Source organism: Nocardioides silvaticus (assembly GCF_003160695.1).
Lineage (GTDB): Bacteria > Actinomycetota > Actinomycetes > Propionibacteriales > Nocardioidaceae > Nocardioides > Nocardioides silvaticus.
Genome location: NZ_QGDD01000002.1, coordinates 168,650 through 282,030, shown reverse-complemented (window position 1 = coordinate 282,030; position 113,381 = coordinate 168,650). Strand labels below are relative to the sequence as shown.

Genomic DNA, 113,381 nt, shown 5'->3' with positions numbered 1-113,381 from the left:
GCACGCCGCTGCCGCGCACCATCGGCGCCCCGGCCACCCGTGCGCTGCGGGAGGTCGGGGTGCACACGCTCGAGGACGCCGCCCGCTGGACCCGCGCCGACCTGGCGGCACTGCACGGTGTCGGCCCGATAGCGCTGGACCGGATCGGCGCCTCGCTCGCGGAGCGAGGCCTGGACTTCAGCCCGTCAGGAAGCTGAGCCGCACCTCGCGCTCGTGGTTGTCGACGTTGAGGTCGACCAGGCAGACGCTCTGCCAGGTGCCGAGCGCGAGCCGGCCGCCGAGCACCGGCAGCGTCGCGTACGGCGGCACCAGCGCCGGCATCACGTGCGACCGGCCGTGCCCGGGGGTGCCGTGCCGGTGCCGCCAACGGTCGTCGGCCGGCAGCAGGTCGGCGAGCGCGGCGAGCAGGTCGTCGTCGCTGCCGGCGCCGGTCTCGATGATCGCGATCCCCGCGGTCGCGTGCGGCACGAACACGTGCAGGAGCCCGTCGCCCCGCCCGGCCGCGAACTCCGCGCAGGTGCTGGTGATGTCGAGGACCGTGTCCTCGCCACCGGTCCGGAAGCCGAAGGTCTCGCTGTCCATCAGGCGCCGTCCTGGCCGCCCGGCCCCAGCGCCTGCTCGATCCGCTCCACCTTGGCGGCGAGCTGGCCGGTGCGGCCGGGGCGGATGTCGGCCTTGAGCACCAGCCCGACGCGGGGCGAGGTCTCGGCGACGACGTCGACGGCCATCTTCACCACGGCCATCACCTCGTCCCACTCCCCCTCGATGTTGGTGAACATCGCGTTGGTCTCGTTGGGGAGGCCGGACTCCCGCACGACCCGGATGGCGGCGGCGACAGCCTCGGTGACACCGCCCGTCTCGTCGACGGCCGGACCGGAGGGCGAGATGCTGAAGGCGACGAGCATGTCGCCCACGGTAGTGCGACGGTCAGCGCGCTAGAACACGTGGTACTCGCGCGGCGCGAGGAAGAAGCCGGTCTCGGCCGCGAGGTCGATGCAGGTGACGCTGTACCTGTCGACGAGGCACCGGACGTCCTTCCCGTCAGACACCACCCCGTCGCCGAGGACCTGCTGCGCGCCCGGCTCGCGGATGGTGTCGGTGTTGCAGACTGGTCGCGCCTCGCCTTCGAACGTCTCGATCCGGCCCACGCCCTCGGCCGAGCCGCCGCACACCTCCTCGTCCTTCACGAAGCCTCGGCTGAGCTCGCACGCCGGCCCGATGACCGGATCGTCGAGCAGGCAGTAGAGCAGGTCCTCGTCGGTCGAGAACCGCCGCAGCGGCTGTGCGATCGGTCGTCCCGCCTCGTCGATGAGCGCGCTGGCCTTGCGGTAGGTCGTCGGGCCGGTCGGTCGATCGGTGGGGGGCTCCGGCGACGGCCCGGCGGTCTCGGTCGGCGGCGCGTCGCCCGTCGTCGACGTGGTCGCGTCGGTCGGCGATGTGTTCGCCCGCGTCGTTGGGGAGGTCGCGCTCCCCGTCGTCTCGGTCGCGCCGGCCCCGGAGATCGACGGCCGTGTCGTGATGGTCGGCACGTCGTCGGCGTCGCCGCCGCCCGACCCGCACCCGGTCAGCACGGGCGCTGCTGCCAGAGCGAGCAGCAGCGTCGCCGTGCCGATCGGACGCATCGCGCGGATCAAGCCCGCAACAGGTTGCGGAGGACGTACTGCATGATGCCGCCGTTGCGGTAGTAGCTCGCCTCGCCGGGGGTGTCGATCCGGACGACGGCGTCGAACTCCACGGCGTCCGCCTTGACCTTCACCGTGCGCGGCGTGGTGCCGTCGTTGAGCTCGGTGATCCCGGTGATCGTGAACGTCTCCTCGCCGGTCAGGCCCAGCGACTCGGCGTTCTCACCCTCCGGGAACTGCAGCGGGATCACGCCCATGCCGATCAGGTTCGAGCGGTGGATCCGCTCGTAGGACTCGGCGATGACGGCCTTGACGCCCAGCAGCGAGGTGCCCTTGGCCGCCCAGTCGCGCGACGAGCCGGAGCCGTACTCCTTGCCCGCGAGGACGACCAGCGGGATGCCGGCGGCGATGTAGTTCTCCGAGGCCTCGAAGACCGTGGTCACCTCACCGCCGTCGGTGAAGTCCCGCGTGAAGCCGCCCTCGGTGCCCGGCGCGAGCTGGTTGCGCAGCCGGATGTTGGCGAAGGTGCCGCGGATCATGACCTCGTGGTTGCCGCGGCGCGAGCCGTAGGAGTTGAAGTCGCGCTGCTCCACCCCGTGCTCGGCGAGGTACCTGCCCGCGGGCGAGTCCTTCTTGATCGCGCCGGCCGGGCTGATGTGGTCGGTCGTCACGGAGTCGCCGAGCTTGAGCAGCACCCGGGCGCCGTCGATGTCGGTGACCGGGGTCGGCTCCTGCGGCATGTCCTCGAAGTACGGCGCCCGGCGCACGTAGGTCGATTCCGGGTCCCACTCGAAGGTGTCGCCCTCCGGGGTGGGCAGCGAGCGCCACTGCTCGTCCCCGGCGAAGACGTCCTTGTAGCTCTCGTCGAACATGTCGGAGCTGATCGCAGCGGCGATGACCTCCTCGATCTCCGCCGGCGAGGGCCAGATGTCCTTCATGTAGACGTCGTTGCCGTCGCTGTCCTGGCCGAGCGGGTCGTTGAACAGGTCGACGTCCATCGAGCCGGCCAGCGCGTAGGCCACGACGAGCGGCGGCGAGGCCAGGTAGTTCATCTTGATGTCCGGGTTGATCCGGCCCTCGAAGTTGCGGTTGCCCGACAGCACGGAGACCACGGCGAGGTCGTTGTCGTTGACGGCCTGGCTGACCTCGGGGATCAGCGGCCCGGAGTTGCCGATGCAGGTGGTGCAGCCGTAGCCGACCAGGTTGAACCCGAGCTTGTCGAGGTAGGGCGTCAGGCCGGACTTCTCGTAGTAGTCCGACACCACCTTGGAGCCGGGAGCCAGCGTGGTCTTGACCCACGGCTTGCGCTGGAGGCCCTTCTCGACCGCCTTCTTCGCCAGCAGGGCGGCGCCGATCATCACCGACGGGTTCGAGGTGTTGGTGCACGAGGTGATCGCGGCGATGGTCACCGCACCGTGGTCGATCTCGAACTCGGTGCCGTCCTCGAGGGTCACCCGGGCGGGGTTGGAGGGCCGTCCGGCACCGCCCCCGGCACCGGCGTGGTCGTGCCAGTCGTCGGGCGCTCCCTTGCCGTTGCCCCCCTCGGAATGGGCGGGCGCGTCGCTGGACGGGAAGGACTCGTCGGAGGCTTCATCGACCTTGGACTTCTCGGCTTCGTCGGGCGTCTCCTGGGCAGGCACTCCTGGCTGGTCCGATCCACCCTCGGGCGCGCCGTCGCTCGCGTAGTCGGCCAGGGCTGTGCGGAAGGCTTCCTTGGCGTCCGAGAGCGACACCCGGTCCTGGGGCCGCTTGGGCCCGGCCAGCGACGGGACGACCGTCGCCAGGTCGAGCTCGAGCTTCTCGGAGAACCGGGGCTCGGCGTCCGGGTCGTGCCACAGGCCCTGCTCCTTGGCGTAGGCCTCCACCAGGGCCAGCTGCTCCTCCGAGCGGCCGGTGAGCTTGAGGTACTTGATCGTCTCCCCGTCGATCGGGAAGACCGCGATCGTGGAGCCGAACTCGGGGCTCATGTTGCCGATCGTGGCGCGATTGGCCAACGGCAGCACGGAGACGCCGGGCCCGTAGAACTCGACGAACTTGCCGACCACGCCGTGCTCGCGCAGCATCTCGGTGATGGTGAGCACCAGGTCCGTCGCGGTGGCGCCCTCGGGCAGGTCACCGGAGAGCTTGAAGCCCACGACCCGCGGGATCAGCATGCTGACCGGCTGGCCGAGCATGGCGGCCTCGGCCTCGATGCCGCCGACGCCCCACCCGACGACGCCGATCCCGTTGACCATCGTCGTGTGGGAGTCGGTGCCGACACAGGTGTCGGGGTAGGCCTGGAGAACGCCGCCGACCTCGCGGGTGAAGGCGACTCGCGCCAGGTGCTCGATGTTGACCTGGTGGACGATGCCGGTGCCCGGCGGCACCACCTTGAAGTCGGAGAACGCCGTCTGGCCCCACCGCAGGAACTGGTAGCGCTCGCGATTGCGCTCGTACTCGATCTCGACGTTGCGCTGGAACGACTCCGGGGTGCCGAAGACGTCGGCGATCACCGAGTGGTCGATGACCATCTCGGCCGGGGCGAGCGGGTTGATCTTGGTGGCGTCGCCGCCGAGCTCCGCCATCGCCTCCCGCATCGTCGCCAGGTCGACGACGCAGGGCACACCCGTGAAGTCCTGCATGATCACGCGGGCGGGCGTGAACTGGATCTCCTTGTCGGGCTGGGCGTTCTCGTCCCAGCCGGCCAGCGCCTTGATGTCGTCGGCGGTGATGTCGGCGCCGTCCTCGGTGCGGAGGAGGTTCTCCAGCAGCACCTTCAGCGAGAACGGGAGCGACGCCTGGTCGAGCCCCTCGCCGGTGACCGCGTCGAGCCGGAAGATCTCGTAGGACCTCCCGTCCACGTCCAGGGTGCTCTTGGCGCCGAAGCTGTCCTTGCTGGCCATCCGCGTCTCCGTCCTCTTACGACTTCTCTGTCGGGTGGGGCTTCCTGCCATCCTGCCGCCGCGCTGGTCGGGGCGGATAGTGAGGCTGTCCTAACTCCCGGACATCGGATCTCCCGATATCTCTTGATATCAAGATACATGACGGAGGGGCAGTGGACCAGACGGCGTCCACGCCCGGCGCGCCGTCTCACAACCGTCTCACCTTCGCCGGCGCGCAGTGCGCGCACCGCGCGGCCTCCCTAGCCTCGGCCGAGGACGAGGAGTAGTCATGAGCGAGCCGGGACCGGGCACCATCGCCGAGGCGTCGCCCCGGCACCTCCAGGTCGTCGGACCTGGATACGCGACGGCACCACCGTCCAGGGACGCGTACTCCTGGACCGCACGGCTCTCGCGCCGCGAGGCCGACGTGCTGCGCCTCCTCGCCGAGGGCCAGTCGACGGTCGAGATCGCCGGCACCCTCTTCATCTCCCCCGCCACCGTGAAGTGCCACGTGGCCCGGCTGATCGCGAAGGTCGGCGTCCGCGACCGGGTGCAGCTGGTGGTCGCGGCCTACCGCAGCGGCTTCGTCGGGCTCGACTGAGCGCGGGTCAGGCCGGCAGCTCGTCGCCGGCCTCCGCGAACTGGGTGCGGTAGAGCTCCTCGTAGCGGCCGCCGGCCGCCAGCAGCTCGACGTGCGTGCCGCGCTCGACGATCCGGCCGTCCTCGACGACGAGGATGACGTCGGCGGTGCGGATGGTCGAGAGCCGGTGCGCGATGACGAGCGCGGTCCGGCCGGCCAGCACCTCGGAGAGTGCCGCTTGGACCGCCGCCTCCGAGGTCGAGTCGAGCGAGGCGGTCGCCTCGTCGAGGACCACCACTCGCGGCCGTTTCAGCAGCAGGCGGGCGATCGTCAGCCGCTGCCGCTCGCCTCCGGAGAGGCGGTAGCCGCGCTCCCCCACGACGGTGGCCAGCCCGTCGGGCAGCGACCGCACCAGGTCCGCCAGGCGCGCCCGCTCCAGCGCGTCCCAGACCTCCTCCTCCGACGCGTCCGGCCGCGCGAACAGCAGGTTGCCGCGGATGGAGTCGTGGAAGAGGTGCCCGTCCTGGGTCACCATGCCGACCGTGTCCCGGATCGCCGCCGCAGAGAGATCGCGCACGTCGACGCCGGCAAGGCGGACGGCGCCCGCGTCGACGTCGTACAACCGCGAGACGAGCTGGGCGATCGTGGACTTCCCGGCCCCCGAGGACCCGACAAGGGCGACCACCTGGCCCGGCTCCGCCCGCAGCGTGACGCCGTGGAGGACCTCCTCACCACCACGTGCGTCCAGCGTCGCCACCTCCTCCAGGGACGCGAGCGAGACCCGGTCCGCCGACGGATAGGAGAACCGCACGTCGTCGAGCTCCACGGCCACCGGGCCCTCCGGCACGTCCCGCGCGCCGGGCCGGTCCTGGATCAGCGGCTCGAGGTCGAGCACCTCGAAGACCCGCTCGAAGCTCACCAATGCCGCCATCACCTCGACCCGCGCGCTCGCGAGGGCAGTGAGCGGGGCGTAGAGCCGGATGAGCAGCAGCGACAGCGCCACCACGTCGCCGGCGTCGAGCCCGCCGGTCAGGGCGTAGTAGCCGCCGAGGCCGTAGACGAGAGCCACCGCGAGCGCCGAGACGAGCGTCAGCGCCGTGACGAAGGTCGTCTGCACCAGGGCGGTCCGGACACCGATCTGCGCCACCCGCCGGGCGCGCGCGGCGAACTCGGCCGACTCGTGGTCGGGGCGGCCGAAGAGCTTGACCAGGGTTGCGCCGGGCGCGGAGAACCGCTCGGTCATCTGGTTGCCCATCGCGGCGTTGTGGTCGGCCGCCTCGCGCTGGATGCCAGCCAGTCGGTTGCCCATCCGCCGCGCCGGCACGACGAACACGGGAAGCAGCACCAGCGCGAGGAGCGTGACCCGCCAGGAGATGCCGAGCATCACCACGAGCGTGAGGACGAGCATCACGAGGTTTCCGACCACGCCGGACAGGGTGCTGCTGAACGCGCGCTGGGCGCCGATGACGTCGTTGTTGAGCCGGCTGACCAGCGCGCCGGTCCGCGTGCGGGTGAAGAACGCGATCGGCATCCGCTGGACGTGGTCGAACACGGCGGTGCGCAGGTCCAGGATCAGCGCCTCGCCGATGCTTGACGAGAGCCACCGGGTGACGAGCCCGATCGCCGCGTCGAGCACGGCGACGCCGCCGATGACCAGTGCCAGCAGCACCACGACCCGCGGCTCGTCGCCGGCCACGATCGAGTTGACCACCCGGCCAGCCAGCACCGGGGTCGCCACGGCCAGCGCGGCGCCCGCCACGCTGAGGAGGATGAAGCCGATCAGCTTGCGCCGGTGCGGCCGTGCGAACTCGAGGATCCGCCGGGCGGTTGCGGCGGTGAAGGCGCGGCTCTCGTCCGGCGCGCTCATCCGCCGGTACAGCTGGTTCCACGCGATCGACTCCATGCTCATGTGCTCGACACTAGGACTTGAAGTCGACTTGAACGCAAGCCTAGGTTGCTGTCTCTCATGCGAGCGACGATCAGGGTGTACTGGCGCATCCTCGTCGCCGGGTTCAGGCGGCAGTCGGCGTACCTCCTCGCCGCGTTCGGTGGCTTGGTCGCCAACACCACCTTCGGTCTGCTCAAGGTCGCGATCCTCTTCGCCACGGTGCGCGCCGCCGGCGGCGAGCTGCAGGGGTACGACATCGCGCTGATGAGCACCTACATCTGGGTGTCGCAGGGGCTGCTCGGGTCGGTCAACCTCTTCGGCCGGATCGACATCGCCGACCGGATCAAGGACGGCGACGTCGCCGTCGACTTCCTGCGACCGCTGGACGTGCAGGCGGCAGCGATCACGACCGAGGTCGGCAAGGCGATCTTCAACCTGATCCCGCGCGGCATCCCCTCGGTGCTGATCGGCGGCCTGGTCGTCGGGATGGCCCTGCCGGACGACCCCTTCGCCTACCTGTTGGGCGCGGTGAGCGTGCTGCTCGGCATCACGATCGCCGCCGCCACCGTCTACCTCGTGGTCGCCGCGCCCGGGTTCTGGCTGGTCGAGACCCGCGGGCTCCAGATCCTCTACATGGTGGTCTCGGGGTTCTTCGCCGGCCTGTTCGTGCCGATCTGGCTGTTCCCGGCCTGGCTGGAGGCGCTCGCCCAGGCGACGCCGTTCCCGTCGATGATGATGTACCCGGTCGACATCATCTCGGGTCGGGCGGACGGCACCGAGGCGCTGGTCCTCCTAGCCGCGCAGGTCGCCTGGCTCGTCGCCGTCGCCGCGCTGGGACAGCTGCTCACTCGCGCCGGACGCCGGCACCTGGAGGTGCAGGGTGGCTGACACCTCGACCGCCTCCTTACGGACCGCGCTCCGCCCCTACCTGGCCGTGCTCGGCTCCCGCGCCCGCTCGCAGCGCGCCTACCGCGCCAGCTTCGCGCTCGACCTGCTCAGCTCGCTCCTGGTGGGGGCGATCGAGCTCGCCGAGGTCTCGGTGCTGTTCCACAGCGTCGACGCCCTGGGCGGTCTCGACTTCACCGCGATCCTGCTGGTCTTCGGGCTCGCGGACCTCTGCTTCAGCCTGGCCGACATGTCGTTCGGCCACTGCGACAACCTGCCGTCGTACCTCCGTGCCGGCACCCTCGACGTCTTCTACCTGCGCCCGCAGCCGCTGCTGCTCCAGCTGATCACCAGCGACATCTCGCTGCGCCGGCTCGCACGGGCGGCCGTCGGGGCGGTCGCGCTGACCGTCGGGCTGGTCCTCAACGACATCGACTGGAGCCCGGCCCACGTGCTGCTGCTCGCGCTCGCGATCGTCAGCGGCTACGCGGTGTTCGCCGGCATGTTCGTGTGGGCCGGAGGTGCCCAGTTCTTCCTCGTCGAGGGCGCGGAGACGACCAACGCGTTCGTCTACGGCGGCCGCTACGCCGCGACCCAGCCCGCGTCGGTCTGGAACCGGCCGCTGTGGGCCGTGTTCGGGTTCTTCTTCCCGATGGTCTTCACCGGCTTCCTGCCGGCGCTCTGGCTGCTCGGCTACGCGCCGCCGTACGGCTTGCCGGACTGGGTGGGCTGGTGCGCCCCGGCGGCGGCGGTGTGGACCTGGACGCTGGCGCTCGCGAGCTGGCGGGTCGGCGTACGGCACTACCAAGGAGGCGGAGGATGAGCACCCCGATCATCGAGACGGACGGCCTGACCCGGGAGTTCCGGGTCCGCGACGCCCTGCGCCGACGGACCCTGGTGGCGGTCGACGACCTCTCGCTGCGGGTGGCGCCGGGCGAGGCCGTCGGCTACATCGGCGCCAACGGTGCCGGGAAGTCGACGACCATCAAGATGCTCACCGGGATCCTGGTGCCGACCCGCGGCTCGGTGACGACCTGCGGGCTCCGGCCGGTGCAGGACCGCCGTCGCCTGGCGCGTCAGGTGGGCGTGGTGTTCGGCCAGCGGTCGCAGCTGTGGTGGGACCTGCCGGTGCGCGAGTCGTTCCGGATCCTCGCAGCCATCCACGGCCTGTCGGCGAGCGAGGAGGCGAGCCGCACCGAGGAGCTCGTCGAACGGCTGGAGATGGCCGAGTTCCTGGCCACCCCGGTGCGCCAGCTCTCCCTCGGGCAGCGGATGCGCGGCGAGGTCGCCGCCGCGCTGCTCCACTCCCCCCGGCTGGTGATCCTCGACGAGCCGACCATCGGGCTCGACGTGCTGTCGAAGCAGCGGCTGCGCGAGTTCCTCGTGGCCGAGAGGCGGACCCACGGCACCACGCTGCTGCTCACCACCCACGACATGGGCGACGTCGAGCGGCTCTGCGACCGGGTCCTCGTCATCGACCGCGGCCGGCTGGCCTACGACGGCGACCTCCCCGGCCTGTCCCGGACCGTCGGCGCCGAGCGGGTGCTGGTCGTCGACCTCGCCGAGCCGGTCGACGACCTGACCGGCATCCCGAGCACCCGCCACCTCACGTCCGAGGGGCACGGCCTGCGCCAGCGGCTGGCCTTCGACGCGGAGGCGACTACCGCCGCCCGCGTGCTCGCTGCCGTGAGCGAGCGGGCCGAGGTCCTCGACCTCACCGTCGAGGAGCCCGACATCGAGGACGTCGTACGACGCATCTACGCCGCCCGTCGCTAGCCGACGCAACGAGAGCGCCCCGGCACGAGAAATCCGAGGGACCTGTCGTATCGAACGACCCTCGTTCGTGGTGAGGTAAAGACACCCCGACCAAGGAGAACCCATGCGCACGCTCTACGTCACCGAGTTCATCACCCTCGACGGCGTCATCGACTCGCCCGGAGGCGACGAAGGACACCCGCACGCCGGCTGGTCGTTCAAGGACGTGGACTACGTGCCGGAGGCCTACGCACTGAAGGCGCAGGAGCAGGACGAGGCCGGGGCGCTGATGCTCGGCCGTGCCAGCTACGAGCTGTTCGCCCCCGTCTGGCCGTCGATGACCGAGGAGTTCCCGCGGTACAACGCCCTCCCCAAGTACGTCGTGTCCACCACCCTCCAGGACGACCAGCTGGTCGACGACTGGGGTGACATCACGATCCTGCGCTCGACGGACGACGTCGCCGCGGTCAAGGCGACCGACGGCGGGCCGATCTCGGTGCACGCCAGCTCGGGCCTCGCCAAGTCGCTCGCGGCCGCCGGCCTCGTCGACCGCTACCACCTGCTGGTGTTCCCCCTCGTCCTCGGCACGGGCAAGCGGCTGTGGGACGACACCTCGACCGACAAGCACCGTCTCCGCCTCGTCGAGAGCGAGACCTACGCCAACGGCATCCAGAAGCAGATCTTCGACGTGGTGAGGTGACCCGACGCCGGTGCCTCCACCTTCCAGCCGGGAACGGGCCGCGGCCGCGGCGACCGCGGTCGTCGTGGTCGCGCTCGTCGTCGTCGTGGCCCTCCGGGGCGAGGGCGGCGACGACCCGGCCCGGGACCCCTTCGTGTCGCCGGTGGCGCGGGCGGCGCCCGACTGCGGCGGCGGCGACCTGGTGGCCGACGACGAGGAGCCCGCGGTCGCCGGGGAGACCACCTACCTGACGGCGACCCTCCGCCTGGCGCCGGGGGTCGAGCCGTGCACCGTGCGAAGGTTCCCCGGCGTCGTCGTGCTGGACCAGGGCGTGCCCGCCGACGTCGCGACGGTGCTCGACGAGCGGCTCGGCGAGCCGCAGGAACTCGTGGTGCTCCCCGACCAGCCGGTGCTGGTCACCCTCGGTTGGTCGGTCGGCCGTTACTGCGAGGGGGTCGACAACGACGGGATCATCCTCAGGGTCGCGGCCGACCTCGAGCTCGAGGTCCCCGGCTTCGGCCCGACGTCGTGCCCGGCCGGTGGGGCGGCCACGCCACCGGTGCGGGTTGGGCCCTACACCTACGTCGACCCCCGGTCGACCAACGGCACCGTGGTCGGGGTGGTGGTGCTCGTCGGCGGCCCGGGGCTGGGCACGGGCGAGTTCGTGACCCGCGGCCGGCTCGAGCTCGACGGCCCGGACGACTACGGCGCCGCGGTCGGACCCGACGGCGACTTCGAGCTCGAGGTCCCCGCAGGGGTCTACCAGGTGCGGGTGTCGACGCCGCAGTGGCACGCCGGCCGGCCGTACGACGGCGGCACCCTCTCCGTCGCCGCCGGCGAGCTCAACCAGCTGAACGTGATCCTGCCCGCGCACTGATCTCGTCGGCGCGCGGGCAGGCACGAGGAGTCGCGACCGACCCCTACTCGAAGACCGCGATGTCGAACCGGGCGTCCGCGTTGTTGCCCGCAGCGTCGAAGCACTCGACGCTGGCGGACGGTGCACCCCAACCGTTGCTGTTGCAGAAGATCGATCCTGCTGAGTACGCCGTCACCTGGACGTGGCCCGGTCCCCAGTTGTTGCCCTCGAACGTCACGGTGTAGTTGCCAGGGCTGTTGCGGGTCACGGTCACCGGCTGACCAGAAGCGTTGAAGACGTAACCATTGGTCAAGGTCACCGGCGTGTTCAGCGCCGTGGCGCCGTCATCGATCCATGCGTAACCGCGGGCGACGCCGATCTTTCCGCCGGTGAGGTCACGGGCCCCGAGCGTGCCGTCCTTGATGTCCTTGCTCTTCACCGAGTTGTTGACGATCTTCGCCGAGTTGACCGAGTTGTTGGGGATCATCGCTGCGGCTGCTGCCGCGCCCCCACCGCCGACGGCGATCACCAGCGCGAGCGTGCTGGCGACGTTGGCGTAGGTCATCTTGTCCTTGAGCTTGCCGAGCATGGGCTCTCTCCCTTTTCGTCGAGGACTGAGGGATCCAGCAAAGGTCACCCGGCCGCTCGGCACCATGAGGCAAATGGACTAGCCCCGGTGGGCTACGTCGATCGGGCTAACGCGGCGACAGCAGCGCGACGCACTCGACGTGGTGGGTCATCGGGAACAGGTCGAAGGCCCGCAGGCCCTGCAGCACGTAGCCGTGCTCGGCGAAGATCGCGACGTCGCGAGCGAGGGCGGCCGGGTCGCAGGCGACGTAGGCGACGGCGCGCGGCCGCCGGTCGACCACCTGCTCGACGACCGCCCGCTTCGCCCCGACGCGCGGTGGGTCGAGCACCACGAGGTCGAACGGCGCGTCGTACTCGGTCGCCAGCACGGTGCCGACGTCGCCGGCGGTGGCGTGAAGGCCAGGACAGTTGCGCTTCGCCAGGCGTACGGCGGGGGCGTCGCCCTCCACGGCGCAGACCCGGCCGTCCGGACCGACTGCGTCCAGCAGGAACCGGCTGAACAGCCCGACGCCGGCGTAGAGGTCGAGGGCCGACTCACCGGGCCGGGGGTCCAGCGCCTCGAGCACGGCAGCGACCAGCGCCTCGGGCGCGCCGGGGTGGACCTGCCAGAAACCTCCGGCCGCCACCTCGAACCAGCTCCCCCGCACCTCGTACGACGGACCCTCCGGCGACTCGATCAGGCAGCGCTCGACCGGGATCACTTCGTGGGAGCGGTGCTTCCGCATGCCGCGGGCACCACCGCCCAGCGGCACGTAGCGCTGGCGGGTCCGCCAGCCCAGTCCATCGGTGTCGCCGGGCACGGCCTCCACCTCGACGTCGACCTCGAGACGCGCCAGCCGGCGCAGCTGCTCCCGGACGACCTCCGCCTTCAGCGCCCGTTGCCCGGCCAGCGACACGTGCTGGAAGTCGCAGCCGCCGCACAGCCCGGGACCCGCGTAGGGGCAGGGCGGGACGACGCGGTCGGCGGCGGGGGTGAGCACCTCGACGGCGTCGCCGCGCCAGAACCGGTCGCCCTCGGTGCCCTCGGTGAGCTCGACGACGACCCGCTCGCCAGGGAGGGCGTGCCGGACGAAGACGACCCGCTGCTCCTCACCGACCCTCGCGACGCAGTGGCCGCCGTGGGCCACCGGACCGACGACGGTCTCATAACGCTCCCCGACGACCGATCGGCCGCGCTGCTGGCGGGCCCGGGGCCGGCGCGATCGACTCACTGGACCTGCCGGTCGCGATCCCCGCCACCCTCGCGCACCCGGCCCTGGCGCAGGTCACCGCGGTAGCCGCGAGCCTCCTCGCGGGCCTCGCGCTCGCGGGCGATCTCCGACGAGCGCAGCTGGTAGGGGACGGAGGTGACCATGACCCCGGGCGTGAACAGCAGCCGGCCCTTCAGCCGCAGAGCGGTCTGGTTGTGGAGCAGCTGCTCCCACCACCTGCCGACGACGTACTCCGGGATGTAGACGGCGACGACCGCCCGCGGGTTCGCGCCGCGGATCGCGGAGGCGTACTCCACGATCGGCTTGACCACCTCGCGGTACGGCGAGTGCAGGATCTTCAACGGCACGCCGAGGTTGCGGTCGTCCCACTCCTCCATCAGCCGCGCGGTCTCGGCGTTGTCGACGGAGACGTAGACACCCTCGAGCGAGTTCGGCCGGGTCGCCTTGGCGAAGGCGAGCGCACGCAGCGTCGGCTTGTGGAGCTTGGAGACCAGCACGATGGCATGCACCCGGGTGGGCAGCGCCTTGTCCGACTCGTCGGCCGCGATCTCGATGGCGACGTGGTCGTAGTGGCGCTTGATGGCGGCCATCAGCGCGATGAAGGCCCCCATCGCGAGCACCGTCAACCAGGCGCCGGCGAGGAACTTGGTGATCAGCACGACGAGCAGGACGGCAGCGGTCATCGCGAAGCCGGTGCCGTTGATCATCCGGGCGCGTTGCATGCGCCGGCGCTCCGCCGCGTCGCGCTCGGACGCGAGATGACGAGTCCAGTGCCGAACCATCCCGAGCTGGCTGAGGGTGAACGAGACGAACACACCCACGATGTAGAGCTGGATGAGCCGCGTGACCTCGGCCTCGAACGCGATGATCAGCGCCGTCGCCATGGCGGCCAGGATGATGATGCCGTTGCTGTAGGTGAGACGGTCTCCCCTGGCAGCCAGCTGGCGGGGCAGGAAGCCGTCCTTGGCCAGGATCGAGCCGAGCACCGGGAAGCCGTTGAACGCAGTGTTCGAGGCGAGCACCAGGATCACGCCGGTCGCGATCACCACGAAGTAGAAGCCAGGCGGGAAGCCGTCGAAGACGCCGTGAGCGATCTGCGCGATCAAGGTGTCCTGGTGGTAGTCATCGCCGACCGAGGTGCCGTCGGAGCGCACGAGTCGGTCCAGGTCGTGCGGGTCGACGTACTTGACGTTCATCGCGTTCGCCAGCGAGACGACGCCGAGCATCAAGGTCACGGCGACCATGCCCAGCAGGAAGAGCGTGGTCGCCGCGTTGCGGGCCTTCGGCCGCTTGAACGCCGGCACCCCGTTGGAGATCGCCTCCACCCCGGTGAGGGCGGCGCATCCGGAGGAGAACGCTCGGGCCACGAGGAACACCAGCGCCAGCGTGGTCAGCGTCCCTTCGTATCCCTCAGCCGGGAGGATGTCGAGCGCGGCGCTCTCCGCATCGGGCAGGTCCCCCACGAGCGCTCGGTAGCCGCCCCAGAGACACGTCCCGATCAACGCGACCATGAAGGCATAGGCGGGGATCGCGAAGGAGGTCCCGGACTCCCGGACCCCCCGCAGGTTCATCAGGGTCAGGAACACGACGAGCGCCACCGCGACGACCACGCGGTGGTCGGCGAAGAAGTCGGCGGCCGACGCGACGTACTGCGCGGCAGAGGAGAGCGACACCGCCACCACGAGCACGTAGTCGACGATGAGAGCACTGCCGACCGCGACACCGGCACGCGGGCCGAGGTTCGCCGTGGCGATCTCGTAGTCGCCCCCGCCCGACGGATAGGCGTGGACGTTTTGCCGGTAGGACGCGACGACGACCGCCATCACCGCTGCGACCGCGAGGGCTACCCAGAGGCTGAGCGAGTAGAACGCGACCCCCGCCAGCGCCAGGATGATGAAGATCTCGTCAGGGGCGTACGCGACCGAGGACAGCGCGTCACTCGCGAAGACCGGAAAGGCGACACGCTTGGGGAGAAGGGTCTCCCCCAGCTGAGCGCTCCTGAGCTTCCGCCCGAGCAGGATCCGCTTCGAGACGTCGCCGACACCCACGTGCGACAACGTTAGGGCATGGCGGGCGATCCGGAGGACTTCGGCCGCGACCGCCGAGCCACCGCCGCTGCGCACCGTCCGCCCGCCCCTGCTATAGCGTTCAACCGTGCACGTCGTGATCATGGGCTGCGGCCGCGTCGGATCGACGCTCGCCCGCAGCCTGGAGGACCGCAACCACACCGTGGCCGTCATCGACAGCGAGCCGGACGCGTTCCGGCGGCTCGGTCCCGGCTTCAACGGCGACAAGGTCGCGGGCATCGGCTTCGACCAGCAGGTGCTGGAGAAGGCCGGCATCCGCCGTGCCGACGCGTTCGCCGCGGTCTCCAGCGGTGACAACTCCAACATCATCGCTGCGCGCGTGGCCCGCGAGACGTTCGGCATCCAGCAGGTCGTCGCCCGGATCTACGACCCCGGCCGCGCCGAGGTCTACCAGCGCCTCGGCATCACGACCGTCGCGACGGTGAAGTGGACGGCCGACCAGGTGCTCCGTCGGCTGCTGCCCGCCGGTGCCGAGCCGGACTTCCGCGACCCGTCCGGCACCATCCGCATGGACCACATGGTCGTGCCCGAGGCGTGGGTCGGCTCGTCGGTCGGCACCTTCCAGGAGCAGGCCCGGGCCCGCGTCGCGTGGATCGACCGGCTCGGCGAGGGCATGCTGCCCACCCGTGACAGCGTGCTCCAGGAGGGCGACCTGCTGCACGTCGTCGTGCGGGAGGAGAACGCGGGCGACGCCTACGACGCGCTCGCGGCCGGACCGGGTCACGGGGACTGAGGAGGAGCGGACATGCGAGTCGCCATCGCCGGCGCCGGCGCCGTGGGCAGGTCCATCGCCCGAGAGCTGATCGAGAACGGTCACGAGGTCCTGCTCATCGACAAGTCGCCCTCGTCGATCCGCCCGGAGCGGGTGCCCGACGCCGAGTGGCTCCTCGCCGACAGCTGCGAGCTGTCGTCGCTCGAGGAGGCCCGCCTGGACAAGTGCGACGTCGTGATCGCCGCGACCGGCGACGACAAGGCCAACCTGGTCACCTCGCTGCTCGCCAAGACCGAGTTCGGCGTCCCGCGCACCGTCGGTCGCGTCAACCACCCCAACAACGAGTGGCTCTTCACCGAGGCGTGGGGGGTCGACGTGAACGTGTCGACGCCGCGCATCATGTCCGCCCTCGTCGAGGAGGCGGTGACGGTCGGTGACCTGGTGCGGCTGTTCACGTTCCGCCAGGGCAACGCCAACCTGGTCGAGATGACGCTCCCCGCGGACTCGCCGTACGTCGGCAAGGTCTCGGGGCTGATCCCGCTCCCGGAGAACTGCGCCCTCGTCACGATCCTGCGGGACGGGCAGGTCTACGTGCCGACGCCGGAGCAGCCGGTCGAGGCCGGTGACGAGCTGTTGTTCGTCGTGCCCGCCGAGGCCGAGGACGAGCTCGAGACGCTGCTGGCGCCGAGCGCCCACCCCGGCAACTGAGGCCCGCTCGCTACGAGCTCTCGGCGGCCTTCCCCTCCGGCGCCTCCAACGGTGTCGCGTTGCGGGCCAGGAGCCAGATCATCAGCGCCCACGAGCCGATCCGCAGCGCCCACCCGAGGCCGGTGCGCAGCACCGCGATGATCACGACGGCCACGTCGGTGTCGATCCTGTCGTAGTGGCCGAGCAGCCAGACCGGGCCCTGGAGCAGCACCCCGATCGCGCCGGGCAGCAGCATGACCCAGGTGAGCCTGCTGCACAGCCGCACCACCTGCTTGTTCTCGTGCCACCCGGTCGCGTCCTCGGTGGCGACGCCCAGCATGAACCCGAGCACCGGCCAGCCGATCAGGCACGAGGCGCCCATCACGACGGTGTAGCCGAGGCTGATGAGGATCCCGGGCAGGAAGAAGGCCAGGGCCTGGTCGGACTCCGACCCACCCGAGGACTCGGCCCAGCGCACGAACACCCAGCCGAGGCCGATGCCGAAGATCGCGTTGAAGACGTACTGCGTCGAGCTGCGCTGCACGATCCGCAGCAGCAGCGCGGCTCCTGCGACGGCCAGGCTCGCGACCAGGGCCGCCTCCAGCTCCTTCGTCGGCAGCCAGATCGCGGTGAAGATGATCCCCGGAATCGCCGCCTCGAGCATGCCGCGCTTCCCGCCGAGCGACGCCGCGAGCTGGTGGCGCACCAGCGCCTCGACGGTCGCGACGCCGATCTTCTTCGCGGCCTCGGTCGTGAGCGAGTGGTCCTCGTCGGCCGGGTCCTCGGCCGCCACGACCTCCTCGTCCCGGTCGCTCACAGGAGCTCGTAACGCGGGTTGTAGAGGATGCGCTGCCCGTCGTGCTCACCGACGCGGCCGGAGACCTCGATGGACCGCCCGGGGCCGATGCCGGCGATCCGCCGGCGGCCGAGCCAGATCAGGGTGAGAGTGCCCGTGCCGTCGTACAGCTCCGCCTCCAGGGCGGGCACCCCGCCGCGCGGGCGCAGGGTCACCGTGCGCAGGGAGCCGCGCAGCTGCACGGGGGTCCGGGCGGGCGCGTCCGCGATGGTGACGACACCGCTGCCGGCGAAGGTCTTCCGCAGGTCGCGGGCCTCGGCCTCGTCGGGGCTGGCCCACCTGCTGATCGTGCGCCGCAGCCGGCTCTTGGTCGCCACGTCGTCCCCTAGGTGGCTCTAGCCGTCGGCCTGCACGCCGGACCGGTCGTCGCCGGCCGCAGCGGCCTGCCCGGCCTGCTCGGCCTGCACCCGCTGGATCTCGGCAGGGAGGGTCAGCGGCAGCTGCTCCCCCACCGGCATCGCCTGGGCGCCGCGGCGGACGGCGACCCGGGTCACCGTGCTGCACCACTCGTCGAGGGCCTCGGCGTCGACGGCCGGTCTGCCGAGGAACGTGGCGCGCAGCAGCCAACGCGGACCGTTGAACCCGATGACCCGCGACGGCTGGGTGGCGACCTTGCCCTCGGCGTTCTTCACCTGCATCTCGCAGAACAGCTCGGTGCCGAACGGCCCGTCGTTCTCGGTCGCGGTGCCGCCGCGGCGGGCGGCGTCGGCGGCGATCTGCGGCCGCACCTCGCCCCAGAGGTCGCCGTTGCGCGGCGCGGCGTAGGCTCGGAGCTCGACCGCGCCGTCCTTGCCCGCCAGCACGACCGACCGGACCGTGCCGGTCTTCTCGTCCACCTGGACCCGCAGGTCGCGTCCCTCGGCAGGAGCGACGAGCAGCGCACCGAGGTCGATCCGCGGGACCCCGTCGTCGGGGAGGTCGTCGGCGTCGAACGGGCCGCCCTCGCCACCGGCGGGCTCCGCAGCCGGGTCACCGTCGGCGACGGTCTCCGCCTCGTTCTCCGCGCCGGTCTCGCTGGTCTCCGGGGCGTCGTCGACGTCGGACTTCCGACGGAACCTCACTGGCTGGTCTCCTTCGTCTGCTCGTTCGTGGGGCCGAAGCCTCCAGTAGAACCGTAGCCGCCACTGCCACGCACGCTCTCCGGAAGGTCGGCGACCGGCACGAACCGGGCCCGTTCGAACCGCTGGACGACCAGCTGGGCGATCCGGTCGCCGCGCCTCAGCACGATGGGCTCGACCGGGTCGTGGTTGATGAGCAGCACCTTGATCTCGCCCCGGTAGCCGGCGTCGATCGTGCCCGGCGTGTTGACGATCGACAACCCGTGGCGGGCCGCCAACCCGCTGCGGGGGTGGACCAGCGCGACGTAGCCGTCGGGCAGCGCGATCGCGACGCCGGTCGGCACCAGCACCCGCTCCCCGGGGGCCAGCTCGACGTCGACGGTCGTCACCAGGTCGGCACCGGCGTCGCCGGGATGGGCGTACGACGGCAGCGGCAGGTCCGCGTCCAGCAGGGTGACCGGGACCTCGAGGTCGGCAGCGGTGGCGGCGTCGTCGGCAAGCACGGACCGACCCTATAGAGCGGCGGCGCAGCGGTGGATGGGATCCTTCTCCCCGTGACCAGCGGCCCGGACTACGACGAGCGCCTCGCCGTGCCCCTGCGCTGGTGGGCCCAGGGGACGATGCTGGTCGCCGCGCTGTGGCTGACCGTCGTGGTCGCCGTCCCCGGCCCGACGGCCTGGGTGGTGACGGCGGTGGCGTTGGGCCTGCTCGCGCTCGCGCTGTTCTGGTACGGCGACGCCCGGGTGGTCGTCCGCGACGGCTGGTTCCAGGCCGGCCGGGCCCGCATCGAGGCGGAGCACGTCGGCACGGTCGCCGCGCTGGACGCCGAGCAGACCCGACTGGTCTCCGGCCGCGACGCCGACGCCCGCGCCTATCTGCTGCTCCGGCCCTACCTGCACCGCGCCGTCAGGGTCGAGGTCGTCGACCCGGCCGACCCCACGCCGTACTGGCTCGTCAGCTCGCGTCACCCGGAGGCGCTGGCGGACGCCCTCACCGCGCTGCCGCGCGGCCGGTAGCGACTCGGTAGGGTCGCCCCATGGCAAGCGACAGCTCCAAGCTCTGGTCGGTCTTCTCGCTGGTGGCCGCCCTCGGTGGCGCCGCCGCCGCGCGCAAGGCGATCGACAAGTCCTGGCAGGTGAGCACCGGCAAGAAGCCGCCGGAGAACCCCGCCGACCCGGACGTCGAGATCTGGGAGGCCGTCGCCTGGGCGGCCACGACGGGCGCGGCTGTCGCCCTCGCCAAGATGTACGCCCAGCGTCGTGCCGCGACCTACTACTACAAGTCGACCGGCACCCTGCCGCCCCCGCTCCGCAAGGACGGCCAGTAGCCCGACCCCCGGTCGTCGAGTAGCCCGACCCCCGGTCGTCGAGTAGCCCGGCCCCCGGTCGTCGAGTAGCCCGGCCCCCGGTCGTCGAGTAGCCCGAGCCGCTAGGCGAGGGCGTATCGAGACGCCCCGCCGTACCTTCGACCGTTCCCCAGGACGGCGGTCACCTCGCCGGATCTCGTTACGTGCGTCGCCGCTTCGCTAGCTCAGCGGCGGCACTACTCGATCTGGCGCCTGTTCGAAGTCCGTCCTCGTTCCTCGGACGGCCTTCGGGCGCTCAGGCGCAGTCGCGGCAGATCATCTTCTTCGAGTCCGCCAGCTGTGAGCGGTGGTGGACCAGGAAGCAGCTCATGCAGGTGAACTCGTCCTCCTGCTTGGGCTTCACCTCGACGGCCAGCTCCTCGTGGGACAGGTCGGCGCCCGGCAGCTCGAACGACTCTGCGGCCTCGGCCTCGTCCTCGTCGACCTTGCCGGAGTTCTTGTCGTGGCGGCGCGCCTTGAGCTCTTCGATGCTCTCCTCGGACTGCTCGTCCTCGTTCTTGCGCGGTGCGTCGTAATCGGTCGCCATGACGCTGCCCTCCTCCTCGGTCGCCGCCGATCCTGTTCCCCGCCCCCGAGCGGCGACGTAGTGATCGGCGCGGCAGATTGTGCACTATCCGGACGCCCAGCGATACCTCGGGTCCGGGCGAGTCGTCGGAACAGCGCGAGAGCGCAGGCTATTCCCTGGTGAACCCGCACCCGCGCACGAGGTCGAGAAGCTCCTCGAACCCGTGATCCGGGCCACACGCGACGAGCTCGGTGCCGCCCGCTCCGGGCAGGACGACGAGCGACGCGCCGGCCATCCGCGCGATGAGCCCGCCGGCGGCGTAGTCCCACAGGTTCACGCCCTCCTCGACGTAGCCGTCGAGGGCTCCCTCGGCCACGTGGCACAGCTCCAGGGCACACGACCCGTGCCGCCGGACGTCCCGCACCTGCGGGAGCATCCGGGCCACGGCGGCAGCCTGGACGGCGCGCTTCTCGGCGCTGTAGGAGAACCCGGTGGCGATCAGTCGCTGCGGGACCGGCGCCGGTCCGCGGACGGCGATCGGGACACCGTCCCGGGTCGCCACGCCCCCGCCGGGCTGGTCGGGATCGAGGTGGGCCCGGTAGGCGCGGTCCTTCGCGGCGTCGAGCACGACGCCCGCCACGACCTCGCCGTCGACCTCGGCCGCGATCGAGACCGAGAACTCCAGCAGGCCGTAGAGGAAGTTGACCGTCCCGTCGATCGGGTCGACGATCCAGCGCACCCCGCTGGTGCCTGCGACGTCGTCGCGCTCCTCGCCGACGACCGCGTCGTCCGGGCGGGCGGCGAGGAGCCGGGAACGGATCAGGTCCTCGGCCGCGCGGTCGGCGACCGTCACGACGTCGACGTCGCTGGACTTGGTGGCGGCGACGTCCACGGCGCCGGCGCCGTGCTCGCGGACCAGGACGGCCGCCTCCCGGGCGACCGTCAGCGCCAGGTCCGCGAGCTCCCTCGGAGCAGCGGTCATGCCGACGTCCTCGGCAGGCAGCAGTGGGCGGGGCACTGTTCGATCGGCCGCTCCAGGGCCAGCTCGCGCAGCGCGGCGACGAACCGCGGGTCGACGCCGGCGGTGCCGGCCCGACGCGCCTCGACGCCGAGCTTCGACGCCGTCGCCAGGGCCTCGGTGTCGAGGTCGTAGACGACCTCCATGTGGTCGGAGACGAACCCGACGGGCACCAGCACGACGGCCCGCACCCCTTCGGCCGCGAGCTCCTCCAGCCGGTCGTTGACGTCCGGCTCCAGCCACGGCGTGCGGGGCGACCCGCTCCGGGAGCAGTAGACGAGCTCGTGGGCGTGCTCGGTGCCGGTCGCCTCGGCGACCCCCGCCGCGACGGCGGCCGCCGTCGCGAGGTGCTGCTCGACGTACTCCCCGCCGGTGGGTCCGCTCTCGTCGTTCATCTTCGTGGGGATCGAGTGGGTGACGAAGACCAGCCGGGCCTCGTCACGGACCTCATCCGGCAGGTCGCGGAGAGCCGCGAGGGTGGTGTCGACGTTGGCGGCGACGAACCCCGGGTGGTGCGCGAACCATCGGATCTTGTCGATGCGCGGGGCCTCCGGCACCTCGGCCAGCGCGTCCGCGATGTTCTCCCGGTACTGCCGGCAGCTCGACCACGAGGAGTAGGCGCTGGTCGCGATGCAGGCGACCCGCCGTCGGCCGTCCTCCGTCATCCGGCGGACGGTGTCGGTCAGGTAGGGCTCCCAGTTGCGGTTGCCCCAGTAGACCGGCAGGTCGATGCCCTGCTCGGCAAGGTCCGCCTCCAGGGCGGCGATCAGTGCCCGGTTCTGGTCGTTGATCGGCGACCGACCGCCGAACTGGAAGTAGTGCTGGCCGACCTCGGCCAGCCGCTCGCGAGGAATGCCGCGGCCCCGGGTCACGTTCTCGAGGAACGGTACGACGTCCTCCGGCTTCTCGGGTCCTCCGAACCCCAGCAGCAGGAGTGCGTCGTACGGCTGGCTCGGCTCGGGCCGGGGATTCGTCACGCGACCATCGTAGGGAGGACCATCTGACGGTCATGCTCGCCTCTGCCCTCGCCCCGTACCGCCGGATCTTCACGCCGGCGACTGCGCTGTTCAGCCTCACCGGTCTGGTCGCCCGGCTGCCCATCTCGATGGTCGGCCTCGGCATCGTGCTGCTCGCCGAGCACGAGACCGGCTCCTACGCGTTCGCCGGAGCGGTCTCCGCGACGGCGCTGATCGCGAACGCCGGCTTCGCCGTCGTCCAGGGCCGGCTCCTCGACCGGCTCGGCCAGGCTCGGGTGCTCCCCGCGCTGATCACCCTGTGGGGAGCCGGACTGGCCCTCGCCATGCTGTCGCTGACAGCGGACTGGCCGGTCGTGACGACCTACGTCCTCGCCGCCGTCGCCGGCGCCTCCCTGCCGTCGGTCGGCACCTGCGTGCGGGCGCGCTGGGCCCACTGCCTCAAGGACGACCCGGCGCGGTTGCACACGGCGTTCTCGTTCGAGGCAGTCGCCGACGAGACCGTCTTCCTGCTCGGACCGATCATCGTCACGATGCTCGCCACGGTCGTGCACCCGGTCGCCGGGCTGAGCGCTGCACTCGGCTTCGGCCTGGTCGGCACCTACGTCTTCGCGGGGCTGCGCTCCACCGAGCCGCCGGTCCACCCGGCACCCACCGGCGGCGCCGTCCGTCCGGCGATGCCGTGGTACGCCGTCGGCACCCTGACCGTCGTGACGTTCGCGCTCGGCGTGCTCTTCGGCGCCGCCGAGGTCGCGACCGTCGCGTTCAGCGAGGCCGAGGGCCAGCAGGGCGCTGCGGGCTTCCTGCTCGCGGTCTGGGCGCTCGGCAGCCTGGTCGCCGGCCTGGTCTCGGGCGCGATCACCTGGCGGCAGGGCCCGCTGGTGCGGATGCGGTGGGGTGCGCTGGGCATGGCCGCCGCGATGGCGCCCCTGGTCCTCGTCCCGTCCATCCCGGTCATGGGCGTGGTGCTCCTGGTCGGGGGTCTGGCGATATCGCCGACCCTGATCGCCGCGATGTCCCTGGCGGAGCAGGTGCTCCCACCGGCCCGGCTGACCGAGGGGATGATGCTCCTGCAGACCGGCATCGCCCTCGGGCTCGCCCCCGGTGCAGCCCTCGCCGGCGTGGTCGTCGACGAGGTCGGCTCGTCGGAGGCCTACCTGGTCTCGCTCGGTGGCGGGCTGCTCGCCCTCGCCGCTGCCCTCGCGACCCGCGTCCCCGCTAACGTGCGGTCCCATGACGAGGTCGCAGGCGTCGACGGGGTCGAGCGCAACCTGGCGTAACTGGTCGGGGCTCGAGCACGCCGACGGGCTGCGCTCGGTCACGCCGACGGACGTCGACGACGTCGTCGCGGAGGTACGACGTGCGGCCGAGCGCGGCGAGACCGTCAAGATGGCCGGCACCGGCCACAGCTTCACCGGCATCGCCCGCCCCGAGCACACCGTGCTGAGGCCGGCCGGCCTGGCCGGCATCACCGACGTCGACCGGGACGCGATGACGGTCACCGCGCGGGCCGGCACCCAGCTCAAGGTCTTCAACGCCGCCCTCGAAGAGCTGGGCCTGAGCCTGCACAACATGGGCGACATCGCCGAGCAGACCCTCGCCGGCGCCATCTCGACCGGCACCCACGGCACCGGCGGTCGGGCGGCGGGCCTGGCGGCCCAGCTGGTCGGCCTCGAGCTGGTCACCGGTGACGGGGAGCTGCTGCGGGCGTCCGGGACCGAGAACGCCGACGTCCTCGAGCTGGCCCGGGTCGGGCTGGGCGCCCTCGGCGTGCTCGTGTCGGTGACCTTCGCCGTCGAGCCGCTCTTCCTCCTGCGCGCCGAGGAACGGCCGCTGCGGTGGGACGAGGCGATGGCGACCTTCGACGAGCTCACCGAGCGCCACGACCACGTCGACATGTACTGGTTCCCCCACACCGACCGGATGCTCACCAAGCGCAACACCCGGATGGGCACCGATCTGTCCCGGGCCGAGCCGCTCCCCCGCTGGCGGCACCGCCTCGACGACGACCTCCTGTCCAACACGGTCTTCGGCCTCCAGACCGCCGCGCTCAACCGCGCCCCGCGCGCCATCCCCGCCGCCAACCGGCTCGCCTCACGCCTGCTCGGCCCCCGCACCTACACCGACGTCGCCCACCGGGTCTTCACCTCCGAGCGCCGGGTGGTCTTCCGCGAGATGGAGTACGCCGTCCCCCGCGAGGCCGGCCTCGCGGCGCTGAAGGAGGCCCGCGCGATGCTCGAGGCCTCCGGCCTCACCATCTCCTTCCCCGTCGAGATCCGTGTCGCCCCCGCGGACGACGTTCCCCTGTCCACCGCCTACCAGCGGGACTCCTTCTACCTGGCCTTCCACACCCACCAGCGCGCCGAGCACGAGCGCTACTTCGCGCTGATGGAGGCGGTGATGAAGGACCACGGCGGCCGCCCCCACTGGGGCAAGCTCCATTCCCTGGACGCCGCCGACCTCGCCCGCCTCTACCCCCGCTTCCCCGACTTCCTCGCCCTCCGCGACAAGCTCGACCCCGACCGGGTGTTCGCGAACGACTACCTGAGGCGGGTCCTCGGCGACTGACGTCGCGGGGCTTGGTGGGTTGATGTGTGGGTCAGTGGTCGGTGGGGCGGTGGTGCCGGGAGGTCCTCGGCCTGCGCGGGAGGGCTCGCGCCGGCGGGGCAACCACATCCGTCCCCCAGCAGCGCGGTCGCTTCGCTCCCGCGGTGCTGGGCGCCGCAGCCAGACCCATCCACGCCCCGCCGGCGCGACCCTCCCGCTTGACCTGGACCTCCCGGCCCCACCGCCCGGCGAGCACGACCGACCCCTCGGGGTGGGTGGGTTCCCACCTGTCGTGCTCGCCGGTGACCGGCCACGTGGCACATGACCAACCACATCCACCCCGTCGTGGAGCCGGGTGTGGCGCGGGCGTGGCCTGCCCACCCTGGCCGGTGCGGGGCGTGGGCCCCGGTGGGCGAGTCCGGGCCCCGCCGGCTTCGAAGGCGGTGTCCTGGTCCCGACGTGTGGGACCGGCGTTGCGAGAACGTCGGGCGGCTGGGCCCTGGTTGATCTGGCCGGCGGAAAAGGCCCGGCTTTGAAGCCGACCGGGGCCCACGCCCCGCTCCGGCCCGAACCGGGCAGGCCACGCCCGACACACACCGACCGGCGCAACTCACCAAGCCCCGCGCAGCGAGATACCTCACGAACTGCCAGGATCGTCATCATGTCCCGCATTCACAATTGCCCGTGCGGGACGGGCACGCCGTACGGCGACTGCTGCCGGCCGCTCCGCCGCAGCGAGCGTGCGGCAGCGACCGCCGAGGAGCTGATGCGCAGCCGCTACAGCGCCTTCGCCGAGCTCGACGAGTCCTACCTGCTGCGGTCCTGGCACCCTGCGACGCGACCGGCCTCGGTCGCCTTCGACCCCGACCTACGGTGGGTCGGGCTCGAGATCGTGGCGACCGAGGCCGGTCGGGTCGAGGACAGGGACGGGATCGTCGAGTTCCGGGCTCATCACCGACGGGGCGACGAGCAGGGCGTGCTCCACGAGGTCAGCCGCTTCCGTCGGCAGGACGGCGCCTGGCTCTACGTCCGCGGGCGGATCCGCTAGCGCTGAATCACCCGTTCCAGCGGACGACCTCGTCGCCGCGGAGGCAGGTGCGGGCCCCGTTCATCCGCGGGATGTCCCACTTCCGGAGGACGCTGCAGCGCATGATGTCCTGCCCGCCGAGCGCGTCCGGGGCCTTCCACTTCCCGTCCCGCTTCACGTAGAAGTGGTACGCGCCGCCCGACGCGCACGAGCCGGGCGCGTCGCCCGGGCCGCCGGAGAAGACACCCTGGTTGGCGATGAAGGCCACCCGGTTCCGGTACTCCTTGACCATCACCAGCGGGGCCTGCGCGCAGTCCGGGTCGCTGTCGGCCCACTCCTCCCACATCCGGTCGAGCTCGGAGCGGACCAGCTTGCGGAACGGCTTCGAGGTGTCGTCCAGGCGGTCGAGCTGCCCGGACTTGCGCCAGACCTTCACGCCGTCGCCCTTGTAGACGACGCGGTGCGCGCCGTCGGGGTGCTCGGGGTGGGCCGCGTGTGCGCTTGCGGGGGTGGGGCTCAGGCCGAGGCCGAGCGCTGCCACGAGGGCGAGGAGTGCGCCGGCGCAGGCGCCGGATCGGGTCTTCATCTGGTTGTCCTCCGGGTCGTCGATGCTGTGTCGACGAGTGGACGCGGCGACCGGCCGCAAGGTTGCACAGTTGTGGCGAGTGAGAATTGTCGACAGATCGCCACACGCCGGAGACGCAACCGGATCCGAGCCGTCCCCAGGGTTAGTCTCGGCGCACCGGAGTACATCCACTCAAGGCAGCAGGCGGGCCCGGCGACGGGTCCGGAAGGACGGAGCATGGCGCACCTCGACCTCGCAGGAGTCAGCGCCGACGGCCGCCGTCTGCTCCTGGTGAGTCAGCAGGGCGAGGAGTTCACCCTCGAGATCAACCCTGCCCTGCGCGCTGCGCTCCGCGGCGAGACCACCCGCATCGGCCAGTTGGAGATCCAGATGACGAGCACCCTCCGCCCCCGCGAGATCCAGGCCCGGATCCGAGCCGGCGAGTCTCCCGAGGCGGTCGCCGGCGCGGGGCAGACGACGGTCGAGGCGATCATGCCGTACGTCGGGCCGGTGCTGGCCGAGCGCGAGCACGTCGCGGAGCGTGCCCAGAAGTCGTCAGTCCGGCGCCCGGCCGGCGACCCGGGGGCCGGTTCCCGGGTTCTCGGTGCCGCCGTGAGCGCGCACCTCTCCACCGTCGGAGCCAAGGCCGACGACGTCGAGTGGGACGCGTTCCGCCGCGACGACGGCCGCTGGGAGCTGGCCGGCACCTACGACACCAGCGAGCGGTCGGGGACGGCCCGGTTCACCTACGACGTCCCCGGCAACTACGTCGTCGCGGACGACGACGACGCCCGCTGGCTAGTCGGCGACCTGGTGACCGGGTCCGTCGAGACGCCTCCGGACGACCTGGAGCAGGCACGCCAGCGCCGCCTCGCGGCCGTCTCGTCCGACGACCTTCCGCTCGGCGACGACGCCCTGGACCTGGTCACCGGCGAGGCTGCGGTCCCCGGCGAGGCGGCCTACGACGAGGCTCCCCCGGCCCCGCCGACGTACGACGACCCGCTGCGCGACACCTCCGCCGACGTCGAGCAGGAGCCCGCCGCGGTCAACGCCCCGCCGGTCGACCCGTCCAAGCACCGCCGTCCGGTCGCCAAGAAGCGCGGCCGCGCCTCGGTGCCGAGCTGGGACGAGATCATGTTTGGAGGTTCGAGCGAGTGACGCTGCGCGCCAGCGCAGCGTCACTGCTGCGAGAAGGTCGAGTAGCGCCGCGCGACTGAGTCTGCGAAGTCGCGCCTAGCGCGTATCGAGACCCGGTGAGACAACCGCTGACCGCAACCACAGCATCGGCGTACTCTGCGCAACATGGCTTCCTTCGTGACCGGCGCCACAGGCTTCATCGGTCGTTTCCTCGTCAGTGAGCTGGTCGACCACCGCGAGGGTCCGATCTACGTGCTCGTGCGGCAGTCGTCGCTCCACCGGATGGAGACGATGATCGCGCAGTGGACCCGTGGGTCCGGCTCGTTGCGGGTGGTGCCGGTCGTCGGCGACCTCGGCGAGCCGTCCCTCGGCGTCGACGCCGACTGGATCACCGAGCACGCCGGCGAGATCGACCACTTCTTCCACCTCGCGGCCATCTACGACATGACCGCCGACGTCGCGACCAACGACGCCATGAACGTCCAGGGCACCCGCAACGCGCTGGAGCTGGCCGAGGCGCTGGAGGCCGGCTGCTTCCACCAGGTGTCCTCGGTCGCAGCCGCCGGCGACTACCACGGTCGCTTCGACGAGTCGATGTTCGACGAGGGGCAGCCGCTGCCGTCGCCGTACCACCGCACGAAGTACGAGTCGGAGAAGATCGTCCGTGAGGAGTGCAAGGTCCCGTGGCGGGTCTACCGCCCGGCCATCGTGGTCGGGGACTCGGAGACCGGCGCGATGGACAAGATCGACGGCCCCTACTACTTCTTCCCGCTCATCAAGCGGCTCCGCGACAACCTGCCGGGCTGGCTGCCCCTGGTCGGCGTCGACCTCGGCGACACCAACATGGTGCCGGTCGACTACGTGGCGAAGGCGATGGACCACCTCGCCCACCTGCCCGACCGCAACGGCGAGGCCTTCCACCTGGTCAACCCCGAGCCGCAGTCGACGATCGAGACGATCAACGCGTTCTGTGCCGCCGCCGGCGCCCCGAAGTTCGCGACCCCGATCGACCGCAACGTCACCTCGAGCGCGACCGGCCTGCTCCCCCGCGCGCTGCGTCCGAGCAACATCATCAGCGCCGTCGTCCGCACCGCACCCGCGCAGCTGCTGCTCGACCAGACCCTCGGCCGGATGGGCATCCCGGCCGAGGTCGTCAGCCACGCGTCGTTCACCGCGGTCTTCGACTCCAGGAAGACCGAGAAGGCACTGGCCGGCAGCGGCATCGCCGTGCCCGACCTCGAGTCGTACGCCCGCGCGCTGTGGTCCTACTGGGAGGAGAACCTCGACGACTCGACGAGCCGCGACAAGCGCACCTGCAACGCGCTCCAGGGCAAGCACGTCGTCATCACCGGCGCCTCCTCGGGCATCGGCAAGGTCACCGCGCTCAAGGTGGCGCAGGCCGGCGGCATCCCGGTGCTCGTCGCCCGCGGCAAGGACAAGCTCGAGGAGACCAAGGCGACCATCGAGCTGCGCGGCGGCCAGGCCTACGTGTTCCCGTGCGACCTGTCGGACCTGAAGGCCATCGACGACCTCTGCGCACGGCTCTCGACCGAGCTGCCGTCCGTCGACTTCGTCGTCAACAACGCCGGCCGGTCGATCCGTCGGTCGCTCCGGCTCTCCCACGACCGGTTCCACGACTTCGAGCGCACCATGCAGCTCAACTACTTCGGCGCGATCCGGCTGATCATCGGCCTGATGCCCAAGCTGCACGAGCAGAAGTCCGGGCACATCGTGAACATCTCGTCGATCGGCGTGCAGACCAACCCGCCGCGATTCTCGGCCTACGTCGCCTCCAAGGCCGCCCTCGACTCCTGGAGCAACGTGGTGGCCTCCGAGGTCGTCGGGCACGGCATCTCGTTCACCAACATCCACATGCCGCTGGTGCGGACGCCGATGATCGCGCCGACCAAGATGTACGACAAGTTCCCCACCCTGTCGCCCGCGCAGGCCGCCGACCTGGTGATCAAGGCGATGGTGGAGAAGCCGCACGAGATCAACACCCTCGCCGGCAACGCCGGCGCGGTCGCCCACACCTTCGCGCCCAAGGCGGCCTTCCGCATCCTCAACCTCGCCTACCAGGTCTTCCCCGACAGCGCCGCCGCCAAGGCGAAGGCGGGCCGTCCGGACGCCCCCGCTGCGCCGGAAGCCGCCGCCCCGGCCCCGACCGGCGACCTCGAGGCAGCCGGCGGACGCGAGTCCGAGCAGATGCTGATGGCCCGGCTGTTCCCGGGCGTGCATTGGTGAGACGCGCAGCGGACCGCGCGTCAGCGCGGACCGCGTCGCGCGGCCAGGTCGAGTGCGCGTCCGGGTGAGCCTGCGAACCCGGAACCGCGTGTATCGAGACCCGGTGAGCCGAGCGCTGGCCGGACCTACTATCCCCGCTCGACCGGCCGCTCGGGATCGGTGATCCACTCGCTCCAGCTGCCGGGGTAGAGCGCGGCGCGGATGCCGCCGACCTCCAGCGCGAGCACGTCGAGCGCGGCGGTGACGCCGGACCCGCAGTAGACGGCGACCGAGACGTCGTCGGTCACGCCCACCGCGGCATAGACCTCGCGCAGCGCGGCGGCGGACCGGAACCGGCCGTCCTCGCCGAGGTTGCGGGCGGTCGGGACGTTGACGGCCCCGGGGATCCGGCCGGCGACCGGGTCGACCGGCTCGGTCTCGCCGCGGTAGCGCTCGGGTGCACGGGCGTCGACCAGCACGTCGACGCTGCGGACGTCGTGGACGGTCACCGCCGGCATCGCCCCGAGCACGGCCGTGAAGGTCCCCCGTTCCGGGGCCTGAGCGGGACCGGTCTCGACGGCGTGGCCGGCGCGCCGCCAGGCTCCCCAGCCGCCGTCGAGCACCCGCACGTCGCGGTGCCCGTGGTGGCGGAGCAGCCACCAGCACCGCGCGGCGGCATGGCCGGACCAGTCGTCGTAGACCACCACCGGACGGTCGTCGGACACACCGGCGGTCCGCATCGCGGCCTCGAAGACCGCCGCGTCCGGCAGCGGGTGCCGGCCGCCGGCACCGGGGGCGGAGGCGAGCGCGGTGTCCAGGTCGACGTACGACGCACCCGGCACGTGGCCCGCGACGTACTCCTCGGTTCCGGCGGGTCCACCCATCCGGTAGCGCACGTCGAGGACCGTGACGGTGCCGAGCAGCCCGGCCAGCTCATCGGCGTCGACGAGCGGCCCGCGGCTCACCTCGGTCCCGTGGTCGGCTTGACGGTGAGCACCGGGCAGGGCGCGTCGAGCAGCACCCGCTGGGCGTTGGAGCCCAGGATCAGTTTTCCGACCGGTGAGCGGCGGCGCAGCCCGATCACGATCAGGTCGGCGGCGACGTCGGCAGCGACCTCGACCAGCTGGTCGGCGGCCTCGCCACCGCTGTCGGTGACCCGCAGCTGGTGCTCGAGGCCGCTGTCGGTGAGCGTGGCGCGGACCTCGGCGACGTACTCCGGCTCCGGGTCGCCGTCGGGCCGGGAGTGCACGACGACCAGGGCTGCGCCCCTGCGTCGGCCCTCCTCGATCCCGGTCAGCAGGGCTGCCTCGCCCTCGGGCTTCGGGACGTACCCGATCACGACGGTCGCCATGTCCCGACCCTAGACGGCCTGTTCGGAAATTCCTCGGCCGGGCATGTCGAAGGCGCCGTCGCTGCTCCGTCTCTCCTTCGACCCCGGCCACAATGGGCCGGACGACACCGAGGAGAGACACCATGGCCAAGTACCTGCTGCTGAAGCACTACCGCGGCGCTCCGGACCCGGTGAACAACGTGCCGATGGACCAGTGGAGTCCCCAGGAGATCACGGACCACATCCAGTTCATGCGCGACTTCGCCACGCGGTTGGAGAGCACCGGCGAGTTCGTCGACGCCCAGGCGCTCTCGCCCGAGGGCTCGTGGGTCCAGTACGGCGGGGAGGGCCGGCCGCCGGTGACCGACGGCCCGTTCGCGGAGACCAAGGACCTGATCGCCGGCTGGATGATCATCGACGTCGACACCCACGACCGCGCGGTCGAGCTGGCTGCCCAGCTGTCCGCCGCGCCCGGCGCCGGTGGCAGGCCGATCCACGAGTGGCTGGAGGTCCGACCCTTCATGCACGAGCCGCCCGCGGTCACCGAGTGACGCGATGAGCTCGGAGGCACCCGGCGTGGACGAGGCGCTGCTGCGATCGCTCATCCCCGCCACGATCGGCGTCCTCGTCCGCCGCGGAGCAGACTTCGCGGCGGCCGAGGACGCCGTGCAGGAGAGCCTGCTCGAGGCGATGCGGGTCTGGCCGGACGACCCGCCGCGCGACCCGAAGCCGTGGCTGGTCACGGTGGCGTGGCGGAAGTTCATCGACGCCACCCGCTCCGAGACCGCCCGCCGGCGGCGCGAGGAGCAGGTGGAGTCGGAGCCGGGACCCGAGGCCGGACCGGCACTCGACGACACGCTCCAGCTCTACTTCCTGTGCGCGCACCCGTCGCTCACGCCGGCGTCAGCGGTCGCGCTCACGCTGCGCGCGGTGGGCGGCCTCACCACCCGGCAGATCGCGGAGGCCTACCTGGTGCCGGAGGCGACGATGGGCCAGCGGATCAGCCGCGCCAAGCGCACGGTCGCCGACGTGCGGTTCGACCGGGCCGGCGACGTCGCGACGGTGCTCCGGGTGCTCTACCTGGTCTTCAACGAGGGTTACTCCGGCGACGTCGACCTCGCGGCCGAGGCGATCCGTCTCACCCGCCAGCTGGCCGAGCGGATCGACCACCCGGAGGTCTCCGGGCTGCTCGCGCTGATGCTGCTCCACCACGCGCGGCGTCCGGCGCGCACCCGCCCCGACGGCACCCTGGTGCCGCTCGCCGAGCAGGACCGCACCCGCTGGGACACCCGACTGATCGCCGAGGGCATCGCGATCCTCCAGCAGGCCCTGACCCACGACCGGCTCGGCGAGTTCCAGGCCCAGGCGGCGATCGCTGCCCTGCACGCCGACGCCCGACGCGCCGAGGAGACCGACTGGGTGCAGATCGTCGAGTGGTACGACGAGCTGGTGCGGATGACGGAGAGTCCGATCGCCCGGCTCAACCGCGCGGTGGCGGTGGGCGAGGCCGACGGCGCCCCGGCCGGCCTGGCCGCGCTGGCCGGGCTCGGCCCGGCCCTCCCCCGGTTCGGGGCCGTCTCGGCGTACCTCCACGAGCGCGCCGGCGACCTCCGCATCGCTGCCCGGCTCTACGCCGAGGCCGCCCGGGCCGCGACCAACACCGCCGAGCGCGACCACCTCACCCTCCAGGCTGCCCGGCTCAACGCGACGCTGCCTGTGGAGGACTGAACCGCGCGCCTGCGGGATCGGGCAGGCTGCCGCGCATGGGGTACGACGGCGCGGGCGGGTTGCGGGAGCCCGTCGACCGGGCGGTCCAGCAGCTGTTGCGGCGGGCCGTGTTCGACCACGCCCGGCTCGAACGCCGCAGGATCTTCCCGCCCGTGCTGCACGTGGGCGTCCCCGGCATCCGGGCACGCACGTTCGAGGTCGACGGCGAGCTCGACCTCGCCACCCGGACCGACGTGGTGGAGGCGATGCTGCGCCCGGCACTGGAGAAGGGCGTGGTGCCGCTGGTGTGGCTCACCCGCCGCGGCGACCTGGCAGCGCACGATGTCGACGGTGCCTGGTCGGCTGCCGTCGGCGCGGCCGGCGGCGAGCTCGGCCTGGCGCTGGGCCTGGTGGTCGTCACCCGACGCAGCTGGCACGACCCGCGGACCGGGGTGCACCGGACGTGGAAGCGGGTCCGCCCGCGCTAGCGCCCGGCTACCACGTGTGGACGGGCGCGTTGGCGTGCATGCCCTCGCGGTAGATCGCCAGCACCGACCGGATCGCGTCGTACCGGTCCTGGTCCTCGCGCTCGGCCATCTGCCGGACGAACCACTCGGCGCCGTTGGTGCCGGCCAGGCACCGGCTCTCGATGATCCCGAGGTAGCGGTCCACCTCCGCCCGGTCGACCCCCCACGCGGCCAGTCCCTCGTGGGCCTGCGGCAGCAGCCGGCGCAGCACCAGCTCGGTGGCACGCACCCGCCCGACCCCGGGCCAGTAGATCTCGGCGTCGACGCCGTCACGGGCAGCGGTGTGGAAGTTCTCCTCCGCCGCGCTGAACGACATCTGCGACCACAGCGGCCGCTCGCTCTCGGCGAGGGTGCGGACCAGCCCGAAGTAGAACGCGGCGTTGGCGACGGTGTCGACCACGGTCGGCCCGGCCGCGAGCAGCCGGTTCTCGACCCGCAGGTGGGGCCGGCCTCCGGAGATGTCGTAGACGGGCCGGTTCCACCGGTAGATCGTGCCGTTGTGGAGGCGCAGCTCCGACAGGTTGGGGATGCCGCCGGCCTCGAGGACCGTCAGCGGGTCCTCGTCGTCGGTGACGGGGAGCAGGGCCGGGAAGTAGCGGACGTTCTCCTCGAACAGGTCGAACACCGAGTTGATCCAGCGCTCGCCGAACCACACCCGGGGTCGCACGCCCTGCGCCTTCAGCTCCTCGCTGCGGGTGTCGGTCGCCTGCTCGAACAGCGGGACCCGGGTCTCGCGCCAGAGCTGCTTGCCGAGCAGGTACGGCGAGTTCGCGGCCAGCGCGAGCTGCACCCCCGCGATCGCCTGGGAGGCGTTCCAGTACGACGCGAACCGGTCGGGCGCGGTCTGCACGTGGAGCTGGGTGCTGGTGCAGGCGGCCTCGGGCAAGATCGAGTCGGCGGTGGTGCGCAGCACGTCGGCGCCGCGGATGTCGATGCTGATGTCCTCACCGCGTGCGTGCAGCACCTGCTCGCTGAGCAGCCGGTAGCGCGGGTTGCTGCTGATCGCGTCGATCGAGAGGTGGGCGTCGGTGAGCGTCGGCAGGATGCCGATCATGACCTGGTGGGCGCCCACCTCCGCCGAGCGCCGCTCGGCCTCGTTGAGGCTGCGACGCAGTCCCTCCTCGAAGGCGGTCAGGCCGCCGTCGCGCAACAGTGCCGGCGGTGAGTTGATCTCGATGTTGAACTGCCCGAGCTCGGTCTGGAAGTCGGGGTCGGCGATCGCCTCGAGCGCCTCGGCGTTGCGCAGGGCCGGGTCGCCGGCCTCGTCCACGAGGTTCAGCTCCATCTCGAGCCCGGTCATCGGGTCGTCGGTGTCGAAGGCCGACTCGCGCAGCATCCGCTCGAACACGTCGAGGCAACGGCGGACCTTCTCCCGGTGCCTCGTCCGGTCAGCACCGGTGAACTCCTGTGCGTCGACCTCCTCGCCCATGGTCCGACACTTGCTGGTCCGGGGTCAGGCTGGCAACCCCTCGTCCCACGAGAGGGGGCAGTCGACCCGGTCGGGCGGGACCGCCTGCTCCAGGCAACCGGCCAGGATCGCGGCCATGCCGTAGTCGGGGTCGACCTCGCGGCACCGGTCCACAGCGATCCACGCCAGGGCCCCGTGCCCGGCCTGCCACGCCGCCCAACCGAGCAGCGCCGCCGGCGCCGGGACCAGCGCGTCCGGCACCCGACGGACCACGTCGGTCCAGAACGCGCGGTGCCGGTCGGCGTCGGCTCGGGTGATGAGGGCCCACGCGGCGTCCCGGACCCGCAGGTCCCGCGCAGCCCAGGCGATGCGCGCGACCTCCTCGTCGGTCGCTGTCGAACCCGCGCCGACGTGGGCGGCGACCAGCCGTTGGAGCCACTCTCCCCAGCGCCTCCGGTGGGCACCGTTGCGCGGGGGCGGCTCCACGTCCAGCCCTGTCGACCACAGCACGGTGGCGATCGCCTGCTGGGCGGCCGGGTCGGGTGCGACGCTCGCGACGACGGCTGCGCGGTCCTTCGCGATGACGATGCCGCGCAGCACCGCTTCGGCGACGAAGGGGTGGTTGGAGACGTCGTAGGGGACGCCCGACGCGCGGAGCTGCCGGTCGCCGACCAACGGGTACCAACGCCGGCCGTCGGCCCGGATGGCCGCCGCGACGGTGAGCAGCCGCTGCCGGCAGCGCTGCCGGAGGACGGGCCACACCCGGCGCACGGCGGCGTCGTCGGCACTGAAGAAGACGAAGGCGGGCGAGCGGACGCCGTTCCTGCGAGCGCCGCCGACGAAGTCCTCGGCGAGGCTCTCGAGCTCGTCGTGCGATGCCGTGGGCTCCGGCAGGTCGGAACGGGCCTGGAACGGCCGGTCGCCGTCGCTGGTGATCATCACCACCGAGTCCTTCGGGTGGAAGCCCAGGACGACCGGGGCGACCGCGATCAGGTCCTCGGCGCAGCGGACGCGGAGCGTCGTCGCGGTGGGCGGGGAGCTCTTCGGTGTGGGAGTCATGAGGCAACGGTCGGCTGCCGGCCCGACGACGCGGCCGTGGTTCGCCGGTGGCTGTGGACGGGGCGTGTCGGCGACGGGTGCCGGGACGCAAGGTGGTCCGTGCGGCGTCGTACGGTTCACCCGTGCGCGCCCAGGCCTCGGTCCTCCACCTGGACCTCGACGCGTTCTACGCCGCGGTCGAGCAACGGGACAAGCCGTCGCTGCGCGGCAAGCCGGTCGTGGTCGGCGGCGTCGGCGGCCGGGGCGTGGTGGCGACGGCGTCCTACGAGGCCCGGGCGTACGGCGTGCGGTCGGCCATGTCGACCCGGGAGGCGCGGGCGCGGTGCCCGCACGCCGCCTATCTCTCCGGACGGTTCGAGGCCTATAGGGCGACCAGCGTCCTGGTGATGGACCTGCTGCGCGCCTGCTCCCCGCTCGTCGAGCCCCTGTCGCTCGACGAGGCGTTCGTCGACCTCGCCCGCGCGGACCTGCCGGACCTGGAGGTCCCGACCGTGACCGGCCTTGCCGAGGACCTGCGCCGCCGGGTCCAGGAGGTGACCGGCGGTCTGACCGCCTCGGTGGGCATCGCCAGCTCCAAGTTCCTCGCCAAGGTCGCCAGCGACCTGGACAAGCCCGACGGCCTCGTGGTCGTCCCGCCCGGCACCGAGCTCGACCTGCTGCGCCCGATGCACGTCTCGGTCATCCCCGGCGTCGGTCCGGCCACCGTCGAGCGGCTGCGCCGCGGCGGCGTCTCCACCGTCGCCGACCTGCAGCAGATCAGCGAGGACGAGCTGGTCCGGATGCTCGGCAAAGCGCACGGGCACGTGCTGCACGAGCTGGCCTTCGCCCGCGACGACCGGCAGGTCGAGCCCGAGCGCGAGACGAAGTCGGTGAGCGTCGAGGGCACTTACGAGCAGGACCTGACCGACCGCAAGCTGATGGAGAGCCTGCTGACCCGGCAGGCCGGCGACGTGGCCCGCCGGCTCCGCAAGAACGGGTTCTCCGGCCGCACGGTGACCATCAAGGTGCGCCTCTACGACTTCACCACCCTCAACCGCTCCGCGACGCTCCCCTCACCCACCGACGAGGAGGGCGTGATCGCACGGACGGCGCGCCGCCTGCTGGAGGACCTCGACACCTCCGGCGGCGTCCGGCTGCTCGGTGTCGGGGTCTCCGGCCTCGCCGACTGGGTGCAGGAGGAGCTGTTCGGAGCCGCCGCCGACGACCCTGCCGAGACCGAGGACGAGACGCACGGGACGGTGCCGCCCGCGCCACCGAAGCCCGTCGGCGCATCCGTCGACGCCACCGGCGGCTACCGCCCCGGCATGGACGTCGTCCACGAAGAGCACGGCCGCGGCTGGGTCTGGGGCGCCGGCAAGGGAGTGGTCACCGTCCGCTTCGAGACCGCCGACACGCCACCCGGCCCGGTCCGCTCCTTCGCCGTCGTCGACCCCGCCCTGACGCGCTGGAAGTGGCCCGCCCCCGAAGACGACCAGCCGGACGAGCGGCAAGACAAGCCCGACCACCACCCCGAGCACCCCGAGCCGGGGCCGTAGGCCGCCCAGCGGCCGCAACCCGAGACTGCGTCAACCGCGGCGCGGCAGCGCGGCGAGAGCTCCCTCTCCTGCAGCCTTCGCGCGCCCGGAGGGAGCGAGGAACGAGCGACCGGAGCGGCCGAAGGCTGCCCGACCTCGGAGCGAAGACGCGCTCGCGCCCAAAAAGGGATGCGGCCCTCTTGATGGTATGAGCATCAGGAGGGCCGCAAAGGTGATCGGTTGCGGTGGCTCCGACCGACCCGGACTTCCGAACCTCTCGCCGCTGGACCCGCCACCGGGGTCAGCGCCCGCGGGTCGCCCCGCGGCTGGAGAGGACTTCCGTCCGGCTCCCCGATCCTTCCCGCCTGGCCCGGAGGCCCTGCGTTCCGTTTCGGTAGGGAGAGTTCTACGCCGGTGCGGAAGCCCCGCACAAGGGGTTTGGGTGAAGATTTCCGACATTCTTCGAGTCCCACAGGCTCCTCCACAAACCGGCCCCGATTCCTCCACAGGAACCGCCGGAACTCCACAGATTCCACCGGTACCTGTGGATCGAGGAGCGCCGGATACGGTGGCGATCGTGTCCGCACCTGTCGCCCCTCGCCGCCCGGTCACGACGACCCACCACGGCCGTACCCGCACCGACGACTACGAGTGGCTCCGGGCCAAGGAGGACCCCGAGGTGATCGGCCACCTCGAGGCCGAGAACGCCCACACGCAGGAGCGCACGGCGCACCTCGCCGACCTGCGGCAGCAGTTGTTCGAGGAGATCAAGGCCCGCACCCTGGAGACCGACCTCTCGGTGCCCACGCGGGTGCGCGGCTACTGGTACTACGGCCGCTCGTTCGAGGGCCGCCAGTACGGCGCCAGCTGCCGCGTGCCGGTGGCCGATCCGGACGCCCCGGACAGCTGGGTGCCGCCGCGTCCCGCGGAGGCGGCGCGGCCCGACGAGCCGGCGCTGCCGGGCGAGCAGGTCATGCTCGACCTCGACGCCCTCGCCGAGGGTCACGAGTTCTTCTCGCTGGGCGGCTCGTCGGTCAGCCCCGACGACCGGCTGCTCGCCTACTCCACCGACGTCGTCGGCGACGAGCGCTACACCGTCCGCGTCAAGGACCTCGACACCGGGGAGCTGGCTCCGGACGAGCTGACGGGTGTCCTGGGCGGGGTCACCTGGGGTGCGACCTCCGACCACTTCTACTACACGACCATCGACGAGAGCTGGCGCGCCGACAAGATCTGGCGGCACCGGCTCGGCACCGACCAGTCCACCGACGAGCTGGTCTTCCACGAGCCCGACCAGCGGTTCTGGGTCGGCGTGGGCCGCACCCGCAGCCGGCGCTACGTCGTCATCGCGGCCTCGGCGAAGAACACCTCGGAGTACCACGTCCTCGACGCGACCGACCCTGACGCGGAGCCCTGGTGCTTCGCGACCCGTGAGGAGGGCGTCGAGTACGCCCTCGAGCACGCCGTCGTCGGCGGGGAGGACACCTTCCTGGTCCTGCACAACGCTGCCGGTCCCGAGTTCGAGCTGGCCACCGCTCCCCCGCGGCCGACCCCGCGCTCGGAGTGGCAGCCGCTCCTGGCCCACGACCCCGCCGTACGGCTCGAGGACGTCGACGCCTACGCCTCCCACCTCGTCGTGCAGCAGCGCAGTGGCGGCCTGCCCCGGGTGCGGATCCTGAACCTCGGCGGCGAGGGCGAGGCGGCGATCGTCGACGACTGGCTGGTGGAGTTCCCCGGCGAGCTCGCGACGTCGGGCGCGGGCAGCAACCCGTCGTTCGAGCAGCCGACGGTCCGGGTCGGCATGACCAGCCTGGTGCAGCCGGCCTCGGTCTACGACCTCGACCTCCGCACGCGGGAGCGCACGTTGCTCAAGCAAGCACCGGTCCTCGGCGGCTACGAGCCGGCCGACTACGAGGAGCACCGGATCTGGGCGACCGCGCCCGACGGCGTCGAGGTGCCGATCTCCCTCGTCGTCCGCAAGGACGCGCGGGCGGGCGGCCCGGTGCCGCTGCTCCTCTACGGCTACGGCGCCTACGAGACCTCGATCGACCCGTACTTCTCCGTCGCCCGGCTCTCCCTGCTCGACCGGGGTGCGGCGTTCGCCGTCGCCCACGTCCGCGGCGGCGGCGAGCTCGGTCGCCACTGGTACGACGACGGAAAGCTCGCGCACAAGCAGCACACCTTCGACGACTTCATCGCCTGCGCGCGGCACCTGGTCGACACCGGGTGGACGACAGCGGACCGGCTGGTCGCCGAAGGGGCGAGCGCCGGCGGACTGCTCATGGGCGCGGTCGCCAACCAGGCTCCCGACGCGTTCGGCGGCATCGTCGCGACCGTGCCGTTCGTCGACGCCCTCACCTCGATGCTCGACGCCAGCCTCCCCCTCACCGTCACCGAGTACGACGAGTGGGGCAATCCCGAGGCCGACCCGGCGGCGTACGACCTCATCGCCTCCTACGCGCCGTACGAGAACGTCGCGGACCTCCCCTACCCGCCCATCCTGGCGGAGACGTCGCTCAACGACGTGCGGGTGCTCTACGTCGAGCCGGCCAAGTGGGTGGCCCGGCTCCGGGCCACCGCGCCGGGGACCGACGTGCTGCTCCGCACCGAGATGGCCGCGGGGCACGGCGGCGTCTCCGGTCGCTACAAGGCCTGGCACGACCGCGCCTTCACCCTCGCCTGGATCCTCGACCGGATGGGCCTGGCAGCCATGGGTACAACCCCGGCACGTCAGGAACATCACTGAGAAGTCCCTGAGAGTTGTCGGTGTCGGCAACTCTCCGACCCGCTGGGACGTCTGGGTAAGCGAGAGCACTTCTCGGAGTGGACACCCACAGGGAACACCAATCCGCAGCGGTGCGTTGAGACGAAGTACCGGCGTCGGACGTCGGTAGGCGAAGGAGGGTCGCGATGACAGCCACAGCGGTGACCAGTCAGACAGGAGCCGGTCGGACCTCCCGCCCGCGCGCCACGGGCGGCCGCGAGATCGAGGGCCGCGACAGCGTCGGCCTGTACCTCGACGAGATCGCCCGCACCCCCCTGCTCGATGCCGCTCGGGAGGTCGAGCTCGCCAAGACCATCGAAGCCGGTCTCTACGCCCAGCACCTGCTCGACCAGGGCCGGATCGGTCGCGCCAAGGGGGGCGCGCCGAAGCGCGCCACCCGCGAGGAGCTCGAGTGGCTGGCCGAGGAGGGGCAGAAGGCCGTCACGGAGTTCATCAACGCCAACCTGCGGCTGGTCGTGTCGATCGCCCGCAAGTACGGCCGGGCCCAGATGCCGATGCTGGACCTGATCCAGGAGGGCAACACCGGCCTGATCCGCGCCGTCGAGAAGTTCGACTACGCCAAGGGCTACAAGTTCTCGACCTACGCGACCTGGTGGGTCCGCCAGGCGATCACCCGCGGCATCGCCCAGCAGGCCCGGGTGGTACGACTGCCCGTGCACGTCGTCGAGGAGCTCAACCAGGTCGGCGGCGCCCGGCGTACCCTCGAGCGCCAGCTCGGCCGTGAGCCCGACCCCAAGGAGATCGCCGACGAGCTCGGCATGGACCTCGACCGGGTCCTCGACCTGATGGCGTGGGGTCGCGAGCACGTCAGCCTCGACACCCCGGTCGACGAGGACGGCGACACCTCCCTCGGTGACCTGATGGCCCAGGAGACGGCGCCGGGTCCCGACCTCACGGTGCTCGACACCGAGGCGCGCGACCGGCTCAACACCCTGGTCAGTCAGCTCGACGAGCGGGCGGCCGACATCATCCGTTCCCGCTACGGCCTGGTCGACGGTCGCCAGCACAAGCTGGCCGACATCGGCGCCAAGCACGGGATCTCCGCCGAGCGCGTGCGTCAGCTGGAGCGCGAGGCACTGCAGAAGCTGCGGCGGCTGGGGGACCCCGACCTGGCCGCGTAGGAGTCCTGTCCCCACTCCTACGAGCGCAGCTCCTCCACGACCTCCGTCACCCGGTGACGGAGGTCGTCGAGCGTCCCGGTGTTGTCGATGACGTACGTCGCGACCGCCCGTCGGTCCTCGCGGCTCGCCTGCGCCGCGATCCGGGCCTCCGCCTCCTCGCGCGTCCAGCCGCGGTCCCGGACCATCCGCTCGACCTGGACCTCGACCGGCGCATCGACCACGATCACCGCGTCGAACGTGTCGGCACGGCCGGACTCGGCGAGCAGCGGGATGTCGTGGACGACCAGGTCCGTCCCGTCGGCTCCGTCGACACCGTTCGCCGCCGCTTCGAGCTCGACGATCCGCTCGAACACCAACGGGTGCACGATCGACTCGAGCACCCGGCGCCGCTCCTCGTCGGCGAACACGATCGCGCCGACCTTGGCCCGGTCCATCTCACCGTCCGGGCCGAGCACCTCGGCGCCGAACGCCTCGACCACCTGCTCCAGGCCGCGGGTGCCCTTCGCCACGACCTCGCGAGCCAGCTGGTCGGCGTCGATCACGACGGCCCCGAGCTCACGGAGGATCGCCGACACCGAGCTCTTGCCCGAGGCGATCCCCCCGGTCAGTCCGATCCGCACACCCGGACCCTACTGCGGCCCGGGCCGGCTCATCGGGTCGGGACGACCGTGGCGGGGTTCGAGAACACCCGGCCCTGGGGCCGGTCGTCGCCCTTCACCGGCTGCAGCCGGAAGCGGTAGCGGTGCCCGGGCCGCAAGGAGCGGATCGTCGTCGCGGTGCCCGACACCTGCCGGGGCAGCCGCTGCCACCGCGTGCCGCGGGTGAGGTCGCGCCGCCAGACGAGCTGTGCGGTGGCGCCGGGCGGTCCCCTCCAGGTGAGCCTCGCGCCCCGCACGCGGGCGGCTGCGCGGAGCCGGGCGCCGGTCCGCGGCCCGACCTGGACGGCGGGCAGCGGTCGGTCGGCCGGCGGGCCGACGCCGATCTCGGAGAGCGCGTCGGCGACCGCGGCGGCGATCTTGACCTCGCCCCGCGCGTTCGGGTGCGAGTTGTCCCAGGTGTCGGCGTCCCTGTTGTAGTCGGCTGCCGTCCGGGCGACGACGACACGGGAGCCCGGCTGGTCGGCGGTGCTCGCCACCTCGGCGAGGAGCTCGTTGAACGCGGGCGCGGTGGTGAACCAGGTCTGGGTAACCTCGGCGAGCACCAGGCTCGTCGCCGGAGCCGCCTCGCGGACCTCGGCCACCAGCTCCGTCGTCCGGCCGGCGACCGACTCGGGCGGGTCGACGAAGAGGTCGTTGATGCCGAGCATCACCACGACGACGTCCGGGCGGAACTGGACGACCAGGTCGCCGACGGGGGCGTCCGGCGCCTCGATCGTCATGCCCCAGCGAGCGGCGTGGTCGGAGTCGAAGCCGGGGTCGACGTAGGCGCCCGAGCCGTGCCGCTTGGTGACGTCGTTCCACAGGTCGTCCCGCGGCCCGACCAGGTTGACCGCGACCCCGGCGCGCTCGAAGTGCTGCCAGAGTCGGTAGCGCCAGGTCCAGTCGCCGGCCGACCCCTGCGTGACGGAGTCACCGAGCAACAGGATCCGAACCGGTCGCGGCGGGACGGCTGCCCCCGCCGGACCCGGCGACACCGGCGGCACCGGCACCGGCAGCAGGCCGAGCACGAGCAGCGCGAGCACCAGGCCCGCGGCCGTGCGCAGCCGTGAGCCTCCCCTGCCGGTCCGCACAACCGGGACCCTACTGTGGGACCCGTGGCGACGGGCGTGCGGACCGGGGACCGGGTGGCGCTGCTGGTGCACGGCTCCCACGACTACCTCGACGTGGTGCTCCGCCTGCTGACTGCCGGCGCCTTCCCGGTGCCGCTCGACCCCCGGCTGACGCCGACCGAGCGGGCCCGGATCCTCGCCGGGATCGACCCCACCCTCGTCGTCGAGGACGAGCAGGCCCTCGCCGAGCTCGCGTCCGGGCTCCCCGATGCCGGGCTTCCGCGGGGCCGGCCGCTGCACTGCACGAGCGGCACCACCGGCACACCCAAGGGCGTGTGGTCGGGGTTGCTGGACGAGGCCGCGGCTCGCGCGCTGGTCGCCGAGGAGCGCGACCTGTGGGGTTTCACTGCCGACGACGTCAACCTGGTGCTGAGCCCGCTGTACCACTCGGCGCCGCTCCGCTTCGCGATGGGCACGATGCTGGCCGGCGGCAGGGTGGTCATCCCCGGGCCGTTCGAACCGGCCGCGGTGACAGCGGCGATCGCACGGGAACGGCCGACGACGATGTTCTGCGTCCCGACCCACCTGCAACGGCTGTTCGCCCACTGGGAGGAGGTCGGCGTCCCGGACCTGACCTCCTTCCGGCTGGTCGCGCACGCGGGCGCACCGTGCCCCACCGACGTCAAGCGACGCCTCGTCGAGCTGTTCCCGGCCGGGTCGACCTGGGAGTTCTACGGCTCGACCGAGGGCCAGTTCACGGCCTGCCGCAGCGAGGAGTGGGAGCAGCGCCCGGGCACCGTCGGGCGCGCTCGGCCCGGCCGCATCCTGACTGCCGACCCGGACGGCACCTTGTGGTGCGTCGTCCCCGACCACGCGCGGTTCACCTACTACGGCGACCCGGAGAAGACCGCCGCCGCATGGCGCGAGACGCCGCTCGGACCGGCGTTCACCGTCGGCGACCACGGCCGGATCGACGCCGACGGCTACGTCTACCTCGACGGGCGGCGCGAGGACCTGATCATCAGCGGCGGCGTCAACGTCTACCCCGCCGAGGTGGAGCAGGTGCTCGGCGAGTGCCCGGGCGTGGCCGACGTCGCGGTCTACGGCGTGCCCGACCCCGACTGGGGGCAGCGGGTCTGCGCAGCGGTCGTCGGCGAGGTCGACGAGGACGCGCTGGCGTCGTACGCCCGGGAGCGGCTGGCACCGCCCAAGCGACCGAAGACCTACGTCTTCCGCGACAGCCTGCCGCGCACGATCACCGGCAAGGTGCGCCGGACCGAGCTGGCCGGGCCCGTTACTCCGCGAGGCGCCTGACCAGCCACTTGGTCGCGGCGCTGAACTCGGACCAGGACATCCCGTGTCCCCGGTCCTGGAGCACCCGCAGCCCGAAGGTCGACTCCTCCGCCATCCGTTCCGGGAGCGAGGCGACAGGCGGCAACGTGATGACCCGGCCGCCGAACGTGAACGTCCCCCCTTCGAGGGGAACGGTGCGGTCGTCCTCCCCGTGCCACTGGCGGACCCGGATCCGGCCGACGTCGCACGGTCCGTCGAAGGTCGCAGCGAGCGCCGCCACCGTTGCCAGCAGGTCGGGTCGTTCACACGCCGCACGAAGAGCCAGCATCCCGCCGTTGGAGAGCCCCATCGCGCCGATCCGCGTCCGGTCGATCCTCCACCTGCGGGAGACGTCGCCCACCACGTCGGCGAGGTAACCGATGTCGTCGACCGGCTGCGCGGTGCAGCAGAAGCCGGCATCCCACCGCCCCTGGCCGTTCTCGGTCAGGCCGAAGACGAAGATGGTGTCGCGACTCAGCGAGTGGAGTCCTCCCAGCCAGCCCGACGCCGCCTCGCGGCTCTCGTCCCCGGTCGCCCCGTGCAGGAAGAAGACCAACGACCGCCGCCGCTGGAGGAACTTCTGGCAGTAGGCCGAACGGGCCGGCTTGCAGACGGGTGCCCGCACGAAGTAGGTGCGGCCGTCCTCGAGGGTGCGCTTCTTGGCCGGCCACGTCACGACCGGGCTCGACGTCGCCGCGGGTGCCGGCGGCGGCAGGGCAGGCAGGCCGAGCGCGCACGCCAGCAGCAGAACGACCCCCGCCCGGAGGATGCGTCGTCGCGCCATGGCTCAGGCGGAAGCCTCGGCGGGCGCGGGACAGAACGTCCGGCGGTACTGCAGGGGGCTGACCCCGCGGATCCGCTGGAAGTGGTGCCGCAGCGCCGCGGCGTTGCCGAAGCCGACCTCGCTCGCGATCCACTCCACCGGCTGCTCCGTGGTCTCCAGCAGCTCCTCGGCAGCCGCCACCCGTTGCGCGGTCACCCAGCTGTGGGGCGTGGTGCCGGTCTCGTCGCGGAACCGTCGGGCGAAGGTGCGCGGCGACATCAGCGCCCGCTTCGCCAGGGAGTCGACGCTGTGCTCCTCGCCCAGGTTCTCGAGGATCCACGAGAGCAGCGGCCGGAGCGTGTCGGCGTCGCACGCGGGCACCGCCCGCGCGATGTACTGCGCCTGGCCCCCGTCGCGGTGCGGGGGTACGACGGCCCGCCGGGCGACCATGCTCGCCACGGCCGCGCCGTACTCCTGGCGCCAGATGTGCAGGCAGGCGTCGAGGCCGGCCGCGGTCCCGGCGCTGGTGACGACCTGGCCGGTGTCGACGTAGAGCACCTCCGGCACCACCTTGGCGGCAGGGAACCGGCTCTGGAGCTCCTGGGTGTACATCCAGTGGGTGGTGCACTCGCGGCCGTCCAGCAGTCCGGCCTCACCGAGCGTGAACGCGCCGCTGCAGACCGAGAGGATCCGGGCTCCTCGGTCGTAGGCCTCGCGGATGGCGTCGAGCACCGGTCCGGGCGCCGCTCGGCCGCGCGGCAGGGCCGGCACGGCGACCAGGTCGGCGTCGCGCACCCGTTCGAGGCCTTCGTGGACCTGCAGGGAGAACCCCATGGACGTCGGGATCGGCTCCGGCGACTGGGCGCAGACGGCGAACTCCAGCCTCGGCACGCCGTGCTGGGTGCGGTCGAGGCCGAACGCCTCGCAGAGCACCCCGAGCTCGAACGGGGCCACGCCCTCGTAGGCCAGCACGGCCACGTTGGTCAGCATCGCGCCATGCAATCACGCCTCTGGCAGAAAATCAACGGAGTCCGGCTTTTCTGCCACTGGTGGCAGGATCACGCACGGAGGAGACTTTCTGCCATGGCACTCTTCCTCTTCCTCCTCACCCTCACCGTCCTCGCCGGCCTCTTCGGCACGGCCTACTCCCTCTACCGCGACGGCCGCGGTCCCTCGGCGCCGCCGACCTCGCACTCCGTCGACCCGAGCTTCCTCCCGCCGGCCCGCGCCCTCACCCACCGTTGACCTGCGGCGCAGATCACCCCTGGACCCGGGAAGAACGCAGGCGCACCATGGGTTCCATGATCATGACGGTTCTTCTTTCTGCACTGGTCGTGGTCGGCACGGTCAGCACTGTTGTCACGCTCGTCCGTGAGGGCCGCGGTCCCACGACTCCTCCCCTGTCCCACCAGCTCGACCGCCGGTTCCTCCCGCCGGCACGCGGCGGCTCGCGCCTGGCCTGATCGCCGCAGACGCACGCAATGCACAAGGCCCCCACGTCGATGACGTGGGGGCCTTCTGCGTGAGCGGTCAGTTGCCTTCGACAGGCTCAGGCACCGCCGCCGGTCAGCTTCTCGCGGAGCGCCTGCAGCGCCTCGTCCGAGGCGAGCGAGCCGCCCGCGTCCTCGGCTTCGGTGTCCTCGCTCGAGCCCGAGCCGGAGGAGTACGACGTCGCCTCGCCGGCCTCGATCTCGGCCTGCTTGGCCTCGGCCTGCTGCTTGACGTGCGCCTCCCAGCGGGCGTGCGCCTTGGCGTACTGGTCCTCCCAGACCGCACGCTGCTCCTCGTAGCCCTCGAGCCACTCGCCCGTCTCGGGGTCGAAGCCCTCGGGGTAGACGTAGTTGCCCTGCTCGTCGTAGGTCGCCGGCATGCCGTAGAGGGTCGGGTCGAACTCCTCGACGTCGGACGCGGCGGGGTTCTCGTTCGCCTGCTTCAGCGAGAGCGAGATCCGGCGACGCTCGAGGTCGATGTCGATGATCTTGACCATGACGTCGTCGTTGACCTGGACGACCTGCTCGGGGATCTCCACGTGGCGCTCGGCCAGCTCGGAGATGTGGACCAGGCCCTCGATGCCCTCCTCGACCCGCACGAACGAGCCGAAGGGCACCAGCTTGGTGACCTTGCCGGGCACGATCTGGCCGATCTGGTGGGTGCGGGCGAAGTGCTGCCAGGGGTCCTCCTGCGTCGCCTTGAGCGACAGCGAGACCCGCTCGCGGTCCATGTCGACGTCGAGCACCTCGACGGTGACCTCGTCACCGACGGCGACCACCTCGGACGGGTGGTCGATGTGCTTCCAGGACAGCTCGGAGACGTGGACGAGGCCGTCGACGCCGCCGAGGTCCACGAACGCACCGAAGTTGACGATCGAGGACACGACACCCTTGCGGATCTGGCCCTTCTGCAGCTGGGTGAGGAAGCCGTGACGGACCTCGGACTGGGTCTGCTCGAGCCAGGCACGGCGGGAGAGGACCACGTTGTTGCGGTTCTTGTCGAGCTCGATGATCTTCGCCTCGAGCGTCTGGCCGACGTACGGCTGCAGGTCGCGCACCCGGCGCATCTCCACCAGCGAGGCGGGGAGGAAGCCACGCAGGCCGATGTCGATGATCAGACCACCCTTGACGACCTCGATGACGGTGCCCTCGACGACGCCGTCGGCCTCCTTGATCTCCTCGATCGTGCCCCAGGCGCGCTCGTACTGGGCGCGCTTCTTGGACAGGATCAGGCGACCCTCCTTGTCCTCCTTCTGGAGAACCAGGGCCTCGACCTTGTCGCCGACCTCGACGACCTCGGACGGGTCGACGTCGTGCTTGATGGAGAGCTCGCGCGAGGGGATGACGCCCTCGGTCTTGTAGCCGATGTCGAGCAGGACCTCGTCCCGGTCGACCTTGACGATGGTGCCATCCACGATGTCACCGTCGTTGAAGTACTTGATGGTCTGGTCGATCGCGGCCAGGAAGTCCGCCTCGGAGCCGATGTCGTTCACGGCCACCTGGGGCGCGTTGTCGTCGTAGCTGCTCGCGAGGGGGGTCGAGATGGTGCTCGTCATAGAGTGGGTCAGTCCTTGGGTGGGCAGATGTAGTAGGGAAAGTACAGCGTTGGGATGTTCGACAGCGGTCCTCGGACCGCGACATTCCAGGGTACGCGGGCGCCGAGTCCTGAGTCCAACTGACGAGTCCTCGCGCAGTACGCTCGTCGCCGTGGAGCAGCAGCACTGGCCCCATCCTCCCGTGACGGCGCACCGCCGGGAAGCGACGGAGGACGAGTCCCGTCACGCGAACGGTCTGGACTGGGACCGGTACGCCGACGAGTACCAGGCCACCCACGGCGACTTCCTCGGAGACGTCGGCTTCGTGTGGGGGCCGGAGGGGCTGACCGAGGCGCAGGCCGGGATCCTCGGACCGCTCGTCGGCAAGGACGTGCTCGAGGTGGGCTCCGGCGCCGGGCAGTGCTCGCGCTGGATCCGCGACCAGGGCGGCCGGGCGTTCGGCCTCGACCTCTCGCACCGCCAGCTCCAGCACTCGCTGCGCATCGACGAGGAGACCGGCATCGCCGTGCCCAGCGTGCGCGGCACCGCGACGGTGCTGCCCTTCGCCGACGGGAGCTTCGACGTCGTCTTCTGCGCCTTCGGGGCGCTCCAGTTCGTCGCCGACATCGAGCGCGCCGTCGCCGAGGCCGCTCGCGTGCTGCGGCCCGGCGGGCGGTTCGCGTTCTCGATCACCCACCCCACCCGCTGGATGTTCCCCGACGACCCGACCGAGGAGGGGCTGACCGCCACCCAGCCGTACTGGGACCGCACGCCCTACGTCGAGGTCGACGACACCACCGGCGCGATCGCCTACGTCGAGCACCACCGCACGCTCGGCGACTGGGTCGGCATCCTCGCCGGCGCCGGATTCCACCTCACCACCCTGCTGGAGCCGGAGTGGCCCGCCGGCCACGACCGGCTCTGGGGCGGCTGGTCCGCGGTGCGCGGCCGGCTGACCCCCGGCACCGCGATCTTCGGGGCCGACCTCCTGACCGGCACCAGGTCTGGACCACTGGTGTAGACCTGCGGCCGATTTCGGCCCGGTGTTATCGGATCCGGTGGCGCACCCGACCGCCTCGAACGGCCCACTAGAGTCGCCGCGTGGACGACGAGGAGATCGCCAAGTCGGCCGCCCTCGAGGAGCGGCACTGGTGGTACGCCGAACGGCGGGCGATGGTGCGTCGTACTGCGGGTTCCTGGTCCCCGGGCCGGGCGCTCGACGTGGGGTGCGCAGGGGGCGGCAACACCGCCGTCCTCCGTGACCTCGGCTGGTCGGTGACCGGGCTGGAGTACTCCCCCACCGGCGCCGAGATCGCCGCCTCGCGCGGTCTCGCGGTGGTGCGGGGTGACGCCACCCGGCTCCCGTTCACCGATGCCACGTTCGACCTGGTGATGGCGACCGACGTCTGGGAGCACATCGAGGACGACGGGGCGGTGGCGGACGAGACGTTCCGGGTGCTGCGGCCCGGCGGTCGGCTGCTCGTCGCCGTGCCCTGCAGCATGAAGCTGTGGAGCGGACACGACGTGGCGCTCGGCCACTTCCGGCGTTACGAGCGCGACCAGCTGGCCGCGCTGGTCACCGGGGCCGGGCTCGTCGTCGAGGACCTGTGGTCGTGGAACGTCCTGCTGCGACCCGTCGTACGAGCGCGGCGCCGGCGGCACAGCGAGGCCGAGAGCGAGATGGAGCCGGTGCACCCGGTGCTCAACGCGGGGCTGCGCTCCGCCGTCGCCCTCGAGCGCGTGCTGCCCCTGCGCCGGCTGCCCGGCGTGAGCCTGGTGGTCGTGGCGCGCAAGCCATGACCGCTCGGGGCCGCTGGGTCGCGGACCCGTCGATCGGGTGGCGGATCCTCCTCGACGCCCGGCTCCTCGACCCTCCCGCACCGGCCGCCGACGTCCGTTCGGCGACCTCGGTGACCGAGCTGCGCCGCCAGCTGGCCGCGCCGGATCCCGCACCGGTCCTCGTCGGTGCGGTCGGACGCGAGCTGGTCGTGTCGGCCCACCACAGCGCCGTCGACGGTCTCGGCCTGCTCCGGGTGCTGGAGCAGAGGGGCCACGGGCCGGTCACCTCGTCGGCCAGGGGCGTGGGCGAGCGCCCGTCCGGCCACGGCTATGCGGGCACGGTCGGGCGGCGGCTGGCCGAGGCGGCGTTCCGTCCGCCGGCGCGGGTGCCCGTGGACCCACCGGTCGGATCTCGCGACGGTGACACGATGGTCGAGATCGACGTGCCGGGCACGTACCGCACCGCCGAGGTGGTGCACGCGGCCGTCCGGGCCCTGGTCGACCGCGGCGCCGGTCCGCGGGTGGCCGTCGCCGTGGGCGTCACCCGGGACCCTGCCGCCTCCGGCCCGATCGCCGACCGGAGCGCGCTGCTGCGGTTGCGGGACGTCGAGCGGCTCGACCTGTACGGCATCGACCGGGCGCTGCGGGAGGCTCCGGTGGAGCGGCCACCGGTCGCCGGCTCGGGGTTCGTCGACCGCGCCGCCGCCGTGGCCATGCGGGTCCTGGCCCGGCGCCTGGGGTCGACACTGCTCGTCTCGCACCTCGGTGAGGTCGGAGCCCCCGCGGTCGAGCGGCTGGCGTTCTTCCCGGTCACGGCTGGCGGCACCGGCATCTCGCTCGGAGCCGTCGGGCACGGCGGTCGCACCGTGCTCACGTTGCGCGCCCGGGCGGCGGCCTGGGACGCCGACGGCCTCGAGCGGGTGCTCGAGGCCGTCGGGGGCAGGCTGGCGTAGCGCGGATCTCCCAGCCCGCCCGCTCCCTCCAGGGAGCTTCCGGGTCAGGCCCCTAGGCGGTGACCAGGGGCCTGTCCTCCTGGTCGACCTCGGTCGAGTCGTCCGCGAACCGGCGGTTCAGGACCAGACCCAGGCCGAGCATCAGGACACCGAGCAGCGCGGCCAGCAGCGGGTAGAGGAGCCGGGCGCCTCCGAGCAGCTTCGCCCTCGTCTCGACGTCGCTGACGTTCTCGTCGACCTGCGCGTCCGTGTAGTGGACGTTGCCGACGAACGCCGGCACGCGGACGCCGTCGTAGACCAGCTCCTGGACCCGGTCGTCGACCCGGTGGACCGGCGCGCCGGTCACGGGCTCGACGTAGAACGTCCGGGTCATCGCGTAGCTCATGTCCGCCGTCACGGTTGGCTCGTCCGAGCCGAAGACCGAGCCGGGGATGTCGCGCTGCTCGATGATCGTCGGCTCGATGACCTGGACGAACTTGTAGACGTCGAGACCGTTCACCTTGTCCTCGCCCTCGTAGGTCGCGGGGACCGCCTCACCGACCGACCCGTCCCAGACGTCGTAGGACTTCTTCTGGGTGTTGAAGGGGAACTTGTAGATCTGTCCCTCGAAGGTCGTGGGCACCTCCTCGACCGTCTCCCCGTCCGAGGCCGCGATCCAGGTGTCGCAGGAGTCGCAGTCGACGCCGGCGCCGCTGGAGTCGTCGAAGGCGACGCGCTCGGTCGTCTTCTGGAAGTTGCCGCCGGTGGCCTTGTCGACGACCGTGGCGTTGACCCAGACCGCCACGCCGTCAGGGGCGTCGGCGTCGGCGTCCTCACGGGTGTTGGACGTGATCACGAGGTCGTGGGTCTCCGGCGCGAGCACCTCGGGGTCGGAGTTGAAGATCTCCGCCCCGGTGGCCTCCAGGTTGGTCACGCTGTTGTAGCCGGAGGGCACCTTGGTCAACGTCGGCACGGCGTAGAAGCGCACGAGTGCCGCGGCGACGATCAGGAACACCCCCGCCCCGATGAGCACTGGTCCGATCAGTCGACGCATGTCGTTCCTCCCATGACGGCCACGCGTTCTTCTCGCGGGCGAGTTGGAGCGGCGGGCACGGAGGTGCGCGCCGCGAGTCGGTGGGGCAGCTCGCCTGCGACGAGGTCGAGCGCCTGTCGGCGCATCAGCGCCCAGTCGAACTGGTGGGCCCACGCCTGGCAGGCCGCGAACCGCGGTGCCCGGTCGTCCGCCGCGCCCGAGGTGGCGAGCACCTCGAGCAGACGGGCCGACAGCCGGCGGGCGACCTCGTCGAGGTCCACGGCGCCGTCGGCGGTGCGTTCGGGCTCCGGCACCAGCCAGCCGGTCTCGCCCGGCAGGATGGAGTCGCGGAGCCCGGGCACGTCGCGCGCGAGCGTCGGGACGCCGTGGCCGGCGGCCTCGATCACCGTCAAGCCCCAGCCCTCGGCGTCCGAGGCGCACACGTGCACCGCGGCCCGGCCGAGGAGGGCGGACTTCGTCTCCTCGTCGACGAAGCCGTGGAAAGTGACCCGGTGGCCGAGGCCGAGGCGGAGGGCGGTGCCCTCGAGGACGGCGCGCTGCGGGCCCTCGCCGACGACGTCGAGCCGCAGCCGCGGGCGTTCCGAGCGCAGCGCGGCGAGGGCGTGCAGCACGACGTCGACCCGCTTGTGCGCGACGAGCCGGCCGAAGACGACCACCCGGTCGGCGTCCTGGTCCTCCGGGCTTCCCGAGCCGAGGTCGGGCAGCGCTGCGCCGTTCTCGAGCAGGCCGACCGGACCCCGCCAGCCGAGCTGGCTGCGCATCTCGTCGATCGTCGAGGGCGAGACGGCGACGACCGTGCTGCGGCGGTAGACCAGCGGCATCAGCACCCGCTCGAGCCACCGCGCGACGGCGGCGACCGGGGGTGGGAAGTGGGTCGCGAACTGCGCCTGGTGCACGTGGTGCATGACCAGCACCACCGGGGTGCGGCGCCGCACGAACAGAGGCGAGAAGACGGGCAGACCGCACGACGGGTCGATGACGGCGTCGAGCCGCCGCCGACGCGCGACCAGCCGCAGGGCCGTGAACAGGTAGAAACCGAGGACGCCCCCGCGGCGCCGCACGGTGATGCCGTCGGTGACGGCGGTCGCGGTCTGTCCAGGCTCGCGCGCGGTCAGGAGCTCGACCTCGGCACCGCCCTCGTGAAGGGCCCGGGCGAACTGCCAGGCGTAGACCTCGGCTCCACCCGCCAGTGAGTGCTCCGGGTCGCGCCAGTTGACGACGGCCACCCGCCGGCCGGCGAGCGGCTTCGCTCCGCCCTGCTCAGCAGTCACCTCAGGCCTCCCCCACGAGCGAGCCTGCGAGCGGGACCGGCAGGGCGACAGGGGCGGGCAGCGGCATGGGGGACTGCGCACGCACCCAGGCCGCCCTGCCGGCGACCGGGGCGCCGAGGTGCCGCGTGCGCCAGGCGATCGCGGCAAGCTCGGCGAAGGCACCGGCGCCGTGGCGCGCCGGGACGAAGGTGGAGCCGGGGACGTCGGTCCAGGTCACCGGGATCTCGTCGATCCGGGCGCCTGCGGCGCGGAGCCGGACGAGCAGCTCGACGTCGAAGGAGAAGCCGCGCGCGCCGAGCGGCTCGGCGACCAGGCGCGCGAGCCCGCCGCGGATGACCTTGAAGCCACACTGGGTGTCGGCGATCTCCGGGACCAGCCGACGCGCGATCCGGCGGTACGCCGCCGCCCCGGCCGTGCGCACCCGGCGGCTGCGCACGTCGGCGACCGAGCCCTCCAGTCCACGCGAGCCGATGACGACGTCGGCACCGTGGTGCACGCGCACCCAGGCCGCCTCGAAGGCGGCGAGGTCGGTGGCACCGTCGGCATCCATGAACGCGACCAGGTCGGCGTCGGTCGCCTCGACAGCGAGCAGCCCGGCGCGGACGGCGGCACCCTTGCCGCGGGTGGTGCAGCGCACGACGCGCACCGGCATCGCCGGCGAGCTCGCCGCCCGCGCGGCGTCAGCGGTGCCGTCGCTGCTGGCGTTGTCGACCACGAGCACCGTCACCGGCCCGAGCACCGTCCGGCGCGCGGTCACGAAGCGTCGCAGCGCGCGCAGGGTGCGCGGCAGCCGCAGCTCCTCGTTGTACGCAGGAATGACGATATGAAGCATTCGGACCCTCCCAAGCCGTCAGCATCACGACCCGTCCCGCTCCCAGGGGACGTGTCAGCAAGGCGGGCCGCCCGCGCGCTCCCGAGCGCGAGCAGCCGCTCCCCCTACTCGCTCGAGTAGGTGTAGAGCTCGGCGTCGGACACGGGCTTCTGGTCTGTCGAGCCCTGATAGGCCTGGACACCGCCGATGGCCACGGCCCCGGCGGCGAGTGCTCCCACAATCGAAGAAATGATCAGATTCATGCCAAGGTCCCCTCCCAAAGACCCCCCACGACCCGGTGAACGAGTCGTGATGATCCGGTCACGTTACGTGACGCAGATCGCTCCCACGTCGGATTGTGGCGCCGAACCCGAGCAAAACGCAAACCCCCGACAGCGCGTGTCCGACCACGACCAGGACGGTTGTCCCAGATCCGGTACCACCGTCGAGCGGCCCGGCCGACACCTCCCCACCCGGTTCGAGGTCGACGAGCGCGAGCCCGTCGCCGTCGTGGACGGTCTCGCCCGCGACCGCGACCACGCCCGCGAGTCCCTTCTCCACCAGCACCCACCGCACCCCGGCAGCGCGCAGCGCTTCGGCGGGATCGTCGGCGGCGAGCGCGCGCCGTACCACCTCGACCCGGGGGTCCTCGGCCGGAACCACCTGGTCGTCGAGCAGGACGCGGTCGTCGACGAGCACCTCCCCCGGCAGGTAGCGCGGTGCCGGGTCGAGCACGGCCCGGCCGTCGTTCCACCCGTAGCCGCGGTAGGAACCGGTCCACGGCAGCACCACGACGGTGCCGGGGGCGTCGGCCAGCAGGTCCGCGACCTCGTCCCACTCGCGGGGGTACGACGACCGCTCGAGCTCGCCGCCGGCGCCCCACGCCAGGACCGGCAGCAGCAGGACCGGCGCGGCGACGATCAGCCCGACCACGGACCACAGCGCCTCCCGCCCCGGGCGCACCTGCTCCCGCGCGGCGGTCGCCGCTCCGGCCGCGCCGGTCGCCAGCACCACGCCGAGCGGGGCGAGGAAGCGGTGGGAGTCGCGCAGCAGCGCGAGGCCGGGCAGCCGCTCCGCCAGGTCCTCGACGAGGCCGGCGCCGCCCGGCACGGCCGGCAGCGCCGCGACGACGAGCGCGCCCAGCCCGAGCGCGGCGAGCCGCCGCCACTCCCCCGGGTGGTTTCGCACGGCACGGCGCAGGCCGGCCGCAGCCGCGACGGTGAGCAGGCACGACAGCAGCACCAGGATCGTGCTCGTACGAGCCTCCGGCAGGACGGAGGTCTTCCAGATGCCGCCGAGCGACAACAGGCTCGGCAGCAGCCCGGCGCCCGACTCGGCGCGCGCGGCGAAGCCCTCGAACACCCCGTCGGTCGCGACGTCCACCGTCTCCGCCGTCAGGGCCGGCACGAGCCAGGTCAGGTTGGCCGCCACGCCGACGGTCGCCGTGACCAGCCAGGTACGGCGGTCGCGGGTGACCGCGAGCACGGCCAGGGCCACCACCGCCATCACCCCGCTCGACGGGCTGCAGACCGCCGCGACGCCGACGGCCACCGCCGCCTGCGCCCAGCCGCGGCGCGGGTCGTCCCGCACCCTCCGGGCGGCGAGCACCACCCACGGCAGCACGAGGTAGCCGAGCAGGATGGCCCACTGGCCGATGAGGAGCCGCTCGTAGACCCACGGGTTCCAGAGCAGGAGCGTGATCGCCGCGGCCCGCGCGTACCAGGCGTGGTCGCGGACGACCCGCGCGACCCCGAGTCCGCCGAGGACGAAGCCCCCGACCAGCAGCGCGCGCTGGACCCAGCTCCCCGGCACCACCTGGGTGGCCACCGAGACCAGCGCGTCCATCGGGACCGCGCGCGGGAGCGCTCCGTCGAGACCGAGCCAGGCGGGTTTCCAGGGCTGGTGCGGGACGAAGACCATGTCGCCGAACAGCCAGTAGCCGGGGCCGACCAGCAACGGCCCGAGGACGACGAGGGCGATCCCCGCGCTCCACGCCACGTCGACGGTGGTCGCGCGCCCGGGCCGGGTCACGGGACCTCCGGGAGACCGGCGGCCACCTCGGTGACGCACACGGTGGCGGGGCCGCTGCTGACGAGCTCGAGCTCCGGCACCAGCCCCTCCACGTCCGGCAGCACGAGCCAGACCTCGTTGGGACCACGGCGGGCGAGGAATTCCTCGTTCCAGCTCGCGGCGCCGATCGAGACGGTCGCCTCGGCGTTGGTGTAGTAGCGGACCCGCAGCACGACGCGGCCGTCGAGCGGCAACCGCATCTCGACATCGGTCGGCTCCTCGGTCACCGACCAGCCGCACTCGTCGTCCGGTCCCGGCTCGCTGGTCACCGCACCGTCGAGGACCACCGGGCGGAGGTGGCCGTCCTCACCGACCACGCGCAGCCGGTAGGACGGCTCGTCGAACGCCGGACGCTCCGGCAGCGGCCCGAAGATCACCGAGTAGCGGTTGTCGTCGCCGACCAGCGGCAGCACCAGCTCGGCCGGGGCCGCGCCGTCGACGATGACCTGGGTCGGGTCGGCGGCGAGATCGTCACGCAGGTTGGTCACGAGCTCCCGGTCGAGCTGGTTCTGGAAGTGCGGCACCAGCAGGGCGGTGCCGAACGCGGCGGCGACGCCGTACACCGCCAGCAGCCCGCCCACCGCGACCGCCCGTCGCCGGGTGGTGGCGAGCACCGGCCACTCCGGAGCTCCGCGCAGGGCCAGCGCGAGGCACACGACGGCGGCGTGGAGGGTGTCGGCGGAGTAGCGGGGGTCGAGCCCGATGATCGCGCCGAACGCCGAGCGTCCCGACAGCAGCAGGAACAGGTCGGCGCCGACGTAGCCGACCAGGACCGCGAGCGCCCACCGGCGTGCGGGGCCGCCGCGCCACAGCAGCAACCCGACGACCGCGACGACGAGGACGATGCTCACCACGGTGACCCAGGTGGCCGGCACCACGGCGCCGCCGGCGGTGCTGCCCGCCCAGGGGCCGCCGAGCAGGCCGGGCACGACGCTCCGGCCGACGAACGACCAGGACACCTCGAGCTGCTGGCGGGCGGTGCCACCGCCGCCCTCGACGTCGGTGAGCAGGCTGTGCATGGTGAGGAAGGCGCCGGTCACCCCGACCATTCCGAGCCACAGCCACCGGAAGCGGCGCAGCGCGGCCGTCAGCCGGCGCCAGCCGACGGCGTCGTCGACGAGAGCGACCGCGACGCCGAGGACGAGCGGCGGCACGAGCGTGGCCCGCTCGTGCCAGAGCAGGCCGACCGCGGTGACGAGCACGATCGCGACGCCGTTGACCCACGGCCGCCCGTCGCCCTGGTGCCAACGGACCAGCAGCCAGGTCGCCGCCAGCGAGCAGAGCACGTGCGGCCACAGGAACATCGACGCGCTCCACCAGAGCGTGGGCATCAACGTCATCGGCGCCCACGCGAAGACCGCGAGCACCACCACGCGCGACCACCGGTCCCCCAGCAGCCGCGAGGCGATCAGCCAGACCAGCACCGTGGCGGCGAGGTTGACGAGGAGGATGCCGGTGGCGAGGACCGGCCAGTCGTACGGTGCGTGGTGGGCGACCAGCCAGAGGGTCAGCTGCTGGAACGGGTTGACGTGACCGGCGAAGTCGGAGAACAGGTAGTCCCACGTGAGGTCCGACCGATAGGCCCGGCCGGTCATGTAGAAGTCGTCCTGGTTGAAGTACGACCCCGCCAGCAGTCGCCCGCGCACGACCAGCATCACCGCGATGACGCCGATCGCCGCGGCTCCCTGGTGGCCGCGCCACGCCCTCATCGTGTCCCCCTGCGCAACCAGGACGGCCGGGACAGGCCCCCCGGGCGGGACGGGCGGGGCAGGTGCGGGAGACCCGCGACGAGGCCGGCGACGAGGCCGACACCGAGCGCGGCGGCGAGGTCGGCGGGGCCCGCCAGGGTGTCCGGGCGGCCGAGCGCGTCGAGGAACCCGGACAGCGCGACGAGACAGCCCCCGACGACGGCCACGGTCGCCAGCACCCGCCGCGCCGCGGCGAGCGCGCCGGCGACCAGCCCCGCCAGCGCGGCCGGCCCGAGGAGCACCAGTGCCCCGCCGGCCAGGACGGCGGCCACCAGGCGGTCCGGCGGGCTGGTCCCGGGCCACGGGACCGGTTCGGGCCGGCGGTCCGGCCCTTCGGTGGACCGGCCCCGCAGGCGCCGTCCGATCCCGAGCAGACCGAGGAGCACGGCTCCCAGCAGCAGCGAGCCGCTCACGACCAGGCCGAGCGGCAGGATCACGTCGTAGGTCGACTGCGGGCGGTAGCGCAGCTCGACCGTGACCTCCTCCCCCGCCGGCAGCAGCCATCCCTGCTGCCAGCCGTCGACCCGGATCGGTGTCAGCTCCTCGCCGTCGGCCTCGGCGACCCAGCCGTCGTTGAAGTTCTCGGGAAGCGAGAGCAGCGCCTCGTCGCCCGGGGCGACCACCGCGGTGCGCTCCGAGGACCCCCAGCGCTCGATCCGCACGTCCCGCTGGCTGGGCGTCGGCGCGGTCGACGGGGCCGCCGTCCCGCGCGCCTGCAGGTCGACGACCTCGAACTCCGCGTTCGGCACGGCGCGCAGCCGGTGCGTCCCGGCGTCGAGGTCCACGGTCGTGGCCCTGCCGGTCTCCACGTCACAGGCCTCGAGCGCGAGCGGGCTGCCGTTGAGGACGTCGGCCATGGTGCCGGAGACCCGGGTCGCGACCCTCCGCCCGTCGATGCGCAGCGCCGGGCCGAGCCCACAGACAGCACCGGTCTCCACCTGGGGGTCCAGGGGACGCGCGACCTCGACGCCGGTGAGCGCGATCTCGGGCACCACGACGTGCGCCGCATCGGGCGCCTTCTGGAACCGCACCCGCAGCACGTGGGTCCGCACCGGGTCGAGGGCGACCGGGGTGTCGCCGGTGAGCGCGACCTCCTGGGTCCGCCCGCGCGCGGTCACCACGGCCGCGACCGGCGCAGCGGGATCGGACGCGACGGTGATCCCGGTGATGGTGCGCAACCGCTTCCAGCGGAAGGTCAGGGTCGGGAACCGGTCGCCGTCGTCGGACACCCATGCGGTGGTGGGCTGGCCGTCGTAGGCGAAGCGTGGGGCGACGCGGGGGTCCTGGCCGAACGTCGAGGACGCGAGCACCGGCGGCCGGCGCTGGATCAGGTCGAGCAGGCGCGCCGCCTCGGGGGTGCTGCGCGCGACGACGTGGCCGGTGAGCGTCACGTCCTGCGCGGCCTCGAGCTCGAAGGTGCGGTCGAGGCCGGCCTGCTCCTCCGAGCCGCGGATCCGGGCGACGTCGCAGTCCGGCGAGCCGAGGACCACGAAGCAGGGGCGCCGGCCGGGCGTCGTTCCGAACGTCCAGGCGGCGTCCGCCGGGACCGTGCCGGGCAGCACCAGGGTGCGCTCGGGCGTGAGGCCGTCGACGGTGACCTCGCGCAGCCCGACCCGGGCGCCGCGCGCGGCCGTCGCCGCGGCCACGACACGGACCTCGACCGCGTCGACCTCGCTGCCGTCGAGGCGCACGACGGCGGGCGCGCCGGAGGTGTTGACGTCGACCCGTGCCCGCTGGGGTCCGGCGACCACCTCCAGCGTCCGGATCGGCGCGACCGCACGGTCGTCCGCGACCGGCGTCACGGTCACCTCGTGGACCGCGCGCGGCTCCTCGAAGTCGAGGCGGAGCCACTGCTCGTCCGGGTCGCCGGCGACCGAGCTGACCCACTGGGTGTCGATGTCGCCGTCGATCGCCGCGGCCGGCCCCGCCTGCACCAGCACCGGTCCGTAGTTGTCCGCGTAGCCCTGCGAGGACGACGCCGTCACCGACCGCAGGCCGTCGTAGCGGGCGACGACGGGGTCGCCCGGGCCGCTCGGGTAGTCGTGCACGGCGCGGTCCACGCGCCACGGCTCGTCGGCGGTCATCACCGCCGAGAGCGACTCGTCGTTGTTGCCGAACGCCCGCTCGCGCCGCTGGTGGTCGTCGGTGACGACCGTGGCCGGGTGCTCCCAGCCGTCCTCGCCCTCCAGCACCGTCGGGACGTCGCGTCCGACCAGGCCGCCGCCCTGGACGGACAGGACGCTCTCGGCCGCGCCGCGGACCGTCGCGACGTCGTCGACGTCGGTGGCGCGCAGCAGCGGCGCCGGGTCGGGAACGGCGAAGACCTCGACCTCGGGCGCGCCGTCGGCGGTGGACCCGAAGGCCGCCACCCGCTCGAGCCCGGCTCGCGCCAGGGACACGGCGCTGGCGCCGGGGTGCGGCGACCCGGTCAGCTCGCGCAGCAGGTCACGACGCAGCACGACGTGGGTGATGCCGGCGCGGGCCAGCTCGTCGACCAGCGCCTCCGTGGCGCGACCGGTGGCGATCTGCTGGTCGAGTGCCGAGAGGTAGCGGATGGACTCGCCGGGGATGAGCGGCACCTGGGTGCGGCTCACCATCGACGTACCGCCCAGGATGGTGAGGGGCTCGTCGAGGCTCCAGCCCCACTCGTGCTGCGCGAACCGCGACCCCGGTACCACCAGCGCCCGCCCGTCGCCCGAGCCGGCCGGCGCGTGGTCGGCGAGGTAGGCCTGCGTCTCCTGCCAGTACGACGGGATCTCGTCCCACCCGGGCGTCCGGGCGTCGCCCTCGAGGAACGGACGACCGAGCACCAGCACCACGAGCAGAGGGGCGAGCAGGATGAGCTGCTTCGCCGGCCGCGTCCGCGGGTAGCGCTCGACCAGCCACTCGGTCACGCGCACCACCCCGACCCCGAACCCCATCGCCAGCGGCAGCCGGACGACGGGATCGATCTTGTGCACGTTGCGGAAGATCTGGAGCGCACCGTCGAGCAGGTCCCGCAGCAGGTCGGCGCTCGGTGCTCCAGCGACGCCGCCGTGGGCCACCGTGAGGCAGCCGAGCCCGAGCACCATCGCGAGCATCAGCGGGCGCTTGACGGCGCTCTCCAGGCCGGCCAGGCCGGCGACGCCGATGCCCGCGACGACCGCGGCGACCGCGACCAGCACCGGGTCGGTGGCGAGGTGGAAGGCCGCGGGCCACCAGGGCTGGTCGCCCGAGACCAGGTACGCGATCCACGACGAGTCGCCGCGGGTCGCCTCGCTCCAGCCGATCAGCGCGGTCGTGTCGCGCGCGCTCTCGACGTACTGGTAGAACGGCGGCGCGTACCGCGCGAGCACCAGCAGCGGCAGCGCCCACCAGAGGCAGCCGGCCCCGACCGCTGCGAACCACCCGAGCGCGGCGCGCCGCGTCGTCAGGCCGCGGACCACGCCCCAGACCACGAGGATCATCGCCAGCGGCAGGCAGGCGGCGGTCTCCACCGCGTTGACACCGCCCATGCAGACGACCGCCGCGCCGCTGAGCACCGCCGCCCGCAGCGCGGAGAGCCGGCCCCGGAGGTGGAGGACGACGACCAGCACCAGCCACGGCATGACCGCACCCGGGAGCGACTCCCCGGTCTGCACGGCCACCGTGCCGAGCAGGCGCGGTGAGAACGCGAAGACCACGCCGGCCAGCAGCGCAGCGACGTCGCCGAGGCCCAGGGCCCGCGCAGCCCGGCGGGCTCCCTCGCAGGCCACGACCAGCAGGAGCGCGGACCACAGTCGCTGGCTGACCCACGGCGCCACCGACAGCGCGTCGGTCAGCACGAACCAGGTGCCCTGCGGGAACAGGTAGCCGTAGGCCTGGTTCTGGAACTCCCCGAAGTTCGACTCGGGGTGCCACAACGTGAACGCGCCGGACAGGAAGCTCCCGGGTCGCTCGGTCAGCTCGGCGCGGGTGTCGTAGGTCGTCGCCCCCGGCTGCTGGAGCAGCATGACGACGGTGACGACGACGTACAGGCACGACGCGATCGCCGCACCCACCGCGGAGCCGCCCGCCTTCGTCTCCCCCATCCCGCCTCCTCAGCCGGTCACTGTATTGGGCGAGGAAGCCCCGACTACCCTCGGAGGGTGACGAGCACCGTCGATCGCGCTCAGCCCGAGGGGTCAGGTCCGCCGTCGGCCGACCGCTCGCGGCTGGTCGGCGTGCTCCGCAGCAGCGCCGGCATCGCGATCGCCATGGCGGTCATGAACATCGGCACCTACGCGTTCCAGATGGTCGCCGCGCGGCTCCTCGGCCCCAGCCAGTACGGCGCGGTCGCGGGCATGATGGCGCTGCTCATGGTGCTCTCGGTCGTGCAGCTCGGCTTGCAGGCGACCGCCGCCCGCCGGATCGCGGCCGCCCCCGAGGACGTCGCCGCGATCGAGCAGACCATCCTCACCACCACCTGGCGCGCCGCGATCGTGCTCGGCGCTCTCGCGCTCGCCGCCGCACCCGCCGTCTGGTGGCTGCTCCGCCTCGACGGTCTGCTCCCCGCGGTCCTGCTCGCCCTCTGCGTGGTGCCGGTGACGGTGATGGGCGGCCAGGCCGGCGTGCTGCAGGGCGAGCGCCGCTGGCTGCCGCTGAGCCTGCTGTACCTGTCGGTCGGCGTCCCCCGCGTGGTGCTCGGCGGCGCCTGCCTGCTGGTCTCGGCGACCGAGGCCAGCGCGATGCTCGGCGTCCTCGCCGCCTCCTGGCTCCCCGTGCTGATCGGCAGCTGGGTGCTCCGCAACCGCGTGCACGGCGCCATCGTCACCGAGCACGACCGCGAGGTGCGGCGCGACGTACGCCGCGAGACCTACAGCAGCTCCGCGGCCCTCCTCGCCTTCGTCGCCCTCTCCAACCTCGACGTCGTCGTCGCCCGTAATGTCCTCGACGACCACCAGGCCGGCCTGTACGCCGGCGGCCTCATCGTCACCAAGGCGGTGCTGTTCCTGCCGCAGTTCGCCGTCGTCATCCTGTTCCCCTCGATGTCCACCGCCGGCGAGAGCCGGGCCGCCGTGCTCCGCGGCCTCGCCTTCCTGACCGCCCTCGCCGCCGCCTGCGTCGCCGGCGCCTACCTGCTCAGCGGCCTGGCCCTCGTCTTCATCGGCGGCAACGACTACGAGGACGTCCAGGACCGGCTCTGGCTCTTCGCCTGCCTCGGCGGCCTGCTCTCGATCCTCCAGCTGCTCGTCTACGCCGGCCTCGCCAAACGCGGCCGGTGGACGAAGTACCTCGTCTCCGCCGGCGTCCTCGCCCTCGTCGTCGCCGGCGCGCTCGCCGGCTCCGTCACCAGCCTTGCCCTCACCGTCGCGGTCGTCGACCTGGTGGTCGTCGCCCTGCTTGTCGCGCTGCAGGTGTTTCGGGGGCGGAGGGGGATGGAGACGCTGGTCGGTTAGAGGTCGAGCTTCGCTGCGCGGCTTGATGTGTGGGCCGTGCGGGTGGGGCGGTGGTGCCGGGAGGCCGTCGGCCTGCGCGGGAGGGCTCGCGCCGGCGGGGCAACCACATCCGTCCCCCAGCAGCGCGGTCGCTTCGCTCCCGCGGTGCTGGGCGCCGCAGCCAGACCCATCCACGCCCCGCCGGCGCGACCCTCCCGCTTGACCTGGACCTCCCGGCCCCACCGCCCGGCGAGCACGACCGACCCCTCGGGGTGGGTGGGTTCCCACCTGTCGTGTTCGCCGGTGACCGGCCACGTGGCACATGACCAACCACATCCACCCCGTCGTGGAGCCGGGTGTGGCGCGGGCGTGGCCTGCCCACCCTGGCCGGTGCGGGGCGTGGGCCCCGGTGGGCGAGTCCGGGCCCCGCCGGCTCCGAAGGCGGTCTCGTCGGCCTCGACGTGCCCGGCCGGCGTTGCGTGTGACTCGGGCGACCGAGCCCTGCTGGATCTGGCCGGCGGAAAAGGCCCGGCTTTGAAGCCGACCGGGGCCCACGACCCGCTCCGGCCCGACCTGCAGGCCACGCCCGACACACACCGACCGGCGCAACCCACCAAGCCCAGCGCAGCGCTAGTGCGCCGCCTCGTGCCAGCTCCGGCCGGTGCCGACGGAGACGTCGAGCGGGACGGCGAGGTCGGCGGCTCCACCCATCCGCTCGCGGACGACGGTCTCGAGGGCGTCGCGCTCGCCGGGGGCCACCTCGAAGACGAGCTCGTCGTGGACCTGGAGGAGCATGCGGGACCGGAGGCCCTGCTCGTCGATGGCCTGCTGGGTGTGGAGCATCGCGACCTTGATGAGGTCGGCGGCGGAGCCCTGGATGGGGGCGTTGAGCGCCATCCGCTCGGCCATCTCACGGCGCATCCGGTTGTCGCTGGTGAGATCGGGGAGGTAGCGGCGTCGGCCCATGATGGTCTCGGTGAAGCCGGTGCGGCGGGCCTCGTCGACGACGCCGCCGAGGTAGTCGCGGATGCCGCCGAAGGTCTCGAAGTACTCGTCCATCAGGCCGCGGGCCTCGCCGGGCTCGATGCCGAGCTGCTGGCCCAGGCCGAACGCTGACAAGCCGTAGGCGAGCCCGTAGTTCATCGCCTTGATCTTCGCCCGCATCTCGACCGTGACGTCCTCCGCCGGGACGTCGAAGACGCGCGATGCCGTGATCGAGTGGAAGTCCTGGCCGGACCGGAACGCCTCGATCAGCAGCTTGTCCTCGGAGAGGTGCGCCATGATCCGCATCTCGATCTGGCTGTAGTCGGCGGTCATCAGCGACTCGAACCCGCTGCCGACGACGAAGCCCTCGCGGATCCGCCGGCCCTCCTCGGTGCGGATCGGGATGTTCTGCAGGTTCGGCTCGGTGCTCGAGAGCCGGCCGGTCGCGGCGATCATCTGGTTGAACGTGGTGTGGATGCGGCCGTCGGGCTGGACGGTCTTGAGCAGGCCCTCGATCGTCTGCCGCAGCCGGGCGACGTCGCGGTGCCGCAGCAGGTGCAGCAGGAACGGGTGCTCGGTCTTGGCGTAGAGGCCCTGCAGCGCGTCGGCGTCGGTGGTGTAGCCCGTCTTGGTGCGCTTGGTCTTCGGCATGCCCAGCTCGTCGAACAGCACCACCTGGAGCTGCTTGGGCGAGCCCAGGTTGATCTCCTTGCCGATGACCGCGAACGCCTCCTCGGCGGCATTGCGCACCTCGTCGCCGAAGTGGCTCTCGAGCGCGGTGAGGTGGTCGAGATCGACCGCGATGCCCGTCTGCTCCATCCGGGCCAGCAGGTGCACCAGGGGCAGCTCGACCTCGGTCAGCAGCTGCGAGCCGCCGGCCCGCTCGAGCTCGCCCTCCAACGCGGTCGACAGGTCGATCACGGCCCGGGCGTAGAGCATCGCGACCGACGCGGCGTCCGCGACACCGTCGTCGAACAACGCACCCTGGTCGGAGTCGGACTCGCCTTTCAGCTCGCGGCGCAGGTAGCGCAGGGTCAGGTCGGCGAGGTCGTAGGAGCGCTGGTCCGGGCGGGCGAGGTAGGCCGTCAGCGCGGTGTCACTCACCACGCCGGCGAGCACCCACCCGTGCGCGGACAGCGCGAGCTCCGGTCCCTTGGCGTCGTGCAGGATCTTCGGCTTCGCCGGGTCGGCCAGCCAGGCCGCGAGGGCGGACTCGTCCTCGGGGCCGAGCGCCGCGAGGTCGACGTACGCCGCCTGCCCGTCGGCAACCGCGAACCCGATACCGTCGGCGGCCCCGGTGCCGGCCGTCCAGCTGCCCCGGACGTGCAGGCCGACCACCTGCTCCCCGAGGCCGTCGAGGAAGCCGGCCACCTCGCCGTCACCGAGGATCCGCCCGGCCAGCTCGAAGCCGCCCTCCTCGATCGGCTCCTCCTCGGCGAGCGTCTCCATCGTGCGGGTGCGCAGCTCGCCGCGGAACTCGAGCTCGTCGAACAGGGCCAGCGCGGCCTGGCGGTCCCACGGCTGCAGCGCCAGCTCGGACGGGCGGACGCCGAGGTCCAGGTCGGTGACGAGGGCGTTGAGGCGCCGGTTGCGGATCACGTCACCGAGGTGCTCGCGCAGCGCCTCGCCCTTCTTGCCGGTGATCTCGTCGGCGTGGGCGATGACGTTGTCGAGGCCGTCGTAGGTGTTGATCCACTTGGCGGCGAAGCCCTGGCCCACCCCGGGCACGCCCGGCAGGTTGTCGGAGGTCTCGCCGACGATCGCTGCCAGCTCCGGGTAGCGGTGGGGCGGCACGCCGTACTTCTCCTCGACGGCCTGGGGTGTCATCCGGGCGAGGTCGGAGACGCCGCGCATCGGGTACAGCACGGTCGACCGTTCGGTCACCAGCTGCAGGGAGTCGCGGTCGCCGGTGAGGATGAGGACCTCCATGTCGGCGGTCTCGTCCGCCAGCGCTTGGGTCACCAGGGTCGCGATGATGTCGTCGGCTTCGTAGCCCTCCGCCGTGAGGTGCGGGATCGAGAACGCGTCGAGCACCCGCTGGATGAGCGGCAGCTGGCTGCTGAACTCGGTCGGCGTCTTGTTGCGCTTCGCTTTGTACTCGGCGTACTCCGCCAAACGGAAGGTCTGCCGCGACAGGTCGAAGGCCACGGCGCAGTGGGTCGGCTGCTCGTCGCGCAGCACGTTGACCAACATCGAGGTGAAGCCGTAGACGGCGTTGGTGTGCTGCCCCTCGGCCGTGGAGAAGTTCTCGACCGGCAACGCGAAGAACGCGCGGTAGGCCAGCGAGTGGCCGTCGAGCAGCAGCAGGCGGGGGCGCGCGTCGGAGGACTCAGGCACCCGCCGACTCTAACCATCCCCGCCGACAGGACAATGGTGCCCATGACCTCCGACTCCACGGACGCCGTCGACCGGCTCGGCCCGATGGGCGCGCTCAACGAGAAGCTCGGCATCCGGCTGCTCGAAGCCACGGCCGAACGACTCGTCGCCACCATGCCGGTCGAGGGCAACACGCAGCCCTACGGGTTGCTCCACGGCGGCGCCTCGGTGGCGCTCGCGGAGACCCTGGGCTCGATGGGCTCGGCCATCCACGCCGAGCAGCACGGCCGGATCCCGGTCGGCGTCGACATCAACGCCACCCACCACCGGTCCGCGACGTCGGGCGTCGTCACCGGTACGGCGACGGCGATCCACCTCGGCCGCACCAGCGCCGCCTACGAGATCGTCATCGTCGACGAGCGTGGCAAGCGGGTCTGCACCTCGCGCATCACCTGCGCGCTCATCGAGCCCCGCTAGTACGACGCCGGGCCTACTCCGGCTCGGGGAGCGGCACCTCGGCAGCGGCCGCCCGGGCGCGCCGCTGGTTGCGCCGTGCGACCAGCACCCGCGGTGTGGCCCGACCGGAGCCGGCCGGGGCGGGAGGGGTGAGCCGGGCCCGCACCATCGAGGTCGGCGCCATGCGGAAGGTGGCGGCGGGCGCGAGGGCCAGCCGGGCCATGAACCGGTTGGCGTCGCGGCCCGTGGCCGGCACGGCCGTCGCGACGTGCAGGACGCCGTTCTCCTCGGCGAAGGCGGTCGCGGCCTCCATCAGGGTGCGGCCGACGCCACGGCGCCGGTACTGGTCGAAGACGCGGGGCTGGACCGAGTGCACGCAGGGCTCGAGGTTGATCGGCGAGACCGTGCCCAGCCGGAGGAACACCGCGCCGGCGATCTGCTCCTCGTGCTCGACCACCACGAACCGCTGCTCCGGCGAGGCGGCCGCGGCCTTGATGACCAGCTCGAGGTCGGCGACCTGCTCGGAACGGTCCACCCTGCGCAGCACGTCGCACCACAGCTCGGCGAGCACCGGCGCGTCCTCGCGACGGGCGATCCTCGGCGTCAGGCTGAACCTGCTCAAGCGTGTCTCCTCCTGGTCGGGGATCACCCTACGCCCGCCGCTCCCGGGGCGACAGCGGATCCTCCGAGGTCAACAGCGCCGACGTAACGGTTTGGTCAAAACACGGGTTCATCCCGCGCTCCCCCAGCCAAGCGGCCTACGGTGTCCCAAGCCACACCCGGCTGAGTGTCGGGAGTAGCCCCCTGTGCAGCCGCTGCACAACGAACAGAAAGGTTCGCAGAGTGATTCGATCCAACAACCGCCCCTGGCTCAAGCTGGTAGCCGGTGGCGCCGTTCTCGGCCTCGCGCTCACGGCTTGCGGCGACGACGGCGACGACGGCGACAGCGACAACGGTGCCGGCAGCGACGAGACCAGCAGCTCGACCGAGGAAGCCGCGCTCACCAACTCCGAGTGCGGCGGCAACGCGTCCTCTGCTGACGCCTTCTACGCCGGTGGCATCCTGCCGCTGACCGGCTCGCTCGCGTTCCTCGGCCCGCCCGAGATCGCCGGCGTCGGCCTCGCCGTCTCCGACATCAACGCGGCCGGCGGTGTCAACGGCGTCGACGCGTGCCACAACATCCTCGACTCCGGTGACGCCAACGACCTGTCGGTCGCCCGGCAGAGCGCCCGCGAGCTCGTCGGCAAGAAGCCGTCGGTCGTCGTCGGCGCGGCTTCGTCGAGCGTCTCGCTCGGCTTCGTCGACACCCTGACCGAGGCCCAGATCACGCAGATCTCGCCGGCGAACACCGCGGCCGAGCTCAGCGGCTATAGCGACTACTACTTCCGCACCGCGCCGGAGGACAGCGTCCAGGGCAGCGCCCTCGGTTCGCTGATCGCCCAGGACGGTCACCAGAAGATCGCCTTCCTCGTCTTCAACGACGCCTACGGCACCGGCCTGCGTGACTTCATCCAGGCGTCCTACGAGGGTGCCGGCGGCCAGGTCGTCTACGGCGGCAAGGGCGAGGGCCAGGAGTTCCCGCCGGGACAGACGACGTTCTCCTCGGAGGTCACCTCCGCGCTGGCGACGAACCCCGACGCCATCGTGATCCTCGCGTTCGACGAGACCGGCGCCATCGTGCCCGAGCTCGCCGCGCAGGGCTGGGACATGTCGAAGATCTACATGACCGACGGCAACACCTCCGACTGGAGCGAGGACTTCGACCCGGGCACGCTCGAGGGCGCGAAGGGCACCATCCCCGGTGCCGACGCCTCCGACGACTTCAAGACCCGGGTCAGCGACTGGAGTGCGGAGTTCGAGGGTGCCCCCCTCGACGACTACTCCTACGCGGCGGAGTCCTACGACGCCACCATCCTGGCAGCCCTCGCGGCGGCCAAGGGCGGCTCGAACGAGTCGACGGTCGTCCAGGAGAACCTGCTGGCCGTGTCGGGTGCCTCGGGTGGCACGGACTGCGCGTCGTACGAGGAGTGCCTCGCGCTGCTCGAGGACGGCGAGGAGATCGCCTACCAGGGTCCGTCGGGCATCGGGCCGCTGAACGAGAACCACGACCCGTCGTCGGCGTTCATCGGCATCTACCAGTACAGCAACGAGAACAAGCCGGAGCTCGTCGACTCCGTCGAGGGCGTCAGCTGATCCACGCACAGGCAAGCGCCCCCGGACCGCAAGGTCCGGGGGCGCTTCGCTGTTCAGGGGTGTCGCGACGACGTCGCCGTCGTGCGCGAGCTGCGGTCAGGCGCTCTCGCCGTCGACGTCGGTGGCCAGGGTGCCGAGGTAGAGCTGGATGACCTTCGGGTCGTTGGCCAGCTCGCGGCCGGTGCCGGTGTAGGCGTCCCGGCCCTGGTCGAGCACGTAGCCCCGGTCGCAGATCTGCAGGCAGCGTCGGGCGTTCTGCTCGACCATCACGACGCTCACGCCGGACAGCTTGTTGATGCGCCGCACCCGGATGAACGTCTCGTCCTGGCGGACCGGGGACAGGCCGGCGGACGGCTCGTCGAGCAGCAGCACGGTGGGGTCCATCATCAGCGCCCGCGCCATCGCGAGCGACTGGCGTTCACCCCCGGACAGAGCGCCGGCGCGCTGGGTGCGGCGCTCCTTCAGCACCGGGAACAGGTCGTAGATCTTCCCGCGCTGCTCCTCGAGCTTCTTCGGACGGAGGAAGAGCCCCATCCGCAGGTTCTCCTCGATCGAGAGCGTCGGGAAGACGTTGTTGTTCTGCGGCACGAAGCCCACACCCAGCTCCACCAGCCGGTTGGCGCGGGTGTTGGTGATCTCCTCGTTGCGGAGCGTCACCGTGCCCGAGTGGATCCGCACCAGGCCGAACATGGCCTTGAGCAGCGTCGACTTCCCGGCGCCGTTGGGGCCGATGATGCCGACGATCTCCCCGGTCCGGGCGACCAGGCTGCAGCCGTTGAGGATGTTGACACCGGGCAGGTAGCCCGCGACCACGTCCTTGGCCTCGATGACGACGTCGTCCGTGGTGGGGGTGGTCATGACCGTCCCTCGCTCTCCTGCTGGGCTTCGGCCTCGATGGCCGCGAAGTTCTCGTCCTCCAGCAGCGCGTCGTCGCCGAGGTCGGTGTCGTGGTGGGCGCCCAGGTAGGCGTCGACGACGGCCTGCTGGGCCATGACGTTCTTGGCGGTCCCCTCGGCGACCACCTTGCCCTCGGCCATGACGACGACCCAGTCGGAGATGTGGCGCACGACGTGCATGTCGTGCTCGACGAAGAGCACGGTCATCCCCTCGTCGCGCAGCGACTCGACGTGGCCCAGCAACGACTGGGTCAGCGCCGGGTTCACGCCGGCCATCGGCTCGTCGAGCATGATCATCTTCGGGTCGGTCATCAGCGCGCGCGCCATCTCGAGGAGCTTGCGCTGACCGCCCGACAGGCTGCCGGCGAAGTCGTCCTTCTTCTCCAGGAGCTTGAACCGTTCCAGCAGGCTGAGCGCCTTGTCCTCGATGTCCTTCTCCTGGCGCGACCAGAGCGGCTGCAGCCAGCTGCTGAGCAGGCGCTCCCCCCGCTGACCGGGGGCGCCCAACATCATGTTGTCCAGCACCGTCATCCGGTTCAACGCCTTGGTCAGCTGGAAGGTCCGGACCATGCCGGCGCGGGCGACCCGGGAGGCGGATGTCTTGCTGATCCCCTGCCCGTCGAACGTCCAGGACGCACCCGGCGACGGCTTGTCGAAGCCGGTGATCAGGTTGAAGAAGGTGGTCTTCCCGGCGCCGTTCGGCCCGATCAGCGCGGTGATGATGCCGCGCTGCACCTCCAGGTGCGTCACGTCGACGGCGGTGATGCCCCCGAAGTGGCGCGTGATGTTGTCGACGGTGAGCATCGGGTCCGGCTTCGCCGAGCCCGGCTCCTCGGCAACGCCCGACATCAGCTCGACACGGGCGGACTTCTGCGACAGGTCCAGGTTGGTCGTCGACTCAGGCATTGAACCGCAGCTCCCTCTTGTCGCCCAGGACACCTTGTGGTCGGAAGATGACCAGCAGCATCAGCGAGACGCCGATGACGATCCAGCCGAACTGGCCGGCCTGCTGGGTGTTGAGCACCGAGTCGGGCACCGTGTTGTCGGCGATGCCGGTGACCAGGATCCGGACCACGAAGAAGAGAATCGAGCCCAGAACGGGACCGAACACGGTCGCGGCCCCGCCCAGCAGGAGCGCGGTCCAGCAGTAGAACGTGAGGGTGCGGCCCATCGAGTCGGGGACGACCGAGGACGGGAGCACGAAGAGCATGCCGGCCACGGCGCCGAAGAGACCCCCGAGCACCAGCGCCTGCATCTTGATCGCGAACACGTTCTTGCCGAGGCTGCGGATCGCGTCCTCGTCCTCGCGGACGCCGCGCAGCAGGCGACCCCAGGGGCTGCGGACGAGGAGGTAGACGACGCCGACGCTCAGCAGCACCACGGCCCAGGCGACCGCCCGCATCCACCAGCTGTTCGCGCCGGTGAGGATGTAGTCGAGGGAGCCGATGTCGAAGTTGCCGGTGCCGAAGAACGACAGATCGGTGACCGGGCCGCGGAAGTCCTGTCCCTCGATCCCCTGGGGACCACCGGTGTGCTCGTTGAACGTGGTGGCGCGTCCGACGTACCGCACGATCTCGGCCGCGGAGATGGTGACGATCGCGAGGTAGTCACCGCGCAGCTTCAGCGTGGGGACACCCAGCACGACCGCGAACAGCGCGGACGCGAGGAGACCGATCACGACCGCGAACAGCAGCGGCACGCCCTCGACGATGGAGATCGCGAACCCGTAGGCGCCGAGCAGCATGAAGCCGGCCTGCCCCATGTTGAGCAGCCCGGTGTAGCCGAAGTGGATGTTGAGCCCGATCACGGCCACCGCGACCGCTGCGGTCTGCGGATCGAGGGCCTGGTCGAGCATGTTGTCACCGACCCGGGTCGGCCACCCGAGATCGACGCCGACGAACGCCAGCAGCATGATCAGCACGATCAGGGCGCCGAGTCCCCAGGCGACGTACCCGAACATCTCGCGGGTGCGGCTGCTGAGCAGCGGTCCGCCGGCCTCGCCACCTGCCGCGGCGGTGACGGCTGCGGCGGTCTCGCTGATGTCGGCGGTGACGCCCTGAGCGGCGACCTCGTCCTCGGCGACGGCGGCCGGGGTGTCGGTCTCGGTCTTCTTCCTGTTGAACACCATCGTCGTCCTCCTAGCCGATCCGCTCAGGTCGTCCGAGCAGGCCCTGCGGTCGGACCAGCAGCAGCAGGATGAGGATCACCAGCGCTGTGGCGTACTTGAAGTCGCTCGGCATTCCGAAGACGGGGGACACCTCGACGACGTAGCCGATGATCAGCGAGCCGAGGAGGGCGCCGAACGCGGTGCCGAGACCGCCGAGCGTGACGGCTGCGAAGAGCAGCAGCAGGATCTGCAGGCCGGAGTCCCACTTCACGCCGTTGACCACCAGCGCGTAGAGCACGCCGGCGAGCCCGGCGAACGCCGCGGCGACCGTCCAGACCAGGCGGATGACCCTGTCGACGTCGATGCCGGAGGCCGCCGCCAGCGCCGGGTTGTCGGCGACCGCGCGGGTGGCCTGCCCGATCCGCGTGCGCAGCAGCACGAAGCCGACCGCGATCAGGAGCACCGTGGCGATCACCATGGCGATGATCGACTGGTAGGTGATGCCGACCGGTCCGATGTCCACGCTCTCCGGGATGCCGGTGACGACGCGGATCGTCTCGGTGTCGATCAGCTGGAAGACGTACTGCAGCGCCAGTGACATGCCGATGGTGACGATCATCAGCTGGATGATGCCGAGCCCTCGTCGCCGTAGCGGTTGCCAGAGTCCGCGGTCCTGGACCCAGCCGAACGCGCCGCAGATGACGGTCACCAGGGCGACCGCCGGCCACAGCGGCAGTCCGACGTTCTGCACCAGGATGTAGCCGGTGAAGCCACCCATCGTGAGGAGCTCGGCGTGGGCGAAGTTGGAGAGGCCGGTCGTGCCGTAGATCAGCGAAAGACCGATCGATGCGAGCGCGAGGAGCAGGCCGAGCCGGAGGCCGTTGACCGAGCTCTGCAGGAAGTAGTCCCAGTCGCTGCTGTCAGCCTGGTAGTCCTCGGACCGGATGCCGAGGATCACCGGCTGCCCGCTGGCGAGGCCACCGAGCTGTCCGTTCACGACCACGGAGTTGCCGGGACCCTTCAGCAGCTTGTTCTCCGACGGCAGTGCCTCGACCCCGTCGGGGAGGGAGTCCTCCACGATCTCCACCTGGTAGCGCCCGGCCTCGGTGAAGGGGAAGCTCCACCGGCCGGTCTCGTCGGTCGTGACCGTGGTCGGCTCCGCACCGACCTTCGGGGCGCCCTTGTCGTCGACGGGCGTGATCAGCACGTCGACGCCCTCGAGCTTCTCCTCGCCGGTGTCGAGCGTGCCGGTGAGGCATCCCTGCTCGGCGCTGGCGCGGCATGGTTCGTCCTCAGCGTGGGCTGCCGTCGGTACCGCCAGGATCAACCCGACGAACAGCAGCGCCAACCAGCGCAGTCCCACTCGTAGCTCCCTCTAGGTCCGTACGCGAGATGCTTCACACCTCGCGGAGCAGGCAGCACTATATGCACCCCGGGGATGCGGGGTCATCGACCGAGGCCGTCCGACACCCAATCGTGACGGATCGAGCGACTGCCGGAAACGATCCGAGCGGCTACGAGACGGTGCCGCCGGGGACCCCGTGGGTCACCACGCCCTCGGCCACCTGGCGCATCGACATCCGCAGGTCCATCGCGGTCTTCTGGATCCAGCGGAACGCCTCCGGCTCGGTGAGCGAGAGCTGGTCCTGGAGGATGCTCTTCGCGCGCTCGACGGCCTTGCGGGTCTCCAGCCGGTCCTCGAGGTCGGTCACCTGGGCCTCGAGCTCGGCGATCTCCGCGAACCGGCTGACCGCCATCTCGATCGCCGGCACCAGGTCGGACTGCGTGAACGGCTTCACCAGGTAGGACATCGCCCCAGCGGCGCGGGAGCGCTCGACCAGGTCGCGCTGCGAGAACGCGGTCAGCATGACGACCGGCGCGATCCGCTGCCCGGCGATCGCCTCCGCGGCGGCGATCCCGTCGAGCACCGGCATCTTCACGTCGAGGATCACCAGGTCGGGCCGCAGCTCCTCGGCGAGCTCGATCGCCTTCTGCCCGTCTCCGGCCTGCCCGACCACGTCGTACCCCTCGTCGGCCAGCATCTCGGCCAGGTCCATCCGGATGAGGGTCTCGTCCTCGGCGATGACGACGGTGCGGGGAGCGGGCGTCTCGGTCACGGGGCCAAGGCTATCGGCACCTGCGTAGGGCCCGGAGGCCCGTATCCGTTACGTTTTCGTGCACTTGCCCCGGTATCCCAACCGGTAGAGGAAGCGGTCTCAAACACCGTCCAGTGTGGGTTCGAATCCCACCCGGGGCACCTCGTGCGGACGCCCGCCGTCGCCTACCCTGCGGTGATGGAGGTGCGGACCGAGCCCACGGACAAGTGGGTGCGCGGGTACGTCGGCGAGACGGTGGTGGTCGACAGCCGCGCGGCGCTGCTGTTCTGGGACCCGCTCCGGCCGGTGCCGGAGTACGCGTTCCGGCGCGAGGACGTCCGCACCGACCTGCTGCGGCCCGCGGCAGCGCCGACGGCCGGTCCGCACCCGTTCTACCCGCCCCACGGACCGGTGGCGGAGTGGTACGACGTCGTCGTCGGCGACCGCGTCGTCGAGCACGCGGCGTGGGTCCATCCCGACCCCGCCATCAGCGACCGGGTCGTCCTCAGCTGGCGCCCGGGCGTCCTCGACCGCTGGCTCGAGGAGGAAGAGGAGGTCTACGTGCACCCGCGGGACCCGCACAAGCGGGTCGAGGCCCTCCTCAGCTCGCGCCACGTCGTGGTCTCCCTCGAGGGGGTCGTGCTGGCGGACAGCCACTCCCCCGTGCTGCTCTTCGAGACCGACCTGCCCACCCGCTACTACCTCCCGCGGGTCGACGTCCGCCTCGACGAGCTGACGCCGTCGACCAACCGCAGCGCCTGCCCCTACAAGGGTTTCGCGGAGGAGTACTGGAGCCGGCCCGGGGTGGCGGAGGGCGACAACATCGCGTGGTCGTACGCCGCGCCGTTCCCCGCCGTGGCGCGGATCAAGGACCGGATCGCGTTCTACAACGAGCTCGTCGACATCACGCTCGACGGAGTACCGCAGCCCCGCCCCCGGTCGGTGTTCAGCAAGGCTTCGAACCGGCCGGTGGAGTAGCCGCGAGCTGAGGGACGTCCACGGCGTCCAGCGGCAAGGCGGAGGAGGGAGGCGGCCTTCGAGCGAAGCGGGCCGTCGACCGACGACAACGCAGCCGATGGATGCCGTGGACGTTCCTCAGCGCCGGCGGTAGGCGGGGGCGACCTCGTTGATCGCGTCGCCCATCCGGTGGATGCGGAGCGCGTTGGTGGAGCCGGGGATGCCCGGCGGGCTGCCGGCGACGATCACCACCAGGTCCCCTTCGGCGACCCGCCCGATCCGCAGCAGCTCCTCGTCGACCTGGCGCACCATCTCGTCGGTGTGCTCGACGGAGACCGTCTTGAACGCCTCGACACCCCAGGACAGGGCGAGTTGCGACCGGGCACGGGCCTCGGGGGTGAAGGCGAGCACCGGGATCGCGCTGCGCAGCCGGGCCAGCCGTCGCGCGGAGTCGCCGGACTGGGTGAAGGCGACGATGTACTTCGCGCCGACCCGCTGCGCGACCTCCTCGGCGGCCTTGGTGATGATGCCGGACCGGGTGTGCGGGTCCCAGTCGATCCGGCCGAACCGGCTGAAGGTGTCGTCGACCAGCGCGTGGTCCTCGGTGGCCGTCACGATCCGCGCCATCGTCTCGACGGTGTGGATCGGGTGGTCGCCGACGCTGGTCTCGCCGGACAGCATCACCGCGTCGGCGCCGTCGAGGACCGCGTTGGCGACGTCGCTCGCCTCGGCGCGGGTGGGGGCCGGGTTGTTCACCATCGACTCGAGCATCTGGGTGGCCACGATGACCGGCTTCGCGTTGCGCCGGGCGGCCACGATGATCCGCTTCTGGAGGAACGGCACCTCCTCCAGCGGGCACTCCACGCCCAGGTCACCGCGGGCCACCATGAACGCGTCGAACGCGTCGACCACCTCGTCGAGGTTGTCGATCGCCTGCGGCTTCTCGATCTTCGCGATCACGGGGAGCATGACGCCCTCCTCGCGCATGATCTTGCGGACGTCCTCGGCGTCGGCGGCGTTCCGCACGAAGCTCAGCGCGATGAAGTCGACGCCCAGTCGCAGGGCGAACCGAAGGTCGTCGGCGTCCTTCTCCGACAGCGCCGGGACCGACACCGCGACCCCGGGGAGGTTGATGCCCTTGTTGTTGCTGACCTTGCCCCCGACGAGCACCTCGGTCTCGACATCGGTGTCGGACACCGACACCACCCGGAGCCGGACCTTGCCGTCGTCGACGAGGATCGGGTCGCCCGCCTTGACGTCGCCCGGCAGGCCCTTGTAGGTCGTGCCGCAGATCTCGCCGTTGCCCTGCACGTCGCGCGTGGTGATCGTCCACCGCTGGCTGCGGTGCAGCTGCACCGGGCCGTCGGCGAACCGCTCGAGGCGGATCTTCGGCCCCTGCAGGTCGGCGAGGATGCCGACGCCCCGACCGCTCGCGTCCGACGCCTCCCGCACCAGGCGGTAGACCTCGGCGTGGTCGGCGTGGCTGCCGTGGCTCATGTTGAGCCGGGCGACGTCCATTCCCGCGTAGACCAGCTCCCGGATCCGTCGTTCGGAGCTGGTGGCCGGTCCCAACGTGCACACGATCTTTGCTCTTCGCACGCCCGCCAGCCTAGCGGCCGTTGGATCGATACAACGGCGACCCGGCTCGTTCGACCGAGCCGGATCGGCGCAGACGAGCCGGGTCGGTCAGACGGCGAGGGGACGTGCGGTCGGTGGGATCGGCGCCGGCAGCGTCGTCGACCCGGTGAGGTACGCGTCCACAGCCGCCGCCGCGGCACGGCCCTCGGCGATCGCCCACACGATGAGCGACTGGCCACGGCCCGCGTCGCCGGCGACGAAGACGCCCGGCACCGAGGACATGTAGGCCGCGTCGCGCACCACGTTGCTCCGGTTGTCGAGCTCGACGCCCAGCTGCTCGACCAGGCCCGGCCCCTGCGGACCGAGGAAGCCCATCGCGAACAGCACCAGGTCGGCCGGGATCTCACGCTCGCTGCCCTCGACCTCGACCAGCTGGCCACCCTCGAACCGGACCTCGACCAGGCGCAGCGCCCGGACGTTGCCCTCGTCGTCGCCCAGGAACTCCTTGGTCGACACCGAGTAGACCCGCTCGCCGGCCTCCTCGTGCGCCGAGGAGACGCGGAAGACCATCGGGTAGGTCGGCCACGGCTGGTTGTCGGGACGGCCCTCCGGGGGCTCCGGCAGGATCTCCAGCTGGGTGATCGAGGCGGCGCCCTGGCGGGTCGACGTGCCGAGGCAGTCGGCACCGGTGTCCCCGCCGCCGATGATCACGACGTGCTTGCCCTCCGCGGTGATCTGGCCCTCCACGGTCTCGCCGAGGGCGACCCGGTTGGCCTGCGGCAGGAACTCCATCGCCTGGTGGATGCCCTGGAGCTCCCGCCCGGGGACGGGAAGGTCGCGCGGCACGGTAGCGCCGATCGCGAGCACCACGGCGTCGTACCGGTCCTTCAGCGCGGCGCCGGTCAGGTCGCCGGCGCCCACCTCGACGCCCGAGCGGAAGACGGTGCCCTCGCGCTTCATCTGGTCGATGCGGCGCTCGAGGTGCTGCTTCTCCATCTTGAACTCGGGGATGCCGTAGCGGAGCAGGCCCCCCGGCTTGTCGTCGCGCTCGTAGACGGCGACCGTGTGGCCCGCGCGGGTCAGCTGCTGCGCCGCGGCGAGCCCTGCCGGGCCGGACCCGACGACGGCGACGGTCCTGCCCGACAGCCACTCCGGAGGCTGGGGTGAGACGTAGCCCGACTCCCAGGCCTTGTCGATGATCGAGACCTCGACGTTCTTGATCGTCACGGCCGGCTGGTTGATGCCGAGCACGCAGGCGGTCTCGCACGGCGCCGGGCAGAGCCGACCGGTGAACTCGGGGAAGTTGTTGGTCGCGTGCAGCCGCTCGATCGCGGCCTGCCAGTCGTTGCGCCAGACCAGGTCGTTCCACTCCGGGATGATGTTGCCGAGCGGGCAGCCCTGGTGGCAGAACGGGATGCCGCAGTCCATGCAGCGGCCCGCCTGCTCCACGATGATCGGCAGCAGTGCGCGGCCCGCCCCACCGGGGTAGACCTCCTGCCAGTCCTGGACGCGCTCCTCGACCGGACGGCGCTCCGCGACCTCGCGGTCGTGCTTGAGAAAGCCCTTCGGGTCAGCCATGCGCTGCTACCCCCTTCATTCCTGAGCGGCGGTACGCCGAAGATGGTTGCTGGGGGGTCCGCCGCTCATCCATGAAGTACCTCCATGACTCGGTGGGCAGCGGCGTCGGCGTCGAGGCCCTCGGCCTCCGCCTCGGCCTGGACGGTCAGCACCTTCGCGTAGTCGCGCGGCATGACCTCGGTGAACCGCGGCAGTGCGGCCTCCCAGTCGGCCAGCAGCGCCTGGGCAACCTTCGAGCCGGTCTCCTCGTGGTGCGTGCGGACGAGCTGCTCGAGCTCGGCGGCGTACTCGGCGCTCACCGGCCGCAGGTCGACCAGCTCGGCGTTGACGCGGATCTCCTTGAGGTCGAGGACCCACGCGATGCCGCCGGACATGCCGGCGGCGAAGTTGCGTCCGGTCTTGCCGAGGACGACGACGCGACCACCGGTCATGTACTCGCAGCCGTGGTCGCCGACGCCCTCGGTGACGACGCTCGCGCCCGAGTTGCGCACGCAGCACCGCTCGCCCACGCCGCCGCGGATGAGGATCTGCCCCGACGTGGCGCCGTAGGCGATCGTGTTGCCGGCGATGATGTGCTCGTCGGACTTGAACGGCGCCGACCGGTCGGGACGGATCACCAGTCGCCCACCGGACAGGCCCTTGCCGACGTAGTCGTTGGCGTCGCCCTCGAGCCGCAGCGTGATGCCACGCGGCACGAACGCGCCGAACGACTGACCGGCCGATCCGACGAGCGTCAGGTCGACGGTGTCGTCGGGCAGCCCGGCGCCGCCGTGCCTCTTGGTGACCTCGTGGCCGAGGATCGTGCCGACGGTGCGGTTGACGTTGCGGATCCGGAACTGGCCGCGGACCGGCTCGCCGGACTCGATCGCCGCCCTGGCCGCGGGCAGCAACTCGGTGACGTCGAGCGACTTCTCCAGGCCGTGGTCCTGGGTGCCGGTGTTGCGCACGTCCTGGTCGGGGAAGTGGGTGTCGGCGACCTGCACCTGGTGCAGGATCGGCGCCAGGTCGAGCCCGGCCGCCTTCCAGTGGTGCTGAGCCTCGCGGGTGTCCAGCGCCTGCACCTGGCCGACTGCCTCGTCGATGCTGCGGAAGCCCAGCGACGCGAGCAGCTCGCGCACCTCCTCGGCGATGAACTCGAAGAAGTTCACGACGTACTCGGCCTTGCCGGAGTAACGCGAGCGCAGGACGGGGTTCTGGGTCGCCACGCCGACCGGGCAGGTGTCGAGGTGGCAGACCCGCATCAGGATGCAGCCCGACACCACGAGCGGAGCGGTGGCGAAGCCGAACTCCTCCGCACCGAGCAGCGCCGCGACGACGACGTCACGACCGGTCTTGAGCTGACCGTCGGTCTGGACGACGATCCGGTCGCGCAGCCCGTTGAGCAGCAGCGTCTGCTGGGTCTCGGCGAGACCGAGCTCCCACGGACCACCGGCGTGCTTGAGCGACGTCAGCGGCGAGGCGCCGGTGCCGCCGTCGTGCCCGGAGATGAGCACCACGTCGGCGTGCGCCTTCGACACCCCCGCGGCGACGGTGCCCACGCCCACCTCGGACACCAGCTTCACGTGCACGCGCGCGCCCGGGTTGGCGTTCTTCAGGTCGTGGATCAGCTGCGCAAGATCCTCGATCGAGTAGATGTCGTGGTGGGGCGGCGGGCTGATGAGGCCCACGCCCGGCGTCGAGTGCCGGGTCTTGGCCACCCAGGGGTAGACCTTGTTGCCGGGCAGCTGCCCGCCCTCGCCGGGCTTCGCGCCCTGCGCCATCTTGATCTGGATGTCGTCGGAGTTCGTCAGGTACTCGGAGGTGACGCCGAACCGCCCGGACGCGACCTGCTTGATCGAGCTGCGGCGCTCGGGGTCGTAGAGCCGGTCGGCGTCCTCACCACCCTCGCCGGTGTTGGACTTCGCGCCCAACCGGTTCATGGCGATCGCCAGCGTCTCGTGGGCCTCGCGGCTGATCGAGCCGTACGACATCGCGCCGGTGGAGAACCGCTTGACGATCTCCGAGACCGGCTCGACCTCGTCGATCGGGATCGGCTCCCTGCCGATCTCGGCGGGGTCCCTGAACCTGAAGAGCCCACGGAGGGTCATCAGCTTCTCGGACTGGTCGTCGACCGCCTGCGTGTACTGCTTGAAGATGTCGTAGCGGCCGGTGCGGGTGGCGTGCTGGAGACGGAACACCGTCTCCGGGTTGAACAGGTGCGGCTCGCCCTCGCGGCGCCACTGGTACTCGCCGCCGATCTCGAGCTCGCGGTGGGCGGGCGCGATGCCGCCGCGCGGGTACGCCGAGGCGTGCCGCCGGGCCACCTCCTCGGCGATCGTGTCGAGCTCGACACCGCCGAGCTTCGACGTGGTGCCGGTGAAGTACCTGTCGACCACGGCCTGCGAGAGACCGATGCACTCGAAGATCTGCGCACCCGTGTAGGACGCGACCGTCGAGACGCCGATCTTGCTCATGACCTTCACGACGCCCTTGCCGAGCGCCTTGATCAGGTTGGTGACGGCCTGCTCCGGGTCGGCCTTGACGTAGTAGCCCTCCCGGGCGAGGTCCTCGACGGACTCCATCGCCAGGTAGGGGTTGACCGCGGCTGCGCCGTAGCCGACGAGAAGCGCGACGTGGTGGACCTCGCGGACGTCACCGGCCTCGATCAGCAGGCCGACCTGGGTGCGGGTCTTCTCGCGCACCAGGTGGTGGTGGACCGCGCCGGTCAGCAGCAGCGACGGGATCGGCGCCATCTCGGCGGTCGAGTGCCGGTCGGACAGCACGATGATCCGCGCGCCGCCGGCGATCGCCTCGCTGACCTCCTGGCAGATCTCGTCGAGCCGCTTCGCCATCGCCGCTCCCCCGCCCTCGACCGGGTAGAGGCCGCGCGAGACGTGGGTGATGAACCCCGGCATGTCTCCGTCGCGGTTGATGTGACGGATCTTGGCCAGGTCGTCGTTGGAGATGACCGGGAACGGCAGCACGACCTGCCGGCACGACGCAGGCGTCGGCTCGAGCAGGTTGGACTCCGGGCCGATGGTGCCGTTGAGGCTGGTCACCAGCTCCTCGCGGATCGCGTCGAGCGGCGGGTTGGTGACCTGTGCGAACAGCTGGCTGAAGTAGTCGAACAGCAGCCGCGGCTTGTCGCTCAACGCCGCGATCGGGGTGTCGGTGCCCATCGACCCCAGCGGCTCGCCGCCGGTGTTGGCCATCGGGGTGAGCAGGATGCGCAGCTCCTCCTCGGTGTAGCCGAAGACCTGCTGGCGACGGGTGACCGACGCGTGCGTGTGCACGATGTGCTCGCGGTCGGGGATGTCGTCGAGGTGGATCAGCCCGGCGTGCAGCCACTCCCCGTAGGGGTTCTCGGCGGCGAGCTCGGCCTTGATCTCCTCGTCCTCGATGATCCGGTGCTCGTCGGTGTCGACGAGGAACATCCGGCCCGGCTGCAGCCGGCCCTTGCGGACGATGGTGGCCGGGTCGAGGTCGAGCACGCCGACCTCAGAAGCCAGGACCACGAGGCCGTCGTCGGTGACCCAGAACCGCGACGGGCGCAGCCCGTTGCGGTCGAGCACGGCGCCGATCTGGGTGCCGTCGGTGAAGACGACGCAGGCCGGCCCGTCCCACGGCTCCATCAGCGAGGAGTGGAAGCGGTAGAAGTCGCGCCGCTGCTCGTCCATCTCGGTGTGGTTCTCCCACGCCTCGGGGATCATCATCAGCACCGCGTGGGGCAGGCTCCGCCCGCCCATGTGGAGCAGCTCGAGCACCTCGTCGAACGACGCGGAGTCCGACGCACCAGGGGTGCAGATCGGGTAGAGCCGCTCGAGCTCACCGGGGATCAGGTCGCTGGCGAGGAGCGCCTCGCGGGCCCGCATCCAGTTGCGGTTGCCCATGACCGTGTTGATCTCGCCGTTGTGGGCGATGAAGCGGAACGGGTGCGACAGCGGCCAGCTCGGGAAGGTGTTCGTCGAGAACCGCGAGTGCACGACCGCGAGCGCCGAGGCGATGCGCTCGTCCACGAGGTCGGGGAAGAAGTTGTCGAGCTGGTCGGTCGTCAGCATGCCCTTGTAGATCAGGGTGCGCGACGACAGCGACGGGAAGTAGACGTCGGTCTCGCGCTCTGCGCGCTTGCGCAGGCAGAACGCCCGGCGCTCGAGGGCCATGCCGGTGAACCGCTGGCCGGCGCCCTGGACGAAGACCTGGCTGAACGTCGGCATCACGCTCGCCGCCATGGTGCCGAGGATCGACGGGTCGACCGGCACGTCGCGCCAGCCGATCACGGCGAGGCCCTCCTCGGCGGCGATCTCCTCGATCCGCTGCCGGGTCTTCGCGACCTGCTCGTCGTCACCGGGCAGGAACGCGGTGCCGACGGCGTAGCAGAACCGCTCCGGCAGCTCGAAGCCCGCCTCGCGGGCCACCTCGCGGAGGAAGCCGTCGGGGACCTGCATCAGGATGCCGGCCCCGTCGCCCGAGTTGACCTCGGCGCCCGCCGCGCCTCGGTGGTCGAGGTTGCGCAGCGCGGTCAGGGCCTTCGCCACGATGTCGTGGCTGGCCTCCCCGGTCATGGTGGCCACGAAGGCGACGCCACAGGCGTCGTGCTCGTTGCGCGGGTCGTAGAGACCCTCGGGCGGCGGGAACGCGTGCGAGTAGGGCACCAGTGTTCTCCCGTCGGCTACGTCTGCGTCCGTGCCCGCTCGAGAGCGGGCGTTCACAGAAGGTGGGGCGCAAGGGACGTCACTGGCCCACGCGGCGGAAGTCTCAGGTTACCACCGTGTATCGAGGTGACTGCACCGACTAATCGTCGGTGGACACCTCGTCGGCGTCCTTCTGGGGCTGGCCGACAGCCTCGTCGGCCCCGCCGGCCCCGTCGGCCTCGTCGGCCCCGTCGGTCTTGTCGGTCTCCGGCGCCGGCTCGCGGCCCTCGAGGTAGACGGTGTCCTCCTGGCCCGGGTGCCGCCGGCCCATGACGACGAGGTAGGCCGCCGCGGCGACGAAGAGCACGATCGACGTCCAGACGTTGAACCGCAGGCCGAGGACGTCCTCGAGCTGCACGTCGTCGATCCGGAGGTACTCGATCCAGCCGCGGCCGAGCGTGTAGGCCATCACGTAGACGGCGAGGACGCGGCCGTGGCCCAGTCGGTAGCGGCGCTCGAGCCAGATCACGACGGCGAAGGCCAGCAGGTTCCAGATGCACTCGTAGAGGAACGTGGGGTGGAACGTCGTGCCGACCTCGAACGTGCAGGTGCCCGATCCCTCCGGGTAGTCGCAGCCCGTCGGCCAGTGGCTGCGGTCGATCTCGAGGCCCCACGGCAGGTCGGTCGGCCGGCCGTAGAGCTCCTGGTTGAACCAGTTGCCCCAGCGGCCGATGGCCTGCGCGACCAGCACCCCGGGGGCGAGCGCGTCGACGAGCGGGAGGAACCGGATGCCCTTCGCGCGGCAGCCGAGGTAGGCGCCGAACGCGCCGAGCGCGACGCCGCCCCAGATGCCGAGGCCGCCGCGCCAGACGTAGAGGGCGGTGACCGGGTTCTGCCCGTCGCCGAAGTAGCGCTCCCAGTCGGTGGCCACGTGGTAGAGCCGGGCGCCGATGATGCCGAACGGGACGGCCCAGATGGCGATGTCCTGGACGTCGCCGGGGCGGCCGCCACGGGCGACCCAGCGGCGCTCCCCGATCCAGATGGCGGCGACAATGCCGAGGATGATGCAGAGCGCGTAGCCACGGATCGGCACCGGCCCCAGGTCCCAGACGCCGTCGGAGGGGCTCGGGATGGTGAGGAGCACGAGGGGGTCGATGAGATCAAGGAGCAAGGTCGTTCCTCACGTCATTCCCCCAGCAGGATCTGGATGTCGGTAGCGAGCTCTGGCGCGGATGTCTCCTGGTTCCAGACCACCACGGCCTCGTCGTTCTCGTCGATGCCGAGCACGAACGTCGAGTGTCCGCCGAGATCGTAGCCACCGCTGGGCAGCTTCTTGCCGTCACTGACGTACAGGTGCAGCGGATCGCCGGCCGCGACGATGTCCTCGAGGTCGCCGGTGAGGCCGATGAAACCCTCCCCGTAGCCGTCGAGGTAGTCGCGCAGCGTCGCGGCGTCGTCACGCGCCGGGTCGGTGGTGACGAAGACCATGTCGACCTGCTCGCGCTCCTCGTCGTCGAGCCGGTTGAGCGCGGCGCCGATGTTGTTCATGACCAGCGGGCAGATGTCCGGGCAGTGGGTGTAGCCGAAGAAGACGACGGTCATCGGCTTGTCGGTGTCCTCGGCGAGGGAGTACGGCGCGCCCTCGGTGTCGGTGAGCTCGATGGTCGGCGCCGGGTAGGGCTGGTCGAGCCGCGCCCCGGTGAACTCGTCGGGGTCCGGCCCGCCACCGCACGCGGACAGGAGGAGGACCAGCGCGGCAGCGGCAGCGCCCCAGCCGCGCGCGTGCACGGTCAGGACCGCACTCCCCGGGCCAGGTCCTCGGTCAGCGCCACCAGCGCCTTCCGGGCGCCGTCGAGGTCGCCGGGGTGGTCGAGCAACGCCCGGACGAACGCGGACCCCACGATCACGCCGTCGGCGTAGGAGGCCACCTCGGCCGCCTGGGCGCCGTTGCTGACGCCGAGACCGACGCCGATCGGCAGGCCGGGAGCGGAAGCCTCGATGGCGGACCTGGTGCGGGCGACGAGCGGCCCGGCGAGGTCGCTGGACGTCTCGCGGGCACCGGTGACGCCCATGACCGCGGTCGCGTAGACGAAGCCCCGGCAGGCGGCCGTCGTGAGCGCGATCCGCTCGTCGGTCGACGACGGCGCGACGAGGAAGACCTTGTCGAGGTCGCGGGCGTCGGCGGCGGCGATCCACTCCGGCGCGAAGTCCGGCGTCAGGTCGGGCGTGATCAGGCCGGCGCCGCCGGCGTCGTACAACCCCTGCGCGAAGCGGTCGACGCCGAACCGTTCGATCGGGTTCCAGTAGGTCATGACCAGCGTCGGGACGCCGGTCGAGGCGACCGCCTCGACCACGCGCAGCACGTCGGTGGTGCGGATGCCGGCGTCGAGCGCCTGCTGCGCTGCAGCCTGGATCGTGGGTCCGTCCATCACGGGGTCGCTGTAGGGCAGGCCGATCTCGATGATGTCGCAGCCGGCGTCGACCATCGCGTGGAGCGCGGCGATGCTGCCGTCGACCGACGGGAAGCCTGCGGGCAGGTACCCCACCAGCGCGGCGCGACCTTCGGCGCGCGCCTTGTCGTAGGCGACGCCGACGGTGGTGCTCACGCGCGCTCCCCTGCCGTGCCGAGACCGAAGTACTCCAGGGCGGTGCCCATGTCCTTGTCGCCGCGACCGGACAGGTTGACGAGGATCGTCTCTCCCGGGCGCTCCTTGGCGACCTCGAGCGCTCCGGCGATCGCGTGGGCCGACTCGATCGCCGGGATGATGCCCTCGGTGCGCGCGAGCAGGGCCATGGCGTCCATCGCCGCAGCGTCCGTCACCGGGAGGTACGACGCCCTGCCGCTCGCTGAGAGCGCCGCGTGCTGCGGACCGACGCCCGGGTAGTCCAGGCCGGCCGAGATCGAGTGCGACTCGACGGTCTGGCCGTCCTCGTCCTGGAGCACGAACGTGCGTGCGCCGTGGAGGACGCCGATGCTGCCGGCGAAGATCGTGGCCGCGTGCCGGCCGGTGTCGACGCCGTCGCCTCCGGCCTCGAAGCCGTAGATCGCGACCTCCGGGTCGTCGAGGAAGCCAGCGAACAGGCCGATCGCGTTGGAGCCGCCGCCGACGCACGCCGCGATCGCGTCGGGCAGCCGGCCGGTGAGGTCGAGGCACTGTCGGCGCGCCTCGTCGCCGATGCTGCGGACGAAGCTCAGCACCAGGCTGGGGAACGGGTGCGGCCCGGCGGCGGTGCCGAACAGGTAGGCCGTGTGGTCCACGCTCGCGACCCAGTCGCGCAGCGCCTCGTTGATCGCGTCCTTGAGCGTGCGGGATCCGCTCGTGACCGGCACCACCTCGGCGCCGAGCAGCTGCATGCGGGCGACGTTGAGCGCCTGCCGCTCGGTGTCGACCTCACCCATGTAGACCGTGCAGTCGAGTCCGAGGTAGGCCGCCGCGGTCGCCGAGGCGACGCCGTGCTGGCCGGCCCCGGTCTCGGCGATCACCCGGGTCTTGCCCATCCGCTTGGTGAGCAGCGCCTGGCCGAGCACGTTGCGGATCTTGTGGGCTCCGGTGTGGTTGAGGTCCTCGCGCTTGAGCAGGATCCGTGCGCCGGCGTGCTCGGAGAGCCGGTGCGCCTCGTAGAGCATGCTCGGGACGCCGGCGTAGTTCTGCAGCAGGCCCTCGAACTCCTGGAGGAACGAGGGATCGACCATCGCCTTCTGCCAGGCGACCTCGAGCTCGTCGAGGGCGGCGATCAGCGCCTCCGGCATGAACCGGCCGCCGAAGCTGCCGGCGCCGCCGTACCACCCGTGCAGGTCGGCGTCGTACTGGGCGTCCTGGGGGGCGTTCACGCCTCAACTCCCGTCATGGCCGCGACTGCCTCGCGCGGCGCTCCGTCCTTGACCAACGCCTCGCCGACGAGGACCACGCGGGCGCCCTCGGCCACGTAGCGCTTCACGTCGGTCGGCCCGCTGATGCCGGACTCGGCCACCAGCACCCGGTCGTCCGGGACGAGCGGCGCCAGCCGGGTGAACGCGTCGGGGTCGACCTCGAGGGTCTTGAGGTTGCGGGCGTTGACGCCGATCAGCTCGGCACCGAGCGCGACCGCGCGCTCGGTCTCGGCCTCGTCGTGCACCTCGACCAGCACGGTGAGCCCGAGCGAACGGGCCTCCGCGTGCAGCCGCCGCAGCTCGTCGTCGTCGAGGGCGGCGACAATCAGCAGCGCCAGGTCGGCCCCGGCCGCACGAGCCTCGAGCAGCTGGTAGCCGGTGACGATGAAGTCCTTGCGCAGCAGCGGCACGTCCACGGCCGCGCGCACCGCCCGCAGGTCGTCGAGGCTGCCGCCGAACCGCCGCTGCTCGGTGAGCACGCTGATCGCGGCGGCGCCGCCGGCGGCGTACTCCTGCGCCAGCGAGGCCGGGTCCGGGATGTCGGCGAGCTCGCCCTTGCTGGGGCTGCGCCGCTTCACCTCGGCGATGACGCTCGAGCCGGAACGGCGGAAGTGCGGCATCGGGTCGCGCGGCGCGGGCGCCTCGGCGAGGAGGGCGCGGAGGTCGGCCGCGGGCACGGTCGCCTCGCGCGCCGCCAGGTCCTCGCGGACACCGGCGACGATGTCGTCGAGGACCGACATCTTCCCTCCATGAGCTCGTCTTCCCCGCTCGAATCCGTTCGATCGACGGGTTTCCAGTGTCCCACGGGATGGATATCGTCACGACACCGCCCGGGATCCGACCGGGCTCCGACGAAGGGTGTTCCCGCGTGAGCTACAACCAGCCTCCCCCGCCGCCCGGAGGCGGCTACGGCGCCCCGCAGCCCGCTTACGGCGGCGGCGGCCAGGCCGAGCACCCCCAGGGCACCACGATCCTGATCCTGGGCATCGTGGGACTGGTGTGCTGCGGTATCGCCGCGATCGTCGCCTGGATCATGGGCAACAAGGCGCAGGCGGAGATCGACGCGGGCCAGTACGCACCGACGAGCACCGTCAAGATCGGCCGCATCCTCGGCATGGTCGGCACCATCCTCACCGCGCTCGGCCTGGTGTTCTACCTGCTGTTCTTCGTGCTCCTGGCATCCAGCTGACTCACCGGGCCGGTGCCGGCGGCTAGGCTCGCCAGCCCGTCCCGGAACCGGTCCGGGCCGTCACGAAGGGCACCACGTGAGCAACGAACCTCCCCCGTACGGCAGTCCGCCGCCCCCGCCGCCTCCCGGCGGTGGTGGGTACGGCGCTCCCCCGCCCGGCGGCGGGTACGGCGGCTACGGCGGTCCGCCGCCCGGCGGCGGGTACGGCGGCTACGGCCAGCCTCCTGGCTTCGGTCCGCAGCAGAGCACGTCGGTCATGGCGATCATCTCGCTCGTCACCGGCATCCTCGGGATCCTGTGCTGCGGGTGGTTCATCTTCAGCATCGCAGCGCTGATCCTCGGCTTCCTCGGAAGGAACGAGATCAACCAGTCGCAGGGGACCAAGAAGGGTGCCGGACTGGCGCTCGCAGGCTTGATCCTCGGTGCCGTCGGGATGGCACTCGGCATCCTGAACTGGGTCCTGATCCTGGCGACCGACGCCTCGTACTTCTACTTCGGCTGACCGGACGTCGGCGGGGTCAGGGCGCCAGCCATGATCCCGCCGGCGTGTTCCGCAGCACGGTGAAGACCGCCATCACGGCGATCAACGCCATGCCGGAGAAGGTCATCGCCCGCTCCGACGGGTCCCACGCGCGGCCGCGCCACCGGCCGATGCTCCAGCGGGCGAACACGTAGACGAGCAGCGGGATCGCCGCCACGAACAGCAGGTTGCTCGACGCGGCCTCGACGACCTGCAGGTTGGTCAGGTCGTTGACCGCGCGCAGCCCGCCGCACCCGGGGCACTCGACCCCGAACACGGCCTTGGTGGGGCAGATGCCCCAGGTGCCCTGCTCGTGCGGGTCGCGGAGGTGCAGCGCGACGGTCGCCGCGGCGAGGCCGCCGACCACCAGCGCCGGGGGCACCATCCGCCGCCAGCGCGCACCGTTCCCGGAGCGGTCGAGGGCGGCGGTGCTCACGATGACGCCGGCGTCAGTGACTGCTCTGGTGCAGGCCGGCCTTGTCCATCGCGACGAAGACGACGGCCGCGAGCAGCACGATGGCGACGCCGATCCAGAACACCACGTAGCTGATCGGGTCGAGCATCAGCCCCACGCCGCCCACGACGAAGCCGGCCAGCGCCACGACGACGGCGGTCCAGGCTGCGGGGGTGTTGCCGTGGTTGTCAGACATGCAGGCGCTCCTCGGGTTCCGGTGACGTCGGGAAGTCTAGTGGGGGGCCTCGTCCGTCGGGTCCTCCCCCTCGTCCATGGACCTCCACAGGTCGAGACTGGTGCGCTCCTCGACCGGGGTCTCGGAGTCGCGGGTCGGGGCCGCGCCCTGACCGGACGGGGCGTCGTACCGCGCGCCCATCTCGGGCCAGTCAGGAGCCAGGCGGAACGCGGCCACGGCGGCCGCCAGCGCCGGCACCGAGGCGACGAGCGCGAGCCAGAACCACCCCGTGTACTCGATCGGCGCGTGCAGCTCGATCTCGACGTCCTCGCGCTTGGCGAACCCCTCGATCACCAGCACCACCAGGACCCCCGCCGACGCGAGCGCGGCCAGGGCGGCGAGGATCCGGCGGGTGACCCGCCGGGTGACGAGGACGACGCCCCAGCAGGCCAGCATCACCAGGCCGAAGGCGCCGGCCAGCGGCAGCTCCTTGACGTTGTCGCCCTGCGCGATGGCGCCGGCACCCAGCTGCTCGAGGTGCTGCGGCTGGACCTGCATCAGCGCCCGATGACCCGCGAGCGCCACCAGCCCGCTCGCCGCGATCCCGAGGATCGCGACCGGCCAGAAGGTGCGGGCGGCGCGCGGCTCCGCGCGCAGGTCCGTGCCCGGATCGGGCGTGGTCATCCGAGGAGCCCGTCGTCGAAGCAGGTGCGGGTGCCGGTGTGGCAGGCCGGACCCTCCTGGTCGACCTTCAGGAGCAGCGTGTCGCCGTCGCAGTCGAGCCGGATCTCCTTGACGTGCTGCTTGTTGCCGGACGTCTCGCCCTTGACCCAGTACTCCTGCCGCGAGCGGCTCCAGTACGTCGCGCGGCCGGTCGTCAGGCTGCGGTGCAGCGCCTCGTCGTCCATCCACGCCAGCATCAGCACCTCACCGGTGTCGTGCTGCTGGACGATCGCCGGGAGCAGGCCGGCGTCGTTGCGCGTGAGCCGGGCGGCGACGGCGGGATCGAGGCCGGGATCGGAAGAGGTCACCCGGCCCATTATCCGTGCTGCGCGACCCAGGACGCGTGCAGTCCCGCGTAGACCGACCCCTGCTCGCGGGCCAGCTCCGTGTGCGGTCCGCGCTGCACGATCCGGCCGCGGTCGACCACGACCACCTCGTCCGCGGCCTCGGCGGTCGACAGCCGGTGCGCGATCGTGACCGAGGTGCGGCCGGTCATCAGCCGGTCGAGCGCACGCCCGATCCTGGTCTCCAGCTCGGGGTCGACCGCGCTGGTGGCCTCGTCGAGCACCAGCAGGTCGGGGTCGGCGAGCTGGGCCCTGACCAGCGCGACCAGCTGCCGCTCCCCCGCCGAGAGCGACTCCCCGCGCTGACCGACCCGGGTCGCGAGACCGTCGGGCAGCCCGGCGAGCCAGTCGCCGAGACCGAGCTCGGCGGCGGCCGCGGTGATCTCCTCCTCGCTCGCGTCGAGCCGGCCGTAGCGCGCGTTCGCCGCGAGCGTGTCGTCGAAGAGGAACCCCTCCTGCGGCACCAGCACCACGCTGGACCGCAGCGACTCCTCGGTGATGTCGCGCAGGTCGATGCCGTCGAGCAGGACCCGCCCCTCGGTGGGGTCCATCAGCCGGGTCAGCAGCTTGGCCAAGGTGGACTTGCCCGACCCGGTCTCGCCGACGACCGCGACCCGGCGCCCGGCCGGGATCGCGAGGTCGATCTCGCGGAGCACGGGCGGGCCGCCCGGGTAGGAGAAGGTGACGCCGTCGAACCTGACGTCGAGGGCACCCTCGGGCAGCACCGTGCCGTCGGGGCCGGGGTCGACCAGGTCGGCCGGTGTGTCGAGGATGCCGATCACGCGGCGCCACCCGGCGATCGCGTTCTGGGCGTCGGTGAGCACCTGGGTGCCGAACTGCACCGGTCCGACGAACAGGGTGACGAGGAAGGCGAACGCCAGCACCTCACCGGCGGTGATGTCGTGCGCCCAGAGCCGGCCCTGCCCGAGCCAGATCCCGACGACCAGCACGCCGGCGTTGGCGAGGCCGGCGGACAGGCCGCCGAGCGAGAACGAGAACGCCGTGAAGCCCTGGGCGCGGGTCGAGGCCGCCTGGTGCTTCGCCACCGCCGCGTCGATGCGCTCCTGGGTCCGGGCCTCGACGGCGTAGGAGCGGACCACCGCGGCGCCGACCACGGGCTCGGAGATCGCGGACAGCATCACGCCGACCTGGCGGCGAACGGTCGCGTAGGCCGCCGACAGCTTGCGCTGGAAGTAGCGCAGGCTCAAGAACAGGGGCGCGAAGCAGATCCACACGACCAGCGCGAGCTGCCAGCTGTAGACCACCATCACGACGGTCGCGACCAGGATCTGCCCGATGCTGACGATGAAGAGCAGGCCGCCGAAGACGAGGAACTGGCTCACCTGGTCGACGTCGCTGGTCACCCGGGACACCAGCGCCCCGCGGCGCTCGGTGTTCTGCGTCAGCAGCGGGAGGTCGTGGACGTGGCGGAAGGCCTTGACCCGCAACGTCGCCAGGCCGCGCTCGGAGGTCGAGAACAGCCGCGCCGTCATGGCGTACGACGCCCAGCTGGTCACGACGATCGCGACGGCCGCCGCGATCGCCAGCCAGGTGGTGAAGGCGGCGTCCGGCCCACCGGGCCCGCGCAGGCCGCGGTCGATGGTCTGCTGCACCGCGATCGGGACGATGACCTGGCCGACCGAGGCGAGGACGGCGAGCGCGAGCGTCTTCCCGATGCCCTCGGTCAGTTCGGGCGAGTGGGAGATGCCGCGGCGGATGGTCTCCATGGCGCCGAGGTCCTCGCCGGTGTCGAGCATGGTCACGGCGCCACCACCTCCTCGGGCTCGCCGAGCGGGTGGTCCTGCTGCTCGTAGGCGTTGACGAGGCGCGCGTAGTCGTCGTTGCGCGCCACCAGCTCCCGGTGGGGTCCGCGATCGACGATCTCGCCGTCGGAGAGGAACAGCACCTCGTCGGCGAGCCCGATCGTCGCCTTGCGGTAGGCGACGACGACCAGCGTCGAGTCGCCCCCCGCCCCCTTCAACGCGGCGAGGATCCGGGCCTCCACCTCGGGGTCGACGGCGGAGGTGGCATCGTCGAGGACGAGCAGCCGCGGCCGGCGCACCAGTGCCCGAGCCAGCGAGATCCGCTGCCGCTGCCCGCCGGAGAGGGACGTGCCGCGCTCGCCGAGCCGGGTGTCGAGCCCGTCGGGAAGAGCGGCGACGAAGCCGTCGGCCTGGGCGGTGCGCAGCGCTGCCCAGACCTCGTCGTCGGCCACGTCGGCGCCGAGCGTGACGTTGCCGCGAACGGTGTCGTCGAAGAGGAACGCGGTCTGCGGCACGACGGCCAGCACCTCGGCCAGCTCCCCGCGGGCGAGGTCGCGCAGGTCGATGCCGTCGACGCGGATGCCGCCGGCGTCGACGTCCACCAGGCGGCTCAGCAGGTTGGTGAGCGTGCTCTTGCCGGACGCTGTCGCACCGACGAGGGCGACCGTGCGCCCGGGCTCGACGGTGAAGGTCACGTCGCGGAGCAGCGGCCGGTCGGCGTGGTAGCCGTAGCGGAGGCCCTCGACCTCCAGCAGCGCACCGGCCTCGGAGAAGGGAGCCGCCGCGTCGCCGTACGGCATCTTGCCGGAGGCGCGCAGCACCGCGTCGACGCGGCGGTAGCCGACCACGCTGCGGGGGAACTCCCCGAGCAGCCAGCCGATGGAGCGGATCGGGAACGAGACGATGGTGAGCAGGTAGGCGACGGTGACCACGTCGCCGGCGTCGGTCGCGCCGGAGAGCACGCGGTGCACGCCGAGCACCAGCACGACCAGCACCGCGAGGTTGGGCAGCGCCGCGAGGGTCGGGTCGAACGCGGCGCGGATCCGGCCGACCTTGATGTTCGTCTCGCGCAGGTCCTCGGCCATCGCCCGGAACCGGGCGGTCTCCTCCGGCTCACGACCGAGGGTCTTGATCACCATCGCGCCGTCGAACGACTCGTGCGCGATCTCGCTGAGCTCGGCGCGCAGCTGCTGGGCGCGGGTGGCCCAGCCCTGCGCCAGCCGCTGGTAGACCACGTTGGTCGCGATCACCAGCGGGAAGACGAGGAGGCCGACGAGCGCGAGCACGAGGTCGGCGAACAGCATCTGGAAGACTGCGATGATCATCATCGCGACGGTGCCGACGGCCATCGGCAGCGGCGCGATCGGGCCCCACGCGGCCTCGACGTCGGAGTTGGCGTTGGACAGCAGCTCGCCGGTCGGGTGCCGCTGGTGCCACTCCATGGGGAGCGAGAGGTACTGCCGGGTGACGGCGCGGCGGGTGCGCGCCTGCATCCGGTACTGCATGACGCCGGCCCCGAGCCTGCGGGCGACGATGCCGACGGCCCGCAGGATCGCGACGCCCATGAACAGCGCCAGCACCGCCCACAGCATCCCGGCGCCGATCTCGCCGTCGCGGAACGCCGGCAGCACGACGTGGTCGGTGGACCAGCCGAGCACCCACGCGTCGGCCACGGTCAGCGCGCCGAAAAGGAGGCTGCCGACGGTGGAGATCCCGAAGATCCAGGGCTCCCGCTTGATCGCGACCCAGAGTACGGCGAAGCCGGCGCCCGTCGTACCGGCGCCACTCTGCCGCTCGTCCGTCACTTCGGTCCTGCTCCTGTCCGTCGCCCCACGCAACCGGGCGGGGGGTGCAGCGTATTCCCCGCGTCGGACAGCGGTTCAGGCGCTCCCGACGAATTGCACCGCTCGGACCGACATGTGGAAGACCGTCATCGCGCCGCGGATGATGACCAGGAACCCGTCCGGGCCGTCCCGGTAGACCGTGCGGCCCTGCGGGGAGAACGGGTCGGGCGGGTCGAACTCGAAGGCCTGCTTCCGCGCCGCCGCCATCGCCTCGTCCCGGGTCAGGTGGTAGGTCTCGCTGACCCCGACGATCGTCGGGGGCTTCGCCTGTCCGTTGTTCGAGTACTCGATGGCGACCCGCCACCGCTCGCCGTGCGCGTCCTCGGGGGCCGGCGTCGCGGTCTCGTCGGGTGAGTACACCTCGTAGCTGGTCACCGTCGCGTCCTTCCCGGTCGGGTCGTCGTGCAATCCTGCCCTCATGACGTCCTTCGCCCGTGCCGAGCGTGCCCGCCTCTGCGACCTCGCCGTCGAGGCAGGTCCGGATGCTCCCACGCTGTGCGGGGACTGGACGGTCCGCGACCTGATGGCCCACCTGGTGCTCCGCGAGAACAGCCCGCTCTCGGCGGGCGTCGTCGTGCCTGCGCTGGCAGGCGTCACCGAACGCGCGACCGCGCGCACGGCCGAGAAGAAGACGTTCGAGGAGCTGGTCGAGAAGGTCCGGAAGGCCCGCAACCCGATGGGAGCGCTGAAGGCGGTCGACCAGGCCCTCAACACCGCGGAGTACTTCGTGCACCACGAGGACGTCCGCCGGGCCGTCCCCGGCTGGGAGCCGCGCACCCTCACGTCCGGGGAGCAGGACGCGCTCTGGCGGGTCGTCCGCGTCTCCGGGAAGGGCCTGGTTCGGCCCGCCGGGGTCCCGGTCGTCGCGCGCCGCTCCGACACCGGCGACACCTCGACGCTGCGCGCCGGGTCCGCCCCCGTCACCGTGACCGGCGAGCCGCAGGAGCTGCTGCTCTTCGTCTACGGCCGTCAGGAGACGCGCGGCCTCACCTTCGAAGGTCCGGACGACAGCGTCGCGCAGCTGCGCGAGGCGCGGCTCGGGATCTGAGCGGCGACACCGACCCCGGCACGGCGATGTCCTCGACGATCGAGATCACCTTCGACGACCCCGGCCGCAGCTCGCCCTGACGTCGCCGGGCGCCGTCGCCATCGATCAGGAATCGAGAAGCGAGCCGCGCCCACGCGCTCCTAGGGTCGGGTCGAAGCCACGACGAGAGGACTGCAGATGACGAAGAACGGGTCGGGCGGGTTCAGCGACGTCGAGCGCGCTGCCATGAAGGAGCGCGCCGCGGAGCTGCGCGCGGAGAAGGGCGGCAAGAAGGCCGCGGCGGCGCTCGACGACCTCCTCAAGAGCATCGCGGCGATGCCGGACGACCAGCGCGTCGTCGCCGAACGGATCCACCTCATCGTCACCGAGGAAGCTCCCGACCTCCGCCCGAAGACGTGGTACGGCCAGCCGGCGTGGACCAACGCCGACGGCAAGGTGGTCGTGTTCTTCCACTCCGCCGCCAAGTACGGCACCCGCTACAACACCCTGGGATTCGAGGAGGCCTCCCACCTCGACCAGGGCGTGATGTGGCCGACGTCGTTCGCGATCACCGGACCGCTCGACGCCGCAGCCGAGGAGCAGATCGCCGAGCTCGTACGACGGGCGGCCGGCTGACCCGCCGGCCCGCTAGGCGTAGTCGGCGTAGAGCCGCTGATCGGTTCCGTCGACGGTCATCGACCCGCCGTACGGGACGATCCACTGCGGCCGGGTGTGGCCGAACGGTGGCCCGACGACGACCACCGCGTCCGGGTTGTAGTGCCGTAGCGCCTGGACCGCAGTGTCCCGCTGCTCCGCCCGGTGGGTCCGGCGCTCCTCGACCGACGAGCGTCGCTCTCGGCTCGACGCCGGCGGGCGGCCGACCACGACGGCGTCGACGGCGGCGAGCAGGCCGCGTTCGCCGAGCGAGCGCAGGATCCAGCCGAACTCCCGCGCCGGGATCACCTCCTCCGACGTCTCGAGCAGCAGGACCCCGCCTTCGAGCACCTGCGGATCGGCCGGGAACCGCCCGGCGGTGAGGATCCACTGGAGCACCTCGATGCATCCGCCCCAGGTGCGGCCGGTGACCGATCGCGCCGGCCCCGCCCAGCTCCAGGGCTCGGTCGGCTCGCGATCGCCGTTCTCGCGCAGCGCCCGCGGATCCTGCCAGTCGAGCCCGAAGTCCTCGGACTCCCCCGGCTCGGTGATCTCGAGCCGCTCCCCGGTCAGCAGTGCCGCGCGCAGCGACTGCTGGTGGACGGGGTCGACGCCCGGTCCGGGGCCGAGGTGGACCTGGGTCGATCCGCCGTAGAACGACGCGACACCGTTGGTCCACAGCCAGCTCGCGAGGTTGGTGTTGTCGCTGTAGCCGAGGAACGGCTTGGGGTCGGCCCGGACGGGTTCTGGGTCGAGGTGCGGGATGACGGTGATCTGGTCCTCGCCGCCGAGCGTCGCGATCACGGCGCGGATGTCGGGGTCGGCGAACGCCGCGTTGAGGTCGGCGGCCCGCTCCTCCGGTGTTCCCTGCTTCCGCGTCGTCGGGAACTCGACCGGGACCAGGCCGGTGACCTGCTCCAGCCGCGCGAGCCCCTGCTCGTGCACCGCCGGCGCCACCTCGGGTCCCGCGAACGACGGCGAGAGGACCGCGATCCTGTCGCCGGGGCGGGCCTTGCGGGGCGAGAGCAGATCCATTCCTCGACTCTACGTTTCCGCCCGAGCCGTCTCGGCAGTCCCTACACCTGGTCGAGGTCGAGGCCCATCGGGGACCTCGAGGGGATGTCCCCCGCGGCGATGACGGCCCGGGTGATCGGGCGCAGCGCGTCGACGAGGGCGTCGACCTCCTCGCCGCCGAGCACGTCGTACGCCGGGGCCGCGAGCTCGTCGGTCAGCTGCTCGACCCGGTCCTTGAGCTCGCGGCCGGCATCGGTGAGCCCTCCCGGCCCGTCGACGAGGCCGCGGTCGCGAAGCCCGTCGAGCAGCGCGGTCCACTCGACCTCCTGCATCGTGCGGGCGAGCTCGTAGACGTCGCGGCCGGTGCCGGCCGCGAGGGCGTGCAGCACGTGGGACTCACGCCCGCCGACCCCGGCCGTGACGAGCGCGGCGACGTGACCGTCGCCGCGGTGCTCACGGAGCAGCGTCGCGGCGTGCCACAGCCGCTCGACCGGGTCGTCGGGCTCGGGCAGCGACCGGTTGGCCGCGAACAGCACCCGGCCGTCGAGGGGCGCGCTCCGGGCGGCCTTGGCGGCCAGGTCGGCGGCCAGCGCGACCGTGGGGTCGTCGCCGATCACGCCGAGCTGGCGGCGCAGCGCGGCGGCGGAGCCGGTGCGCCGCGCGTCGAGAGCCGACTGCGGCGGGGCGAACGCCCAGGCGTCGGGCAGGGCCCGGGCGACGTGGTCGGGCGCGAAGTTGTAGAAGGCCGCCCGGACGACCTCGGCGTTCACCGGACCGAGTGGCGCCGCCCGGCCGGCGAAGTAGCCCATCCAGAAACCGCGGTAGCCCGCCGCCTTGAGCTCGGAGAGCGGCTCGGGTGAGAAGTAGGTGACGGCGTGGACGGGCTCGAGCAGCGTCCAGAGCCGGCGGGCCTGCGTCGGAGTGGTTCGGGGCACGGGGTCAGTCTGCCGCGGGCTGCGCGCTCCGGCTGCGCACCCGCTCGACCACGAACAGCACGCCGCCGATCGCCACCAATCCGGCGCACCACACCACCGACGTCGGGTCGTCCACGACGACATAGCCGAGGAGCAGGAGGTTGCCGACCAGCCCGATGCCCAGCAGGACTCGCGGGGCGTGGAAGGTGCGGTCGGACTCGTCGTCACCGGTCAGCTTCAGCGCTGCTGCGATGACGAGGAAGTAGATGAGCAGGAGCAGCACCACGGTGACGGTCGCCAGCCGGGTCACCAGGTCGAGGCCGCCGCCGAGCTCGACCACAAGGGTCCCGACGACCAGCAGGGTGGCGACGACCACCGCCGAGAAGACCAGGCCCACCCACGGGCTGCGCCGGGACGGGTGGAGCTTCGCGAAGACGCCGGGCACGACGTCCTCGTTGGCCATGCCGTAGAGGATGCGCGGCTGGGTGACGACCGCGACCAGCGTCGTGTTGGTGATGGCGATGCAGGCGATGACCGTGAACAGCGTCGTCATGAGCCCGAGCGGGACCGGGATGACGTCGGCCTTGACCACTTCGAGCAGGGCGGCGTCGGAGGACCCGAGCTTGCCGCTCCCCACCACCAGGGACGCCGAGATCGCGACCAGCACGTAGATCACGCCGGCCGCGATCATGCCGCCGATGAGGGCGCGCGGGAACGCACGGTGCGGGTCCACGGTCTCCTCGGCGACGTTGGCGACGTTCTCGAAGCCGGTCATCGCGAAGAACGCGAGCGCCACACCGGCGATGATCGCGAAGATCGGGAAGCTGGTGGTCTCGAACTCGACCAGCCGGCCGAAGTCGGCGCCGTTCTTGGCGACGTACCAGACGCCGATGAGGACGACGATCACCAGTCCGGCGACCTCGACGAAGGTCATCACCATGTTGACGACGACCGACTCGGTGATCCCGATGAAGTTGATGATCGTCAGCAGCAGCAGGAACAGCAGGGCCACCAGGAGCGTGCTGGGAAGGTCCCAGAGCTCGGAGAAGTACGCCGCGAAACCGACCGACAACGAGCCGGCGGCGGCGAAGCTCGCCGAGAGGAAGCACACCGTGACGAGGAACGCGAGTGCACGGTTGCCGAACGCCCGGTGCACGTAGAGCGCGGCACCGGCCGCACGCGGGTACTTGGTGGCGAGCTCGGCATAGGCGAGCCCGGTGATGGCCGCGACGGACACACCGGCGGCGAACGCGATCCAGAAGGCGCCGCCGACCTCGCCCGCCACCGCGCCGATGAGGACGTAGATGCCGGAGCCGAGCACGTCCCCGAGCACGTAGAAGAAGAGCAGTCGCCCGGTGATGCTGCGGGTCAGGCCCTTGTCGTCGGAAGCCTCCGCGGCGCGGGAGTCAGGGACGGTGTCGGTCATGTGGGCGCTCCTTCGAGAAGTCGCCTCACCAGTTCCCCGGGACGGCACTTTTCATAAGTGCCCTCAGCGAACCGGGCAGCCCGCCTCACCCAGCGTCTGCTTCACCTCGGAGATCCGCAGCGTGCCGAAGTGGAAAACGGTGGCGGCCAGCACGGCGTCCGCTCCGGCCTCGACCGCGGGCGGGAAGTGCTCCAGGGCGCCGGCACCGCCGGACGCGATGACGGGGATGCTGACCTCACGGCGCACGGCCCGGATCAGCTCCAGGTCGAAGCCGGCGGTGGTGCCGTCGGCGTCCATGGCGTTGAGCAGGATCTCCCCCGCGCCGAGCTCGGCGGCCCGGACCGCCCACGCGATCGCGTCCAGGCCGGCCGACTTCCGGCCGCCGTGGGTGGTGACCTCGAACCCGGAGTCGGTGCTGTGCTCGGCCCCCTCCGGGGCCCGGCGGGCGTCGACGGAGAGCACCAGCACCTGGTTGCCGAACCGGTCCGCGATCTCGGCGACCAGCTCGGGACGGTGGATCGCCGCGGTGTTGACCGCGATCTTGTCCGCACCGGCGCGCAGCATGGTGTCGACGTCGTCGACGCTGCGGATCCCGCCGCCGACGGTGAGCGGGATGAACACCTGCTCCGCGGTCGCGGACACCATCTCGAGCGTCGTCGCGCGCCCCTCGTGCGACGCGGAGATGTCGAGGAACGTCAGCTCGTCGGCGCCCTCGGCGTCGTACGTGCGCGCCAGCTCCACCGGGTCACCGGCGTCGCGCAGCTCCTTGAAGTTGATGCCCTTGACGACGCGACCGGCGTCGACGTCGAGGCACGGGATCACGCGGACGGCGAGGCTCATCGTCGGCGCCTCACCGGCGTCCGGAGGGAAGTGTGAGCGCAAGGGCCTCCTCGAGGGTGAACTGCCCCGTGTAGAGCGCGGTGCCGGCGATCGCGCCCTCGACACCCACGGGCACCAGCTCCATCAGCGCGCGGACGTCGTCGAGCGTCGTCACGCCGCCGGAGGCGACGACCGGACGGTCGGTGGCCTCGCACACGTCGCGCAGCAGCTGGAGGTTGGGTCCTTGCAGCATGCCGTCCTTGTTGACGTCGGTGACGACGTAGCGGGCGCAGCCCTCGGAGTCGAGGCGGGCGAGCGTCTCGTAGAGGTCGCCGCCCTCCTTCGTCCAGCCGCGAGCGGCGAGGGTGCGGCCGCGGACGTCGAGGCCGACCGCCACCCGGTCGCCGTACGTCGCGATCGCCCGGGCGCACCACTCCGGCTGCTCCAGCGCGGCGGTGCCGATGTTGACCCGGCGACAGCCGGTCGCCATCGCCGCCTCCAGCGACTCGTCGTCGCGGATGCCGCCGCTCATCTCGACCTGGATGTCGAGCCGACCCACGATCTCCGCCTGGAGCTCCCGGTTGGTGCCGTGGCCGAACGCGGCGTCGAGGTCGACCAGGTGGATCCACTCGGCCCCCGCCTCCTGCCAGCGCAGCGCGGCCTCGACCGGGTCGCCGAACCGCTTCTCGGACCCGTCGACACCCTGGACCAGCTGGACGGCCTGGCCGCCCTTGACGTCGACGGCGGGGAGGAGTTCGAGGTAGTCGCTCACCCCAGGATCCTAGGGAATGCGCGGGCCGACCGAACGCGGCCGGGCGCCCGGTGATACGCCGCGCCGGAGGCCGGACGAGAACCTGTTCCAGGATTGTGGTGAAGTAGCCCCAGCGTCCGCCACGGGAGGGTGACGGACCGCGCTTCACAACCGAACAGGGAGGGAAACCCCATGACCTTGCGTCACCACTTCAGCCTGCGCGCGACCGCCGCCGGCAGCATCCTCGGTCTCACCGCCGGGACCGCGGCAGTGCTGGGTGCCACGGCACCCGCGTCGGCCGCGCCCATCGCCTTCGACTGCGAGGTGCCGATCGTCGGCGCGAAGACGTTCGACGTCGACCTGTCGTCGGACGCGCCCGCGACCGTGGCGCCGGGCTCGTCCGTGGCGCCGACGATCACCTCCGTGATGACCGTGCCGGAGGACCTGGCCGGACTGATGCGCGGGGTCCTGAGCATCGACGAGATCGCCGGCACGGTGGAGGCGGTCACCCTGGTCGACGGCGTCGAGACGCCGACCACGCTCACCATCCCGCGGTCCGACATCGGGGACACCGGCCCGGCCGTCCTCACCGGCACCGGGACGCTGCCGTCGTTCCCCGCCGGCGACCTGGGCACGGTCCACGAGATCACCGCCGGCGCGCAGAGCATCACGATGACCCTGTTCGACCTCGACGGCGCTCCCGCCGGCACTCCGTTCGCCATCCCCTGCGTGCCGGGTGCCGGGGAAAGCAACGTGATCGACACGATCGCGGTGAAGGCGGCGTCGACGACCAAGGTCAAGGCGTCGTACGCCAAGAACAAGAAGACGGCGAAGGCGACCGCGACCGTCACCGGGACGGCCGGCCCGACCGGCAAGGTGGAGTTCAAGCTGCTCCGCGGCGCCCGGCAGGTCAAGAAGGTCACCGTGGCGCTGAAGAGCGGGAAGGCGGTGGCGACCTTCAAGAAGGTCTCCAAGAAGGGCAGCTACACCGTGAAGGCCACCTACCAGGGCTCCGCGACGTCGACGGGGTCGAAGGGCAGCGCGTCGTTCCGCGTGCGGTGAGCTCACCGCGATCCTGACGGCTGACGGCCGGTCCCCTCGCTGGGGCCGGCCCGTTCCGTCAGGCGGCGCCGAGCGTGCCGACCCAGTTGCGCAGCAGCTGCGCGCCGGCGTCCCCGGACTTCTCGGGGTGGAACTGGGTCGCCGACAGCGGCCCGTTCTCGACGGCCGCCACGAACCGGTCGCCACCGTGCTCGGCCCAGATCACCCGCGGCTGGTAGGCGTCGGGGGTGCGGTCGTTGGTCACGAGCGTCCAGTCCCGCACGGCGTAGGAGTGCACGAAGTAGAAACGCTCGTCCTCGATGCCGGCGAACAGCCGGGACCCCTCGGGCACGTGAACGGTGTTCCAGCCCATGTGCGGGACGATCGGCGCCTGGATCCGCTCCACCACGCCGGGCCACTCGCCGCAGCCGTCGGTCTCCACGCCGTGCTCGATGCCGCGCTCGAAGAGGATCTGCATCCCGACGCAGATCCCGAGGACCGGGCGGCCGCCGGATAGCCGGCGCGCGATCACCCGCTCACCGCGGATCGCGCGCAGTCCCTCCATGCAGGCGGCGTAGGCGCCCACGCCCGGCACCAGGAGGCCGTCGGCCTCCATCGCGGCGTCGAGGTCGGAGGTGAGCGTCACGTCCGCGCCGGCTCGCTCGACCGCGCGCACGGCGGAGCGCAGGTTGCCGGAGCCGTAGTCCAGGACAACCACCGAAGGCGAGGACACGGCTACAGCGCACCCTTCGTGGACGGGATGCCGGTCTCCCGCGGGTCGTGCGCGACCGCGTCGCGGAACGCCCGGGCGAACGCCTTGAACTGGGTCTCCACGATGTGGTGCGGCTCGCGACCGGCGAGCACCCGCACGTGCAGTGCCAGGTGCGCGTGGAACGCGATCGTCTCGAACACGTGCCGGGTCAGCGAGCCGAGGTAGGCGGGCGTCGTACCTCCGAGCTGGACGTACTGCTGGCCCTCGGGCTCGCCGGTGTGGACACAGTAGGGCCGGCCGGACACGTCGACGACCGCCTGCACGAGCGCCTCGTCGAGGGGCACGGTGGCGTCGCCGAAGCGGCGGATGCCGGCCTTGTCGCCGAGCGCCTCGCGCAGGGCCTGACCGAGCACGATCGCGGTGTCCTCGACGGTGTGGTGGGCATCGATGTGAGTGTCGCCCTCGGTCTGGACCGTCAGGTCGACCAGCGCGTGGCGGGCGAAGGAGATGAGCATGTGGTCGTAGAACCCGACGCCGGTCGAGACGTCGTGCCGGCCGGTGCCGTCGAGGTCCACCTCGACGACGACCTTCGACTCGCTCGTCTGCCGCTCGATGCGTGCGGTGCGGCTCATGTCGTGACCTCCATCAGTGCCTTCTGGAAGGCAATCATCTCGTCCCCGGTGCCGATGCTGACCCGGAGCCAGCCGTCCGGCCCTGTCTCGCGGATCAGGACCCCCCGGTCGAGGAGCCCCTTCCAGACAGCATGACGGTCCTCGAACCGGCCGAACAACACGAAATTCGCGTCGCTGTCGGCCGCCTCGAAGCCCTGGTCGCGCAGCCAGTCGACGGTGCGGTCGCGCTCGGCGCGCAGCTCGTCCACCTTGCCGAGCAGCTCCGCTGCGTGGCGGAGCGCCGCGAGCGCGGTCGCCTGCGTCACCGCCGAGAGGTGGTAGGGCAGCCGCACGACACGGATCGCGTCACAGATCGCAGGATCCGCGGCGAGGTAGCCGAGGCGGAGGCCGGCCGCGGCGAACGCCTTGCTCATCGTGCGCGTGACCACGAGGTTGCGGTGGGCGGGCAGCTGCTCCAGCGCGCTCGGGACCCCGGTCCGCCGGAACTCGCCGTACGCCTCGTCGACGACGACGATCCCGCTGTCGCCCACGGCCCCGCAGAGCTCGTCGACGGCGGAGGGCGGCAGCGCGGTCCCGGTCGGGTTGTTGGGGCTCGGCAGCAGCACGACGTGCGGCCTGACGTCCTCCACGAGGGCACGGGCCCGGTCGAGGTCGAGCGAGAAGTCGTCCTCACGGCGACCGGCGACCCACGCGGTCATCGTGTCCCGGGCGTACTCCGGGTACATCGAGTACGTCGGCGCGAAGCTCAGCGCGGTGCGACCCGGCCCGCCGAAGGCCTGCAGCAGCTGCAGCATGACCTCGTTGGAGCCGTTGGCGGCCCACACCTGCTCCGGCGCGATCTCTCCCGCCACGTCACCGGAGAGGTACGACGCGAGCGCGGCGCGCAGCGCGACCAGCTCGCGGTCGGGGTAGCGGTTGAGGGTCCGGGCAGCCTCGGCCGCGGACGCGGCGATGTCGGCGACGCACTCCTCGGAGGGGCCGTAGGGGTTCTCGTTGACGTTCAGCTGGACCGGCACGTCCAGCTGCGGCGCGCCGTACGGCTCGATCCCCGCGAGCTCGGGGCGAAGTGGTGGGAAAGTCACTCGAACCGCACCCGCACCGCAGCGCCGTGACCCGGCAGGTCCTCGGCCTCGGCGAGGGTGACGACGTGGTCGGCCACGTCGGACAGGCCCTCGCGCGAGTAGTCGACGACGTGCACCGACTTGGTGAACGCCCGCACCGACAGGCCCGAGGAGTGGCAGGCACAGCCGCCGGTCGGCAGCACGTGGTTGGAGCCGGCGCAGTAGTCGCCGAGGCTGACCGGCGCGTAGGAGCCGACGAAGATCGCGCCTGCGTTGCGCACCCGGGCCGCCCACGACGAAGCGTCGACGGTGTGGATCTCGAGGTGCTCCGCGGCGTAGGCGTCGACGACCGCGAGGCCCTGCTCGAGGTCGCGGACCAGGACGGTGCCCGACTGGGGACCGGTGAGCGAGGTGCGGATCCGCTCGACGTGCTTGGTCGCGGACACCTGCTTGTCGAGCTCGGCGTCGACGTCGTCGGCGAGCGTCTCGGAGGTGGTGACGAGCACCGAGGCCGCGAGCGGGTCGTGCTCGGCCTGGCTGATCAGGTCGGCCGCGACGAACGCGGCATCCGCCGTGTCGTCGGCCAGGATCGCGATCTCGGTGGGCCCCGCCTCGGAGTCGATGCCGACCTGCCCCTTGAGCAGGCGCTTGGCGGTGACCACGTAGATGTTGCCCGGGCCGGTCACGAGATCGACCTTGCGGCACTCGCCCACGCCGTATGCGAACATCGCGATCGCCTGGGCACCGCCGACCGCGTAGACCTCCTCGACGCCGAGGAGCGCGCACGCGGCCAGGATCGTCGGGTGCACCGAGCCGCCGAACTCCCGTTGCGGGGGGCTCGCCAACGCGATCGACCCGACACCGGCGACCTGGGCCGGCACGACGTTCATCAGCACGCTGGAGACCAGCGGCGCCAGCCCGCCGGGCACGTAGAGCCCGACCCGGCCCACGGGCACCTTCCGGTGCGTCACCCGGGCTCCGGGACCGAGGTCGGTGACCGCGTCCGCCTCGAGCTCGTTGGCGCACGTGGCCCGGAGCCGTCGTACGGACTCCTCGAGGCCGGCCCGGATCTGCGGGTCCAGCTGCTCGAGCGCGGCCGTCAGCTCCTCGGACGGGACCCGGAGGTCATCGACGCGCACGCCGTCGAACCGCTCCCCCAGGCTCTTGATCGCCTCGACGCCGCCGGTGCGGACCTCCTCGCAGATCGCATGCACCGCCGGCACCGCGGCTTCGACGTCGAAGTCGGCGCGGGGCACGGCTGAGCGGTAGTCGACGCTCTCGTCGGCTCCGCGCAGGTCGATGCGACGGATGAGGGGCATGCGACAGATTCTACGGTCGCACGCCCCTCGCTCCTGAGGCGCCGACGTCAGGCGGACCGCTGCCCACGCACTATCGCCGCCACGACCAAGCTCGACCTCCACCAGTCTCCCGACGAGCACCGTCGCGTGCGGGCCGTCCTCGCCTGGCTGAGGACCTAGGGCGCCTAAAGTAGAGTAAGTCACTCGACTATCTACGTTAGGAGTTGTCTTGACCTCCATCGTCGTACCCACGCTCTGGCAGAGCCTGCGGGCTCGCGCGCTCGATCCCGCTCTCCCGGAGCTGGTGGAACCTCACGAGAGCGAGCGCACCTGGACCCGGCTGCCCTCCCCCGCTGGACTGGAGTTCTGGCTGATCGCCTGGCCCCCCGGCGCGGGCACCAACTGGCATGACCACGGCCCGGCAGCGGGCGCCTTCACGGTGCTGAGCGGGAGCCTCGTCGAGCACACCTTCAACGGCGGGCTGCAACTGGTGGACCACCGGGTCGGGGACGGCCGCGCCTTCCCGGCCGGCTATGCCCACAACGTGCGCAACGAGAGCGGCCGGCCGGCGCTGTCGCTGCACGCGTACGCTCCCCGACTGACGACGATGACCCGCTTCCGCTTCCTCGGCGACCGGCTCGAGGTGCTCGGTGTGGAGAAGGCGGGCGAGGAGTGGTGAGCGCGTGACCGAGGAAGGACAGGCCGCGCCGGCCAGGTACGACGGCGTCGACGCGATGCTGGACGACGCCCGGGCGCGGCTGACACGGATCGGCCCCGAGCAGGCGTACGCCGAGCTGCGCTCGGGCGACGCCGTCCTCGTCGACATCCGGCCGGTCGCCCAGCGAGCCGCCGAGGGCGAGGTCGACCCGGAGCTCGGCGTGCTCGTGGTGGAGCGGAACGTGCTCGAGTGGCGGTTCGACCCGCGCAGCGAGGCCCGGCTCCCCGAGGCGTCGTACGGCTCCCGCGTGGTGGTGCTGTGCCAGGAGGGCTACACCTCCTCGCTCGCCGCCGCGTCCCTGCAGAGCCTCGGCATCGAGCGTGCGACCGACGTCGACGGCGGGTTCGCTGCGTGGCGGGACGCGGGGCTCCCCGTCCGAGGCTGACCGGGCGGCTACGTTGGGAGCGTGACCGACCGGCTGCCGATGTTCCCGTTGAACACCGTGGTCTTCCCGGGCGTCACCGTGCCCTTGCACGTGTTCGAGGACCGATACCGCGCGCTGATGCACCACCTGCTGCGCATCGAGGACCCGGCGGAGCGGGTCTTCGGGTCGGTGGCGATCCGGGAGGGCTACGAGGTCGGCGACCACGGCGCGCAGTCGCTGTTCCGGGTCGGCGTCCGACTCCAGCTCACGGAGGCGGAGGCGAACCCCGACGGCACCTTCGACATCGTCGCCGTCGGCCGCGACCGGATCCGGCTCGACCGGCTCGAGCGCGGCGACCTGTTCCCGATGGGCGAGGTCGACGACCTCCCCGAGCCCACGGTCGCAGTGTCGCAGGAGCTGGCCTCGCGGGCCCGGGCCACCTTCACCGCCTACCGCCACGCGCTCAGCGAAATCTCGGCGGACCCGTACTCCGGCTCCCTGCCGACGGACCCCACCTACCTCTCGTGGGTCCTCGCCGCCTGTGCGCCGCTCCCGATGGCCGAGCGCCAGCAGCTGCTCGAGGCGTCCGACGCGGAGGAGCGACTGGTGCTGGTCACCGAGCTGCTGCGCGCCGAGCTGCGGACGATGAACGTGATCACCTCGCTGCCGGCGACCGAGGTCGCCCGCACCCGGTGGTCTCCCAACTAGGCCTCGGCGATGGCGAGGAAGCAGCGGACCGGCGGCACGCCCGCGATCACGGCGCTGACCGCAGCAGGGGTTCCGTTCACCGTGCACGACTACGACCACGACCCGCGGTCGGAGTCGTACGGAGACGAGGCGGCCACCGCGCTCGGCATCGACACCGGCCGGGTCTTCAAGACGCTGCTGGCCGACGTCGACGGCACCCTCACGGTGGCGGTGGTCCCGGTGTCCGGACAGCTCGACCTCAAGGCGCTCGCCCGGGCGGTCGCCGGGCGCAAGGCGGCCATGGCCGACCCTGCGGCGGCGGAACGGGCGACCGGCTACGTCGTGGGCGGCATCTCGCCGCTCGGGCAGAAGCGGGCGCACCCGACGGTGGTCGACAGCACCGCGCTCGACCACCCGACGGTCTACGTCTCGGCCGGGCGGCGCGGTCTCGAGGTCGAGCTCGCGCCGACGGACCTGGTGCGGCTGACCGCCGCGGTCACGGCGCCGGTCGGTCGTCCGGGGCAGTGACCGGCGTGCCGTGCGCCGGCGGCGCGACGAGCGGGGGGAGCTCGTCGAGGCGCGACCTGGTCGTGCCCAGCCAGGACATCGTCAGCACCGCGACCGAGTAGGCGCCCAGTGCACCCAGCGGCCAACACAGGAACGGCGTCCACCCACTCACCTCGATGGCGGCGGGATACTCCTTGTCGATGTTCGCCTCGGTGGCGAACGTCTGCGGGTCGGGCGGGCTGAGCTCCGTGCCGACGAGGTAGCACAGGTAGGCCGCGGCAGCGGTACCCACGATCAGCCCCGCCACGGCCGCGACCGGCTGGCGCCGACTGACGAGGAGGGCGAGAACACCGAGCACCGCACCGAGCCCCAGCGCGATCACGGCGTACTGCGCCGGGCCGTCGAACTGGTGGGCCACCCCTTGGTCGGTGAGGTCGTACCACTTCGGCCCGTCGACGGTGTCGTAGATCGTGCCGGTGTTGGCGGGGGCCCACCACTGGTACCAGAGCCAACCCGCCCCGGCGCCCACGACCGCGCACCCGGCGGCGACAGCACCGGCGACCAGCGCGACCTCGCGCCACGGCACGCGGCGACGCTCGACGGGCGGCGCGGGTGGTGGCGGCTGGAGCTGCTGGTGGGTCACCCCGTCATCCTGCCAGGCACCCGGGACCGAGCAGCGCCTTGAGGTCCGCGAACAGCGCCGGGCTCGGGGTGACCCGCAGCCGGTCGTCGAGGCGCATCACCTTGGTCGCGTCGCGCGTCAGCAGCCGCAGCCGGACCTCGGTCAGGCCGGGATGGGTGGCCAGCACGTCCTTCAGCTGCGCGATGACCGGGCCGGTGCACCGGGTGGACGGCAGGCTGATCACGACCGGACCCTCGTTGCCCGAGGCGAGGTCGGGGACCGTCACCTCCTGGCCGTGCAGCTCGGGCTGCTCCTTGCTGCGGGACAGCCGGCCCTTGACCGTGATGATCGCATCGGGCACGAGCAGGGTGCTCGCGAGCTGGTAGGAGCTCGGGAACAGCAGCACGTCGATCGCGCCCTCGAGGTCCTCGAGGGTGACCATCGCCCACGGGTCGCCCTTCTTCGTGATCTTGCGCTGCACCGAGGTGACCAGGCCGCTCACGACGACGTTCGCACCGTCCGGGCGCTCCTCGTCGGTCAGCAGGTCACCGATGGTGCAGTCCGCGCTGTTGGCGAGCACGTGCTCGAGGCCGAGCAACGGGTGGTCGGAGACGTAGAGGCCGAGCATGTCGCGCTCGTGACCGAGCAACGTGGTCTTGTCCCACTCGTCGAGGTCGGGCACGTTCACGCTGACCCCGAAGCCGCCGAAGTCGCCCTCGTCGTCGGACATCCCCGCGAACAGCGAGTCCTGCCCGATCGCCTCGTTGCGCTTGATGTCGACGTACTGGTCGACAGCCACCTCGTGGATCGCCACCAGTGCCCGCCGCTTGTGCTTGAGGTCGTCGAACGCGCCCGCCTTGATCAGCGACTCGATCACGCGCTTGTTGCACACCAGGGCCGGCACCTTGTCGAGGAAGTCGTTGAACGACTCGAAGCGGCCCCTGCTCTCCCGAGCCTGGACGACCTGCTCGACCACGTTGGCGCCGACATTGCGGATCGCGGTCATGCCGAAGCGGATGTCGGTGCCGACCGCCGTGAAGTCGTGGGCGGACTCGTTGACGTCGGGAGGCAGGACGGCGATCTTCATCCGGCGGCACTCGTTGAGGTAGATCGCCATCTTGTCCTTGTCGTTCTTCACCGAGGTGAGGAGCGCGGCCATGTACTCCGTGGGGTAGTTGGCCTTCAGGTAGGCGGTCCAGTAGGTGATGACGCCGTACGCCGCGGAGTGCGACTTGTTGAACGCGTAGTCGGCGAACGGGACGAGGATGTCCCAGAGCTTCTTGATCGCGTCCTGGGGGTACCCGCGCTCGAGCATGCCGGCCTCGAAGCCGGCGTACTGCTTGTCAAGCTCCTCCTTCTTCTTCTTGCCCATCGCGCGCCGCATGTTGTCCGCGGCACCCAGGGAGAACCCGGCGAGCACCTGCGCGATCGCCATCACCTGCTCCTGGTAGACGATCAGTCCGTAGGTCTCCCCCAGCACCGGCTCGAGCGCGGTGGCGAGCGCCGGGTGGATCGGCTCGATCGGCTCCCGGCCGTTCTTGCGGCGGGCGTACTTGTTGTGGGAGTCGGCGCCCATCGGGCCCGGTCGGTAGAGCGCCGAGACGGCGGTGATGTCGGCGAACTGGTCGGGCAGCATCGAGCGCAGCAGCGCCCGCATGCCGCCACCATCGAGCTGGAACACGCCGAGCGTGTCGCCGCGGCCCATCAGCTCGTAGGTGGCGCGGTCGTCGAACGGCAGCTCCTCGAGGACGACGTCCTCGCCGCGGTTGGCCTTGATGTTGACCAGCGCGTCCTCGAGCGTGTGGAGGTTGGACAGGCCGAGGAAGTCCATCTTGACCAGCCCGAGCGCCTCGCACATCGGGTAGTCGAACTGGGTGATGACGGCGCCGTCCTGAGGGCGGGCCATGATCGGCACCACGTCGATGAGCGGCTCGCTCGACATGATCACGCCCGCCGCGTGCACGCCCCAGTTGCGGATCTGGCCCTCGAGGCCGAGCGCGGTCTGGTAGATCGTGCGGACGTCGACGTCCTGCTCGTGGAGCGACCGGAACTCCGCGCCGTCGCTGTAGCGCTTGTGGTCCTCGTTGAAGATCTCCTTCAGCGGCACGCCCTTGCCCATCACGTCGGGCGGCAGCGCCTTGGTGATCCGGTCGCTCACGGCGAAGCCGTAGTCGAGGACGCGGGCGGCGTCCTTGATCGCGGCCTTGGCCTTGAGCCGCCCGAAGGTGGCGATCTGGGCGACCCGCTCGGCGCCGTACTTCTCGGTGACGTACTGGATCACCTCGCCGCGGCGGTGGTCGTCGAAGTCGATGTCGAAGTCAGGCATCGACGGCCGCTCGGGGTTGAGGAAGCGCTCGAAGAACAGTCCGTGCTCGAGGGGGCAGAGGTCGGTGATCCGCAGTGCGTACGCCGCGATCGACCCGGCACCGGACCCGCGGCCGGGGCCGACGCGGATCCCGTTGTCCTTGGCCCAGTTGATGAAGTCGGCGACCACCAAGTAGTAGCCGCAGTAGCCCTTCTGGGAGATGATCCCGAGCTCCATCTCGACGCGCTGACGGACCTCGTCGGTCAGCGCGTCGCCGGGGTAGCGCGACTCGATCCCGCGCCAGACCTCCTTGACGAACCAGGACTCCTCGGTCTCCCCGGCCGGCACGTCGGCCCGCGCCATGTAGCCGCCGGTCGACTCGGTGAACTCGACCTCGCACCGCTCCGCGATGAGCAGGGTGTTGTCGCACGCCTCGGGCATCCCGAACCGGTCGGCCCACAGCTGCCGCATCTCGGCCGCCGACTTGATGTAGTAGCCGCCGCCGTCGAACTTGAGCCGGTTGGTGTCGGAGAGCCGCTTGCCCGACGCGACGCAGATCAGGGCGTCGTGGGCGTCGGCGTCGTCGGGGTTGTTGTAGTGGGAGTCGTTGGTCGCGACCGGCGGGATGCCGAGCTCCTTGCCGAGCCGCAGCAGGTCGTCGCGGACCCGCTTCTCGATGTCGATGCCGTGGTCCATCAGCTCCAGGAAGAAGTTCTCCTTGCCGAAGATCTCCTGGAACTCCGCCGCGGACCGCCGGGCCTCGTCGTACTGCCCCAGGCGGAGTCGGGTCTGCACCTCGCCGGAGGGGCACCCGGTGGTGGCGATGAGGCCCTTGGCGTAGGTGTTGAGCAGCTCACGGTCGGCGCGGGGCTTGTAGAAGAAGCCCTCGAGACTGGACCGGGACGAGAGCCGGAACAGGTTGTGCATGCCCTCGGTCGACGACGCCCACATCGTCATGTGGGTGTAGGCACCACCACCAGCGACGTCGTCGCCGCCCTCCTCGGCCACGTCGCCCTTGCCCCACCGGACCCGCCGGCGCTCGGAGCGGTCCGTCTGCGGCGTCAGGTAGGCCTCGAGGCCGATGATCGGGCGGATCCCGTGCTTCCTGGCCTTCGAGTAGAAGTCGTAGGCCCCGTGCAGGTTGCCGTGGTCGGTCATCGCGATCGACGACATCCCGAGGTCGCTCACCCGCGCGAAGAGACCGTCGAGCAGCGAGGCACCGTCCAGCATCGAGTACTCGGTGTGGACGTGCAGGTGGACGAAGTCGGATCGGTCCCCGGCGGCTGCCATCGGTGCTGAGGGCTCCTCGCGGTGTCGTGGGCGGGCAGGTCGGGGAAGGGTCCTCAGCCTACGCGGTCACGGGGACAGTCCGGGGAGCCACTCCATCCGGATGTCCGGTGCCTTCTCCTCGTTGCCGGAGCCGTCGGTCCGCTCCCGCTCGACGAGCCTGTGCCGGGCGTAGAACGACCGGGCGGGGGTGTTGGACTCGAAGACCCAGAGCGAGAACCCGCTCGGCCGCAGCGACTTCACCAGGTCGAGCAGGGCGGCGCCGATCCCCTCCCCCTGGGCCTCGGGCAGCACGTACAGCGCGTCGAGCCAGTCGGCGGTGACCTCGACGAACGCCACCACGCCGCGCGCGTCCTCGGCCACCCACGGCTCCCGCGGACCGGCGACCAGGTCGACGCCGTCGTAGTAGGCGTGCACCTCGTGCGGAGGGTGGATCGACGGCGGCATCGCCGGCACCGCGGCGGCGCGGGTGGCGATGAACACCTCCGCGATCGCCGGCAGGTCCTCCCGGGTCGCCGGCCGGATGGTCAGCCCGTCAGTCACTGGCCCGGATGACGTCGAGCGCGTGCTGGAGGTCGTCGGGGTACTCCGACTCGTACTCGACGTAGTCGCCGGTGCCGGGGTGCTCGAAGCCGAGGCGCACGGCGTGCAGCCACTGCCGCGTCAGGCCGAGCCGGCGCGCGAGCACGGGGTCCGCGCCGTAGGTGAGGTCGCCGGCGCACGGGTGCTTCAGCGCGGCCATGTGGACCCGGATCTGGTGGGTGCGGCCGGTCTCGAGGTGCACCTCGAGCAGGCTGGCGAACCGGTGCGCCTCGAGCGTCTCGTAGTGGGTGACGCTGGCGCGGCCGCCGTCCATCACCGCGAACTTGTAGTCGGCGCCGGGGTGGCGGCCGATGGGCGCGTCGACGGTGCCGGACAGCGGGTCGGGGTGGCCCTGGACCAGGGCGTGGTAGGTCTTGTCGACGGTGCGCTGCCGGAAGGCGTTCTTGAGCAGGGAGTAGGCCTGCTCGGACTTGGCGATCACCATCACGCCCGAGGTGCCGACGTCGAGGCGCTGCACGATGCCCTCGCGCTCCTTGGCGCCCGAGGTCGAGATCCGGAACCCGGCACCGGCGAGGTGGCCCACGACCGTCGGGCCGCGCCATCCGGGCGAGGGGTGGACGGCGACGCCGACCGGCTTGTCGATCACCACGATGGAGGCGTCGTCGTGGATGATCTTGATGCCCTCGACGATCTCGGGGACGATCTCGAGCGGGTCGGCCACGACCGGGATCTCCACGTCGAGCACGGCACCCTGCAGCACCCGCTCGCTCTTGCTCACACCTGCGCCGTCCAGCTGGACCCGGCCGTCGGCGATGAGCTCGGCGGCGCGGGAGCGCGACAGCCCGAACAGCTGGGCCATCGCGACGTCGACGCGCTGGCCGTCGAGGCCGTCCGGCACCACCAGTGTCCGGTGGTCGACCTCGCTCACACGTCCTGCTCTGCGTCGTCGGCGTCGCCCGCCTCGTCGTCGGAGGCGGCGTCCGGAGCGGCGTCCTCGTCGTGGCGGGTGCCGTCCATCCGGATGCCGCGGACGACCTGGAGCAGGATGACTGCGGCGCCGACGTTGATCGAGATGTCGGCGATGTTGAAGATCGGCCAGTTCGGCAGCTGCAGGAAGTCGATGACGTGACCGCGGAACGGCGACGGGTCCCGGAGCATCCGATCGGTCAGGTTGCCGGTGATGCCGGCCAGGATCGCGCCCAGCCCGACGGCCCACACGCGGTCGGCCACCTTGCGGCTGACGACGAGGACGACGACCGTCGCGGTGATCGCGAGGCACGACAGCACGACCGTGAAGCTGGTGCCGAGCGAGAACGCCGCACCCGGGTTGCGCGTCAGG

Annotated in this window: 108 protein-coding genes and 1 tRNA gene (2 of these 109 running past the window's edge); 42 read left to right on the top strand and 67 right to left on the bottom strand. The window is 71.8% G+C overall.

What is annotated here, in order from left to right; translation table 11 throughout:
- Positions 1-197: the 3' end of a hypothetical protein gene (locus tag DJ010_RS06180; protein ID WP_109692762.1), read on the top strand. The gene continues 604 nt to the left of window position 1, outside the view; the window shows 197 of its 801 coding nt (coding positions 605-801); the start codon falls outside the window, past its left edge; its stop codon occupies positions 195-197.
- On the opposite strand, the gene DJ010_RS06175 is transcribed toward DJ010_RS06180, so the two are convergent.
- From DJ010_RS06175 to DJ010_RS06160, 4 genes are read right to left on the bottom strand one after another with little or no spacing between them, the layout of a single operon-like run.
- Positions 178-582 (bottom strand): YjbQ family protein, encoded by a 405-nt coding sequence (locus DJ010_RS06175; protein ID WP_109692761.1) that lies wholly within the window; start codon positions 580-582, stop codon positions 178-180. The genes DJ010_RS06180 and DJ010_RS06175 overlap by 20 nt on opposite strands.
- Entirely contained in the window at positions 582-905 is a 324-nt protein-coding gene (locus DJ010_RS06170; protein ID WP_109693126.1) for a thiamine-binding protein, read from the bottom strand. The genes DJ010_RS06175 and DJ010_RS06170 overlap by 1 nt, the downstream gene beginning before the upstream one ends.
- Before the next feature lie 30 nt (positions 906-935).
- On the bottom strand, positions 936-1,622 hold the full coding sequence (locus DJ010_RS06165) for a hypothetical protein (RefSeq protein ID WP_109692760.1): 687 nt from the start codon (positions 1,620-1,622) through the stop codon (positions 936-938).
- An 8-nt stretch (positions 1,623-1,630) separates the two neighbouring features.
- A complete protein-coding gene (locus DJ010_RS06160) occupies positions 1,631-4,504 on the bottom strand; it encodes an aconitate hydratase (protein ID WP_109692759.1) in 2,874 nt (957 codons plus the stop codon).
- A 268-nt stretch (positions 4,505-4,772) separates the two neighbouring features.
- Between DJ010_RS06160 and DJ010_RS06155 the strand changes: the two genes are divergently transcribed.
- Positions 4,773-5,084, top strand: coding sequence for a helix-turn-helix domain-containing protein (locus DJ010_RS06155; protein WP_109692758.1), 312 nt, complete (start codon positions 4,773-4,775; stop codon positions 5,082-5,084).
- A 7-nt stretch (positions 5,085-5,091) separates the two neighbouring features.
- Here DJ010_RS06155 and DJ010_RS06150 read toward each other — a convergent pair whose 3' ends face one another.
- The gene (locus tag DJ010_RS06150) at positions 5,092-6,972 is read right to left on the bottom strand and encodes an ABC transporter ATP-binding protein (RefSeq protein WP_109692757.1); all 1,881 of its coding nucleotides are present in this window, start codon (positions 6,970-6,972) and stop codon (positions 5,092-5,094) included.
- Positions 6,973-7,029: 57 nt separating this feature from the next.
- On the opposite strand from DJ010_RS06150, the gene DJ010_RS06145 reads away from it, so the two are divergent.
- From DJ010_RS06145 to DJ010_RS06125, 5 genes are all read left to right on the top strand, one after another.
- A complete protein-coding gene (locus DJ010_RS06145; protein ID WP_109692756.1) occupies positions 7,030-7,839 on the top strand; it encodes an ABC transporter permease in 810 nt (269 codons plus the stop codon).
- On the top strand, positions 7,832-8,659 hold the full coding sequence (locus DJ010_RS06140; protein ID WP_109692755.1) for an ABC transporter permease: 828 nt from the start codon (positions 7,832-7,834) through the stop codon (positions 8,657-8,659). The genes DJ010_RS06145 and DJ010_RS06140 overlap by 8 nt, the downstream gene beginning before the upstream one ends.
- Complete coding sequence (locus DJ010_RS06135) at positions 8,656-9,612, top strand: ABC transporter ATP-binding protein (RefSeq protein ID WP_109692754.1); 957 nt, start codon at positions 8,656-8,658, stop codon at positions 9,610-9,612. The genes DJ010_RS06140 and DJ010_RS06135 overlap by 4 nt, the downstream gene beginning before the upstream one ends.
- A 103-nt stretch (positions 9,613-9,715) precedes the next feature.
- Positions 9,716-10,291, top strand: coding sequence for a dihydrofolate reductase family protein (locus DJ010_RS06130; protein ID WP_109692753.1), 576 nt, complete (start codon positions 9,716-9,718; stop codon positions 10,289-10,291).
- Between the two features lie 10 nt (positions 10,292-10,301).
- Positions 10,302-11,147 carry a hypothetical protein gene (locus DJ010_RS06125; RefSeq protein WP_146207267.1) on the top strand — a complete coding sequence of 282 codons (846 nt, stop codon included), beginning with the start codon at positions 10,302-10,304 and terminating at the stop codon, positions 11,145-11,147.
- 43 nt (positions 11,148-11,190) lie between these two features.
- Here DJ010_RS06125 and DJ010_RS06120 read toward each other — a convergent pair whose 3' ends face one another.
- The 3 genes from DJ010_RS06120 to DJ010_RS06110 all read right to left on the bottom strand — a co-directional run bounded on the left by DJ010_RS06120 (position 11,191) and on the right by DJ010_RS06110 (position 14,973).
- Positions 11,191-11,715 carry a hypothetical protein gene (locus tag DJ010_RS06120; protein ID WP_109692751.1) on the bottom strand — a complete coding sequence of 175 codons (525 nt, stop codon included), beginning with the start codon at positions 11,713-11,715 and terminating at the stop codon, positions 11,191-11,193.
- Between the two features lie 106 nt (positions 11,716-11,821).
- On the bottom strand, positions 11,822-12,925 hold the full coding sequence (locus DJ010_RS06115) for a class I SAM-dependent RNA methyltransferase (protein WP_109692750.1): 1,104 nt from the start codon (positions 12,923-12,925) through the stop codon (positions 11,822-11,824).
- Positions 12,922-14,973 (bottom strand): APC family permease, encoded by a 2,052-nt coding sequence (locus DJ010_RS06110; protein WP_245927274.1) that lies wholly within the window; start codon positions 14,971-14,973, stop codon positions 12,922-12,924. The genes DJ010_RS06115 and DJ010_RS06110 overlap by 4 nt, the downstream gene beginning before the upstream one ends.
- A 106-nt stretch (positions 14,974-15,079) precedes the next feature.
- On the opposite strand from DJ010_RS06110, the gene DJ010_RS06105 reads away from it, so the two are divergent.
- Positions 15,080-15,745: a potassium channel family protein gene (locus DJ010_RS06105; RefSeq protein WP_109693124.1), complete on the top strand. Its 666-nt coding sequence runs from the start codon at positions 15,080-15,082 to the stop codon at positions 15,743-15,745.
- 12 nt (positions 15,746-15,757) lie between these two features.
- Entirely contained in the window at positions 15,758-16,432 is a 675-nt protein-coding gene (locus tag DJ010_RS06100) for a potassium channel family protein (protein WP_109692749.1), read from the top strand.
- 10 nt (positions 16,433-16,442) lie between these two features.
- On the opposite strand, the gene DJ010_RS06095 is transcribed toward DJ010_RS06100, so the two are convergent.
- The 4 genes from DJ010_RS06095 to dut are packed head-to-tail and all read right to left on the bottom strand — an operon-like array spanning position 16,443 to position 18,828.
- Entirely contained in the window at positions 16,443-17,228 is a 786-nt protein-coding gene (locus DJ010_RS06095; protein WP_245927272.1) for a DUF3159 domain-containing protein, read from the bottom strand.
- Positions 17,225-17,584: an OB-fold nucleic acid binding domain-containing protein gene (locus DJ010_RS06090; RefSeq protein ID WP_109692748.1), complete on the bottom strand. Its 360-nt coding sequence runs from the start codon at positions 17,582-17,584 to the stop codon at positions 17,225-17,227. Before DJ010_RS06090 ends, DJ010_RS06095 begins: the two co-directional genes overlap by 4 nt.
- 18 nt (positions 17,585-17,602) lie before the next feature.
- Positions 17,603-18,328, bottom strand: a complete 726-nt coding sequence (locus DJ010_RS06085; RefSeq protein ID WP_109692747.1) for a DUF3710 domain-containing protein — start codon at positions 18,326-18,328, stop codon at positions 17,603-17,605.
- Positions 18,325-18,828 (bottom strand): dUTP diphosphatase, encoded by a 504-nt coding sequence (gene dut / locus DJ010_RS06080; RefSeq protein WP_109692746.1) that lies wholly within the window; start codon positions 18,826-18,828, stop codon positions 18,325-18,327. The genes DJ010_RS06085 and dut overlap by 4 nt, the downstream gene beginning before the upstream one ends.
- 51 nt (positions 18,829-18,879) lie before the next feature.
- Between dut and DJ010_RS06075 the strand changes: the two genes are divergently transcribed.
- Both DJ010_RS06075 and DJ010_RS06070 read left to right on the top strand, forming a co-directional pair.
- On the top strand, positions 18,880-19,341 hold the full coding sequence (locus tag DJ010_RS06075) for a DUF3093 domain-containing protein (protein WP_109692745.1): 462 nt from the start codon (positions 18,880-18,882) through the stop codon (positions 19,339-19,341).
- 20 nt (positions 19,342-19,361) lie between these two features.
- On the top strand, positions 19,362-19,652 hold the full coding sequence (locus DJ010_RS06070; RefSeq protein ID WP_109692744.1) for a DUF4235 domain-containing protein: 291 nt from the start codon (positions 19,362-19,364) through the stop codon (positions 19,650-19,652).
- Positions 19,653-19,926: 274 nt separating this feature from the next.
- Here the strand turns inward: DJ010_RS06070 and DJ010_RS06065 are convergent, their stop codons facing one another.
- The 3 genes from DJ010_RS06065 to DJ010_RS06055 form a co-directional block, all read right to left on the bottom strand.
- The gene (locus DJ010_RS06065) at positions 19,927-20,217 is read right to left on the bottom strand and encodes a DUF4193 domain-containing protein (protein ID WP_109692743.1); all 291 of its coding nucleotides are present in this window, start codon (positions 20,215-20,217) and stop codon (positions 19,927-19,929) included.
- Between the two features lie 148 nt (positions 20,218-20,365).
- Positions 20,366-21,178: an inositol monophosphatase family protein gene (locus tag DJ010_RS06060; protein WP_109693122.1), complete on the bottom strand. Its 813-nt coding sequence runs from the start codon at positions 21,176-21,178 to the stop codon at positions 20,366-20,368.
- Entirely contained in the window at positions 21,175-22,191 is a 1,017-nt protein-coding gene (locus DJ010_RS06055) for a ferrochelatase (protein WP_109692742.1), read from the bottom strand. The genes DJ010_RS06060 and DJ010_RS06055 overlap by 4 nt, the downstream gene beginning before the upstream one ends.
- A 32-nt stretch (positions 22,192-22,223) precedes the next feature.
- Between DJ010_RS06055 and DJ010_RS06050 the strand changes: the two genes are divergently transcribed.
- The 3 genes from DJ010_RS06050 to DJ010_RS06040 all read left to right on the top strand — a co-directional run bounded on the left by DJ010_RS06050 (position 22,224) and on the right by DJ010_RS06040 (position 25,783).
- On the top strand, positions 22,224-23,468 hold the full coding sequence (locus DJ010_RS06050; RefSeq protein ID WP_109692741.1) for an MFS transporter: 1,245 nt from the start codon (positions 22,224-22,226) through the stop codon (positions 23,466-23,468).
- Positions 23,422-24,756 carry a D-arabinono-1,4-lactone oxidase gene (locus DJ010_RS06045; protein WP_109692740.1) on the top strand — a complete coding sequence of 445 codons (1,335 nt, stop codon included), beginning with the start codon at positions 23,422-23,424 and terminating at the stop codon, positions 24,754-24,756. Before DJ010_RS06050 ends, DJ010_RS06045 begins: the two co-directional genes overlap by 47 nt.
- Before the next feature lie 640 nt (positions 24,757-25,396).
- Complete coding sequence (locus tag DJ010_RS06040; protein ID WP_109692739.1) at positions 25,397-25,783, top strand: YchJ family protein; 387 nt, start codon at positions 25,397-25,399, stop codon at positions 25,781-25,783.
- Between the two features lie 7 nt (positions 25,784-25,790).
- Here the strand turns inward: DJ010_RS06040 and DJ010_RS21760 are convergent, their stop codons facing one another.
- Positions 25,791-26,348 (bottom strand): hypothetical protein, encoded by a 558-nt coding sequence (locus tag DJ010_RS21760; protein WP_146207266.1) that lies wholly within the window; start codon positions 26,346-26,348, stop codon positions 25,791-25,793.
- A 216-nt stretch (positions 26,349-26,564) separates the two neighbouring features.
- On the opposite strand from DJ010_RS21760, the gene sepH reads away from it, so the two are divergent.
- Positions 26,565-27,485: a septation protein SepH gene (gene sepH, locus DJ010_RS06030; RefSeq protein ID WP_109692738.1), complete on the top strand. Its 921-nt coding sequence runs from the start codon at positions 26,565-26,567 to the stop codon at positions 27,483-27,485.
- Positions 27,486-27,629: 144 nt separating this feature from the next.
- Positions 27,630-29,708 (top strand): SDR family oxidoreductase, encoded by a 2,079-nt coding sequence (locus tag DJ010_RS06025; protein ID WP_109692737.1) that lies wholly within the window; start codon positions 27,630-27,632, stop codon positions 29,706-29,708.
- Positions 29,709-29,836: 128 nt separating this feature from the next.
- On the opposite strand, the gene DJ010_RS06020 is transcribed toward DJ010_RS06025, so the two are convergent.
- Both DJ010_RS06020 and DJ010_RS06015 read right to left on the bottom strand, forming a co-directional pair.
- Positions 29,837-30,652: a sulfurtransferase gene (locus tag DJ010_RS06020; RefSeq protein ID WP_245927270.1), complete on the bottom strand. Its 816-nt coding sequence runs from the start codon at positions 30,650-30,652 to the stop codon at positions 29,837-29,839.
- The gene (locus tag DJ010_RS06015; RefSeq protein WP_109692736.1) at positions 30,649-31,038 is read right to left on the bottom strand and encodes a universal stress protein; all 390 of its coding nucleotides are present in this window, start codon (positions 31,036-31,038) and stop codon (positions 30,649-30,651) included. Before DJ010_RS06015 ends, DJ010_RS06020 begins: the two co-directional genes overlap by 4 nt.
- A 122-nt stretch (positions 31,039-31,160) precedes the next feature.
- On the opposite strand from DJ010_RS06015, the gene DJ010_RS06010 reads away from it, so the two are divergent.
- The 3 genes from DJ010_RS06010 to DJ010_RS06000 are packed head-to-tail and all read left to right on the top strand — an operon-like array spanning position 31,161 to position 33,212.
- Positions 31,161-31,568, top strand: coding sequence for a YciI family protein (locus DJ010_RS06010; protein WP_109692735.1), 408 nt, complete (start codon positions 31,161-31,163; stop codon positions 31,566-31,568).
- A gap of 4 nt (positions 31,569-31,572) precedes the next feature.
- Complete coding sequence (locus DJ010_RS06005) at positions 31,573-32,745, top strand: RNA polymerase sigma factor (RefSeq protein WP_211318671.1); 1,173 nt, start codon at positions 31,573-31,575, stop codon at positions 32,743-32,745.
- A 35-nt stretch (positions 32,746-32,780) separates the two neighbouring features.
- Positions 32,781-33,212, top strand: coding sequence for a hypothetical protein (locus tag DJ010_RS06000; protein WP_109692734.1), 432 nt, complete (start codon positions 32,781-32,783; stop codon positions 33,210-33,212).
- Positions 33,213-33,219: 7 nt separating this feature from the next.
- On the opposite strand, the gene DJ010_RS05995 is transcribed toward DJ010_RS06000, so the two are convergent.
- A complete protein-coding gene (locus tag DJ010_RS05995; RefSeq protein WP_109692733.1) occupies positions 33,220-34,680 on the bottom strand; it encodes a glutamate-cysteine ligase family protein in 1,461 nt (486 codons plus the stop codon).
- A gap of 24 nt (positions 34,681-34,704) precedes the next feature.
- Entirely contained in the window at positions 34,705-35,718 is a 1,014-nt protein-coding gene (locus tag DJ010_RS05990; RefSeq protein WP_109692732.1) for a DUF4192 domain-containing protein, read from the bottom strand.
- A gap of 122 nt (positions 35,719-35,840) precedes the next feature.
- On the opposite strand from DJ010_RS05990, the gene DJ010_RS05985 reads away from it, so the two are divergent.
- From DJ010_RS05985 to DJ010_RS05975, 3 genes are all read left to right on the top strand, one after another.
- Entirely contained in the window at positions 35,841-37,253 is a 1,413-nt protein-coding gene (locus DJ010_RS05985) for a DNA polymerase IV (RefSeq protein WP_109693120.1), read from the top strand.
- A 556-nt stretch (positions 37,254-37,809) separates the two neighbouring features.
- Positions 37,810-39,978 carry a S9 family peptidase gene (locus DJ010_RS05980; protein WP_245927269.1) on the top strand — a complete coding sequence of 723 codons (2,169 nt, stop codon included), beginning with the start codon at positions 37,810-37,812 and terminating at the stop codon, positions 39,976-39,978.
- Positions 39,979-40,142: 164 nt separating this feature from the next.
- Entirely contained in the window at positions 40,143-41,138 is a 996-nt protein-coding gene (locus DJ010_RS05975; RefSeq protein ID WP_109692730.1) for a sigma-70 family RNA polymerase sigma factor, read from the top strand.
- Between the two features lie 17 nt (positions 41,139-41,155).
- On the opposite strand, the gene coaE is transcribed toward DJ010_RS05975, so the two are convergent.
- Both coaE and DJ010_RS05965 read right to left on the bottom strand, forming a co-directional pair.
- Positions 41,156-41,758, bottom strand: a complete 603-nt coding sequence (gene coaE / locus DJ010_RS05970; RefSeq protein ID WP_109692729.1) for a dephospho-CoA kinase — start codon at positions 41,756-41,758, stop codon at positions 41,156-41,158.
- 29 nt (positions 41,759-41,787) lie between these two features.
- The gene (locus tag DJ010_RS05965; RefSeq protein ID WP_158282951.1) at positions 41,788-42,867 is read right to left on the bottom strand and encodes a GDSL-type esterase/lipase family protein; all 1,080 of its coding nucleotides are present in this window, start codon (positions 42,865-42,867) and stop codon (positions 41,788-41,790) included.
- A gap of 24 nt (positions 42,868-42,891) precedes the next feature.
- Between DJ010_RS05965 and DJ010_RS05960 the strand changes: the two genes are divergently transcribed.
- Entirely contained in the window at positions 42,892-44,160 is a 1,269-nt protein-coding gene (locus DJ010_RS05960; RefSeq protein ID WP_245927268.1) for a class I adenylate-forming enzyme family protein, read from the top strand.
- On the opposite strand, the gene DJ010_RS05955 is transcribed toward DJ010_RS05960, so the two are convergent.
- Positions 44,141-44,962, bottom strand: a complete 822-nt coding sequence (locus tag DJ010_RS05955; protein ID WP_109692727.1) for a CE1 family esterase — start codon at positions 44,960-44,962, stop codon at positions 44,141-44,143. The genes DJ010_RS05960 and DJ010_RS05955 overlap by 20 nt on opposite strands.
- 3 nt (positions 44,963-44,965) lie before the next feature.
- Positions 44,966-45,931 carry a helix-turn-helix domain-containing protein gene (locus tag DJ010_RS05950; RefSeq protein ID WP_109692726.1) on the bottom strand — a complete coding sequence of 322 codons (966 nt, stop codon included), beginning with the start codon at positions 45,929-45,931 and terminating at the stop codon, positions 44,966-44,968.
- Between the two features lie 93 nt (positions 45,932-46,024).
- On the opposite strand from DJ010_RS05950, the gene DJ010_RS22005 reads away from it, so the two are divergent.
- Both DJ010_RS22005 and DJ010_RS22000 read left to right on the top strand, forming a co-directional pair.
- A complete protein-coding gene (locus DJ010_RS22005) occupies positions 46,025-46,186 on the top strand; it encodes a hypothetical protein (protein ID WP_158282950.1) in 162 nt (53 codons plus the stop codon).
- 56 nt (positions 46,187-46,242) lie between these two features.
- Positions 46,243-46,404: a hypothetical protein gene (locus DJ010_RS22000; protein WP_158282949.1), complete on the top strand. Its 162-nt coding sequence runs from the start codon at positions 46,243-46,245 to the stop codon at positions 46,402-46,404.
- Positions 46,405-46,490: 86 nt separating this feature from the next.
- Here DJ010_RS22000 and rpsA read toward each other — a convergent pair whose 3' ends face one another.
- Positions 46,491-47,987 (bottom strand): 30S ribosomal protein S1, encoded by a 1,497-nt coding sequence (rpsA, locus tag DJ010_RS05945; RefSeq protein ID WP_109692725.1) that lies wholly within the window; start codon positions 47,985-47,987, stop codon positions 46,491-46,493.
- 151 nt (positions 47,988-48,138) lie between these two features.
- On the opposite strand from rpsA, the gene DJ010_RS05940 reads away from it, so the two are divergent.
- The 3 genes from DJ010_RS05940 to DJ010_RS05930 all read left to right on the top strand — a co-directional run bounded on the left by DJ010_RS05940 (position 48,139) and on the right by DJ010_RS05930 (position 50,698).
- Positions 48,139-48,987, top strand: a complete 849-nt coding sequence (locus DJ010_RS05940; protein WP_170124620.1) for a class I SAM-dependent methyltransferase — start codon at positions 48,139-48,141, stop codon at positions 48,985-48,987.
- A gap of 80 nt (positions 48,988-49,067) precedes the next feature.
- Positions 49,068-49,766: a class I SAM-dependent methyltransferase gene (locus DJ010_RS05935; protein ID WP_109692723.1), complete on the top strand. Its 699-nt coding sequence runs from the start codon at positions 49,068-49,070 to the stop codon at positions 49,764-49,766.
- Entirely contained in the window at positions 49,763-50,698 is a 936-nt protein-coding gene (locus tag DJ010_RS05930) for a hypothetical protein (RefSeq protein WP_109692722.1), read from the top strand. The genes DJ010_RS05935 and DJ010_RS05930 overlap by 4 nt, the downstream gene beginning before the upstream one ends.
- A 52-nt stretch (positions 50,699-50,750) precedes the next feature.
- On the opposite strand, the gene pgfA is transcribed toward DJ010_RS05930, so the two are convergent.
- The 6 genes from pgfA to DJ010_RS05900 form a co-directional block, all read right to left on the bottom strand.
- Positions 50,751-51,731 (bottom strand): cell envelope lipid trafficking protein PgfA, encoded by a 981-nt coding sequence (pgfA, locus tag DJ010_RS05925; protein WP_109692721.1) that lies wholly within the window; start codon positions 51,729-51,731, stop codon positions 50,751-50,753.
- The gene (locus DJ010_RS05920; protein ID WP_158282948.1) at positions 51,719-53,002 is read right to left on the bottom strand and encodes a glycosyltransferase family 4 protein; all 1,284 of its coding nucleotides are present in this window, start codon (positions 53,000-53,002) and stop codon (positions 51,719-51,721) included. The genes pgfA and DJ010_RS05920 overlap by 13 nt, the downstream gene beginning before the upstream one ends.
- 1 nt (position 53,003) lies before the next feature.
- Entirely contained in the window at positions 53,004-53,834 is an 831-nt protein-coding gene (locus DJ010_RS05915; protein WP_109692719.1) for a glycosyltransferase, read from the bottom strand.
- A 300-nt stretch (positions 53,835-54,134) separates the two neighbouring features.
- Entirely contained in the window at positions 54,135-55,844 is a 1,710-nt protein-coding gene (locus DJ010_RS05910; protein ID WP_109692718.1) for an MmpA family trehalose lipid delivery protein, read from the bottom strand.
- Positions 55,841-57,592 carry a hypothetical protein gene (locus DJ010_RS05905; RefSeq protein ID WP_109692717.1) on the bottom strand — a complete coding sequence of 584 codons (1,752 nt, stop codon included), beginning with the start codon at positions 57,590-57,592 and terminating at the stop codon, positions 55,841-55,843. Before DJ010_RS05905 ends, DJ010_RS05910 begins: the two co-directional genes overlap by 4 nt.
- Entirely contained in the window at positions 57,589-61,680 is a 4,092-nt protein-coding gene (locus DJ010_RS05900) for an alpha-(1->3)-arabinofuranosyltransferase domain-containing protein (RefSeq protein ID WP_109692716.1), read from the bottom strand. The genes DJ010_RS05905 and DJ010_RS05900 overlap by 4 nt, the downstream gene beginning before the upstream one ends.
- A gap of 57 nt (positions 61,681-61,737) precedes the next feature.
- On the opposite strand from DJ010_RS05900, the gene DJ010_RS05895 reads away from it, so the two are divergent.
- Positions 61,738-63,027: an oligosaccharide flippase family protein gene (locus tag DJ010_RS05895; RefSeq protein ID WP_245927267.1), complete on the top strand. Its 1,290-nt coding sequence runs from the start codon at positions 61,738-61,740 to the stop codon at positions 63,025-63,027.
- Between the two features lie 609 nt (positions 63,028-63,636).
- On the opposite strand, the gene polA is transcribed toward DJ010_RS05895, so the two are convergent.
- The gene (gene polA / locus DJ010_RS05890) at positions 63,637-66,327 is read right to left on the bottom strand and encodes a DNA polymerase I (RefSeq protein ID WP_109692715.1); all 2,691 of its coding nucleotides are present in this window, start codon (positions 66,325-66,327) and stop codon (positions 63,637-63,639) included.
- A gap of 42 nt (positions 66,328-66,369) precedes the next feature.
- Here polA and DJ010_RS05885 point away from each other — a divergent pair, with 42 nt between their 5' ends.
- Positions 66,370-66,783, top strand: a complete 414-nt coding sequence (locus DJ010_RS05885; protein WP_109692714.1) for a hotdog fold thioesterase — start codon at positions 66,370-66,372, stop codon at positions 66,781-66,783.
- A gap of 13 nt (positions 66,784-66,796) precedes the next feature.
- Here the strand turns inward: DJ010_RS05885 and DJ010_RS05880 are convergent, their stop codons facing one another.
- Positions 66,797-67,384 (bottom strand): GNAT family N-acetyltransferase, encoded by a 588-nt coding sequence (locus tag DJ010_RS05880; protein ID WP_158282947.1) that lies wholly within the window; start codon positions 67,382-67,384, stop codon positions 66,797-66,799.
- Positions 67,385-67,605: 221 nt separating this feature from the next.
- Between DJ010_RS05880 and DJ010_RS05875 the strand changes: the two genes are divergently transcribed.
- Positions 67,606-68,955, top strand: coding sequence for an ABC transporter substrate-binding protein (locus tag DJ010_RS05875; RefSeq protein ID WP_211318670.1), 1,350 nt, complete (start codon positions 67,606-67,608; stop codon positions 68,953-68,955).
- A 96-nt stretch (positions 68,956-69,051) separates the two neighbouring features.
- Here DJ010_RS05875 and DJ010_RS05870 read toward each other — a convergent pair whose 3' ends face one another.
- The 5 genes from DJ010_RS05870 to DJ010_RS05850 form a co-directional block, all read right to left on the bottom strand.
- Positions 69,052-69,813, bottom strand: a complete 762-nt coding sequence (locus DJ010_RS05870) for an ABC transporter ATP-binding protein (protein WP_109692712.1) — start codon at positions 69,811-69,813, stop codon at positions 69,052-69,054.
- The gene (locus tag DJ010_RS05865; RefSeq protein ID WP_109692711.1) at positions 69,810-70,757 is read right to left on the bottom strand and encodes an ABC transporter ATP-binding protein; all 948 of its coding nucleotides are present in this window, start codon (positions 70,755-70,757) and stop codon (positions 69,810-69,812) included. Before DJ010_RS05865 ends, DJ010_RS05870 begins: the two co-directional genes overlap by 4 nt.
- A complete protein-coding gene (locus DJ010_RS05860) occupies positions 70,750-71,979 on the bottom strand; it encodes a branched-chain amino acid ABC transporter permease (RefSeq protein ID WP_245927265.1) in 1,230 nt (409 codons plus the stop codon). The genes DJ010_RS05865 and DJ010_RS05860 overlap by 8 nt, the downstream gene beginning before the upstream one ends.
- Positions 71,980-71,989: 10 nt before the next feature.
- Positions 71,990-73,321, bottom strand: a complete 1,332-nt coding sequence (locus DJ010_RS05855) for a branched-chain amino acid ABC transporter permease (RefSeq protein WP_109692710.1) — start codon at positions 73,319-73,321, stop codon at positions 71,990-71,992.
- Between the two features lie 151 nt (positions 73,322-73,472).
- Positions 73,473-74,075 carry an ANTAR domain-containing response regulator gene (locus DJ010_RS05850; RefSeq protein ID WP_109692709.1) on the bottom strand — a complete coding sequence of 201 codons (603 nt, stop codon included), beginning with the start codon at positions 74,073-74,075 and terminating at the stop codon, positions 73,473-73,475.
- A 66-nt stretch (positions 74,076-74,141) separates the two neighbouring features.
- Here DJ010_RS05850 and DJ010_RS05845 point away from each other — a divergent pair.
- Both DJ010_RS05845 and DJ010_RS05840 read left to right on the top strand, forming a co-directional pair.
- Positions 74,142-74,215 (top strand) — tRNA-Leu (locus DJ010_RS05845).
- A gap of 37 nt (positions 74,216-74,252) precedes the next feature.
- Entirely contained in the window at positions 74,253-75,032 is a 780-nt protein-coding gene (locus DJ010_RS05840) for a DUF427 domain-containing protein (protein WP_109693115.1), read from the top strand.
- Positions 75,033-75,149: 117 nt separating this feature from the next.
- Here the strand turns inward: DJ010_RS05840 and pyk are convergent, their stop codons facing one another.
- From pyk to trpC, 8 genes are all read right to left on the bottom strand, one after another.
- Positions 75,150-76,610, bottom strand: a complete 1,461-nt coding sequence (gene pyk / locus DJ010_RS05835) for a pyruvate kinase (RefSeq protein ID WP_109692708.1) — start codon at positions 76,608-76,610, stop codon at positions 75,150-75,152.
- 87 nt (positions 76,611-76,697) lie between these two features.
- The gene (locus DJ010_RS05830; protein ID WP_109692707.1) at positions 76,698-78,167 is read right to left on the bottom strand and encodes a glutamate synthase subunit beta; all 1,470 of its coding nucleotides are present in this window, start codon (positions 78,165-78,167) and stop codon (positions 76,698-76,700) included.
- 65 nt (positions 78,168-78,232) lie between these two features.
- Positions 78,233-82,798 (bottom strand): glutamate synthase large subunit, encoded by a 4,566-nt coding sequence (gene gltB, locus DJ010_RS05825; protein ID WP_109692706.1) that lies wholly within the window; start codon positions 82,796-82,798, stop codon positions 78,233-78,235.
- Between the two features lie 139 nt (positions 82,799-82,937).
- Positions 82,938-83,948: a prolipoprotein diacylglyceryl transferase gene (gene lgt / locus DJ010_RS05820; protein WP_245927263.1), complete on the bottom strand. Its 1,011-nt coding sequence runs from the start codon at positions 83,946-83,948 to the stop codon at positions 82,938-82,940.
- 14 nt (positions 83,949-83,962) lie between these two features.
- Positions 83,963-84,565: an SCO family protein gene (locus DJ010_RS05815; protein WP_245927261.1), complete on the bottom strand. Its 603-nt coding sequence runs from the start codon at positions 84,563-84,565 to the stop codon at positions 83,963-83,965.
- A 2-nt stretch (positions 84,566-84,567) separates the two neighbouring features.
- Positions 84,568-85,383 (bottom strand): tryptophan synthase subunit alpha, encoded by an 816-nt coding sequence (trpA, locus tag DJ010_RS05810; RefSeq protein ID WP_109692704.1) that lies wholly within the window; start codon positions 85,381-85,383, stop codon positions 84,568-84,570.
- A complete protein-coding gene (trpB, locus tag DJ010_RS05805) occupies positions 85,380-86,609 on the bottom strand; it encodes a tryptophan synthase subunit beta (protein ID WP_439331682.1) in 1,230 nt (409 codons plus the stop codon). Before trpB ends, trpA begins: the two co-directional genes overlap by 4 nt.
- On the bottom strand, positions 86,606-87,388 hold the full coding sequence (trpC, locus tag DJ010_RS05800; RefSeq protein ID WP_109692703.1) for an indole-3-glycerol phosphate synthase TrpC: 783 nt from the start codon (positions 87,386-87,388) through the stop codon (positions 86,606-86,608). The genes trpB and trpC overlap by 4 nt, the downstream gene beginning before the upstream one ends.
- A gap of 128 nt (positions 87,389-87,516) precedes the next feature.
- Here trpC and DJ010_RS05795 point away from each other — a divergent pair, with 128 nt between their 5' ends.
- Both DJ010_RS05795 and DJ010_RS21995 read left to right on the top strand, forming a co-directional pair.
- A complete protein-coding gene (locus DJ010_RS05795) occupies positions 87,517-87,837 on the top strand; it encodes a DUF4190 domain-containing protein (RefSeq protein WP_109692702.1) in 321 nt (106 codons plus the stop codon).
- A 76-nt stretch (positions 87,838-87,913) separates the two neighbouring features.
- Entirely contained in the window at positions 87,914-88,339 is a 426-nt protein-coding gene (locus DJ010_RS21995; protein WP_158282946.1) for a DUF4190 domain-containing protein, read from the top strand.
- Positions 88,340-88,355: 16 nt separating this feature from the next.
- Here DJ010_RS21995 and DJ010_RS05780 read toward each other — a convergent pair whose 3' ends face one another.
- The 7 genes from DJ010_RS05780 to DJ010_RS21990 form a co-directional block, all read right to left on the bottom strand.
- Entirely contained in the window at positions 88,356-88,793 is a 438-nt protein-coding gene (locus tag DJ010_RS05780; protein ID WP_211318669.1) for a DUF2752 domain-containing protein, read from the bottom strand.
- Between the two features lie 13 nt (positions 88,794-88,806).
- Positions 88,807-89,007: an HGxxPAAW family protein gene (locus DJ010_RS05775; protein WP_109692700.1), complete on the bottom strand. Its 201-nt coding sequence runs from the start codon at positions 89,005-89,007 to the stop codon at positions 88,807-88,809.
- Positions 89,008-89,043: 36 nt separating this feature from the next.
- Complete coding sequence (locus DJ010_RS05770; RefSeq protein ID WP_109692699.1) at positions 89,044-89,670, bottom strand: Trp biosynthesis-associated membrane protein; 627 nt, start codon at positions 89,668-89,670, stop codon at positions 89,044-89,046.
- Positions 89,667-90,026 carry a phosphoribosyl-AMP cyclohydrolase gene (gene hisI, locus DJ010_RS05765; protein WP_109692698.1) on the bottom strand — a complete coding sequence of 120 codons (360 nt, stop codon included), beginning with the start codon at positions 90,024-90,026 and terminating at the stop codon, positions 89,667-89,669. Before hisI ends, DJ010_RS05770 begins: the two co-directional genes overlap by 4 nt.
- Entirely contained in the window at positions 90,026-91,810 is a 1,785-nt protein-coding gene (locus DJ010_RS05760; RefSeq protein WP_109692697.1) for an ABC transporter ATP-binding protein, read from the bottom strand. Before DJ010_RS05760 ends, hisI begins: the two co-directional genes overlap by 1 nt.
- A 2-nt stretch (positions 91,811-91,812) precedes the next feature.
- The gene (locus DJ010_RS05755) at positions 91,813-93,621 is read right to left on the bottom strand and encodes an ABC transporter ATP-binding protein (protein WP_109692696.1); all 1,809 of its coding nucleotides are present in this window, start codon (positions 93,619-93,621) and stop codon (positions 91,813-91,815) included.
- A 75-nt stretch (positions 93,622-93,696) separates the two neighbouring features.
- A complete protein-coding gene (locus DJ010_RS21990; RefSeq protein WP_158282945.1) occupies positions 93,697-94,080 on the bottom strand; it encodes a hypothetical protein in 384 nt (127 codons plus the stop codon).
- Here DJ010_RS21990 and DJ010_RS05745 point away from each other — a divergent pair.
- Positions 94,079-94,708 carry a TIGR03085 family metal-binding protein gene (locus DJ010_RS05745; RefSeq protein ID WP_109692695.1) on the top strand — a complete coding sequence of 210 codons (630 nt, stop codon included), beginning with the start codon at positions 94,079-94,081 and terminating at the stop codon, positions 94,706-94,708. The two genes, DJ010_RS21990 and DJ010_RS05745, sit on opposite strands and share 2 nt — an antisense overlap.
- 177 nt (positions 94,709-94,885) lie before the next feature.
- Positions 94,886-95,323 (top strand): iron chaperone, encoded by a 438-nt coding sequence (locus tag DJ010_RS05740; RefSeq protein WP_109692694.1) that lies wholly within the window; start codon positions 94,886-94,888, stop codon positions 95,321-95,323.
- A 12-nt stretch (positions 95,324-95,335) separates the two neighbouring features.
- Here the strand turns inward: DJ010_RS05740 and DJ010_RS05735 are convergent, their stop codons facing one another.
- From DJ010_RS05735 to priA, 5 genes are all read right to left on the bottom strand, one after another.
- Entirely contained in the window at positions 95,336-96,376 is a 1,041-nt protein-coding gene (locus tag DJ010_RS05735; RefSeq protein ID WP_109692693.1) for a S66 family peptidase, read from the bottom strand.
- A 41-nt stretch (positions 96,377-96,417) separates the two neighbouring features.
- Positions 96,418-97,290: an SCO6745 family protein gene (locus DJ010_RS05730; protein WP_109692692.1), complete on the bottom strand. Its 873-nt coding sequence runs from the start codon at positions 97,288-97,290 to the stop codon at positions 96,418-96,420.
- A gap of 4 nt (positions 97,291-97,294) precedes the next feature.
- On the bottom strand, positions 97,295-98,695 hold the full coding sequence (locus tag DJ010_RS05725; RefSeq protein WP_109692691.1) for an APC family permease: 1,401 nt from the start codon (positions 98,693-98,695) through the stop codon (positions 97,295-97,297).
- A gap of 63 nt (positions 98,696-98,758) precedes the next feature.
- Complete coding sequence (gene hisF / locus DJ010_RS05720) at positions 98,759-99,535, bottom strand: imidazole glycerol phosphate synthase subunit HisF (protein WP_109692690.1); 777 nt, start codon at positions 99,533-99,535, stop codon at positions 98,759-98,761.
- Between the two features lie 10 nt (positions 99,536-99,545).
- Positions 99,546-100,286 (bottom strand): bifunctional 1-(5-phosphoribosyl)-5-((5-phosphoribosylamino)methylideneamino)imidazole-4-carboxamide isomerase/phosphoribosylanthranilate isomerase PriA, encoded by a 741-nt coding sequence (gene priA / locus DJ010_RS05715; RefSeq protein WP_109692689.1) that lies wholly within the window; start codon positions 100,284-100,286, stop codon positions 99,546-99,548.
- A 171-nt stretch (positions 100,287-100,457) separates the two neighbouring features.
- Between priA and DJ010_RS05710 the strand changes: the two genes are divergently transcribed.
- Entirely contained in the window at positions 100,458-101,327 is an 870-nt protein-coding gene (locus tag DJ010_RS05710) for a DUF6801 domain-containing protein (protein ID WP_109692688.1), read from the top strand.
- A 58-nt stretch (positions 101,328-101,385) separates the two neighbouring features.
- Here DJ010_RS05710 and hisH read toward each other — a convergent pair whose 3' ends face one another.
- Genes hisH through hisD form a run of 4 tightly spaced genes read right to left on the bottom strand, consistent with a single transcriptional unit; the run spans position 101,386 to position 105,030 of the window.
- A complete protein-coding gene (gene hisH / locus DJ010_RS05705) occupies positions 101,386-102,039 on the bottom strand; it encodes an imidazole glycerol phosphate synthase subunit HisH (RefSeq protein ID WP_109692687.1) in 654 nt (217 codons plus the stop codon).
- A 2-nt stretch (positions 102,040-102,041) separates the two neighbouring features.
- Positions 102,042-102,650 carry an imidazoleglycerol-phosphate dehydratase HisB gene (gene hisB, locus DJ010_RS05700; RefSeq protein WP_109692686.1) on the bottom strand — a complete coding sequence of 203 codons (609 nt, stop codon included), beginning with the start codon at positions 102,648-102,650 and terminating at the stop codon, positions 102,042-102,044.
- The gene (locus DJ010_RS05695) at positions 102,647-103,732 is read right to left on the bottom strand and encodes a histidinol-phosphate transaminase (RefSeq protein ID WP_109692685.1); all 1,086 of its coding nucleotides are present in this window, start codon (positions 103,730-103,732) and stop codon (positions 102,647-102,649) included. The genes hisB and DJ010_RS05695 overlap by 4 nt, the downstream gene beginning before the upstream one ends.
- A complete protein-coding gene (hisD, locus tag DJ010_RS05690; protein ID WP_109692684.1) occupies positions 103,729-105,030 on the bottom strand; it encodes a histidinol dehydrogenase in 1,302 nt (433 codons plus the stop codon). The genes DJ010_RS05695 and hisD overlap by 4 nt, the downstream gene beginning before the upstream one ends.
- Before the next feature lie 208 nt (positions 105,031-105,238).
- On the opposite strand from hisD, the gene DJ010_RS05685 reads away from it, so the two are divergent.
- Genes DJ010_RS05685 through ybaK form a run of 4 tightly spaced genes read left to right on the top strand, consistent with a single transcriptional unit; the run spans position 105,239 to position 107,306 of the window.
- Positions 105,239-105,688 (top strand): cysteine dioxygenase, encoded by a 450-nt coding sequence (locus tag DJ010_RS05685; protein WP_109692683.1) that lies wholly within the window; start codon positions 105,239-105,241, stop codon positions 105,686-105,688.
- A gap of 4 nt (positions 105,689-105,692) precedes the next feature.
- On the top strand, positions 105,693-106,112 hold the full coding sequence (locus DJ010_RS05680; RefSeq protein WP_245927259.1) for a rhodanese-like domain-containing protein: 420 nt from the start codon (positions 105,693-105,695) through the stop codon (positions 106,110-106,112).
- 21 nt (positions 106,113-106,133) lie between these two features.
- Positions 106,134-106,799, top strand: coding sequence for an LON peptidase substrate-binding domain-containing protein (locus tag DJ010_RS05675; protein ID WP_109692682.1), 666 nt, complete (start codon positions 106,134-106,136; stop codon positions 106,797-106,799).
- Positions 106,800-106,808: 9 nt separating this feature from the next.
- Complete coding sequence (gene ybaK / locus DJ010_RS05670; RefSeq protein ID WP_109692681.1) at positions 106,809-107,306, top strand: Cys-tRNA(Pro) deacylase; 498 nt, start codon at positions 106,809-106,811, stop codon at positions 107,304-107,306.
- Here the strand turns inward: ybaK and DJ010_RS05665 are convergent.
- The 5 genes from DJ010_RS05665 to lspA all read right to left on the bottom strand — a co-directional run.
- On the bottom strand, positions 107,275-107,928 hold the full coding sequence (locus DJ010_RS05665) for a hypothetical protein (RefSeq protein ID WP_109692680.1): 654 nt from the start codon (positions 107,926-107,928) through the stop codon (positions 107,275-107,277). The genes ybaK and DJ010_RS05665 overlap by 32 nt on opposite strands.
- 4 nt (positions 107,929-107,932) lie before the next feature.
- On the bottom strand, positions 107,933-111,502 hold the full coding sequence (dnaE, locus tag DJ010_RS05660; protein WP_109692679.1) for a DNA polymerase III subunit alpha: 3,570 nt from the start codon (positions 111,500-111,502) through the stop codon (positions 107,933-107,935).
- 66 nt (positions 111,503-111,568) lie between these two features.
- A complete protein-coding gene (locus tag DJ010_RS05655; RefSeq protein ID WP_109692678.1) occupies positions 111,569-112,042 on the bottom strand; it encodes a GNAT family N-acetyltransferase in 474 nt (157 codons plus the stop codon).
- Positions 112,035-112,970 (bottom strand): RluA family pseudouridine synthase, encoded by a 936-nt coding sequence (locus DJ010_RS05650; RefSeq protein WP_109692677.1) that lies wholly within the window; start codon positions 112,968-112,970, stop codon positions 112,035-112,037. Before DJ010_RS05650 ends, DJ010_RS05655 begins: the two co-directional genes overlap by 8 nt.
- Positions 112,967-113,381: the 3' portion of a signal peptidase II gene (lspA, locus tag DJ010_RS05645; RefSeq protein WP_245927257.1), read on the bottom strand. It continues 146 nt past the right edge of the window; only the last 415 of its 561 coding nucleotides appear in the window; the start codon falls outside the window, past its right edge — the gene reads right to left on this strand; the stop codon is at positions 112,967-112,969. The genes DJ010_RS05650 and lspA overlap by 4 nt, the downstream gene beginning before the upstream one ends.

Bases quoted from the DNA above. Each gene is read 5' to 3' on its own strand.
- DJ010_RS06040 (WP_109692739.1), top strand. From the start codon at position 25,397: ATGTCCCGCATTCACAATTGCCCGTGCGGGACGGGCACGCCGTACGGC.
- DJ010_RS06165 (WP_109692760.1), bottom strand. From the start codon at position 1,622: ATGCGTCCGATCGGCACGGCGACGCTGCTGCTCGCTCTGGCAGCAGCG.
- DJ010_RS05710 (WP_109692688.1), top strand. From the start codon at position 100,458: ATGACCTTGCGTCACCACTTCAGCCTGCGCGCGACCGCCGCCGGCAGC.
- hisD (WP_109692684.1), bottom strand. From the start codon at position 105,030: ATGCCCCTCATCCGTCGCATCGACCTGCGCGGAGCCGACGAGAGCGTC.
- dnaE (WP_109692679.1), bottom strand. From the start codon at position 111,502: ATGGCAGCCGCCGGGGACCGATCCGACTTCGTCCACCTGCACGTCCAC.
- DJ010_RS05860 (WP_245927265.1), bottom strand. From the start codon at position 71,979: ATGGTGTTCAACAGGAAGAAGACCGAGACCGACACCCCGGCCGCCGTC.
- DJ010_RS05950 (WP_109692726.1), bottom strand. From the start codon at position 45,931: ATGCTGACCAACGTGGCCGTGCTGGCCTACGAGGGCGTGGCCCCGTTC.
- DJ010_RS06170 (WP_109693126.1), bottom strand. From the start codon at position 905: ATGCTCGTCGCCTTCAGCATCTCGCCCTCCGGTCCGGCCGTCGACGAG.
- DJ010_RS05735 (WP_109692693.1), bottom strand. From the start codon at position 96,376: ATGGATCTGCTCTCGCCCCGCAAGGCCCGCCCCGGCGACAGGATCGCG.
- DJ010_RS05990 (WP_109692732.1), bottom strand. From the start codon at position 35,718: ATGACTCCCACACCGAAGAGCTCCCCGCCCACCGCGACGACGCTCCGC.
- DJ010_RS06160 (WP_109692759.1), bottom strand. From the start codon at position 4,504: ATGGCCAGCAAGGACAGCTTCGGCGCCAAGAGCACCCTGGACGTGGAC.
- ybaK (WP_109692681.1), top strand. From the start codon at position 106,809: ATGGCGAGGAAGCAGCGGACCGGCGGCACGCCCGCGATCACGGCGCTG.
- DJ010_RS22005 (WP_158282950.1), top strand. From the start codon at position 46,025: ATGGCACTCTTCCTCTTCCTCCTCACCCTCACCGTCCTCGCCGGCCTC.
- DJ010_RS05885 (WP_109692714.1), top strand. From the start codon at position 66,370: ATGACCTCCGACTCCACGGACGCCGTCGACCGGCTCGGCCCGATGGGC.
- DJ010_RS06060 (WP_109693122.1), bottom strand. From the start codon at position 21,178: ATGACCGCTGCTCCGAGGGAGCTCGCGGACCTGGCGCTGACGGTCGCC.
- DJ010_RS06175 (WP_109692761.1), bottom strand. From the start codon at position 582: ATGGACAGCGAGACCTTCGGCTTCCGGACCGGTGGCGAGGACACGGTC.
- DJ010_RS06010 (WP_109692735.1), top strand. From the start codon at position 31,161: ATGGCCAAGTACCTGCTGCTGAAGCACTACCGCGGCGCTCCGGACCCG.
- DJ010_RS06070 (WP_109692744.1), top strand. From the start codon at position 19,362: ATGGCAAGCGACAGCTCCAAGCTCTGGTCGGTCTTCTCGCTGGTGGCC.
- DJ010_RS06000 (WP_109692734.1), top strand. From the start codon at position 32,781: ATGGGGTACGACGGCGCGGGCGGGTTGCGGGAGCCCGTCGACCGGGCG.
- DJ010_RS06145 (WP_109692756.1), top strand. From the start codon at position 7,030: ATGCGAGCGACGATCAGGGTGTACTGGCGCATCCTCGTCGCCGGGTTC.
- DJ010_RS05955 (WP_109692727.1), bottom strand. From the start codon at position 44,962: ATGGCGCGACGACGCATCCTCCGGGCGGGGGTCGTTCTGCTGCTGGCG.
- DJ010_RS06130 (WP_109692753.1), top strand. From the start codon at position 9,716: ATGCGCACGCTCTACGTCACCGAGTTCATCACCCTCGACGGCGTCATC.
- DJ010_RS05915 (WP_109692719.1), bottom strand. From the start codon at position 53,834: ATGCTTCATATCGTCATTCCTGCGTACAACGAGGAGCTGCGGCTGCCG.
- DJ010_RS05775 (WP_109692700.1), bottom strand. From the start codon at position 89,007: ATGTCTGACAACCACGGCAACACCCCCGCAGCCTGGACCGCCGTCGTC.
- DJ010_RS05760 (WP_109692697.1), bottom strand. From the start codon at position 91,810: ATGCTCGACACCGGCGAGGACCTCGGCGCCATGGAGACCATCCGCCGC.
- DJ010_RS06100 (WP_109692749.1), top strand. From the start codon at position 15,758: ATGCGAGTCGCCATCGCCGGCGCCGGCGCCGTGGGCAGGTCCATCGCC.
- DJ010_RS05840 (WP_109693115.1), top strand. From the start codon at position 74,253: ATGGAGGTGCGGACCGAGCCCACGGACAAGTGGGTGCGCGGGTACGTC.
- DJ010_RS05725 (WP_109692691.1), bottom strand. From the start codon at position 98,695: ATGACCGACACCGTCCCTGACTCCCGCGCCGCGGAGGCTTCCGACGAC.
- DJ010_RS05975 (WP_109692730.1), top strand. From the start codon at position 40,143: ATGACAGCCACAGCGGTGACCAGTCAGACAGGAGCCGGTCGGACCTCC.
- DJ010_RS06135 (WP_109692754.1), top strand. From the start codon at position 8,656: ATGAGCACCCCGATCATCGAGACGGACGGCCTGACCCGGGAGTTCCGG.
- DJ010_RS21760 (WP_146207266.1), bottom strand. From the start codon at position 26,348: ATGAAGACCCGATCCGGCGCCTGCGCCGGCGCACTCCTCGCCCTCGTG.
- trpC (WP_109692703.1), bottom strand. From the start codon at position 87,388: ATGTCGGTCCTCGACGACATCGTCGCCGGTGTCCGCGAGGACCTGGCG.
- DJ010_RS05865 (WP_109692711.1), bottom strand. From the start codon at position 70,757: ATGCCTGAGTCGACGACCAACCTGGACCTGTCGCAGAAGTCCGCCCGT.
- DJ010_RS06155 (WP_109692758.1), top strand. From the start codon at position 4,773: ATGAGCGAGCCGGGACCGGGCACCATCGCCGAGGCGTCGCCCCGGCAC.
- DJ010_RS06045 (WP_109692740.1), top strand. From the start codon at position 23,422: ATGACGAGGTCGCAGGCGTCGACGGGGTCGAGCGCAACCTGGCGTAAC.
- DJ010_RS21990 (WP_158282945.1), bottom strand. From the start codon at position 94,080: ATGAGGGCAGGATTGCACGACGACCCGACCGGGAAGGACGCGACGGTG.
- DJ010_RS05745 (WP_109692695.1), top strand. From the start codon at position 94,079: ATGACGTCCTTCGCCCGTGCCGAGCGTGCCCGCCTCTGCGACCTCGCC.
- DJ010_RS06120 (WP_109692751.1), bottom strand. From the start codon at position 11,715: ATGCTCGGCAAGCTCAAGGACAAGATGACCTACGCCAACGTCGCCAGC.
- rpsA (WP_109692725.1), bottom strand. From the start codon at position 47,987: ATGACGAGCACCATCTCGACCCCCCTCGCGAGCAGCTACGACGACAAC.
- DJ010_RS06150 (WP_109692757.1), bottom strand. From the start codon at position 6,972: ATGAGCATGGAGTCGATCGCGTGGAACCAGCTGTACCGGCGGATGAGC.
- pgfA (WP_109692721.1), bottom strand. From the start codon at position 51,731: ATGCGTCGACTGATCGGACCAGTGCTCATCGGGGCGGGGGTGTTCCTG.
- DJ010_RS05740 (WP_109692694.1), top strand. From the start codon at position 94,886: ATGACGAAGAACGGGTCGGGCGGGTTCAGCGACGTCGAGCGCGCTGCC.
- DJ010_RS05870 (WP_109692712.1), bottom strand. From the start codon at position 69,813: ATGACCACCCCCACCACGGACGACGTCGTCATCGAGGCCAAGGACGTG.
- hisB (WP_109692686.1), bottom strand. From the start codon at position 102,650: ATGAGCCGCACCGCACGCATCGAGCGGCAGACGAGCGAGTCGAAGGTC.
- DJ010_RS05900 (WP_109692716.1), bottom strand. From the start codon at position 61,680: ATGGGGGAGACGAAGGCGGGCGGCTCCGCGGTGGGTGCGGCGATCGCG.
- DJ010_RS06025 (WP_109692737.1), top strand. From the start codon at position 27,630: ATGGCTTCCTTCGTGACCGGCGCCACAGGCTTCATCGGTCGTTTCCTC.
- hisI (WP_109692698.1), bottom strand. From the start codon at position 90,026: ATGGGCCGGGTGACCTCTTCCGATCCCGGCCTCGATCCCGCCGTCGCC.
- DJ010_RS06015 (WP_109692736.1), bottom strand. From the start codon at position 31,038: ATGGCGACCGTCGTGATCGGGTACGTCCCGAAGCCCGAGGGCGAGGCA.
- DJ010_RS05930 (WP_109692722.1), top strand. From the start codon at position 49,763: ATGACCGCTCGGGGCCGCTGGGTCGCGGACCCGTCGATCGGGTGGCGG.
- DJ010_RS06065 (WP_109692743.1), bottom strand. From the start codon at position 20,217: ATGGCGACCGATTACGACGCACCGCGCAAGAACGAGGACGAGCAGTCC.
- DJ010_RS06050 (WP_109692741.1), top strand. From the start codon at position 22,224: ATGCTCGCCTCTGCCCTCGCCCCGTACCGCCGGATCTTCACGCCGGCG.
- DJ010_RS22000 (WP_158282949.1), top strand. From the start codon at position 46,243: ATGATCATGACGGTTCTTCTTTCTGCACTGGTCGTGGTCGGCACGGTC.
- DJ010_RS05995 (WP_109692733.1), bottom strand. From the start codon at position 34,680: ATGGGCGAGGAGGTCGACGCACAGGAGTTCACCGGTGCTGACCGGACG.
- hisF (WP_109692690.1), bottom strand. From the start codon at position 99,535: ATGAGCCTCGCCGTCCGCGTGATCCCGTGCCTCGACGTCGACGCCGGT.
- DJ010_RS05905 (WP_109692717.1), bottom strand. From the start codon at position 57,592: ATGAGGGCGTGGCGCGGCCACCAGGGAGCCGCGGCGATCGGCGTCATC.
- sepH (WP_109692738.1), top strand. From the start codon at position 26,565: ATGGCGCACCTCGACCTCGCAGGAGTCAGCGCCGACGGCCGCCGTCTG.
- DJ010_RS05830 (WP_109692707.1), bottom strand. From the start codon at position 78,167: ATGGCTGACCCGAAGGGCTTTCTCAAGCACGACCGCGAGGTCGCGGAG.
- DJ010_RS05770 (WP_109692699.1), bottom strand. From the start codon at position 89,670: ATGACCACGCCCGATCCGGGCACGGACCTGCGCGCGGAGCCGCGCGCC.
- DJ010_RS06005 (WP_211318671.1), top strand. From the start codon at position 31,573: ATGAGCTCGGAGGCACCCGGCGTGGACGAGGCGCTGCTGCGATCGCTC.